72 protein-coding genes, 1 tRNA gene and 1 pseudogene (1 of these 74 running past the window's edge) are annotated in these 83602 nt (G+C 35.7%); 42 read left to right on the plus strand and 32 right to left on the minus strand.

The window, feature by feature from the left end; all coding sequences use genetic code 11:
• From ACHRV5_RS17040 to ACHRV5_RS17075, 8 genes are all read right to left on the minus strand, one after another.
• On the minus strand, positions 1–1073 hold the 5' portion of the coding sequence (locus ACHRV5_RS17040; RefSeq protein ID WP_395427551.1) for a UxaA family hydrolase. Its footprint begins 550 nt before the window's first position; only the first 1073 of its 1623 coding nucleotides appear in the window; the start codon lies at positions 1071–1073; its stop codon lies beyond the left edge, outside the window.
• Between the two features lie 2 nt (positions 1074–1075).
• Positions 1076–2542 (minus strand): tagaturonate reductase, encoded by a 1467-nt coding sequence (locus tag ACHRV5_RS17045; RefSeq protein ID WP_395427552.1) that lies wholly within the window; start codon positions 2540–2542, stop codon positions 1076–1078.
• Positions 2543–2751: 209 nt separating this feature from the next.
• The gene (locus ACHRV5_RS17050) at positions 2752–3423 is read right to left on the minus strand and encodes a bifunctional 4-hydroxy-2-oxoglutarate aldolase/2-dehydro-3-deoxy-phosphogluconate aldolase (RefSeq protein WP_395427553.1); all 672 of its coding nucleotides are present in this window, start codon (positions 3421–3423) and stop codon (positions 2752–2754) included.
• Between the two features lie 12 nt (positions 3424–3435).
• Positions 3436–4458: a PfkB family carbohydrate kinase gene (locus tag ACHRV5_RS17055; RefSeq protein ID WP_395427554.1), complete on the minus strand. Its 1023-nt coding sequence runs from the start codon at positions 4456–4458 to the stop codon at positions 3436–3438.
• 119 nt (positions 4459–4577) lie between these two features.
• Positions 4578–5984: a glucuronate isomerase gene (gene uxaC / locus ACHRV5_RS17060; protein WP_395427555.1), complete on the minus strand. Its 1407-nt coding sequence runs from the start codon at positions 5982–5984 to the stop codon at positions 4578–4580.
• A gap of 21 nt (positions 5985–6005) precedes the next feature.
• Positions 6006–6797 carry a gluconate 5-dehydrogenase gene (locus ACHRV5_RS17065; RefSeq protein WP_395427556.1) on the minus strand — a complete coding sequence of 264 codons (792 nt, stop codon included), beginning with the start codon at positions 6795–6797 and terminating at the stop codon, positions 6006–6008.
• A 4-nt stretch (positions 6798–6801) separates the two neighbouring features.
• Positions 6802–7638, minus strand: a complete 837-nt coding sequence (gene kduI / locus ACHRV5_RS17070; RefSeq protein WP_047777231.1) for a 5-dehydro-4-deoxy-D-glucuronate isomerase — start codon at positions 7636–7638, stop codon at positions 6802–6804.
• 87 nt (positions 7639–7725) lie between these two features.
• Positions 7726–9171, minus strand: a complete 1446-nt coding sequence (locus tag ACHRV5_RS17075) for an MFS transporter (protein ID WP_395427557.1) — start codon at positions 9169–9171, stop codon at positions 7726–7728.
• Between the two features lie 451 nt (positions 9172–9622).
• On the opposite strand from ACHRV5_RS17075, the gene ACHRV5_RS17080 reads away from it, so the two are divergent.
• From ACHRV5_RS17080 to ACHRV5_RS17100, 5 genes are all read left to right on the plus strand, one after another.
• On the plus strand, positions 9623–10552 hold the full coding sequence (locus ACHRV5_RS17080; protein ID WP_395427558.1) for an alpha/beta hydrolase: 930 nt from the start codon (positions 9623–9625) through the stop codon (positions 10550–10552).
• A gap of 813 nt (positions 10553–11365) precedes the next feature.
• Positions 11366–11680 (plus strand): hypothetical protein, encoded by a 315-nt coding sequence (locus ACHRV5_RS17085; protein ID WP_230002310.1) that lies wholly within the window; start codon positions 11366–11368, stop codon positions 11678–11680.
• 83 nt (positions 11681–11763) lie between these two features.
• Complete coding sequence (locus ACHRV5_RS17090) at positions 11764–12327, plus strand: 2'-5' RNA ligase family protein (protein ID WP_395427559.1); 564 nt, start codon at positions 11764–11766, stop codon at positions 12325–12327.
• Between the two features lie 392 nt (positions 12328–12719).
• On the plus strand, positions 12720–13643 hold the full coding sequence (locus tag ACHRV5_RS17095) for a helix-turn-helix domain-containing protein (RefSeq protein ID WP_395427560.1): 924 nt from the start codon (positions 12720–12722) through the stop codon (positions 13641–13643).
• Between the two features lie 157 nt (positions 13644–13800).
• Entirely contained in the window at positions 13801–14565 is a 765-nt protein-coding gene (locus tag ACHRV5_RS17100; protein WP_395427561.1) for an SDR family oxidoreductase, read from the plus strand.
• A gap of 82 nt (positions 14566–14647) precedes the next feature.
• Here ACHRV5_RS17100 and ACHRV5_RS17105 read toward each other — a convergent pair whose 3' ends face one another.
• The 3 genes from ACHRV5_RS17105 to ACHRV5_RS17115 form a co-directional block, all read right to left on the minus strand.
• Positions 14648–15121 carry a PepSY-like domain-containing protein gene (locus ACHRV5_RS17105; RefSeq protein ID WP_395427562.1) on the minus strand — a complete coding sequence of 158 codons (474 nt, stop codon included), beginning with the start codon at positions 15119–15121 and terminating at the stop codon, positions 14648–14650.
• Between the two features lie 78 nt (positions 15122–15199).
• Complete coding sequence (locus ACHRV5_RS17110; protein WP_395427563.1) at positions 15200–15898, minus strand: LytR/AlgR family response regulator transcription factor; 699 nt, start codon at positions 15896–15898, stop codon at positions 15200–15202.
• Positions 15898–16935 (minus strand): sensor histidine kinase, encoded by a 1038-nt coding sequence (locus ACHRV5_RS17115; protein ID WP_047777211.1) that lies wholly within the window; start codon positions 16933–16935, stop codon positions 15898–15900. Before ACHRV5_RS17115 ends, ACHRV5_RS17110 begins: the two co-directional genes overlap by 1 nt.
• Positions 16936–17099: 164 nt before the next feature.
• On the opposite strand from ACHRV5_RS17115, the gene ACHRV5_RS17120 reads away from it, so the two are divergent.
• From ACHRV5_RS17120 to ACHRV5_RS17155, 8 genes are all read left to right on the plus strand, one after another.
• Positions 17100–18485 (plus strand): TolC family protein, encoded by a 1386-nt coding sequence (locus tag ACHRV5_RS17120; RefSeq protein ID WP_047777210.1) that lies wholly within the window; start codon positions 17100–17102, stop codon positions 18483–18485.
• Between the two features lie 12 nt (positions 18486–18497).
• Positions 18498–21782 (plus strand): efflux RND transporter permease subunit, encoded by a 3285-nt coding sequence (locus tag ACHRV5_RS17125; protein ID WP_047777209.1) that lies wholly within the window; start codon positions 18498–18500, stop codon positions 21780–21782.
• Entirely contained in the window at positions 21772–22860 is a 1089-nt protein-coding gene (locus tag ACHRV5_RS17130; RefSeq protein WP_395427565.1) for an efflux RND transporter periplasmic adaptor subunit, read from the plus strand. The genes ACHRV5_RS17125 and ACHRV5_RS17130 overlap by 11 nt, the downstream gene beginning before the upstream one ends.
• Positions 22861–23320: 460 nt before the next feature.
• On the plus strand, positions 23321–25198 hold the full coding sequence (locus ACHRV5_RS17135; protein ID WP_395427566.1) for a hypothetical protein: 1878 nt from the start codon (positions 23321–23323) through the stop codon (positions 25196–25198).
• Positions 25199–25652: 454 nt separating this feature from the next.
• Positions 25653–26453, plus strand: coding sequence for an AraC family transcriptional regulator (locus ACHRV5_RS17140; protein WP_395427567.1), 801 nt, complete (start codon positions 25653–25655; stop codon positions 26451–26453).
• Positions 26454–26916: 463 nt separating this feature from the next.
• Positions 26917–27345: a DoxX family membrane protein gene (locus ACHRV5_RS17145; RefSeq protein ID WP_395427568.1), complete on the plus strand. Its 429-nt coding sequence runs from the start codon at positions 26917–26919 to the stop codon at positions 27343–27345.
• Positions 27346–27357: 12 nt separating this feature from the next.
• Positions 27358–27702, plus strand: a complete 345-nt coding sequence (locus ACHRV5_RS17150; RefSeq protein ID WP_395427569.1) for a cupin domain-containing protein — start codon at positions 27358–27360, stop codon at positions 27700–27702.
• A gap of 161 nt (positions 27703–27863) precedes the next feature.
• Positions 27864–29009: a putative phage abortive infection protein gene (locus ACHRV5_RS17155; protein WP_395427571.1), complete on the plus strand. Its 1146-nt coding sequence runs from the start codon at positions 27864–27866 to the stop codon at positions 29007–29009.
• A gap of 604 nt (positions 29010–29613) precedes the next feature.
• Here ACHRV5_RS17155 and ACHRV5_RS17160 read toward each other — a convergent pair.
• Together ACHRV5_RS17160 and ACHRV5_RS17165 are read right to left on the minus strand one after the other, a co-directional pair.
• The gene (locus ACHRV5_RS17160; RefSeq protein WP_230002324.1) at positions 29614–29832 is read right to left on the minus strand and encodes a hypothetical protein; all 219 of its coding nucleotides are present in this window, start codon (positions 29830–29832) and stop codon (positions 29614–29616) included.
• A gap of 250 nt (positions 29833–30082) precedes the next feature.
• Positions 30083–30934, minus strand: coding sequence for a helix-turn-helix domain-containing protein (locus ACHRV5_RS17165; protein ID WP_230002325.1), 852 nt, complete (start codon positions 30932–30934; stop codon positions 30083–30085).
• Positions 30935–31031: 97 nt separating this feature from the next.
• Here ACHRV5_RS17165 and ACHRV5_RS17170 point away from each other — a divergent pair, with 97 nt between their 5' ends.
• Both ACHRV5_RS17170 and ACHRV5_RS17175 read left to right on the plus strand, forming a co-directional pair.
• Positions 31032–31961 (plus strand): ketopantoate reductase family protein, encoded by a 930-nt coding sequence (locus ACHRV5_RS17170; RefSeq protein WP_395427573.1) that lies wholly within the window; start codon positions 31032–31034, stop codon positions 31959–31961.
• Between the two features lie 315 nt (positions 31962–32276).
• Positions 32277–32504 carry a hypothetical protein gene (locus ACHRV5_RS17175; RefSeq protein ID WP_395427575.1) on the plus strand — a complete coding sequence of 76 codons (228 nt, stop codon included), beginning with the start codon at positions 32277–32279 and terminating at the stop codon, positions 32502–32504.
• A 168-nt stretch (positions 32505–32672) separates the two neighbouring features.
• Here the strand turns inward: ACHRV5_RS17175 and ACHRV5_RS17180 are convergent, their stop codons facing one another.
• Positions 32673–33068 (minus strand): type II toxin-antitoxin system HicB family antitoxin, encoded by a 396-nt coding sequence (locus ACHRV5_RS17180; protein WP_395427577.1) that lies wholly within the window; start codon positions 33066–33068, stop codon positions 32673–32675.
• A gap of 502 nt (positions 33069–33570) precedes the next feature.
• On the opposite strand from ACHRV5_RS17180, the gene ACHRV5_RS17185 reads away from it, so the two are divergent.
• The 10 genes from ACHRV5_RS17185 (at position 33571) to ACHRV5_RS17230 (ending at position 44275) form a co-directional block, all read left to right on the plus strand.
• On the plus strand, positions 33571–34164 hold the full coding sequence (locus ACHRV5_RS17185; RefSeq protein ID WP_395427578.1) for a TetR/AcrR family transcriptional regulator: 594 nt from the start codon (positions 33571–33573) through the stop codon (positions 34162–34164).
• 314 nt (positions 34165–34478) lie between these two features.
• Complete coding sequence (locus ACHRV5_RS17190; RefSeq protein ID WP_240478089.1) at positions 34479–35627, plus strand: efflux RND transporter periplasmic adaptor subunit; 1149 nt, start codon at positions 34479–34481, stop codon at positions 35625–35627.
• Between the two features lie 11 nt (positions 35628–35638).
• Positions 35639–38803 (plus strand): efflux RND transporter permease subunit, encoded by a 3165-nt coding sequence (locus ACHRV5_RS17195; RefSeq protein WP_395427579.1) that lies wholly within the window; start codon positions 35639–35641, stop codon positions 38801–38803.
• Between the two features lie 132 nt (positions 38804–38935).
• Entirely contained in the window at positions 38936–40354 is a 1419-nt protein-coding gene (locus tag ACHRV5_RS17200) for a TolC family protein (RefSeq protein ID WP_395427580.1), read from the plus strand.
• A gap of 312 nt (positions 40355–40666) precedes the next feature.
• Positions 40667–41272 (plus strand): Crp/Fnr family transcriptional regulator, encoded by a 606-nt coding sequence (locus tag ACHRV5_RS17205; protein WP_395427581.1) that lies wholly within the window; start codon positions 40667–40669, stop codon positions 41270–41272.
• Positions 41273–41345: 73 nt separating this feature from the next.
• A complete protein-coding gene (locus ACHRV5_RS17210) occupies positions 41346–42077 on the plus strand; it encodes a GNAT family N-acetyltransferase (protein WP_395427582.1) in 732 nt (243 codons plus the stop codon).
• A 535-nt stretch (positions 42078–42612) separates the two neighbouring features.
• Positions 42613–42993 (plus strand): DoxX family protein, encoded by a 381-nt coding sequence (locus ACHRV5_RS17215; protein ID WP_047777181.1) that lies wholly within the window; start codon positions 42613–42615, stop codon positions 42991–42993.
• A gap of 10 nt (positions 42994–43003) precedes the next feature.
• A complete protein-coding gene (locus tag ACHRV5_RS17220; RefSeq protein ID WP_395427583.1) occupies positions 43004–43213 on the plus strand; it encodes a hypothetical protein in 210 nt (69 codons plus the stop codon).
• A 48-nt stretch (positions 43214–43261) separates the two neighbouring features.
• Positions 43262–43771: a DinB family protein gene (locus tag ACHRV5_RS17225; RefSeq protein WP_395427584.1), complete on the plus strand. Its 510-nt coding sequence runs from the start codon at positions 43262–43264 to the stop codon at positions 43769–43771.
• A gap of 42 nt (positions 43772–43813) precedes the next feature.
• Entirely contained in the window at positions 43814–44275 is a 462-nt protein-coding gene (locus tag ACHRV5_RS17230) for a DUF1440 domain-containing protein (protein WP_230002334.1), read from the plus strand.
• 115 nt (positions 44276–44390) lie between these two features.
• On the opposite strand, the gene ACHRV5_RS17235 is transcribed toward ACHRV5_RS17230, so the two are convergent.
• Positions 44391–44552, minus strand: coding sequence for a DUF1328 family protein (locus tag ACHRV5_RS17235; protein ID WP_047777346.1), 162 nt, complete (start codon positions 44550–44552; stop codon positions 44391–44393).
• Positions 44553–44828: 276 nt separating this feature from the next.
• Here ACHRV5_RS17235 and ACHRV5_RS17240 point away from each other — a divergent pair, with 276 nt between their 5' ends.
• The 7 genes from ACHRV5_RS17240 to ACHRV5_RS17270 all read left to right on the plus strand — a co-directional run bounded on the left by ACHRV5_RS17240 (position 44829) and on the right by ACHRV5_RS17270 (position 52509).
• Entirely contained in the window at positions 44829–45887 is a 1059-nt protein-coding gene (locus ACHRV5_RS17240; protein WP_395427586.1) for a pesticidal protein Cry7Aa, read from the plus strand.
• Positions 45868–48138, plus strand: coding sequence for a glycosyltransferase (locus tag ACHRV5_RS17245; protein ID WP_395427587.1), 2271 nt, complete (start codon positions 45868–45870; stop codon positions 48136–48138). Before ACHRV5_RS17240 ends, ACHRV5_RS17245 begins: the two co-directional genes overlap by 20 nt.
• Positions 48139–48415: 277 nt before the next feature.
• Positions 48416–49174 carry an ABC transporter permease gene (locus ACHRV5_RS17250; protein WP_047777168.1) on the plus strand — a complete coding sequence of 253 codons (759 nt, stop codon included), beginning with the start codon at positions 48416–48418 and terminating at the stop codon, positions 49172–49174.
• A gap of 2 nt (positions 49175–49176) precedes the next feature.
• The gene (locus tag ACHRV5_RS17255) at positions 49177–49956 is read left to right on the plus strand and encodes an ABC transporter ATP-binding protein (protein ID WP_395427588.1); all 780 of its coding nucleotides are present in this window, start codon (positions 49177–49179) and stop codon (positions 49954–49956) included.
• An 18-nt stretch (positions 49957–49974) separates the two neighbouring features.
• Positions 49975–50817 carry an MlaD family protein gene (locus ACHRV5_RS17260; protein ID WP_230002337.1) on the plus strand — a complete coding sequence of 281 codons (843 nt, stop codon included), beginning with the start codon at positions 49975–49977 and terminating at the stop codon, positions 50815–50817.
• Positions 50818–50824: 7 nt separating this feature from the next.
• Positions 50825–51313: a low affinity iron permease family protein gene (locus tag ACHRV5_RS17265; RefSeq protein ID WP_047777160.1), complete on the plus strand. Its 489-nt coding sequence runs from the start codon at positions 50825–50827 to the stop codon at positions 51311–51313.
• The gene (locus ACHRV5_RS17270) at positions 51310–52509 is read left to right on the plus strand and encodes an NAD(P)/FAD-dependent oxidoreductase (protein ID WP_395427589.1); all 1200 of its coding nucleotides are present in this window, start codon (positions 51310–51312) and stop codon (positions 52507–52509) included. The genes ACHRV5_RS17265 and ACHRV5_RS17270 overlap by 4 nt, the downstream gene beginning before the upstream one ends.
• A gap of 46 nt (positions 52510–52555) precedes the next feature.
• Here the strand turns inward: ACHRV5_RS17270 and ACHRV5_RS17275 are convergent, their stop codons facing one another.
• Positions 52556–53578 (minus strand): helix-turn-helix domain-containing protein, encoded by a 1023-nt coding sequence (locus ACHRV5_RS17275; protein WP_395427590.1) that lies wholly within the window; start codon positions 53576–53578, stop codon positions 52556–52558.
• Positions 53579–53788: 210 nt separating this feature from the next.
• Between ACHRV5_RS17275 and ACHRV5_RS17280 the strand changes: the two genes are divergently transcribed.
• The 3 genes from ACHRV5_RS17280 to ACHRV5_RS17290 all read left to right on the plus strand — a co-directional run bounded on the left by ACHRV5_RS17280 (position 53789) and on the right by ACHRV5_RS17290 (position 56137).
• Positions 53789–54292 carry a DNA-deoxyinosine glycosylase gene (locus ACHRV5_RS17280; protein WP_395427591.1) on the plus strand — a complete coding sequence of 168 codons (504 nt, stop codon included), beginning with the start codon at positions 53789–53791 and terminating at the stop codon, positions 54290–54292.
• A 223-nt stretch (positions 54293–54515) separates the two neighbouring features.
• Complete coding sequence (locus ACHRV5_RS17285) at positions 54516–54950, plus strand: DUF6526 family protein (RefSeq protein ID WP_230002341.1); 435 nt, start codon at positions 54516–54518, stop codon at positions 54948–54950.
• Positions 54951–55222: 272 nt separating this feature from the next.
• Positions 55223–56137, plus strand: a complete 915-nt coding sequence (locus tag ACHRV5_RS17290; protein WP_395427592.1) for a hypothetical protein — start codon at positions 55223–55225, stop codon at positions 56135–56137.
• 90 nt (positions 56138–56227) lie between these two features.
• On the opposite strand, the gene ACHRV5_RS17295 is transcribed toward ACHRV5_RS17290, so the two are convergent.
• The 6 genes from ACHRV5_RS17295 to ACHRV5_RS17320 all read right to left on the minus strand — a co-directional run bounded on the left by ACHRV5_RS17295 (position 56228) and on the right by ACHRV5_RS17320 (position 66148).
• The gene (locus ACHRV5_RS17295) at positions 56228–58246 is read right to left on the minus strand and encodes a glycoside hydrolase family 97 protein (RefSeq protein WP_395427593.1); all 2019 of its coding nucleotides are present in this window, start codon (positions 58244–58246) and stop codon (positions 56228–56230) included.
• 27 nt (positions 58247–58273) lie between these two features.
• Positions 58274–59518 carry a glycoside hydrolase family 71/99-like protein gene (locus ACHRV5_RS17300; protein WP_395427594.1) on the minus strand — a complete coding sequence of 415 codons (1245 nt, stop codon included), beginning with the start codon at positions 59516–59518 and terminating at the stop codon, positions 58274–58276.
• A gap of 429 nt (positions 59519–59947) precedes the next feature.
• Positions 59948–61459, minus strand: a complete 1512-nt coding sequence (locus tag ACHRV5_RS17305) for a RagB/SusD family nutrient uptake outer membrane protein (protein ID WP_395427595.1) — start codon at positions 61457–61459, stop codon at positions 59948–59950.
• A 28-nt stretch (positions 61460–61487) separates the two neighbouring features.
• Positions 61488–64505, minus strand: coding sequence for a SusC/RagA family TonB-linked outer membrane protein (locus ACHRV5_RS17310; RefSeq protein WP_395427596.1), 3018 nt, complete (start codon positions 64503–64505; stop codon positions 61488–61490).
• Positions 64506–64534: 29 nt separating this feature from the next.
• Positions 64535–65617 (minus strand): hypothetical protein, encoded by a 1083-nt coding sequence (locus tag ACHRV5_RS17315; protein WP_395427597.1) that lies wholly within the window; start codon positions 65615–65617, stop codon positions 64535–64537.
• A gap of 9 nt (positions 65618–65626) precedes the next feature.
• Positions 65627–66148: a DUF5004 domain-containing protein gene (locus ACHRV5_RS17320; protein ID WP_395427598.1), complete on the minus strand. Its 522-nt coding sequence runs from the start codon at positions 66146–66148 to the stop codon at positions 65627–65629.
• A 449-nt stretch (positions 66149–66597) separates the two neighbouring features.
• On the opposite strand from ACHRV5_RS17320, the gene ACHRV5_RS17325 reads away from it, so the two are divergent.
• Positions 66598–68196: a DUF6377 domain-containing protein gene (locus ACHRV5_RS17325; RefSeq protein WP_395427599.1), complete on the plus strand. Its 1599-nt coding sequence runs from the start codon at positions 66598–66600 to the stop codon at positions 68194–68196.
• A gap of 392 nt (positions 68197–68588) precedes the next feature.
• On the opposite strand, the gene ACHRV5_RS17330 is transcribed toward ACHRV5_RS17325, so the two are convergent.
• The 10 genes from ACHRV5_RS17330 to ACHRV5_RS17375 form a co-directional block, all read right to left on the minus strand.
• Positions 68589–69812, minus strand: a complete 1224-nt coding sequence (locus tag ACHRV5_RS17330; protein ID WP_395427600.1) for a sterol desaturase family protein — start codon at positions 69810–69812, stop codon at positions 68589–68591.
• Between the two features lie 129 nt (positions 69813–69941).
• A complete protein-coding gene (locus ACHRV5_RS17335; protein WP_395427601.1) occupies positions 69942–71228 on the minus strand; it encodes a Glu/Leu/Phe/Val dehydrogenase in 1287 nt (428 codons plus the stop codon).
• A 453-nt stretch (positions 71229–71681) separates the two neighbouring features.
• The gene (locus tag ACHRV5_RS17340) at positions 71682–72533 is read right to left on the minus strand and encodes an EamA family transporter (protein ID WP_395427602.1); all 852 of its coding nucleotides are present in this window, start codon (positions 72531–72533) and stop codon (positions 71682–71684) included.
• Between the two features lie 61 nt (positions 72534–72594).
• The gene (locus ACHRV5_RS17345; RefSeq protein WP_395427603.1) at positions 72595–73188 is read right to left on the minus strand and encodes a 2OG-Fe(II) oxygenase; all 594 of its coding nucleotides are present in this window, start codon (positions 73186–73188) and stop codon (positions 72595–72597) included.
• Between the two features lie 315 nt (positions 73189–73503).
• Complete coding sequence (locus ACHRV5_RS17350) at positions 73504–74967, minus strand: AAA family ATPase (protein ID WP_395427604.1); 1464 nt, start codon at positions 74965–74967, stop codon at positions 73504–73506.
• 108 nt (positions 74968–75075) lie between these two features.
• Positions 75076–76194: a VWA domain-containing protein gene (locus ACHRV5_RS17355; RefSeq protein WP_395427605.1), complete on the minus strand. Its 1119-nt coding sequence runs from the start codon at positions 76192–76194 to the stop codon at positions 75076–75078.
• Positions 76195–76300: 106 nt separating this feature from the next.
• Positions 76301–76699 (minus strand): YchJ family protein, encoded by a 399-nt coding sequence (locus ACHRV5_RS17360; protein WP_395427606.1) that lies wholly within the window; start codon positions 76697–76699, stop codon positions 76301–76303.
• Entirely contained in the window at positions 76671–76904 is a 234-nt protein-coding gene (locus ACHRV5_RS17365) for a hypothetical protein (protein WP_047777341.1), read from the minus strand. The genes ACHRV5_RS17360 and ACHRV5_RS17365 overlap by 29 nt, the downstream gene beginning before the upstream one ends.
• A gap of 155 nt (positions 76905–77059) precedes the next feature.
• The gene (locus tag ACHRV5_RS17370) at positions 77060–77209 is read right to left on the minus strand and encodes a hypothetical protein (RefSeq protein ID WP_230002348.1); all 150 of its coding nucleotides are present in this window, start codon (positions 77207–77209) and stop codon (positions 77060–77062) included.
• On the minus strand, positions 77209–77748 hold the full coding sequence (locus tag ACHRV5_RS17375; RefSeq protein WP_395427607.1) for a hypothetical protein: 540 nt from the start codon (positions 77746–77748) through the stop codon (positions 77209–77211). The genes ACHRV5_RS17370 and ACHRV5_RS17375 overlap by 1 nt, the downstream gene beginning before the upstream one ends.
• Before the next feature lie 89 nt (positions 77749–77837).
• Between ACHRV5_RS17375 and ACHRV5_RS17380 the strand changes: the two genes are divergently transcribed.
• The 6 genes and pseudogenes from ACHRV5_RS17380 to ACHRV5_RS17405 form a co-directional block, all read left to right on the plus strand.
• Positions 77838–78089 (plus strand): hypothetical protein, encoded by a 252-nt coding sequence (locus ACHRV5_RS17380; protein ID WP_047777125.1) that lies wholly within the window; start codon positions 77838–77840, stop codon positions 78087–78089.
• A 290-nt stretch (positions 78090–78379) separates the two neighbouring features.
• Positions 78380–78820 carry a KTSC domain-containing protein gene (locus ACHRV5_RS17385; RefSeq protein WP_047777121.1) on the plus strand — a complete coding sequence of 147 codons (441 nt, stop codon included), beginning with the start codon at positions 78380–78382 and terminating at the stop codon, positions 78818–78820.
• 260 nt (positions 78821–79080) lie between these two features.
• Complete coding sequence (locus ACHRV5_RS17390; protein WP_047777119.1) at positions 79081–79842, plus strand: DUF4369 domain-containing protein; 762 nt, start codon at positions 79081–79083, stop codon at positions 79840–79842.
• A gap of 18 nt (positions 79843–79860) precedes the next feature.
• Positions 79861–80247: pseudogene (locus tag ACHRV5_RS17395) on the plus strand (TlpA family protein disulfide reductase); the annotation flags it as partial.
• 940 nt (positions 80248–81187) lie between these two features.
• Positions 81188–81271, plus strand: a tRNA-Tyr gene (locus ACHRV5_RS17400).
• A gap of 791 nt (positions 81272–82062) precedes the next feature.
• On the plus strand, positions 82063–83602 hold a 1540-nt coding region (locus tag ACHRV5_RS17405), incomplete at its 3' end, for a SprB repeat-containing protein (RefSeq protein ID WP_395427608.1).

An 83602-nucleotide genomic window follows, 5' to 3' on the forward strand; every position in this document is an offset into this window, starting at 1 on the left:
TCTTCTTCTACGCAACGGTTGACCAACTCTTGCTCTACACCACATAATTCCGGAAACTCAGAAAGAATGGTAGTTCCACCTAAAGCAGCCAACAAATCGGAAGTAACTCCTAATGTCGGATTGGCTGAGATTCCGGAGAACCCGTCAGAACCACCACATTCCAAACCAATTTTCAATTTTGATAAGGGTGCCGGTGTTCGTTTTAATTCATTTGCTTTTTTGATTTCTTCAAAAGTATCTTTTACAACACTGCTAAGCATGGCTTCAATCGTCCCTATTTGCTGCTGATCGTAAATTAAAACCGGTTTTTTGCTATCCGGATTAATTTCATTCAATGCATCTTTAAAAATTTGAATTTGAAGATTTTGACAACCTAAACTCAAAACCGTAGCTCCTGCCACATTCGGATTGTTAACATATCCGGCCAATAACTTAGCCAGACTATGCGAATCCTGACGAATTCCGCCACAACCTCCCTGATGCGTGATAAATTTTACTTCTATATTGTTGAATAAATCAGCATTGCTTGCTTTTCCCTCCTTGCTATCCACTCCGCTTTCCTTACTTACCAAAGAACGAAGTAAGAGCTGATAATCATTCTCTTTAGGTTTCATTAATTCCTTTTCGAAAATATCTTTTAAGATCTCGATATTCCTGTTTTCACAAAAAACCAAAGGAAAAAACAACCATACATTTTCAGTTCCAACCTGTCCGTCTTCTCTGTGGTAACCCAGAAAAGTTCTGTCTTTCCATTTGTCAATATTGGGTGCGGTCCAACCAATCGTTTCCGTTTTGCCTGTTACCTTATCACTTTCGTGTTTTACGTTTAGCGTAGAAAGCAAGCCTCCTTTTTCTATTCTTTCACTTGACTTTCCTACCAAAACACCGTACATAATAATCCTGTCGCCTGTATTAAGCGGAGTTAAAGCTATTTTGTGTTTGGCTTTTACATCAGAACCAATTACAATCGTTTCTCCTTCAAAATGAATCAGTTCCCCTGCTGTCAGGTTTACTAAAGCGACCGCAACATTATCGGTAGGATTAACTTTTATTATTTTTTTTTGCGTTTCCATAACTATTGTATGTAAGTTCCTGAATTTATCTGTTTTTTAAAATTGGTAAAACCTTGTTCGATACCATTTTCATCTATTTCTTTTAAGGCTTCAGCAATAGTTTCTGTCAAAGAAGGAATCGTAGTCAAATCTTCATCCCAGAAACTTTTATTTTGCAAAGTGAGTGTTGCAATTTCATTATAGTCATTTGATTTCCAAACCTCATTAAAAAAAGTAATAATATCTTCACTGTCGTTTATTGGCAGATTTTGTCCATTCCAGGTTCCTTTATAAAAACGAATTAAGCAGGCAAATGCATACGTTAAATGAACCGGCAATTTTTTATGAATAGCGACATACTCCGTCAAACTTGGTAAAACACGTACTTTGAATTTAGAAATCGAGTTTAGGGCAATCGAAGACAATAAATGTTTGATAAAAGGATTTCTGAAACGATCTAAAATTTCCTCGGCAAAACTGGCCAGTTCGGCTGGATCCATAGCCAAGGTTTCATTGATTTCTTCGAAAACGGCTTTGTTTACAAATTCACCCGTGAAGGTATTATCGACTGTTTCTTTAACTGTTTCGTTTCCATAAAGCAACGAGAAAGGCACCATAGCGGTATGGGCTCCATTTAAAATCCTCACTTTTCGGGTACGATACGGCTGCATATCCTTGACTATCTTTACGTCTAAATCGGTCTTCTCAAACGGAAGTTTTGCCTTCAGCGCATCATCACCTTCAATTACCCACAAGAAGAAACTTTCCGCACTTACAATCAAATCATCTTTATAAGACAACTGACTGTTGTATGCTTCGATTTGATCTCTTGGATAGCCCGGAACAATTCGATCTACCAAAGTATTATGGAAGGAGCAGTTGTTGATGACCCAAAAAACAAAGTCCTGCTCCAATTTCCATTCAATAGCATATTTTAGAACAATTTCTTTTAACGTATCCGAATTGTAATTGATCAGTTCACAGGGAATAATGGTCAATCCTTTCGAAGCTTCTCCATTAAAATGTTTAAATCTTTCGTGTAAAAGCACCGTTAATTTCGCCGGAAAAGACACCGGAGGCTGCATTGTCGGAAGATCAGATGCGATATATTCTATACCGGCTTCGGTTGTATTGGATATAATAAAAGCCAATTCTTCTTCTTTGGCCAAAGCCAAAAAATCTTGAAAAGAAGCATACGGATCAATTGCTTTTACAATATTGGTAATCAATTCTTTCTCTTGAATTTCCTGTCCTTTTTTAACCCCTTTCATAAATAAAGTATACAAACCGTCCTGTGCATTAATCATCGGAACCAAGCCTTTATCGATCGGTTGTACCACAGCAATACCGGCATTAAAATCAGCCTTCTGATTGAGTTTTTGAATAGCAAATTCTACAAAAGCCCTTAAAAAATTACCCTCTCCAAATTGCACAATCTTGATTGGAAGTTTCGCTGTTAACTTCGCATTTGATCTGTTTATTTTTTCCATTTTTAATTCTTTATCACTTTATCAATTCCCCTAACAATCTCCTAATCTGATTTTTATATTTTTTAAATTGTAAAAGAAACATCACACCTGAGTGAGAAAAAAATCTTGTCGTGAGGATTCACAAGATTTATTTTGCAAGTGTAATGTTCTATTACAATAACTAAAACTCCAAAAAACGACTCGTCGAACAGGGAACTGTTATAATTGTACTATTTGTTTTTTATCTTTTTGATGATCGCGAGAACCTCACTTACTTTGTTTTTTAAACCCTCAAAGTCATTCTTATCAAGTATCTCTTTTGAGATTAACTGTGACCCCAAGCCAACACAAACCGCACCGGCATCGAGCCATGAAGTCAGACTTTCTACGGTAGGAAAAACACCTCCTGTTGGCATAATACTTGTCCAGGGACAAGGGCCTTTTATTGCTTTTATAAATTCCGGTCCATAGATATCTGCCGGAAATAATTTTACGATTTCACATCCTAATTCTTCGGCTCTGGCAATCTCGGTAAGTGTCCCGCAACCCGGTGACCATAATACTTTGCGACGATTACAGACAATTGCAATATCTTCTCTAAAAACAGGAGTCACAATAAAATTAGCTCCTAACTGCAGGTATAAAGACGTTGCTGCTGCGTCTGTAACCGATCCTACGCCCAACATCATTCCCGGTAATTCAGCCAATGCATATTTATTTAAAGCCCCAAATACCTCAAAGGCAAAGTCGCCGCGACTTGTAAATTCCATTAACCTTGCGCCACCATCATAACAAGCTTTTAACACTTTTTTACTCACTTCGATATCCGTATGAAAAAAGAGCGGAACCATACCGTTTTCTTTCATTTGCGAAGCCACTTCAATTCTTGAATATTTTGCCATTTTTTATTTTAATTATCTTGATACCAAACCTGTAGCATCACCATCAACCATATTCTCTACTTCTTTTAAGGTCACTAAATTGTAATCTCCCGAAATAGTGTGTTTTAAACAACAAGCAGCTACTGCAAAATCTAAAGCTCTCTGGTTGTTGTTCTGATATTCGCATAGACCATAAATCAATCCGCCCATAAAGGCATCACCACTACCAACTCGATCTACAACAGGAGTTACTTCTTTGACAGCGGCATTGTAAATCGCTTTTCCATCAAACAAAATCCCGCCAATTCTTTGGTGAGAAGCACTAACCGAATAACGGAGTGTGGTCGCTGCAATTTTTAAATTCGGAATAAAATCAAAGAGTTTCGTATACAACGCAGGAAGCGTTTTCTCGTCCTGATAGTTTGGATTTACTTTTGGAATTCCTAACATAAAATACGCGGTATCAATATCTCCCAAAATCACATTGCTGTATTTTAATAGCTCGGGCATAACATCACTCGGCGTTTTACCATACTGCCATAATTTGGATCTGTAATTTAAATCACATGAAATCATGATTCCCAATTTATGCGCTACTTTAATCGCTTCCAGACAAGCTTCGGCGGCAGTTTCAGAGATGGCAGGTGTAATTCCGCTCCAGTGAAACCAAGTTGCACCTTCTAATACTTTTTCCCAATCAATACTTCCTTTTTCAATGGTTGCCATTGAACTGTGTGCCCGATCATAAACCACATTGCTTCCACGAGTTCCGGCTCCGGTTTCCAGAAAATAGATACCTAAACGTTCTCCTCCAAAAATTATATTTTTTGACTCGACGTTCATTTTTCGCATTTCTTTTAATGCCGAACCTCCGATTTCATTTTCGGGTAAACGGGTTACAAATTCTGCATTCAGACCGTAATTCGCCAGTGAAACGCAAACATTAAATTCGCCTCCTCCATAAGAAGCTCCAAAAGCTTTAGCTTGCGAAAAACGCAGATGTCGCTCTGTCGAAAGTCGTAGCATTATTTCTCCGAATGCAACTATTTTATTCATATTATTCTAATTATTTTATCGCAGATAACTTCTTTTTTTTTTGCCACAGATTAACAGAATTAAAAGGATTTAAAACTTTGCGAACCTTGCGGTTATTCTTTTCTTAATAATTCAAAAACTTAAAATTTAAAATATTCTTTTGCATTGTTATAAGAGATGTCCTGTACCAATTTTCCAATCCATTCCATATCATTTGGAAGTTCTCCTCTTTTGATTTCGTCACCTAAAAGATTACAAAGAATACGTCTGAAATATTCATGTCTCGGGAAAGACAAAAAGCTTCTTGAATCGGTTAACATCCCAACGAAACAGCTAATTAATCCCATATTTGAAAGGGCATTCAATTGTTTTGTCATTCCGTCTTTTTGGTCTAAAAACCACCAACCTGATCCAAATTGTACTTTTCCTTTACTACTTCCGTCATTAAAGTTTCCAATCATGGTTGCCATGACTTCATTGTCGGCAGGATTTAAATTATAGATAATTGTTTTAGTCAATTTATCTTTGCTATCTAAAGCATTTAAAAAAGACGAAAGTTTTTGTGCCTGCGGATAATCTCCAATCGAATCCCAACCAGTATCCGGACCTAAAATTTTGTGCATGCGTGCATTATTGTTGCGCAAAGCACCTAAGTGAAACTGCTGTACCCATCCTTCCTCATGATACATTTCTGCTAAAAAAAGCAAGATGGCACTTTGGAATTTTAAAGCTTCTTCAGGAGTAATAATTCTGTTTTCTCTTTTCTTTTTGAAAATCGTATTGATCTCTGTTTCCGTAAATTCTTCAAAATAGATCTGATCTAATCCATGATCACTTAGTTTACAGCCATTTTGACTAAAAAACTTGATTCGTTTTTTTAAAGCGCTACATAAATCGGAATAGGTATTTATCGCCACACCGGACACATCCCCTAATGTGTCCAGATAGGCATTATAACCATCGTTTGAAATTAGAATGGCTTTATCAGGCCTGAAAGCCGTACTCATTTTAGTCCCAATCGGATTCTTAGCTAATTTTTGATGAAACTCCAGTGTATCAATAGGATCTTCGGTTGTACATACTAGTTCAGCATTTACTTTTTTAAGCAAATTCTGCGTGCTGTAACTTTCAGAGTTTATTTTTTCAGTCGTTTCGATATAGATTTTTTCGGCTGATTTTTCATTCAACAAATCATAAATATCAAAATATCGTGCTAACTCCAAATGTGTCCAGTGGTACAAAGGATTGCGCATGGTGTACGGAACGGTTTTAGCCCAGTTTATAAATTTATCTTTATCTGAAGCGTTTCCTGTAATAAATTCTTCCTTTATTCCCAAAGTACGCATGGCGCGCCATTTATAGTGATCCCCATTGATCCATACTTTTGTAATCGTATCAAAAATGGTATTATCTGCAATATGTTGTGGAGACAAATGATTATGGTAATCAATTATCGGTTGATTTTTTGAGTAATTATGATACAATTCTTCCGCGAATTTATTTTCAAGCAAAAAATTATCATTTATGAATGTGGTATTTGAACTCATACTTTTTTATCTAATTAAAAATTATTCGTTTGCCGGTTTACCAATAGTAGCAAGGATTCCCCCGTCAACATACAAAATATGACCGTTGACAAAATCACTGGCTTTAGAAGACAAAAATATCGCTGCTCCTGCCAGATCATCTGCATCTCCCCATTTCGCAGCAGGCGTTCTGTTAATTATAAAATCATTAAAGGGATGTCCCTCTACTCTAATTGGTTTGGTTTGTTCTGTTGCAAAATACCCCGGACCAATACCGTTAATTTGAACATTGTATTTTGCCCATTCGGTAGCCATATTTTTGGTCAGCATTTTCAAACCACCTTTGGCAGCGGCATAAGCCCCTACTGTATTTCGGCCTAATTCACTCATCATGGAGCAAATGTTGATTATTTTCCCTTGTCTTCGTTCGATCATTCCTTTAGCAACCTGTTTAGAAACAATAAACGGACTTACTAAATCGAGGTCAATTACTTCCTTAAAATCGGCCACTTCCATTTCGATTAATGGAACTCTTTTGATAATTCCGGCATTGTTTATTAGAATATCTATTGGTCCTACTTCACTTTGAATTTTTTGAACTGCAGCACTAACTTCCTCCTCCACAGTTACATTAAATCTATACCCAACTGCTTTAATTCCTTCCTTTTGAAGTTCTTTTACCGCATCGTCAATTTTTTGTTGCGACGAATTACCGTTTACAACAATTGTTGCTCCGGCTTTTCCTAATCCTTTAGCCATTGCCATTCCCAGTCCGTGTGTACTTCCTGTAATCAAGGCTACTTTTCCTTCTATATCAAATAATGAATGTGCCATATTCTTATCTTAAATCTGTGATTTTACAAACGTCCATATCTCCGTAATCTAAATTTTCACCCGCCATTCCCCAGATAAAAGTATAATTACTTGTTCCTGAACCGGAATGAATAGACCATGGCGGAGAAATTACAGCCTGATGATTGTTCATCCAGATATGCCTGGTTTCCTGTGGTTGTCCCATAAAATGACAAACGGCCTGATTTTCGGGAATATCCAAATAGAAATAAACTTCCATTCTGCGATCGTGAACGTGCGCCGGCATGGTATTCCAAACACTACCCGTTCTTAACTCCGTCATCCCCATTTGCAATTGACAAGTGGTTACAACCCCTCCGATAATCATTTGATTTACGGTACGATGATTCGCAGTTTCAACTGTGCCTAATTCTAATTTCTTAGCTTCTTCCAAACTCACTTTTACTGTTGGATAATTCGTATGAGCCGGGGCGGAGTTGATGTAAAATTTAGCCGGATTTTTGCGGTCATCGCTTTTAAAAACAACCTCTTTATTACCACTACCGATATACAAAGCATCTTTAAATCCCAATGAATGAGACACTCCATCAACAACGATTGAACCGCTGCTTCCAACATTAATAATTCCCATCTCTCTGCGTTCTAAAAAATAACCCGCTTTAAGAGGATCAATAGTTTCCAATTGCAAATCGCTTAAAGGAACTGCTGAACCGGCAATGTATCTGTCGTAATGAGAGTAGACCAATACAATCTCATCTTCCTGCATTAGGTCATCAATTAAAAATTCTTCTCTTAATTGCTGTGTGTCATATTTTTTTACTGCTTCCGGGCTTGATGCGTATCTTGAACTGTGTTTTGTCATAACTTTAAATTTAATGTAATCGATTGCATAAAATTAAAATAATATTCTAAAATTATCCTTTAAACCGTTTAAAAAGTTTTTTTTATTTTATAAATCTGTAATTGGACTGTATTTTGGCACTAGCGTTTTCATCACCAACCAACCTGTTAAGTAACAAACGGCGCAAATTGAAAAAATGATGAAATAACCTGATTCAATTCCGCGAAAGCCCATAAAGGCCATATTGCTTTCTTTCGCATAATCAAATAACATTCCTGATCCTTTATTGATGAAAGTAGAACCTACTCCACCTGCTAAACCACCAATTCCGGTAATTGTTGCAATTGCTTTTTTAGGAAACATATCACCAACAGTCGTAAAAATATTTGCCGACCAGGACTGGTGTGCAGCTCCTGCAATACCAATTATGATTACGGGAATCCAATAACTTATATGTCCTAAAGGTTGTGCTATTAAAGCTAAGAGCGGGAAAAAAGCAAAAATTAACATTGCTTTCATTCTGCCTTCGTACGGATTCATTCCTTTTTTCTCCACAAAATAAGTCGGCAACCAACCTCCAATAATCGATAGTAAGGTGATCATGTACAATACAAATAAGGGTAAAGCAGCCTGTGTTGAATCCATTCCGTAAACGGAGCTCAAATAAGCTGGCGTCCAGAATAAGAAAAACCACCAAACACCATCGGTCATAAATTTACCAAATGCAAAAGCCCAGGTTTGTTTGTATTTAAAACAAGCGGCAAGAGACACTTTAGTTGTTGTTTCAGGAACATATCCAGCCATTTTGCTGTCAGCGACATCATCTTGTTGGATGTACTCCAATTCTGCAGCACTTACTTTTGGGTGTTTTTCCGGTTTATCATACATAAATACCCAAAAACCCATCCACACAAAACCAAGAGCCCCAATGATAATAAAAGCCATTTCCCATCCAAAAGATTCTGCTATAAAAGGAATTGATATTGGCGCCGCCAAGGCTCCTACTGTTGCTCCGGCATTAAATATACTGGTAGAAAAGGCTCTGTCTTTTTTAGGAAAGTATTCTGCGGTTGTTTTTATGGCCGCCGGAAAATTTCCTGCTTCTCCAATAGCCAGTACAAAACGGGCAAAAATAAACAGGCACACACTTACGTTAATGACCATCCCGGTATCCTTTACTGTACTGATGATTTCTTTTGCTCTTTCAAAACCAACAAACCATTCACCTGCTATGATTCCGGCCGTTGCAATTCCGCAAAAGGCGTGCAAGCAGGCTCCAAAAGACCAAATACCAATAGCCCATAAAAACCCTTTTTTAGTATCTAACCAGTCTACAAATCTTCCTGCAAACAAAAGTGATACCGCATAAAAAATCGAAAATAACGCGGTGATATTACCATAGTCATTGTTTGTCCAATGAAATTCCGGTGCAATAAAATCACTCCACGTTAAAGAAAGTACTTGTCTGTCTAAATAATTTATAGTAGTTGCAAAAAATAAAAGGGCGCATATACTCCAACGATAATTTCCAACTGTGGTTTTGGTTTGGCTCATAGTAACTGAATTTGTATGTTTTATGGTAATGGTTAATTCTTAAAATTTTACAACTCTCGACATTTCAACTTCATCAATTATGCTCAATACAACTTCTTTGTTCAATGGATCAAAACCAGAATAGAAACAAAAAAATGTAATCGATTGCACAAATATACCTTTAAATCTTTATATTCCAAATAAATTGCGTAAAAAATTAATTTAGGCTTTTAAATAAATACATTGTATAGAAAATATTACGCTAAATTACATATTAAACAATATATTTGTTAAATAGCAATATGTGGAAATAATCCGTTTCAGGTATAAAAATTGTACCAGATTCGCTTCTTAAACATTCATATTGAACATTTACTGGTTTATACTGCTTCACTGCGAATACTGCAGGCTTTCTAAAAATGCAAATCTGAATTTAATCCTAAAAAAATAGTACAACTAAACACTTCTAAAATTGAAAAACTACCTCTTAAAAAAAACAGTCTTATCTCTCTTCCTACTCTTAGGAATACTAAATCAAATACAAGCGCAAAATCAGATAATCCCGCTTTGGAAGACCATTCCCGGCGAAATTAAAGCAGCCGATTATAAAGAAAACGAAACTGAAAAGGACGGAAAAGTACAAAGCAGCAGTATGGTTACGATCCCTACTTTAACGGTCTTTTTACCCAAAGAAATCAAGCCAAATCAAACGGCGGTAATTATTCTTCCGGGTGGTGGATATTCGCATTTGGCCATTGCAAAAGAAGGCACAAAAGTCGCGGAATGGTTTACTTCTATGGGAATTGTGGCTTTTGTTCTCAAATACAGATTACCCAGTGATTTAATCATGAAAGATAAAGCGATTGGTCCTTTGCAGGATGCACAGGAGTCTGTACGTTACGTGCGACAAAATGCAGCGAAATGGAATATTGATACAACTAAAATTGGAATCATGGGTTTTTCGGCCGGTGGTCATCTGGCTTCCACACTCGCAACACATTATGAGGAGAAAGTATACGAAACAGCATCAAAAGTAAGTGCGCGTCCGGATTTTTCGCTTTTAATATATCCTGTAATTTCAATGCAAAACGAAATAACACACAAAGGTTCTCAAACGAATTTATTAGGTACAACTCCGTCCTCTGCATTAATCGATTCTTTTTCTAATGAAAAGAGGGTCACTGCCCAGTCTCCACCAGCCTTTTTAGTGCATGCAACAGATGATGAAGTGGTCTTGCCGGAGAATAGTATTAATTACTATTTGGCTCTTAAAAAAAATAAAGTTACCGCTGAGTTACATTTATATGAAAAAGGAGGTCATGGCTTTGGGTTGGGTGTGAATGGCACCAGTAAATATTGGACAAAAGATTGTGAGGAATGGTTAAAGAGTAATGGATACTGATCATGTCAAAAAGTTGCGTGGAAGTAAAAATCTCGCAAAGTCGCAAAATCGCAAAGTTTTAATGAAAAAATGGAAAAAAAACTTTGAAACTCCATGACATAAGAGAAACCCAAAGTGAGAAAGAGTAAAACTAAAAATAAGAAGAAAAAACTTTGCGACTTGGCGTCTTTGCGAGATCCTCAAATCGAGAAGTGCGGAAATTGGCACTGAAAAACTTGCGCAGAAAAAGTATAAGACTTAGTAATTATAATATAAAGTGAATTTCAAAAAATTACTCCAAAACTTTTAGACTTAATTCACGGATACAGCAACTAAACAAAAAAAGTCTATAGATTTGATGAAACAACCAAATCTATAGACTATAGAAAAAATAAACCTTATTGTATTATTTTGATTTTATACAAAGCTATCCACACTAAAATGAATAGGTCCAATTTTCTTTCTTAACTAAATGTTTTTCTCCAAAAAAACAATAACAATCGAAGGGTAAATACTGTCTTAAGAGGCATGAAACCTACTAAACTGCCGACTTCTGTTACGCAAATTTATGTCGTACTTTTGAGAATAGCTTACGGTTTCCCACATTTGCTTCATTCTTTTTGATTTATTTACATTTCAGAAACCTTAATTTGTTGTATCAGATCAACTTAAGACTTACGCTTTAACAAATAATTTAACACATGTACTAATCAGATACACCAACACTAAAAACTGCCAACTGTGCCTGTGACTGAAAACTCATTTAATTTTCTTATTCCAGATTAAGTTCAAACCAGTATTTAACTGATACATTTGTATTATAAAATAAAGATTATGAAGACACTTGAATTCTTAATACTCGGAAAAAACGAAGCAATTTTACCCATCCTACTCCGACTTGTAAATGCAAATGACAACTGGAATGCGGTAGCTTTTAATGACGAAAAATTAGCACAGGATTACTTTCTGAATACTAAAATAGACCTGGTTTTATTAAGTTCCGGAATAGAAGATCATGTCGAAAAAGAATTCACTGCTTTCTGCCTAAAAAACCAGCCGGAAGTAGAAGTAATTGAACATTTTGGCGGTGGAAGCGGGTTATTGCAATCTGAAATACTACACCGATTGCATCTTAAAGGAAAATTATAAATTCATTTCTCTTTTTTCAGATGATCAAAAATCGATAATACTTCAATTTATATTTTAAATTTGCACGTTCCAAACCTGTCTAAATGATGAAGAAATATTCTGTTGTTATTTATCCTTCGCAAGCAGTTATTGCTGCTATAAAAACAATGAAGGAGCTTCTGAAAACTAAAATTGATTGGTACAGCAGTTGCAACTCAGTAGCACACATCACTATTTGTGAATTTTCTTTAAGTGAATCGGAAATAGATAAAGTCAAACAAAAACTTTTTAAAGTTTGCGATACGTTTACGCCTTTTCAGGTCAGTCTTAATCATTTTGGTGCTTATGAAAATAGTGGTGCTTTCTTTATCGCTCCCCATGAAAATTCGAAAAAAGGCCTCAAACCGATTATGAAAAAAACGCAGGAAACATTGAGATCCTTAAAACTAAAAAAAAGCGACGATCCTCATCTATCAATCGGTAGAAAATTAACTCCTGAAAACTTAAAAATTGCTTCACAACTTTTCACCACAATTGATCTTGATTTTTTGTGTTGTGAAATTGTTTTGCGAGAACTTGATCCGATAAAAAAGCAGTTTTTTGTAATTGATACTTTTAGTTTTAATGGGAATGAAGTTCCTGAGTTTGTACAAGGGAGTTTGTTTTAACCGCAAAGTTTGCGAGGGGTTTACGCAAAGTGGATTACTTTTTTACTCGCTTATTTATGAAGCCGCAATGAATAGTTGTGTAAATATGTCAAGGATGATGGGCATTTTCATGGTTTTTTGTATTCCTCGTTTTCGCAAAAATACTCGTAATCGTGTCATTTCGACGAAGGAGAAATCACATCCAATATTCGACAAAGATTGGCGATTTTCTTTACGGAATTTCTTGTGTGATTTCTCATTCTTCGAAATGACAAAAAAAACGCAAAATCGATCTACAAAACACATAAGGTTTAGCAACCCCCAACCTGAAACTTGAAACCTGAAACTTGAAACTTCAAACGAAAAAAAACCGCTCCTCATTTTTTCGTATATTTGATTTTTACAACTCCCACATGAAAACACTAGATTCATTTTACCAGGATATCACAGAAGGTTCCGCAGTAGAACCGGGTTCTTTATTACCGAATGGAATTAAAAAAGAAATTGGTCATTTTAATGTGTTCAATATTAAGGAAGTTTTAGAAAGACTTCAGGGAAAAGCCATTATGCCTTATGACCGAAGAGCGTATTATAAAATTAGCTTGATAAAAGGCAAAAACAGAGCCGAATATGCCGACAAAATCATTGAAATTGAGCAGTATGCACTTTTGTTCGCCACTCCTAAAATTCCTTATAATTATCTCCCTCAAGACACCAATCAATCGGGGCAGTTTTGTGTGTTTACCAATGAATTTTTATCCAAAAACAAAAGCGGAATTGATCTCGATGAACTTCCTATTTTTGCGACAGACGGGTACCCGATTTTTCAAATTTCGCATGAAGAAGTTGCCGAAGTCGAATTGATATTCAACAAAATACAAAAAGAAATCAATTCCGACTATGCGTACAAATACGATTTGATCCGAAATTATGTAGCCGAATTAATTCACTTTGGACAAAAACTGCAACCTATAACAGCCTTGTATTCTAAACACAATTCAGCAGCACGAGTTTCTTCGCTGTTTGCCGAATTATTAGAAAGACAATTCCCAATAGAATCTCCGCATCAGCGACTTACACTGAGAACAGCAAAAGATTTTGCCAATCGATTATCCGTTCACGTAAACCATCTTAACAAAGTTTTAAAAGAAAATACTGGAAAAACCACGACCGAATTAATCAGTAACCGTCTGACAAACGAGGCCAAAACCCTCTTAAAACAAACAGATTGGAATATCTCTGAAATTGCTTACTCATTAGGTTTTGAAGAACTGGCCCATTTCTCTAATTTTTTCAAAAAACAAACCTCCTTTACCCCCTTAGCATTCCGATCTTAAAAATATTTCCAGTTACAATTTTGGAATTTGGAATTTGAATATTGGAATTTGATTTTCTTTGAATTTCGCAACTATCGGTTTGATATTTACAATTCCCCACCACTACTTCGCTCCTACCTTTGCCTAATCAATTTAATATAACAAAAACAATTATAAAATGGCAGCACACACAAAAATCGCCTTAGTAACTGGCGGAAGCAGAGGTTTAGGAAAAAACATGGCATTGGCTATAGCAAAAAAAGGAATCGATGTTATTCTGACTTATAACAGTAAAAAAGAAGAAGCAGAAACTACCGTAAAGGAAATAGAAAGCCTAGGTCAGAAAGCGGTAGCGATTCAATTGAATGTCTCGAAATCAGATACTTTTGATTCTTTTTTAGGAGAAGTACAAACGGCTTTAAAAGACACTTTTCATACAGACAAATTTGATTTCCTGGTAAACAACGCCGGAATCGGAATTCACAAACCTTATATTGAAACTACAGAAGCTGATTTTGACGAGTTGAGCAACATTCAATTTAAAGGGCCTTTTTTCCTGACTCAAAAAGCACTCGCCAGCATGAATGACGGTGGTGGAATTGTAAATATTTCAACGGGACTGGCTCGATTTTCATTCCCCGGTTATGCTGCATATGCTGCGATGAAAGGAGCTATGGAAACCTTAACTAAATATCAGGCAAAAGAATTAGGCGCCAGAAAAATCAAAGTAAATATAGTCGCTCCAGGCGCAATCGAAACTGATTTTGGACATGGAGCCGTACGAGACAATGAACAATTGAACCAACACATCGCTTCACTAACGGCTTTGGGAAGAGTTGGTTTACCGGATGATATTGGAGGCGTTGTAGCCTTTTTATGTACAGAAGATGCTCGCTGGGTCAATGCACAACGCATTGAAGTTTCAGGCGGGATGAACTTATAATATTTTATAAAAAATAAAACCCGACAGGTTTAAAAAAACTGTCGGGTTTGGGTAATATAATTGAGTTAGTAAGAATTCTTTTTTAATCTTTTTGAATGATGACGTCAAAACCTCCGTTTTTATCAAAAACGACATCGTAGAATTTTGTCTTTTTTTCTATTCCGACTTCATACGTTGTTTTGTTTTTGTCATCTACCACTATTGCAATTTCGCGAATGGCTTTTGCCGGATAATTCTGTTTCAGATACGCTTGTGCTTTTGGTGGAAGCTGGCTTAACGGAATCTGTGTTTCAGTCGCTTTTAAATTTCCTAAATTATCATAAACGGCAAGGGCTTTTGTCTTTGTTGTAAGATTGAATTTTGCCTCATACCTAATTTCATCATTATCATCACCTACATATTCCATCGCCCACACGGCTGTTTTATTCGGATATTGTTTTTCAAAAGCAAAACGAACTACTTCCGGTGGCGTTACAACTTCTTTCATCATAATGCCCTCTTGTGCCATCAAATAACCACTACCTAGAAAAATAAAAAGTAATAAAACGTTTTTCATGATTTCAACTATTAAATTAAGACCCAATCCAATAACGTAATGAAAGTACTACTTTAAAATGAATAACAAATGAATTTTTTATTTTTTTAATCGATCGGATAACTCTCTTTTATAAGTAATTCCAATCGGTAATTTTTCTTTTTTAATGCTCACAAAATCTTTCTCAGTGCTTTCAATTTTATCGAGCGAAACGATATACGATTTGTGAATTCGCATAAAATTCTTTTCCGGAAGGCATTTCTCTAATTCTGTTGTGGTAATAGAGGCTAAATAGGTCTTTTTGGTGGTATGTAACTTCACATAATTACCAAAACTCTGTGCGTACAAAAGCTGCTCTAATACAATCTCAACAAAATAACCGTCTACTTTCACACTTACCGAACTAACGATTGCTTCCTCTTCTTTTTCCTTTACATTTTCTGTGGCAAAAAAACGATCAATTGCTTTTAGAAATCTGGGAAAATAGATGGGTTTTAAAAGATAATCTATTACGCCATAATCATAACTTTCGAGTGCAAATTCAGAGTAAGCCGTAGTCAAAATAGTCTTCGGATGTGTCGGAAGAATCTTCAACAATTCCATTCCTGAAATCTCTGGCATGTTGATGTCTAAGAACATTAAATCGACTTTGTTTTCACGCAGATAATCCATTGTTTCAATGCCATTATAACCTTGAAAAACAAGTTCCAATTGTGGGTTTTGCTTGATATAATTCGCCAGTACATAATGTGCTGCCGGCTCATCATCAACAATAATGCATTTTTTGGGTTCTCTCATTAAACAAACTTTTTCAATTGTACTTTTAAATCAACGATATAGGTATTTTTATCATCCTGAATGTCCAATTTATAGTCTTTCCCATAAATCAGATTCAAACGCTCAATCGTATTTTTCAAACCAATTTTAGTCGAAACCACGTCTGTTTTTTTCTTGGGAATAGAATTAACCACATGCAAATGTAATAACCCATTTTCGACCGTCACAATAATCCTGACAAAACATTTCTCAATAGCACAGGTTCCATGTTTAAAGGCATTTTCAATAAAAGCAATCAACAACATTGGCGAAACTTTATAGGCGTTTTCGTTGTCAATTTTACAATCGTATGTAATCTCACAACGGTAGCCTACCCGCTCTTTTTCAAGCTGCACGTAACTGTTTATAAATTCCAACTCTTCTTCTAAAGATACGCATTGTTTGTTGTTACTCTCCAGCTGATAGCGCATTAATTGCGACACTTTCATAATCAAATCCGGTGTTCTGTCGGGAAATTCTAAACTGATTCCGTAAAGTGTATTAAACGTATTGAATAAAAAGTGCGGATTCAATTGTCCTTTCAAAGAATTCAACTGCATTTGGTTGAATAATAACGTTTCGTCTGTTTGTTTTTTGTGAATCCTATAAAACTTAAAAACAATGATCGGACTCAAAATGCAGACCAGTGTCCCCAATACACTGGCCAGCTGATATACATAACTTCTTTGATGTGAATTTTGATACAAACGACAATTGCTGAACATGTCGAGCCTAGTTAATTCGTATAAAACAAGCGAAAAAACAAACACCCCGAACAAGGTCAAAAAGATATACGTTAAAGGCCTTTTGGTTCTGAAAAGTATCGGCAACAGAAAAAAGCGATTGAACTGCGCATGCATATACAAAACGCAGTAGAAAAAAATCCCCATTAAAATAGAAGTCGCTGAACTAAATAACATCCAGTCGTTTTTTAATGTATAAATCGTAAAGGAAAAGGCAACAACGGCAATCTCCTGCCACCATTTGTTATCCAACATATTTTCCAGCTTCTTATTCATACTTACTTCTTAAATAGTTTACAAAGTACGAACAAATATTTAATTTTTATTTCCATTAAATGACAAATTCAATTGGTCATTTACTAGTGTCTTACATCATTTAAGATGACAAAAATCATCGAAAGTAAAATAATTTTGGTAGATCATTTTACACTTTGAGTTATATGTATTTCAAAAAAATTACTTTATTATTTTTCTTGATTTTTGCCTCAATCGGTCATTCACAAACCTTGTCTTTAAAAGAAGCCCTAAAGACTGGTCTTGAAAACTACGGATCAATCAAAGCAAAAAACAACTACGCCAGCGCTTCTCGGGAAACGCTCAAACAATCCCGCCGTGATTATCTGCCCAATTTAAATTTATCTGCGCAACAAGATTACGGAACTGTCAACGGACAGAATGGCCCGCTCTATGGTTTTGGAGGTCTCGGAGTCGCTTCGTCTGGATTACCGCTTCCGCAGCAAAACTGGAACTCTGCATTTGGTGCTCTTTATTTGGTTAACATGAACTGGGATTTTTTCACCTTTGGAAAAACACAGGAAAAAATCAATTTATCTAAAATTGATGTTCAGGCAAAAGAAAAGGATTTAAATCAGGAAAAATTCCAACAGGAAATCAAAATTTCGGCAGCCTATTTAAATTTATTGGCAAGTCAAAGATTATTGATTTCACAGCAAAAAAATCTGGTTCGTGCAGAAGTTTTCAAAAAAACGGCCGCTGCCAGAGTTAAAAATGGATTGTTAGCCGGTGTAGATTCTACTTTGGCAACAGCGGAAGTCTCTAAAGCCAAAATTGCTTTAAATCTTGCCCGAAACTTCGTAAAAGAACAAAACAATAAATTAGTCGATTTGATGGGAGTTGCTCCTCAGGATTTTATTGCTGATACGCTTTTTGTTACTCAAATTCCAAAAGAGCTTATAACCAATAATCCTTCAACAGACAGTCTTCACCCTTTATTGCAACTTTATAAAACCAGAATCGATTACAGCAATCAACAGGTTAAATTGTACAAACGATTTTACTATCCGACCATGAGTGCTTTTGGTATTTTACAAACACGAGCCTCAGGATTTGACTCTTCTTATGCGGCTGACCAAACCGCTTTTAGCAGAAATTATTGGGATGGTGTAAATCCGGATCGTAGTAATTATTTGGTTGGAGTTGGAATTACGTGGAATTTAACAACACCATTCAGATCCAGCAAACAAGTCAGTGCGCAGAAATTTGTTTCTCAAGCTTTACAGGAAGAATACAATCAAGCCGACAGAGAATTAAAATCGCAATTGACTTTTGCCGAAGATAAAATCAAAATTACACTCGACAATTATGTAGAAGCTCCGATTCAGGTTAAAGCAGCTGCTCAGGCGTATTTGCAAAAATCGACTTTGTACAAAAACGGCTTAACCGATCTGACGGACTTAACACAGACCATTTACACCCTAAACCGTGCTGAAATTGACCGTGATATTGTCAACAATAATGTCTGGCAGTCTTTTTTATTGAAAGTAGCCGCAACTGGTAATTTTGACTTATTTATGAACGAATTTTAACTATAGAACCAAATGAATTTAATACGTTTTGCACTCCGCAAACCCATATCTATATTGGTAATGGTTGCCGGCCTATTTTTCTTCGGAATTGGCGCCATCAAAGACATTAAGGTAGATATTTTGCCTAAGATGAATTTACCGGTTATCTATATTGCACATCCGTTTGGAGGATATACTCCGGATCAGATGGAAGCTTATTTTGCCAAGAATTATGTGAATATTTTACCTTTTGCCAATGGTGTAAAATCGGTAGAAACCAAGAATGTTCAGGGGTTAATGATTATGAAATTAACCTATTACGAAAACACCAACATGGCTCAGGCGGCAGCCGAACTGAGTGCGTTATCCAACAGGATTCAGGCGGCATTTCCTCCGGGAACCCAGCCTCCGTTTATCATTCGTTTTGATGCTTCTTCCTTGCCTATTGGTCAATTGGTTTTGAGCAGTAAAATCAGATCCAATAACGAATTGCAGGATTTAGCCAACGTTTATGTTCGTGCTTCTTTTACTTCCATTCCCGGTTTGTTATCACCTGCCCCTTTTGGAGGAAGTCCGAGAACCGTTGAAGTAAATGTAGATCCGGATTTATTGCGTTCGCACAATATGACGCCCGATCAGATTGTAGAAGCCATTCGATTAAACAATCAAACTGCTCCTTCGGGAAATGTTAGAATTGGTGACAAAAACTATATTACACCAACCAACAATACGATTCGAGATATTAAGGATTTTGAGCAAATTCCGTTATTCAAAGGTGGCGTTCAAAACTTAAAATTAGGTGATGTTGCGACCGTAAAAGACGGTGCCGATATTACCAACGGTTATGCTTTGGTAAACGGTAAACGTTCTGTTTATATTAGTATTGCGAAAGCAGGAGATGCTTCTACGTGGGATGTGGTTCAGAAATTGAAAGCAGAACTTCCAAAAATTCAAAGCACTCTTCCCGAAGATGTAAAACTATCTTATGAATTTGATCAATCTGTTTATGTAATCAATTCCGTTAAAAGTTTAATTACGGAAGGAATTATCGGAGCCGTTTTAACCGGATTAATGGTTTTACTTTTCCTTGGAGACAAACGTGCTGCTTTGATTGTAATTTTAACGATTCCAATTTCGATTATTTCCGGTGTTTTGTTCTTGAAGTTATTCGGACAAACCATCAACTTAATGTCTTTAAGCGGATTGGCACTGGCCATTGGAATTTTGGTGGATGAAAGTACCGTAACCATCGAAAATATCCATCAGCACCTCGATATGGGAAAACCCAAGGCGCTCGCCATTTGGGATGCCTGTCAGGAAATTGCATTGCCTAAATTATTGATCTTACTTTGTATTCTGGCTGTATTTGCTCCGGCATTTACCATGGTTGGAATTCCGGGAGCTTTGTTCTTGCCCTTGGCTTTAGCAATCGGATTCTCGATGGTCTTTTCTTTTTTACTTTCTCAGACTTTTGTTCCTGTAATGGCCAACTGGCTCATGAAAGGACATCCTGTACACGAACACGATCCAAGCATTACCGATGATGAAGCGGAATTTAATGAATGCGGTCTGACACCTGAATCTGAGCGAGATTTGATTTCTCAGAAAAAGGTAATGGTTGAAAGAGACGACACCAATAGAGATGGTAAAATAAGCACCTTTGAACGTTTCAGAATCCGATTTATGAAAACGCTGGATCGTTTGCTTCCACATAAAAAAGCAACCAGTCTGATCTATCTTATCGGAATCACCGTACTCGCGCTAGTATTTTTAAATTTTATTGGAAAAGATGTTTTCCCTAAAGTAAATTCGAGTCAATTTCAGTTGAGAATGCGCGCCGCAGACGGAACCCGTATCGAACGCACTGAAGAGAAAGCCATATTGATTTTGAAAGAAATCAATAAAATGGTTGGTAAAGAACATGTCGGAATCAGCTCTGTATATGTGGGGCAACACCCTTCTCTATTCTCCATCAACCCGATTTATCTTTTTACTGCGGGTCCACACGAAGCTGTTTTTCAGGTGAGTTTGAAAGAATACCATGTTGACATGGATGAATTTAAAGACGATTTGAGAGCAAGAATCAAAAAAATCCTTCCCGATGTAAAATTGACTTTTGAACCAATTGAACTTACAGACAAAGTATTGAGCCAAGGTTCACCGACTCCAATCGAAATTCGAATTGCTGGAAAGGACAAAAAAAGAAATGAACTTTATGCCAGTCAAATTGTCGAAAAACTTCAAAAGATAGCTTATTTCAGAGATGTACAAATCGGACAGCCGATTCATTATCCTGCTTTGAATATTGATATTGACAGAACGCGTGCAGCAGAATTAGGAGTGGATATGAATGATATTTCGAGATCCCTTATTGCCTCAACTTCTTCTTCGAGATACACCGAAAAAAACACCTGGATAGATGAAAAAACAGGTTTATCGGTTGCGGTTCAGGTACAAGTTCCACTTAGTCAAATGAAAAGTAAAACCGATATCGGAGAAATTCCGGTATTAAAAAACTCACTTCGTCCTGTATTAAGCGATGTGGCCAAAATTACACCGGGCTTTGTAAATGGTGAAAATGACAATTTAGGGGCTATGCCATACATTACCGTTACAGCCAACATCCACCAAACCGATTTAGGTACGGCGACAAAAGATGTAGCTGCAACAATAAATTCATTGGGTGAATTACCGCGGGGATTATTCATTTCTCCCATTGGTTTAAGTACTGTATTAAGCGAAACATTAAGTAGTTTACAAGTTGGGTTATTGGTTGCCATCATGGTAATCTTCTTAATGTTGGCCGCTAATTTTCAGTCGTTCAAAGTATCGTTGGTGATTTTAACAACTGTTCCGGCGGTAGTTTTGGGAGCTTTGTTAATGCTTACCCTTACTGGTTCAACCCTAAATTTACAATCGTATATGGGAATCATCATGTCGGTTGGAGTTTCGATTGCCAATGCGGTTTTACTGGTTACCAATGCCGAACAATTACGCAAACGAAATGGCAATGCACTGGAATCTGCCCGTGAAGCGGCAGCCTTGCGTCTACGTCCGATTATCATGACTTCTGTAGCGATGATTGCGGGAATGTTACCAATGGCAATTGGTCATGGCGAAGGTGGCGATCAGGTTTCTCCTTTGGGAAGAGCGGTTATCGGCGGGTTGTTATTCTCGACTTTTGCAGTATTGCTAATCTTACCGTTAATTTTTGCCTGGGCACAGGAACATACCACAACACAATCCGTTTCATTAGATCCGGAAGACGAAGAAAGCATCCATTATATCTCAACACTAAAACCAAAAAATGAAAAATAAAATCATACAATCGACCGCACTATTTTTTGCAGCCCTGTTTTTTCTAAACAGTTGTAACTCCAAAAAAGAAGAAACTGTTACCGCAGAAATCGAACCTAAAACAGCGACTTTTCTTTTAGCAAAAGAAAAACTAACCACCGAATTGCGCTTGCCGGCCGAATTAACCGGTTTTCAGCAAGTAGATTTGTATGCTAAAGTGAGTAGTTTTGTTAAAACACTAAAAGTAGATATAGGATCAGAAGTAAAAAAAGGACAGCTATTGATTGTTCTGGAAGCTCCTGAAATCAGTTCACAACTCGCCGCAGCCGAATCGAGATTAAAATCGATGGAAGCAATTTATGCCACCAGTAAAAGCACCTACAACCGTTTGTACGAAACAAGCAAAGTAGAAGGAACAATTTCTAAAAACGATTTAGAAATGGCAAGCGGAAAGAAAAATTCGGATTATGCACAATATCAAGCCGCAATTGCCGCTCATAAAGAAGTTTCAATCATGAGAGGTTATCTTGAAATCCGTGCCCCTTTTGATGGAATCGTTGCAGCAAGAAATGTCAACTTAGGAACATTTGTAGGCCCGGCAGGAAAAGGTTCTGATTTGCCTCTATTGACAATCCAGCAACAAGATAAATTGCGTTTGGCGGTTTCGATTCCGGAATTGTACACAGGATATTTACACCAAGGTGACGAAATGAGTTTTAATGTAAAATCATTACCAGATACTTTCAAAGCCAAAATTCAAAGAATGTCCGGAGCTTTAGACTTAAAACTACGTTCCGAGCGTGTAGAAATGGATGTACACAACACAAAAGGAAATTTATTACCCGGAATGGTTGCCGAAGTTCTTTTGCCGCTTAATGCAAAAGACAGCGCCTTTGTAGCACCAAAATCTGCTGTTGTAAATTCAGCCGAGGGTACATTTGTTATAAAAGTAGTCGATCATAAAGCTACAAGAATTAATGTCAAAAAAGGAAGAGAAATCGACGATAAAATTGAAATTTTCGGTGATTTGAATGCAAATGATAAACTGATCAAAATTGCCAGTGAAGAAATTAAAGAAGGTGATGTTGTGAATGAGTAGTCTTCGTTTTACTATTTTTTCTTAACCGCTAAGCACGCAAGGTTTAACTATAGCATTACTACTTCTTTTTAACATTATACTTAATTTTTTTTGCACGCAGATTTAGCAGATTCCACAGATTTTTTATAGGAGGTAAATAAGATCAGCCTAATCTGCTAAATCTGCGTGCAAAAGAAAATTTTTGCGAGCCTTGCGTAAACCCTTGCACACTTTGCGGTTAAAAACACAAAGCACATATTTTATTTAAAGCTTAAACCAAAAAGCCCTTGAAAACTTCTGTTTTTGAGGGCTTTTTTATTCTGACAAACCCATAAAAAATTGAATTAATTCCAGTACCCTCAACACTAAAAAATACTCATTTAGGAGTATTTCGAACAATTAACAAATGAACTAACTTCGTTATGATTATCCAATACCAACAGTAAACTTATAATTTAACTCCTGTCAAAAAAAACAAAAAATGATAAAAAAACTACTAAAATTAGTCGTACTATTTACAGCCACTTTATTGTTAATAGTATCCTGTTCCAAAAATGACGACGAAGAGACAACAACTCCGGAAACCCCAACATCCACTGTTCCTGTACTAGAGGATAATGTAAAAATTATTGATCAGACGAAGCTTCAACTTGATGTAACACCAGCTAAGATTGACGAAGGAATATATCAATTTACATTTACCGGTACGGCCCCAACTATTAAATCCGGAGATCTGATTGTAGGCGATCAGGGGGAAGGTTTTATACGAAACGTAACCGCATCAAAAGTAGATGGTAACACTATTACTTTACAAACCACTCAGGCCTCGATGGCGGATCTTTTTAAAGAAGGTGGCTTTAACTTTAGTTTAGATATGAATGATTTAACCCAAAAGAAAGCAGCTTCGGGGTTTTCTTATACCATTTCTAATCGGTCAATCTATCAAGAAGGCCCTTTGAGTATTGTGTTGAATAAAGGACAAATCGATTTTGATCCCAATTGGTTTTTTGATTTTAAATTTAATAAAACCGGTATAACCTTTTTTGAGCTCAGTGCCAAAAACGCAAAGCTTAATGGTGAACTTACTGCAACTGTGACAGCCGCTCAAGCCACAACCTTAGTCAATAAATCATCTTCAATATTAACTAATCCTAAGGCTTTTACAAAAGAACACACCATATGGGTACCAGCTGTTTTATTAGGTATAACGGTTCTTGTTCCCGTAAAAATTGTTGCAAAATTGGATTTAATACTGGATTATTCAGCAACTATTAATGCAGCTATTACACGTCAGACAACATTTGCTTCGACAAACACGTTTAATTTAGGAATACAGTACGCCAACGGGCAGTGGAATGACATCAATAGTTTTTCACCTGTAAACAAATTTACATTATCGCAGCGAACCGGAAATGCAAAAGCTACAATCAATCTTGCATTAACTCCTAAAGTAAGTTTTAGACTTTATGGTCAGGCGGGTCCCTATGCCTCTGTTAGTTTAATGGAACAATTATCAGGCGCAATAGCCTCACCTTCCTTAGATTGGGATTTTAAGGCTGATGTTTGGTTAAAGGCAACTGCAGGCGTGGAAATTGAAATTTTAGATTTCGATAAGCTAGACTACAATAAATCAATAGAAACCGAAAAATTATTCTATACAACTCCCTATAAAATTGAATCTGTATCGGGTAATAGCCAGGTTGGGGAAGCGGGGAAACAACTAAGTAATCCACTAAAGGTCAGAATCATTGACAATTTAGAAAAAATACAGTCCAACGTACCGGTTTATTTTAAAGTTGAAAGTGGTGGTGGTTCCGTTCAAACTTCCAGCATTATGACGGATGAAAATGGTTTCGCCCAAACCACATGGAAACTGGGAACATCCGGAGAGCAAGTCGTAACCGTTAGTGCAAAAAAAGGAGATGGAACAAATATCCTCGGAGTCCCTGTTACTTTTACAGCGCTATTTAAATCTCTTATTGGTACCTGGACTTTGATTTCGGCAACACCTGCTATTGGTACCTTCGTTCCGGATTATATACAATGTGTCGGTAACGGAGATATTGTAATGGAAGAAAATAGAATTAATAGCGGACAAATGATTGTTACAAAAGACGGAGGCCAAATAATATTTAATTCTACCCAAAAATACAATAATATTACCTACGACGATAAATGTAAAGTAACACAAGATTCGCCTGACACCTTTACTGAAGGAACAGATAACGCTGCTTTTACTTACGATGAAAAATCGTTTTTCATAAAAGATGTTGAATCCGGAACAATTGATACGTATACTTATACTTTACTCTCAGCAAATAAAGTAAGTGTACTGGGATGCGTGTTTGAACGAAAGTAACGGTAATTTTTTAAGTTTCAAGTTTCAAAGTTTCAAGTTTCAGGTTTCAAGTCTAAAGTTTCAGGTTTCAGGTTTCAAGCTTAACTGCAAGGTTCGCAAAGATTTTCTTTTGCACGCAGATTTAGCAGATTAAGCTGATCTTAATTACCTTAAAAAAAATCTGTGCAATCTGTGCAATCTGCTGATAGCGAACTGTCGAAGCAAATCTACATGCAAAAAAAAAGGCATAAAATTAAAAAGGATTTGTAATGCTGTAGTTAAACTTTGTGTGCGGTTAAACACTCAAAGCATGTCTCATTTCCTCCCTGAAACCTGAAACTTGAAACCTGAAACTTGAAACCTGAAACTTTAAACTTTAGACTTTAAACTTTAGACTTTAAAACCTGAAACAAAAAACTCCTCCATAAAACCTAAAATTTCCTACTTTTGATTAAAAGAACTCAATTCACTTCTCATGCAGGAAATGATTACCTTAAAAACATTCGATCAGGCAGTTGAACTAGCACAGCCAAGACGTGTCTTAAAATACGTTTTGATCTTTTGTACTGCTGGATCAGCAACAATTTCTGTAGACGAAAAGGAATTTATCCTAACTAAAAACTCCGTTCTGACCATTACTTCGGGGCAAATTCATTATTTCAAAAACAGTCAAAATGCAAAAGGATATATTTTAGAATTCACCTATAATTTCTTTTGTAAAGACGACACCGACATGGAATTGATTTTCCACAATGGTTTGTTTTGCCATTTTGCAATGAATGAAATGATTCGCGTTGACAACAGTGCCGTAATCATCAAAGAATTAGAAGAAATCGGAAAAGAATTAATCGAAACTCCGTATCAATACCTTATTTCGGTTCATAGTCGGATTGAATTAATTCTAATCGAAATCAACCGTACCAAAATCAATCGTGGCGACGAAATCTATAAACCCGACGCTTTGTTTCTTCACTTTTTAGAAACCGTTCTAAAAAACTTCGACAAGAACCTTTCAGTAACCGAAATCGCTACTTTAATCGGGACAACAGAATCTAAACTAAACGAACTCTCCAAACTTCACACCAATAAAACGGCTCAAAACGTCATTTTCGGATTAATCATTTCTGAGGCTAAACGACTTTTTAATTATGAGAAGTTGTCGGTCAAAGAAGTTGCTTACGCTTTGGGTTTTAATGATCCTTTTTATTTCTCTAATTTCTTCAAAAAACACACCAATATTTCTCCTAAATCTTATAAAGAAAAGGTACTGAACTAATAGTACATGCTTTTTCGGGAATTCTCTATTCTTTACAATCCAAGACTGTTACATCTTTGTATCAGAATCACAGCTAAACTATTTCGCTTAATTTTTTTAACACATAGAGACATAGATTTTTATTTTGAAAGACATATAAAAGATAAAACATTATTTCACAGAGCTATGATTTTTTAAACTAGTGAAACGCCTGATATCGATATAGCAGAACTATGTCTCTATGTGTTAAAAAAATTAAGCTCACAGTTTAGTTACAAATCAAATCATTAAAAAAACACAACTAAACTAGCACACTTTATCTGAAAGTTATTTTTAACACATAGAGACATAGATTTTTTATTTTCAAAGACATATAAAAGTTTCAATAGCTATGTTTCTTTAAACTAGTGAAACGCCTGCAATTAATATAGCAAAACTATGTCTCTATGTGTTAAAAAAATGTTTAGTTACAAACCAAATCATTATGAAAAAATATCAGGATCATGTCATTTTTCTATTACGAATGGCATTGGCAGCAGGATTTTCTTCTGCCGTTTTAAGTCGGTTGGGATTATTAGGAAAATATTCTTCCGGCTGGGGAAAGTTTTTAGCTTACGCCGAAGAAGTAAATTCTTTTGCACCAAAAAGCGCTATTCCAACAATCGCCGTTACCGCAACAACAGCCGAAGCACTTTTGGCAATTCTATTATTACTTGGCTACAAAACAAGATTAGCCGCAACCGGAGCCTCAATTCTAACTTTCTTATTTGCACTCGCAATGACCTATTCTTTTGGAATTAAAGACCCATTGGATTATTCCGTATTTGTATTCTCTATGGCCGCTCTTCTATTGTCAACCGTAGAACAATACCGATGGAGCTTAGATGAAATTTTAAACAATAAAACAAACTAAAAAACAATAAAAATGGAAAAACAAATCACAAGAACCAGCGAACTCAATTGGAAACCTTTAATCGAAGAAGGTGTAAATACAGCAGGAATTTCGGCAAAAATTCTATGTTTTGACCCAATTGCCAAAAGACCTACAGCCTTTCTATTAAAATTCGAATCCGGTTCCTCCTACCCCAATCACGTTCACCCTGCGGGAGAAGAAATCTTTGTTCTCGAAGGCGAAATTCGTTCCGGAAAAGATGAATTAAAAACAGGTGATTATTTGTATATGCCACCCGGAAGTACACATTCTGTATTTACTAAAACTGGCTGTACTTTGTTGTTTAAGGTTCCGGAGGAGGTTGTGATATTGAAATAAGAACCTTTTTAAGCCCTCAAAAAGACAAACTTTCTGGGGGCTTTTCTGTTTACAAAAAAGTTAATTACAAAAAAATCTTACTTTACGGTTTCTCGTAACCAAATTGATAAAATAATTTTTACATTTAACAAACTGAAATAATCCCAAATAAAAGATTTTAAATGACATTTTTCGCTAGTTTATGTTCTCTAATTGCAGCCATTGCATTGTTCTTTTCTGTATTCTTCCTATTTCATAACTCAAAGAAAAATCAAACGCAGAAAAAAAGCAAAACGATAATTATATCTTTACTGTTATTGAGTATTTGTTCCTTTTTCTTAGCAATTACATTAGATTTTACAAATGACTTATTAACTGAACCTCTTACTACGACAATAGATTATTCTAAAGTAGGCCCTTACGGCGACTTAATTGGTGGAATTTTAAACCCCCTTATTGCTTTTATTGGAATAATAGCTGCCTCACTTGCTTTTTATGCTCAATATCAAGCCAATCATCAAGTACAAGAACAATTTAAAATTCAACAATTTGAAAGCCAATTTTATGAAATGTTGCGATTACATAAAGACAACGTAAATGAGGTTTCTATTTCCGAAAAAAAAGTTCTTTACCAATCTTTCAGAAACAGTCAAACAGCACTAGTTGATATTAACGGGAGAAAAGCTTTCGAATACCACGTTAAGGAAATAGAACTATATTATAATGCTGCAAAAACTATCTTCAAAAAAGAAAATAATGAGTATTGGTTAAAAAAGGCCTATCACTTATATTTTTTCGGAATAAATAATGGCGGAACGAATAATTTCTACAGACCTTCCAATAGCAGACCTCCCAAAAACCCAACAGCAGAACAACAGTTTTACAATGAAATCGCAAAAGCAAATATTAAATTTAATACAGAGAAAATCGAAGGACATGCCACTTATTTAGCACACTTGTATAGGCATCTTTTTCAAATAGTAAAATTCGTTGCTAGTCAGCAAGAGAGTTTTATTTCTTACGAAGAAAAAAGAAAATATTTAAGAATCTTAAGAGCACAATTATCTAATCCGGAACAAGTAATGTTGTTCTACAACTGGAAATCCGGTTTTGGTTTTAAATGGGAACAATCCGAAAAAGATAAAAAAGACAATTCAAAACAAAATAGATTTTTTACTGATTATAGGATGATTCATAATGTCTATCAAGATATTCTTATTCAAGATTTTAATCTTACTGAAATTTTTGATTTAAAAGGCGATTTTAGAAAAGAGGAAGGGAAAGACCGTGATCCCTTATTTGAGTTTGAAGATTGGGATAATGATTAGTTATTTTTCAATAAAACTATTGTAATTAAGCAACAATTCTTCGCTGGCGCAAACGTCCCACTCATGAACTCACTAATTAATAACCAGTTATTAAGAGCTAGAAAAAAGCAAAAATAACTTAAATTTGATGACGTATAGCACGAGCGGGACGCTCGCGCCAGCACACAACCAAAAGAAAAATGATAACGTATACCGCAGTACAAAATGACTTATAAAAAAGAATATCAAAATATATTTTTACTTTCTATCATATCGTCCTGTATAATGCTATTCAGCTTCCTTGGCTCTATAATTACAGGTCCGCAAACTGCACACTATATTAACATCTACGCCTTCTTAATTACTATTGGCTCAGTATTAATTTTAATTAAAAATAAACTGTTCAGTTTTATGACTATTGCAAGTATTATTTTCAACTTATCACTGGGTATATTCATAGCAAGTTTAAAATATGGATATACGGGATGGCATTACAGTAACTTATTTACCATAGTCATTCCCAAGTGAGAAAACTTTTGTAATGATAATGTAATGATTACAAAGAATAAAAAAACCTCCATCTTTTCAAGATCGAGGTTTATAAATTTTACAAATCAAACAAAATCTATTCCTTATCCAAATAAGGATTTAAAACTTCGGCCAATTCATTCAACCAATAAAAATTATCTTCTAAATCGGTTGCCCCTTCTTCCTTTATAACTCCTAAAGCGAGTATATAATTTACCTGTCTTAATACCTTAGCCATATCTTTTCGGTCTATAGTATTGTTAAAAAAATCGATTAGCCTTGTTTCAGCTTTTTTAGAAAGTGTGTTGGTACTCATAATGTGAAGATTTAAGAATAATAGCCCTCATACGTTAGCAGTCTTACGCTTCTTCACGGCGTCAAAGTCCTTTCGGAGCTTTACTACATAGCACAAGGGCAAATTTAATTTTGTTCTTAATGTGAAGATTTAAGAACTGTAAAAATAAGAAAATACTCTCATTTAAAGGTTTGCAATAATATATTAGAAACCTACACTTACATAATTCTAAAGTCACATTAACTTCAAATCTGTCATTTCAGCAAATCAATTAAACAACTCCAACACCATCCGTACTTAATGTTCTTTTAAAATCAGAAGGCGATTTCCCTGTGCTTTTCATGATAAACTTATTAAAATGACTGCTGTCTATAAACCCCAAATCGTTACTGATTTCGGAAAAAGTCAAATTGCTCTTTTTCAATTTTTCTGTAATAACATTCAGTTTCGTTTGTTCGATATAATCTCTTAAACTGATATTCAAATGCTTTTTAAAATATTCTCCAATGTAGTTTAAAGAAACATTAAAGTGATTCGCCATTTCCTTCTTTTTGAGCAAATGCGGATTCGCAATATGAACACGAATATAATTTAAAATCGTATCAATCTTTAAGATCTCCGTAACTTTATAATCGAGCGTATCGTAATTGTTGACCGCATTTCGTTTAATCAATTGAATCAGGGTCATCATCAAACACTTTATCACACTTTCGTTTTGATTTTTCTGGTGTGCAACCTCATCAAGAATTTTTAAGATAATCGATTCACAAAAAACCTTGTCATCATCCAGAAAGATTAGATTTCCGTTGGTCTGATTGTGCAAAAAGAATAATTGTTCGATGTCTTCACTTTCACTTTTATCGGAGAAAAAACCCGGAAGAAATCGCAGACAATGAAACTTTGTTGGTTTTGCCGTTTTAAAAGAATGATAATCCTTTGGCGTCAGCAAATAAATATCGTCTTTTTTATACGAATGTTTATTCGAATTTAAAATGTGAATCCCTTCCCCATATTCAATAAATAGTATTTCGAAAAAATTATGTCGGTGCATTTCTTTCTTCCAAGTCAGTTCCTCTACCGAATAGATTTCAAAATCATTGTATATAAAAAAAGTGTTATTCATAATCCTTAATTTTTACAAATATAACCTATATTATTACATCTGTAAATTTCTTTGAATCTGTTTACTTTGTTATTCTATAAATTAAAACAAAAACAAAATGAACTCAGCTACAATAAAAATTGGAATTTTAGGAATTGGTGGTATTGGCGGTTTTATAGGTGCTCCGCTGGCGAAAAAATACCAAAATACCAATGTGCAGATTATTTTTATTTGCAGAGGAGAAACCAAAAACAACATTCAAAACAAGGGTCTGATCTTCGAATCTAAAGATAAAACAGAAACGGTACACCCCTACTTGGCATCCGACAATCCAAGTGAAATAGGACCATTAGATGTGATACTTCTAAGCTGCAAATCCTATTCAATAAACGAAATGTTATCGACTTACAAAGACTGTATTACTGTCGACACTCAAATAATTACTTTACAAAATGTAGTCAACGCAGCAGAGATAATTGGTAGCATTTTACCTGATTCAAAACCAATTATTGAAGGTTGCATTTATGTGGCATCCAATGTAAAAAAACCAGGACACATACAACATATCGGAGGCCCTGGTAAAATTTTCATCGGAGGCAACGAAAATTCTAAATGGATAACCGATATATTACTAAATGGAAATCTGGATATCACACAGGTTGATACCATAAAAGAGATTTTGTGGAAAAAGTATCTTTTCGTGGCTCCGGTTGCTGCTATTACTTCAGCTTATAAAGTGTCTTTCGGAGCACTACTGGAAAACAAAGAATTAATGCATATCCTCGAAAATATGATGGTCGAGATTCAATCTCTTGCCGGCAAAAACAATATCGTTCTTACTCATGAAGATATTGAAACGGCTAAAAATTTATTAGACAAGTTCCCTTATCAGTCCAAATCATCATTGCAGCTTGATTTTGAGAATAATAACAAAACCGAGAAAGCCTTTTTGGTTGACTATGTTATTGATGAATGTTTTAAAAATGGTATTCAGACACCGTTTTATAGTGCTGTCAATGATAAGATAAGGAGCTTATACGGGGCGTAATTTGCTCATACTCTTTATGTGAATTAACCGCAAGGCTTGCGTATAATTTTATAGCATTACGACTCCATTTTAATTTAGTACCTATTTTTTGCACGCAGATTTAGCAGATTAGGCTGATCTATTTACCTCATATAAAAAAATCTGCGCAATCTGCTAAATCTGCGTGCAAGAAAAAATCTTTGCGAGTCTTGTGGTTAAATACAAAATCTCATTTCAACCCTGAAACTAACAAAATTGTTAAAATATCCTGTCTATTTATCCCCAAACTAGACTTTTAGCTTAACTTTGTTTTTACGAATATCTTAATCTAAAATCATGCAAGTAATAAACATCAAAGCTTACACAGAGGATGCTTCACAAATTGAAGCAGTTAAGGCTATTATGAAAGCATTAAAGATAAAATTCGAAATTGCCAATGATAAACCCTTCCAATTATCTACCGAACAACAACAAATTTTAGACAGTCAAATAAATTCAGACAAAAATGAATACAAAGACGCTGAATCAATTTATACAGATTTAAAAAATAAGTATGAATTATAGAATCATACTTCACAAAATCCTGATAAACATCCTATAAAATAAGAACGTTACCTAAGTTTAACCGCAAGGCTCGCAAGGTTTTTTCGCAAAGTTCGCAAAGCGTTGCGATCTTAGCGTAGTCCTTTGCGAGCCTTGCGGTTAAATACACAAATTATATCTAATCATTATCTATAACTCTACAGACAAAAGTTCTTTACCTAAAGTATGTAAAGCATTTTCAATTTTTAAACGTTGCTCCTCTCTTGGATTTCTGTGACCGGAAGCATAATGTTGTATTTGTTTTTGATTTATACCCGTTATACGTTCAAGTGCAGAATTTGTAAATATTCCTTTGTAATAACTTAATAAACTAACGATATCAAACTCATAAACCAATTCATATTCTTTTTCAAGAAACTCTAATTTATTATCAGCGTTAAGTTCTTTAAGCGTTTCAATACAATCTAATACATCTTGTTTGCATTCGTGAACGGTATCTCCACCGCCCACAATTGCTTTCTCATTTTCGGCATATCCCCAAAAGCCATCCTCGTTTCTTTCGATAATAATTTTCATCTCATCCATTTCCTTCTATTATTAGTTACGCAATATTACAAATACAAAATCATAAAAGAAAGAAAAATCCTTCTTTTATGATTTTCAATCTGACCTCAAAAGAAACGATACCTTATTCATCTTATTAAATTAAACTTTCACAATCGTGCTCTTTCGACAAAGGAGACTTCAACGAAAGCGAATAGACGCAAATCACACAAGAAGCTCACGTACAGTTTGTCATCCTGAGGAACGAAGGATCTCCGTTCGCTGAATCGATTGCGGTTAACTCAAGTTTAAGGAGTTACTTCTGAAAATACTTCGTTATTCAGTATGACAAGATTGCGGAAAATTAAAACGGAGCAACTTGTGTGATTTCTCCTTTGTCGAAATGATATTAAGGCTTGTAAAATCAGTCCTTTACAAGGTGTTTATAGTGCTATAAGAAAAAACAATCGCAGAAAATTATTTTCTTTTAAAAAATCGCCATACATTTGCCTAACAGTGTTAAGTAATTTAATACTCAATCAAAATGGCAAGTAAAGATCGAATTTTAAGACAAAAAGAAGAAACAAGAAGTAACATTCTTGAGGCTGCTTATGACATCGTTAAAGAGGATGGATGGCAAGGTCTTAGTATGCGAAAGATTGCCGACAAGATTGAATACACTGCTCCGATTATCTATGAATATTTCTCCAACAAAGATGCCATTTTACGCGAACTAACGGGTAAAGGTTTTATAAAGTTAGGAAAAGAACTGGAAGTAGCTAAAGCACAATTTGAAAAACCGGAAGACCAATTAGAAGCCATGTGGATGGCGTATTGGGATTTTGCTTTTACCGATACCGAAATGTATCAAGTGATGTTTGGCGTACAAATGAACTGTTGCTCGGAGCAATGTGATGCTGCTAAAACACCTTATCGATTATTTACTGATGTAATTGCTAAGGTTATGAAAAACAGTAACCCAACTCAGGAAGTTATTACACAAAAATATTATACTTTCTTTTCTGTCATTCACGGTTTGATTGCGATCAATATCATAACTAAAAGTGACGTAATGGAAACAATCAACAATCAGATTCTGAAAGACGCGATTGGTGGTATCATAAAATCAATACAATAAAAAAAATTTAATCGTTACTTAACAGTGATAAATGATTTAATAGAGTAATTTAGACCTTTTTTTCTATTTCACTTAACACTGATAAATAATTTAATAAAGTAATATAGAACCCTTTTTTACTATTTTACTTAACAGTGATAAATAATTTAATACCAATTATGAAATAGATTTGGAAGGCATAATTATATGGAATTTTGCGCCAATTTACTTAACAACGTTAGGAAATTTAATACTATTAAAAAATGAACTCAAATACAACTATAAATAAATATTTTAAAAACGAGAATGTCCAACAAATTAAAACCAATATTAAAATGAAAAATGTAATTATAACCAGTTTTATTCTGGCACTAGTATTAACCAGTTGTGCAGATAAATCACAAGGACCAGCTGCTGCACCGGCACCACTATTACCGGTTTTGGCCATAACAAGCGAAAACACTACCACAGATGCCGAATATCCGGCTTCTATACAAGGAACTGTTGATGTTGAAATCCGTCCACAGGTTAGTGGGAATTTAGACCGCGTTTTGGTAGATGAAGGCGCTTATGTTTCTAAAGGGCAGTCTTTATTCAAAATAAACGAACGTCCGTTTCGTGAGCAATTAAACAATGCTTTGGCAAATCTTCACGCTGCTGAAGCGGCTTTAATCAATGCGCAGTTAGAAGTAGATAAATTAACTCCTTTGGTACAAAACAAAGTGGTTTCTGATTATCAGTTAAAAACCGCTAAAGCTTCTCAAAAAATTGCTTCAGCCAATATCGAACAAGCAAAAGCAATGGTTGAATCTGCCAAAATTAATTTAGGCTACACCAACGTTACTGCTCCCGTAAGTGGTTATATCGGAAGATTACCTAAAAAACAAGGAAGTTTAGTTTCAGCAACCGATGTGGAAGCTTTGACAACACTTTCAGATGTACATGAAGTTTTTGTTTACTTCTCTTTGGGTGAAACCGATTTCATCAACTTTAAAGCGCAATATGCAGGAAACAGCATTGGAGACAAAATCAAAAAATTGCCTCCGGTTTCTTTAATATTAGCAGACAACAACGCTTATCCGCAATCGGGAAAAATTGATATGGTTGACGGTCAGTTTGATAAAACTACAGGTGCCATTACGTTAAGAGCCACTTTTCCAAATGCCAACGGAACTTTACGTTCGGGAAATACAGGAAGAATTCGTTTAGGTCTTCAACATGATGATGCTATTCTGGTTCCTCAATCTGCAACAATCGAAATGCAGGATAAAGTTTTTGTTTTTACTGTCAACAAAGAAAACAAAGTAACCAAAATGCCCATTACTGTTATCGGTAAAAGTGGTACTAATTATCTAATCAAAGACGGTGTAAAATCCGGTGACCAAATTGTATTGAGTGGTATTGACAAACTACAAGAAGGTCAGGCCATTCAGCCTGAGAAATCAAATACAACAAAAGTTGCCCAAATAATTAACAAAAAATAATTTTTACGAAAATGTTCAAAATATTTATACAAAGACCCGTACTGGCAACCGTCATCTCCATACTGTTGGTGATTTTGGGAGTGCTCGGACTTACAAAATTGCCTTTACAACAGTTTCCTGATATTGCACCGCCATCGGTTTTGGTAACGGCAGTTTATCCGGGAGCGAATGCAGAAACGGTTCTGCGTTCTGTTGCTCCTTCTCTGGAAGAATCTATAAATGGTGTTGAGAATATGACTTATATGAGCTCAACTGCCAGTAATGATGGTACTTTGGCTATTACCGTGTTCTTTAAACTGGGTACAGATGCCGATCAGGCAGCGGTTAACGTTCAGAACAGAGTGGCTCAGGCGACAAGTCAGTTGCCTGCAGAAGTTGTTCAACAAGGTGTAATTACCGCAAAACAACAAAACAGTTTTATCATGGCAATCGGTATGTACACCGATGATGAATCTAAATACGATCAGACCTTTGTTGCCAATTATGCACAAATCAATATTATTCCCGAAATCAAACGTATTCCGGGTGTAGGTTCTGCGAGTATTTTTGGTGGTGTAAAAGATTACTCGATGCGTGTTTGGTTAAATCCAACACAAATGTCAACTTATAATGTGACGCCAAATGAAGTTATGGCAGCCATTCAAGACAAAAGTTTGGAAGCTGCTCCGGGTAAATTTGGAGAGAGAAGTAAAGAAGTTTTCGAATATGTAATTAAATACAAAGGAAAACTAACCAAACCGGAAGATTATCAAAATATTGCTATTCGTTCAAATGCTGACGGTTCAGTCCTTCGCTTGAAAGATGTGGCAAGAGTTGAACTTGGAGCGTATTCGTACAACAGTTTGACACGTTTAAACGGTAAAAAAGGAGTTGTAATTGGTATCATTCAGTTGGCCGGATCTAACTCCAACGATATTCAGGTGGCGATTAACGAATTGATGGTTAAAGCTTCTAAAGATTTCCCAACAGGAATAAAACACAATATTTTCTACAGTACAAAAGTATCTCTGGATCAATCTATTGCTCAGGTTGAACATACTTTAATTGAAGCTTTTATACTAGTATTTATTGTGGTATTTATTTTCCTTCAGGATTTTAGATCGACTTTAATTCCGGCTATTGCTGTTCCGGTGGCCATCTTAGGAACGTTCTTCTTCATGCAGCTGTTCGGATTCTCGATTAACCTTTTGACGCTTTTCGCCCTAATCTTAGCCATTGGTATTGTCGTCGATGATGCGATTGTGGTAGTCGAAGCCGTGCATGCCAAAATGGAACACAAACAACTGTCTCCAAAAGTAGCGACTCATGAAGCCATGCACGAAATTACGGGTGCTATTATCTCGATTACGCTGGTAATGGCTGCTGTATTCCTGCCGGTTGGTTTTATGGAAGGCTCAACAGGTGTTTTCTACCGTCAGTTTGCTTTCACTATGGCTATTGCAATTGTAATTTCGGCAGTAAACGCTTTGACTTTAAGTCCTGCTCTTGCTGCTTTATTCCTAAAAGATAATCATGGTGCACATGATGATGCAACTCCTTATGTGAAACAAGGGTTTAAAGAAAAATTCTTTGCCGGATTTAATAACAGTTTCAACGCTTTGACCAACCGTTATGTTGGTGGATTAAAATTCTTAATTCGCAACAAATGGGTTAGTTTAGGAGGTTTGGTTCTAATTACATTCGCAACGATTGTAATGGTAAAAACAACGCCATCAGGATTTATTCCAACAGAAGATCAAGGGTTTATTGCTATTGCAGTTAATACGCCTTCGGGGACTTCTTTAGACGGAACTCAAAAAGTAATGACTCAGGCCGAAAATACGCTGAGAGGTATGGATCCTTTCCGTTTTGTAACTGCTATTTCAGGTTTCAACTTACTGACCAATTCTACAAGTCCGTCTTCTGCCGTTATTTTTGTATTGCTTAAACCAAATGAAGAACGTGGCAAAATCAAAAATATCGACGAAGTCATGAATGAGGTTCGTGGCAAACTTGGTTCGATTTCAGGAGGAAGTTTCTTCGTATTCAGTTTTCCAACTGTACCGGGCTTTAGTAATGTTGAAGCATTAGATTTAGTATTACAGGATAAAACGGGAGGTAAATTGGATAAGTTTAGTGGAATCTCCCAAACATTCATTGGAGAATTAATGAAACGTCCCGAGATTGCTGTAGCCTTTACCAGTTTCAAAGCCGATTATCCACAATTACAATTGGATATTAATGATGAAAAAGCCGATCAGTTAGGTGTAAAAGTTAAAGACATTCTGCAAACCATGCAAGCCTATTTTGGTAGTGCTCAGGCCTCTGACTTTAACCGATTTGGTAAATATTACCGAGTGGTTGTTCAGGCAGATATTGACGACAGAGCAGACCCGTCAGCTATTGACCGAGTATTTGTGAAAAACAAAAATGGCGAAATGGTTCCGATAAATACCTTGGTAAAACTAAGCCGTATTTATGGTTCGGAAACCGCTTCGAGATATAATTTGTTTAATTCCATTTCGATCAATGCGATTCCAAAACCGGGATTTAGTTCGGGAGACGCGATTAAAGCGATTGAAGAAGTTGCAACGCAACAATTACCTGCAGGTTACAGTTATGAATTTTCGGGACAAACCCGTGAAGAAATTTCTTCAGGAGGACAATCGGCAACTATTTTCTTATTGTGTTTGATATTCATCTATTTCTTACTTGCTGCACAATATGAAAGTTACATTTTGCCTTTGGCCGTAATCTTATCAATCCCTGCAGGTATATTTGGCGTATTCGTAGCCATTGGTTTAACCGGAATTGAAAACAATATTTATGTACAAGTTGCTTTAGTAATGCTTATCGGATTACTTGCCAAAAATGCCATTCTTATTGTAGAGTTTGCGGTACAAAAAAGAAAATCAGGTCAGGCATTGGTCAAAGCCTCGATAGATGCTGCAAAATTACGTTTGCGTCCGATTATCATGACGTCACTGGCTTTCGTAGTAGGATTAATTCCGATGATGAGTGCCACAGGGCCATCGGCACAAGGGAATCATTCGATTAGTATTGGTGCCGCAGGTGGAATGATTTCGGGAGTAATTCTCGGATTACTTATCATCCCGGTTTTATTCATCGTATTCCAACATTTACAAGAAAAAGTTTCGGGAAAACCCGTAGCTGTAATTCATAACGACGAAAAATAAAAATGGAAAACTATATAACGACAATTCTAATGACGGTTATCGTCTTCGTTGCTTATCTCTCCTATAAAGTGTCAAAAGATCTTGACACCAGAGAAGATAAATGTCCTGAAATTTAATTACGATAAAGTAAAAATGAAAAAGTATATAACCAAAATCGTGGTGGTCGCCATTCTGATCACCACTATAATATCCTGTAAAGTTTCGAAGGATATTGAAACTCCAAAAGATGCCTTTCCTGAAAATTTCAGGAATGCATCGGTTTCAAAAGATACGACAAGTATTGCCGATTTGGAGTGGAAAAATTTCTTTACCGAACAAGATATCATTCAATTAATTGACAGTGCTGTAACCCGAAATAATGATTTACAAATCGCTGCCAAAAACATTGAAATCGCACAATACAGATTCACACAATCTAAATGGAATAATGTTCCTCAGGTCAATGCTTTTGCAAATGCAAGCATCAATCGTCCTTCTGAAAACAGTTTCAACGGGATGAATTTGAATCAAGCATTAGGAAAACAACATGTTGAAGATTATTCGGTAGGAGTTTCGCTGGCTTGGGAGGCTGATATTTGGGGAAAGATCAAAAACCTGAAAAAAGGCGCTTTTGCTAATTATCTGCAATCTGAAGAAGTAAAAAAAGCACTGCAGACCACTATTGTTGCCAATGTTTCAAAAGGATATTACAATCTTTTGATGCTGGATGCCCAATTGGAAATCGCCAAACAAAATGTGAAACTAAATGACAGTACCACCAAAATCATCAAATTAAAATACGATGCGGGACAAGTTACTTCATTAGCCATTCAACAATCGGAAGCACAAAAATTAAGTGCGGCACAATTGGTTCCTTTATTAGAACAAAACATTGCCATTCAGGAAAATGCTTTGAGTGTTTTGACAGGTTCATTTCCAAATGCGAAAAAAAGAAATCTTCTTTTGACTTCCATTGAAGTTAAGAATAATGCTGCTATTGGAGTTCCTTCTTCATTAGTAAGCAGAAGACCGGATGTAAAAAGTGCCGAATTGGCCTTAAAAGTCGCAAATGCAAATGTCGGAATCACAAAAGCAGATTTATATCCTGCCTTAAGAATCACGGCTCAGGGTGGATTAAATTCGTTCGAAACCAGCAGTTGGTTTAACATTCCGGCTTCTTTATTCGGAACGGCTCTTGGTGGTTTGACACAGCCTTTACTGAACAATAAAAAAGTAAAAACAGAATATAATATTGCCAAAGTTCAAAGAGAAAAAGCAGTTCTGAATTTCAGACAAACCGTTCTGGTAGCGGTAAGCGAAGTGGCTGATGCTATGGTAAAAATAGAAAAACTGCAACAACAGGAAACGTTTCTTCAGGAACGCGTAAAGACCTTGTTACAGGCGATCAAAAATTCGAATTTGCTATTTAAAAATGGAATGGCAGAATATCTGGAAGTTTTAACCGCTCAATCCAACTTATTGCAAAGTGAATTAGAATTAGCAAACCTAAAAAGAGAACAATTATCTGCCAATACCGAGTTATATCGCGCATTGGGCGGAGGTTGGAGATAATACCCGTTTTTTAATTATTTATTTGAGTGACGCTGTGAGACTTCGGTTTTGCAGCGTTTTTTTGTTGGTTTTTTTTTTGTTGATTCTTTCGCCACGAATTGCACGAATTAGCACAAATTTTTTAATTTATTATCATTTGAGTGTCACCCTGAGCGAAGTCGAAGGGCTTTTGTGGTAAAAAGGGTCTTCGACTTCGCTCAGACTGACAATTGTGGTTGCCAATTGTGGTTGTCAATTGTGGTTTTAATTGATAATTTTCATTGACAAATCTGGCCTTATTTCTGTATTTTTGAATGTCTTAAACTTCTTAAAATGATTCCTGACCAAACGAAATACCTCAACGATTTAAAACTAAACTTTCAAAGTTATGCTCCTATTTCTGAAGAATCCTGGCAATTACTTGAAAACCTAGTTGAATTTCAATCTGTAAAAAAAGGGGACATACTGCTGCATATTGGTCAGGTTGCTAAAGAACTTTACTTTATTTGCAAAGGTGCTTTACGAGCTTTCATTACCGATACGGCAGGAAATAGCTATAACAAGAATATTTTTCTTGATGGTTATTTTGCAGGTTCCAAAGCCTCATCCATACAACAGACAGCATCTGATTTTTCTATAGAGGCTTTAGAAGATTCTATTTTGATCTGTATCAATTATAAAAAATACAGAGAATTGATTTTCAGCAAGGAAGATCTAAAAAACTTTTACATTGCTTATCTGGAAAAAAATTGGGTGATCGAAAAAGAAAAAAGAGAAATCTCATTAGTGATGGACAATGCAACAGAAAGGTACCTTCAATTGCTTCATAAACATCCTGACATTTCGCAAAGAATTCCGCTACTGCACATTGCATCACATTTGGGGATTACACCAACTCAATTAAGTCGTATCAGAAAAAATCTGGAAAAAGAGCTCTGAATCAACATATGTAAAGACTTTCGACAAATTCTAAACTTAACTTTGTAGTACAATCTCATTAATTACAACAGCAATGAAAAATAGCAATCTAATCGAAAATAATATTGATAATCTAACCGGTTTATGGAAAACCGTTGGAGCTTCTTCCCTATCCTATCATAAAAACGAAAACTTAGAATATTCTAAAATTCAAAATTCCGATTGGCCCAATAAGTTGTGGCTTCGTGAAGATATTTCAGAAAATAATGCCGAGAAAGCCATCGAAGCAATAAAAGCAAATTCTAGTTTAGTTATTCCGTATTTTGATATCTACAACAGTAATTCGAATAAAATACTGGAAGACAAAGGCCTGGTTGTAAAATCCGAACAAGTAGCAATGGCTTTAAAACTAGATCAAAAATTCACACTGGAAAACAAACTGGATTATAAACGAATTACATCAGAGGAAGAGGCCGGAATCTGGGCTACTCTCTATCCTAGTGCTTTTGGATATGTGATTGGTAAAGAAATCCTCGTTCAGAATCATACGAAAGTGCATTTTTATTTAGTTTCTCTCGATAAACAACCCATCGGTACGCTGATGCTTTATCAAACCGAAAATTTCGCAGGTATTCACGGTGTGGGTGTCATCCCCGAAATGAGACGCAAAGGTTTTGCCGAAGAAATCATGAAATTTGCCCTTAATCTCTCAATAGATTTAAAAGCGGAATATGCTTTGCTGCAAGCCTCCGCCATGGGGAAAGATATCTATACCCGATTGGGGTTTGTGGACTTATTCGTGATCAAAAATTACATTTTGGGGTAAATTCCAACTTTTTTAAATTCCAAATTCCAAACTTTTGGTTACTGGCTTCTTTGTTATACTTAGGGTGTTTGTTGTACTTAGAAAATCCACATAAATCTACTCAATCTGTATGAAAAATTTCGCACAAAGACGCTAAGGCGCAAAGTTTTTATGCTCCTTAAAATTCTAAACTTTTTTGGGGAACGAACTGCCAATCTTTTTTTTAACTACGTGGATTTAAATAAAAAGTTTGTTTTTTGACGTTTTTGTTCTGTCAACCAAGCAAAAGCAATCCAAATAAATCAGCTAAATCTGCCAAATCTGCGTGAAAAATTTCGCACAAAGACGCAAAGCCACAAAGTTTTTATATTCCTTACATTGACTAAATCAAACTGAGACTGAAAACTGAGACTGAGACCGAGACCGAGACTAAAAACCAAAGACAAACACAATTGTCCCAAATGACCCTAAAATAGTCATAAATACGTATTTAATAGAAAGAATAAGATTTGTAGATTTGTAACTCATTAACCAATAACCATTTAAACAAATTTTTATGAAATCAACCAAAATTATTTTCTGGACTACTACTATCCTTATTTTTTTATTTGAAGGCGTTATGCCGGCATTAACTTCACAAAGTGAACTTGCAAAAGAAGGCATCAGACATTTGGGCTATCCTGAATACTTTGGAAATGCTTTAGTTGTTTTTAAAATTCTGGGCGTTTTGGCCTTAATCATCCCGCAGGTTCCGGCACGCATTAAAGAATGGGCCTATGCCGGTTTTGGTTTTGATTTTACATTTGCTTCTATCAGCCATTTTGCCGTTGACGGAATAGGTTTTCAGGCGTTTTTCCCGCTGATCGTTTTTGCGGTTCTAATTCTTTCTTATGTTTCGTATCATAAACTAGAGCGATTTAAAAGAATTGCGCTATAAATCATTTTTTATGATTGAAGTTTTTAAAACAAATGTTCAGGAAGAAGACCAATCGACACTTATTATTGGAAAACTTCTTGAGCATTTTCCAAACAGCCTAATCAGCTTTGATTTGGAAGACTGTGATAAAATTCTGCGTATTCACAGTTCCAACATTTCAAATAAAAAAATTATAGCAATTTTGAATTCACACGGGTATTTGTGTGAAGCCTTGTTGTAAATCAAAAAACGAAAAAAATAGTTTTAATTTTAATTTAAAGCATTAAAAATGAAAACAGCACTTCAAGAAAATATCGTTAACACCTTTAAAAAACTGAATGATTCGCTTTCTTCTTTTTCCGAAAGTGAATTGAATACGGTTCCTTTTGAAGGTAGCTGGACTGCAGCCCAAGTCATTAGACATCTTATTACAGGCTGTTCCGGTTATCCCGAAATGTTTGCCGGAAAAACGGAAAAAACTATCCGAAAACCAGACGAAAAAATAAAAGATATAGAAGCTCTTTTCTATAACTTTGACATCAAAATGGAAGCTCCTGAGTTCCTAATTCCCTCCAATAAAGAATATAATAAAAATTCATTAACTTTAGCTCTGTTAAAAATAGAGGAAGAATTATTAACGGTTTCAGAAACGCATGATTTAACTTTAACTTATCTTGATTTTGAACTTCCGGGCTTCGGTAAATTCACTTTTTATGAATGGATTAATTTTGCCCTCATTCATATCACAAGACATCTTAGACAGTTAGACAGCATTTCTAAAATAGTACAAAAACAGTAAATCGATCGCTATTTTATTTTCAATTTAAAGCAACTTTAAAATATGAATTCAAAAATCGGAACTGTTTTTTTGTCAGGATTAATTGCCGGAACATTAGATATCCTTGCTGCAATTGTTATTTACGCTCTTATTTTACAAAAAACTACCCCACTAAAGATTCTACAATCCATTGCCAGTGGTGTTTTCAAAAAAGAAGCTTATACCGGTGGCCCTGAAATGGCATGGTATGGACTTGGTTTTCATTTCTTAATTGCGTTGCTTTTTGCCTGGTTTTACTTTACCATTTATCCCTACCTCCCACTTTTAAAAAAGAGCACTTTAGCTGCCGGTATTTTATACGGAATTTTAGTTTGGATTGTAATGAATCTGGTTGTTTTACCAATCGTCTTCCCGGTTCTACCCGCAAAAAGCCTGGACTTCCCGACCCTGTTGTCTGTCTTAATTCTGATATTCTGTATCGGACTTCCAATTGCCTGTATCACGAGGAAGTATTACGATCGGTAGTTTTCGGTCTTAGTGACAATTTTGCATTTCACAAAAAACAATTCACAATACACAAGAAGCGTCGCAAGTACTTACTACTGCGACGCTTCTTTTTTATACGATTAATAAATTATTGCTACACTTTTGTTCTTCCTGATATTAATGAAATAACGAATAACACTAAAAATATAAAGAATAAAACTTTTGCAATACTAGCTGCTCCGGCGGCAATTCCGCCAAAACCAAATATTCCCGCAATGATGGCAAGAATAATAAAAATGACTGTCCAACGTAACATAGGATTTGTTTTTAATTTATAAATTGAACTATAAGCTCTTAATTTCTTATTCAAATTTCTTACTAAAAAACAACCGCTCTTAACGCAATCCATTTTTTTATTAGCGCAATCAAATACAAAACTCAATAAATTTCAGAAAGAAAGCAGAAGTATCAGAATTTCACTTAATACGTTATAAAATTCCAATGAAAATGTTTTTGAGTTAATTTTTTAATGGATTGGATTACTCCTACCATTTTGTTCGTTCTAATTTTAGATAAAATAAATTTAGAAAATATGGAGTTAGCTACAAAACATGGTGTGGTTTTAGAAAAAACGGAGCGCCCTTTTGAAGAACTGGGTGTTTTAAATCCTGCCATTTATCAGGACGGAAATACAGTTCATATGTTTTACAGAGCCGCCAAAAAAGGTAATTTTTCAACGGTGGGGTATTGTCGCTTTGAAGGGCCTACCACTTTAGTAGAGCGAAATTCAGAGCCACTCTTTTCTCCTGAATATATTTATGAAATTCATGGTGTTGAAGATCCCCGAATCTCAAAAATTGATGATTTGTATTATCTTACTTATGTGACTTATGACGGGATAAATGCCTGTGGTGCTTTGGCCGTTTCTAAAGATTTAAAAAGCTTTAAAAAGAAAGGCATTATCACGCCAAGATTTATACTGAATGAATTTACAAATCTTATCCGCAAGCATTTACAAAATCCCAGTGTGGCTAAAATACTTGCTTTTAATGTAGAAAGAAACTATCCATTAACAGAAACCATCAAGGACAATTTATATGTATGGGATAAAAACGTAGTATTATTTCCGAAAAAAATTAAAGGAAAATTTGTTGCACTACACCGTTTATTTCCATCCATTCAAATTTTCAGTTTTGAGGATAAAAAAGAACTGACAGAAGATTTCTGGAAACTATATATGAAAGATCTCCCGGATCATATCGTTATGGAGCCCCAATTTGATCACGAAACAAGTCATATTGGCCCCGGTGCTCCACCTATAGAAACACCTGACGGCTGGTTATTAATTTACCATGCTGCAGAACGCAGAGAAAAAGGATTGGTTTATCATGCCTGTGCCGCATTATTGGATCTGGATAATCCGAAAGTGGTGCTGTCAAGATTAAAAGTTCCGCTAATAACTCCATCGGAATATTACGAAAGACATGGGTATGTAAACTATGTTATTTTCCCGACCGGAACGGCTCTTTTTGATGAGCGGCTTTATATTTATTATGGTGCCGCCGATGATAAAATCGCAGTGGCCTCTGTGAACCTGAATGATTTGTTAAACGAACTAAAAAAGAATCCCTATGAAAGCACTATCGACTAAATCAAAAATAGTTTTTCTATCAACTTTTCCACCAACACAATGTGGAATAGCTACTTATACACAGGATACAATCAAAGGAATTGCCGATGTTTATGGTAAATCAATACTTTGTGAAATTTGTGAATTGGTTGATAAACCAAAAATAAAACCAACGCAGGCATTTACTTTAAATACAAAAAACAGAAAAGAATACACGACCGTCGCTGAAGAAATGAATACTGACAAAAGCATTAAACTGGTGCACATTCAACATGAATTTGGTTTATTCGGAGGGAATTATGGCGATCATTTGCTGGACTTTTTAAATGTTATCAAAAAACCGGTGACTTTTACTTTTCACAGCGTGATTCCAAATCCAAACGATGAATTGAGAACTTTTGTAAAATTACTTTTGAGGTATAGCCATTCGGTTTTTGTGATGACCAATCAGTCGCAGGAAATCTTGGTCAATGATTATGGCATTTCAAAAGAGCTCATTACTTGCGTCCCACACGGAACACATGTGGTCGTGTATGAAACTCCTTTTAGCGCAAAGAAAAAATTCGACATTCAGGATCGTCTGGTTTTATCCACTTTTGGACTTTTGGGCGAAGGAAAAAATATCGAAACGGGTCTAAAGGCATTGCCGAAAATCATCAAAAATACACCAAATGTACTTTACCTCATTATCGGAAAAACGCACCCAAACAATATCACCAATGGCGTTGATGCCTATAGAAACCGACTGGAGCAAATGGTTGATGATTTACAACTGCGCGACAATGTTCGATTTGTAAACGAATATCTCGATACTGCTCATCTTTTAGAGTACTTAAAAGCCACTGACATTTATATGTTTACTTCCAAAGATCCTAATCAGGCGGTTAGCGGAACGTTTTCTTATGCGATGAGTTGTGCCTGTCCGCTGGTTGCATCAAAAATTCCGCATACTTTAGAGGTACTGACTTCTGATTCGGGCATTTTAGTTGATATCGGAGATGCAGATCAATTTGCCGAAGCCGCTATTCAATTACTTTCCGACGAAAAACGAAGAGAAGAAATGGGAATTAATGCCTTCCGGAAAACACGAGCTTCCTCTTGGGAAAACGTAGCCATAACGCATATGAATACCTATAAAAAACTTATGGATAAAACCTATGAAATCAAATACAGCTATCCTGCAATAGAACTGGCACACATTAAAAAAATGACTACCGAGTTGGGGATTATACAATTCAGTAAAATTTCTGTTCCTGATCCTTCCTCCGGTTATACTTTAGACGATAATGCACGCGCATTGATTGCCTTTTGTATGCACTATAAATTAACCGAAGACAAAGACGATTTGCCTTATATCTTAATTTACCTCGATTTTATAGAACGTTGCCAAAAACCCAAAGGCAACTTTATGAATTATATTGACGAAAACAACCGAGAGCATCTTGAGCAAAATGAAGCTGCAAATCTCGAAGATTCAAATGCACGCGCGATCTGGGCACTGGGGACTGTTGTTTCTCATTCGGCAATTTTACCGGACTCCATTTCCAAAAAAGCATCCAAATGTTTGCTAAATGCTTTAAAATGGTCCGAAAATATTCAGTCACCTCGCTCGATTGGTTTTGCAACAAAAGGCTTGTATTTATACCATAGCACAATTCCCAATTTATATGTAGCGGCGATCATCAATAAATTAAATGCAAAATTGCTTTCTAACTATGAAATTCATGCGTCAAAAAACTGGAAATGGTATGAAAATTATCTCACCTATGCCAACGGAATCCTTCCGGAATCCATGTTATATGCCTATTTAGTAACCAACAAACCAATCTATAAAAAAGTCGCGCTGGAATCTCTTGATTTTCTGACTTCGAAAATGTTTCTCGATGACAATTTCCGTGTAATTTCAAACAAGGGCTGGTATCAGAAAAATACAGAACCACATCCATACGGAGAACAACCGATTGATGTGTCCTATACCATTCAGACTTTAAATGCTTTTTACAATGCCACTAAATCCCCGGAATACAAACAACAAATGAAAACAGCCTTCAACTGGTTTTTGGGTAAAAATCATTTAAATCAAATTATGTACAACCCCGTTAGCGGAGGCGGCTACGATGGTTTAGAAAGAGAAAATGTCAATCTGAATCAAGGCGCTGAATCAACAATCTGTTATTTGACCGCAAGATTAATAATGGAAAACCTAAAGGCCACGGACAGTAAAGTAATCCCTTTATCGAAGTCCAGAACCACTATGGCAATCCACTCCTAAATACATTTAACTACGCTTTTAACTAAAGTAATTCTACAACCCATTATTACTCTTAAAATCCCTTTTCTCAAAGGGATTTTTTGTTTTATACTCTTTAGGGCAACGTTACTTCGTTTGATTTTAGCTCCCGATGTAAATTATATAAACTTCCCAAAAAGTTCTGTAATATTTTTCGCCTATTACCAAAGTAACTTTAATACGGTCAATAATACAAAAGCAACTTTTAAATAAGCCATTGTTTTTTGACTTTATAAACAATAACTAAAAACAACCTATTTTGATTCTCACTTTAAAAAATACATTCGAAGAAGTAGGAAATGCAACCTTGTTTGCGGGCAAGTTCTTTAAGGAGCTTTTTATTCCACCTTATGAACTAAAAGAGCTCAGAAAACAATGTTATGTTATTGGTTATAAATCTTTACCACTTGTTGCCATTACGGGCTTTATTATGGGGTTGGTACTTACACTTCAATCCCGTCCGACCTTAGTGGAATTTGGAGCTGAATCCTGGTTACCGGGTATGGTGGCACTTTCGCTCATACGGGAAATTGCTCCGGTAATTACGGCTCTAATTTGTGCGGGAAAAATTTCATCGGGAATTGGTGCCGAACTAGGATCAATGAAAGTAACGGAACAAATTGATGCTATGGAAGTTTCGGCTATCAATCCTTATAATTATCTGGTGGTTACCCGCATTTTGGCGACGACTTTAATGGTGCCGATATTAGTCATTTTTGCAGATGCTGTCGGAATACTTGGTGGTTATATCGGGATCAACATTCACGATGATATTAATTTCAATCGCTACATCGCCCAAATTTTTGAATCGTTGAATTATTCTGATTTGATTCCGGCCACTATCAAAACATTTTTCTTTGGTTTTTTTATCGGAATGATTGGGTGCTACAAAGGTTTTAATGCTGCTAATGGAACCGAAAGTGTCGGAAAAGCAGCAAACTCAGCCGTTGTAACCGCTTCGTTGGCCATTTTTATTATCGATATGATTGCCGTACAGTTAACTGATTTAATCTTTTAAAAATGATCCAGGAAAAAAAACATATCGTCCCTAAAGTAAAAGAGAAAAATCAGACCCCGATAATCGAGATCAAAAACCTGTGTAAAACATTTGGTAAAGATAACGAGGTATTGAAAGGGGTCAATCTTACCGTAAACAAAGGAGAGGATTTGGTTATTTTAGGTCGTTCAGGTTCCGGTAAATCGGTAACTATAAAATGCATCGTTGGTTTGATTGAACCCGATAAAGGCGAAATAAAAGTATTTGATGAAAATGTTCTGAATCTTAAAAAAAAGGAACTGAATGCAATCAGAGTCCGAATTGGTTTTTTGTTTCAGGGCGGTGCCTTGTACGATTCTATGTCAGTTAGGGAAAATTTGGCCTTTACCTTAAAAAAACACCAACGAGAATTAACTCCCGAAGAAGTAGAAAGTGAAATTCTAGAAGCACTTGATAATGTAGGTCTGAGTGATGCGATAGATAAAATGCCCTCCGAATTATCCGGTGGTATGCAAAAGAGAATTGGTCTGGCACGCACGCTAATTCTAAAACCTGAAATTATTCTGTACGATGAGCCAACAACAGGACTGGACACGATCACCTCAAGAGAAATAAGCGAATTGATACTTGATATTAAACACAAACGCAAAACAACATCGATCATTATTACACACGATATGGCTTGTGCAAAACTGACAGCAGACCGTATTATGGTCCTAAAAGAGGGTGTGATACATGCCGAAGGCACTTACAAAGAACTGGAAAAAAGCGAAGATGAATGGGTAAGTTCTTTCTTTAAATAAAACTAAAAAATAGAAATCATGGCGAAGCAATCTGGATATACTTGGAAATTAGGAATGTTTGTAACAATAGGTTTGTTGCTGTTTATACTTGCCATTTATTTTATTGGGAAACAAAAAAACCTGTTTGGTGATACCTTCAGAATTACCTCCAATTTTAAAACCGTCAGTGGTTTGCAGGTTGGAAATAACGTACGCTTTTCAGGGATAAACATCGGAACAATCGAAGAAATCAGATTGATAAACGATTCCTCTGTTGTGGTGGGTATGGTTATAAAAGACGAAGTCCGTGAATTTATAAAAACAGATGCCCGAGCCAGTATTGGTTCTGACGGGTTAATGGGAGACAAAGTACTTACCATTTCTCCCGGTGTGCATTCGCAGAAAATAATTCAGAACAATGGAAAAATCGCTTCAATCAATGGAATTGAAATGAACGATATTATGAAAAGCGTGAAAAAAAGTGTTGATAATGTCGGCGTTATTTCTGAAGAATTAGCCATTTTCAGCCACAGTATGAATAATGGAAACGGGGCTTTGGCCCGATTAGTAAGGGATGATAAAATGGCCAACAGCGTTTCTAATACACTCTCTAATCTGGAAACCGGAACGAAAGGTTTTAGTGATAATATGGAAGCCGCCAAAAGCAACTTTCTGTTTAGAGGTTATTACAAGAAAAAAGAAAAGCAAAAAGAGAAAGAGCAAGAAGAGCTAAAAGAAAAAAAGGAAGAACAACAGGACAAAGCCAATAAAGAAAAAGAAAACAAGGAAAAGGAACAAAAAGCCAAAGAGGAAAAAGCCAAAGAGGAAAAGCAAAAAGAAGTAGACACTAAAAAAGCGGAGGCTGAAAAAAACAAAAAATAATATTGAAATGAAAACTAAAAAACAAAATAGCACCAGTGCGTTCGAAAAATTTGCTTCGCACGTTTCAAAGGCAGCAGGAAGTACGCCCGCTTTTATTGGCGCTTTTTCAATTGTTGTGGTTTGGGCGGTTTGTGGTCCTTTTTTCGATTATTCAGAAACCTGGCAATTGATTATCAATACCGGGACTACCATTATCACTTTCCTGATGGTCTTTTTAATTCAAAAAGCACAAAACAAAGATTCACTGGCAATTCAATTGAAATTAAACGAATTAGTCGCTTCAAACGAATATTCCAGTAATAGTTTGGTAGACATTGAAAGTATGACGGAAGAAGAAATGATTATAGTACAGAAATATTACCACAGACTTAGCGAATTGGCTAAAAAAGAGGAAAGTGTACGAACCTCCCACTCTATTGCAGAAGCACACGAACAACACCAACGAAAAGATAAAAACCGAACAAAAATACGTACCCAAAAAAGCCCGAAAAAATGAAGCTACGTTCTACAGAAACCTTTTGGCCCTTAAAACACGCAATGGAAGTAAGTTATCCGTCCCTAAGTTCCGATTTAGAAACTGAAATTCTAATTATTGGCGGCGGAATTACCGGAGCTTTGATTGCTTACAAACTCCTAAACGAAGGAAAAAAAGTCGTAATGGCCGATCGCCGTGATATTTGCAACGGAAGTACTGCAGCAAGTACCGCATTATTGCAATATGAAATTGATGTGTCACTACACGAACTAATAAAAGTCAGAGGATTAGAATGCGCTATCGACAGCTATAGGAATGGAAAAAAAGCCATTTTTGATCTGCGGGCTATAGTCGATACGATAAAAAGTGACTGCCAATTTGAATTCAAAAAAAGCGTTTATTTCTGTTCTTTAAAAAAAGATCTTCCTTTTCTAAGAACAGAATTCAAATGCCGAAAAGAGAGCGGTTTCGATGTCAGCTGGCTCGAAAAATGGGATCTCGAAAAATTGGGATTAAATGCTCTGGCTGCCATAGAATCTAAAACCGCAGCGGTTATGGATCCCTATCAATTTGCTCAGGATTTAATCCGCTATTGCAAAAAAAAAGGAATGCAGGTTTTTGACCGCACGAACATTACGGCCATTCAAAATCAAAAAGGAAAACTTATTGCCCATACGGAAGCGAAATACAATATCGTGGCTGATCATGTTGTACACTGCAGCGGTTATGAGAGCACCGAAACACTCACAGAGAAAGTGGTTGATCTAAAAAGTACTTATGTAATCGCCTCAGAAAGTCTTCCGGATTTACCCAAATATTTTAAAACCGCCATTTTTTGGGACACCTCCTCTCCCTATTTATACTTTCGAGCGACAAAGGACAACCGAATCATTATGGGCGGCGGAGACGAAGAATTTAAAGACCCGAAAAAACGAGACAAACTGCTCCCTAAAAAAGAGCAATTTCTATTGAATAAATTTCAAAGAAAATTCCCTAAAATCGATTTCAAAATAGATTATTCCTGGGCAGGTACTTTTGGCGAAACCAAAGATGGTTTACCGTATTTCGGAAAACCAAATCCAAATAAAAATGAACACTATGTTTTAGGTTTCGGAGGAAACGGAATCACCTTTAGCGTCATCGGAATGAATTCGATTTTGCACTCGATCGAAGACAAAAAACATCCCGATTTGGAGTATTATAAGTTTCACAGATAATTCTTTTTCTAAGCATCTCAGACTCTCAAAGCTTAGTCACTCAAATCTAAGCGGTAATAGCCAAAGGATTCAGATTAAACTTATATTCTTTGGGACTGCAATTGAATTTTTGCTTGAAAATTTTAGAGAAGTAACTTCTGCTTGTAAATCCAATGCAATAAACAACCTCAGAAATGTTTAAATCCGAAGTCCGAATTAAGATTTCCGCTTTTAAAACTCTTGTATGGGTAATAAAATCATTGACGGTACGATTGTGAATCATCTTAAATCCCTCTTGCAGTTTGTTTGGCGACAAGCCAGATTTTTTACTTAGCCATTTAATTGTAAAAGCTTCTTCCGGATTGGATTGTATCGTTTCTGAAAGTTCTTTTATTTCTTCCATTTCTCTTAAAGTCAGACAACTGAAATCTTTTGATGCAGTGGCTAAATCATCCGCGTGTTGCTGAATTTCCGTAGCCAGAATGATTCTTAAAATACCTTCTTTTAGTAAATGACGCACGATACCGGTTTGCGTTATCGAACTTAATTGTTCTATTTTCTCCGCAATTCTCCTGTAAGACCCCAGATAAAAGAAATTCTCCTGACTGTTATTCTCAAAAAAAGTTTCTTTTACTTTCGTGTTTAAAGAATTAGTCTGATCTATCGCACCAGACTGGTTTCCAACTGTAATTAAAGTAAATTTCGTTTTGATGCCCTTTTCAAAGAGCAAAACATTTTCTTCTTTTTCTCTTGCGGAGAGAATAGCAGTCTGGAACATTTCCAGTTTTTTTTCTTCTTCCAAAACACTAAACCGATGAGATAAATTACCTTCTGAGCAATACGCAAAATAAACCGGTGAAGCATTTAGATTTGCGATATTCATTCTCACCTCATCAGAAAAGGTCATATCAAACTGCATATAAGAAATCGCATCATTAAACGAAGCTCCGATAATGGAGCCTTGCGCCGAAGCATTATGAAATTCTAAAGTATATTCCTCTAAATCACAAGTAATTTTTCCACCTAAATGCAAGGCTAATGTTTCAAATATATTCTTAATTTTATCTGTTTGTATGTTAATTATTTTCATTTGGGCAGGATTTAAAAATTCAACACTAAAAGGGTATAGATTACTCGATAGAGCGAATTTGTTTTTAAGTACAAATTCTTTATAATCTATACTCCAAAGTTCGATTAAACAACACCGAAAAATGTTATACAATTTTTAGATTTTGTTTTATAATTACCTATTAATGACTATATTAGCAACTATTTTACCCGTTTAATTTCAATAAAAAGCATGAAAAGTTTTTCCTTCCCTCCATTTAGTTCTGACCAGTCTAATGTATTGATTTTGGGCACGATGCCGGGATTAAAGTCTTTAGAACTCAATCAATATTACGGGCACAATCAGAACAATTTCTGGAAATTTTTGTTCCCAATTCTGAACGAAGATTTTTCAAATGACTACGAAACCAGAAAAGCGCTTTTGCAAAAAAACAATATTGCTATCTGGGATGTTTTACAATTCTGCGACAGAGTCGGAAGTTTAGACAGCGCCATAAAAAATGAAATTGCCAATGACTTCGAATCCTTCTTAAACGAACATCCAAACATCACAACGATTCTCTTTAACGGAAAAAAAGCAGCGGCATTCTTTAAAAAATACGTTACGCTTGAAAAATCCTATCAGCTCATTACGCTCCCATCGTCGAGTCCGGCAAATGCTGGCCAATCGTTCGAATCAAAACTAGCCGAGTGGAAAGTCATAAATTCACTCACAAACAATCGAACAGATATTTGAATTCTATAATATTATCTTGGTAAAGTATAATAATTTCGTCCGGCAATCTGATAATTTTACCAAAAGGTTTTTGAAGTATTTTAGTACTGGACTCCTTAGTAATGGCAAGTCACCTACTAAGGCTATAGTATAAGAAATGCCGATAGTTAGTTTATTTAAAAAGCTATTCTTTTATTAGGATAGCTTTTATACTTTTATGGTTTATTTTTTTAACCAAATAATTATGAAAATTCAAACATACCGTAATCATATACGGTTTTATACACCTCATCATTTTATATATTACCCAATTCTGATTGGGTTTTTAGCAGCTAGTATTTATTTTGCGTGTACTACAGAAGACAAGCTAATCTGGACTTTTATAAGTATTGGGTTTGTTTTTTTGTTCTGGCTTGCTTATATGCTTCGCCAGCATTATGCTTTAACCTTGCAAAACAGAATTATACGATTAGAACTTCGCTATCGTTATTTTACACTTACAGGAAAAAGATTCGAGGAATTCGAATACAAACTAACCGACGATCAGGTTTTTGCACTACGTTTTGCGCCCGATAACGAGTTAATAACACTTGTAGCAAATACCCTTGAAAATAATCTGACAGGAGCAGCTATAAAAAGAGCAATCGTACACTGGCGAGCTGATTATAACAGGGTTTAAGAAAAAATCATATTAAAACAACAATGCCAATAGCAATAAAAAATGCAGTCTAAAAATTGCAATCTACTTATTGCTATTGGCTTTTTTATTGTCTTCTATCTCTGAACCTTTGCTACTTTGAACCGCCGAGCCTTTTCCCTTCACCAAAAACCATACAAAACTGATAAACAGATTATTATACAAAATAATCAAAGTAATTAAAACAAATGAATGATTTTTTTTGTTAACTTTAATAGCTACAAACATCCAGGTAAAATCTAAAATTTAATCTTATGAAAAAATTATTTTACTTTTTGACCGCTTCATTATTAGGGTTGACATCAAATGCACAAACCGTTGCCGAAATAACTCCAACTGACACTTTAACTGTAATTCAGAACCAAAATAAAATCGAACAGGATACTTATTCTGAAGATTTACCTTGGCATGCCAGACGCTTTAAAGTTTCTGCCGGAAGTTTTTTTCCTGTAAATAATACTCAAATTCAGGTAGGTACTAATAACGGAAAAATCGGTACTACAATAGACCTCGAAGATGATTTAGGATTTACTAAATCAAGTGCTTCCTTTTTAGGGACATTTGATTGGCGTATTTCAAGAAGATCACGATTGGGATTTGAATACTTTTCGCTGGACAGAAGCTCCTCTAAAACCTTGCAAAGAGAAATTAATTTTGGGGAGCATACTTATGAGGTAAATGCAAGAGTAACGGCTTTTTTTAACGTTCAGATTGCAAGAATCGCCTACGGTTACGCCTTTTTATCTAAACCAAAATACGAAGCCGGATTGTTAATTGGTGCGCATGTGCTTTTTGCGGATCTGGGTTTACGTGTAGATGCCAATCAGGCCGTCGCTGAAGTACATGATAATTTTAACTTCACTGCGCCATTACCGGATATTGGCATATGGGGAGAATTTGTACTTGGAAAACGTTTTGGTCTGTATGCCAATGTAAATTATCTGGCCTTAAAAATTGATACTATAGACGGACGAATCCTAAGCTACAATTTATCTCTTCTATACAATGTGTATAAAAACTTTAGTCTTACAGCCGGATATACAGGTTTAAACTTTAAAGTTGAAGACATCGAAAAACACCTTAACGGTTCTCTGAAATGGGGATATAATGGGCCAACTCTTACAGCTGTTTATACCTTTGGACATCATGTTAAGCTCTATAAACACTAGAGTTTTAAATTCCAAAAGTTAAATTCTAAATTCCAAAAAAAACAAACCCGACAGGTTTTTGAAACCTGTCGGGTTAATTTTTTTTATTTTTTATTTATCTATTGGGGTGAATTTTATTGCAGTTCCTCCACCTGCTGCCAATTTTAGATTTAAGACTGTATTGTGGTTTACTTTTTGTTTGCTGATTGCAACGGGATACGGATTTGTTTTGTAATTTGCTCCCGCTCCATCCGCATATATCTCTGCTTCGTATTCTTTGTCATTATCTAAAAAAGAAAGTTTTACCTCGAGATTACGGGCTTTACTGTTCGTGATTGACCCTAAATACCAGTTTTTTTCACTCCAGTCTTTACGGACAATGGTCGTATATTCTCCAATCTTCGAATCCAAAACTTTGGTGTCTGACCAGGTACACGGAACTTCTTTTATAAATTGAAATGCTGGTTTGCCTTCGTAATTTTCGGGTAAATCGGAAGCCATTTGCAACGGACTAAAAATAATCACATACAATGCCAATTGATTTGCCAAAGTGGTTTGTACTCGGGCTCCCGAAGGCGTTTTATAATCAAAATTGAAGTTCCCGGGTGTATAATCAAACGGACCTGATAACATTCTCGTAAAAGGTAAAGTCGTTAAATGTTCCGGGGTGTTTCCGCCGTCAACCGACCATGCGTTGTATTCCTGCCCTCTTCCGCCTTCCTGCGACATAAAGTTCGGGTATGTGCGTTGGATTCCGGTTCCTTTCATCGGTTCGTGGTTGTCAATCATGATGTGGTATTTTGCAGCTGTTTCAATTACTTTTCGGTAATGACGTGCTCCATATTGACTATCATGCCATTCCTTTTTATCTAAAAACTTATTTACATACCCCGTTTTCACCGAATTAACACCCATTTTTTGATACAATTTAAAAGCATCTTCCAATTGATTTTCGTAATTTTTAGTTGCTCCGGCTGTTTCATGGTGCCCGATTAAACGAACATTTTTCATCGCGGCATATTTTGTAATTTCTTCCAGATTAAAATCCGGATAGGCTTTTACAAAACTAAAAGCAGAACCATCAGCTGTCCAATCGCCATCCCAGCCTTCGTTCCAGCCTTCTACTAAAACACCGTCAAAATTATTCTTTGCCGCAAAATCAATGTACTCTTTTGTATTCTTGGTTGTTGCCCCGTGTTTTGGACCTTGTCCCCAAGTGAATTTTTCCAGATGCATTCCCCACCAGATTCCAATATACTTAGACGGTGTAATCCACGATAAATCTTCAATTTTTGAAGGCTCGTTTAAATTCAGCATAATCGTCGAAGCAGCAACCTCTCCGGGAGTTTTACCCACAACAATTGTTCTCCATGGGGTTTTAAAAGGAGTTTCGGCATACACTTTTACACCATCGGCCCACGGCACTAAATCACTTTTGTATTGTTTGTCGGTTGTTTTTAATAAAGTCATTGAGGCAAAATCCGTTAGATTGGCTTCGTGAATGGCGACATACAATTTATCTTTCGTTTCAAAAGTTGCAGGCGTATTGATCGTATCCGTTTTACTCATTAACGTTTTGCGATAGGTACTTTCGTAATAACTATTTTCACGGTGCACCGGAATCCACCAGACTTCATTATTGTCTTTAAAAGTAAACTGCGTCACTTCATTCGAGATTTTTACCTTTCCTAAATGAGGCTGTTTTGGAAATTCATAGCGGAATCCAAGGCCATCATCAAAAACCCTGAAAATAATATCTACAAGACGTTCTTCTCCTCCCGATTCTTTGAGGTGAACAATCATTTCATTATGGTGATCTCTTACTTTTTTGAATTCTCCCCAAGGCTGTTCCCAGGTCTGATCGGCTGTTTTTTCTTCGGTCGAAACCACTTCAAAATTTTCCGTCATTTTTGCAATTCCCTGAAATTCGAATCCCAATAAAGAAGGTTCGATAACCGATTTCCCATTAGAAGAGAAACTGTACTGCGGCTGACCCGAAGCGGTTAATTGAAAAACCAGTTCAGCGTTTTTCCCGGGAGAACTAATTGTATATGTTTTTTTAGTACTGCAGGCAAAAATAAGCATGGAGGCTAAAGTAATCAGGCAGTATCTATATCTTATGTTTTTCATTATTTAATTGTATTAATTACAACGCTTTTATTTAATTTCGTTAAGTACTTCTTTTGCTTTGGCAGATTGCATGGAAACAAAATAATTAAAGGCCTGATCTAGTTTATTCTGGGCATCGGCATTCCCTTTCTTTTGAATGCGCAAATTGTATAACTTGCTAATCTCCGGAAATATATTTTCTGTGTTTTTAACACCCGCAAATGTTTTTACCTTTTCGATATAGGTGTATCCAAATTCTACGGTTGGCTCAAACATTGTTCCTTCTCCAAAGTCGTTCCATGTAATCAACTGTAAATAATCTAAATTGGCACTTTTAGCCATAGCCAGCGTTTCATCAAGTGTTGCACCGTTATTGTGGGCAATATTCCAGCCAATTGCTGCTCCGCCACCGCCTTCGGCATAAAAATCTTTAAAACCGGGATAGGCACTTCCTATTGCAACAGCGAGTTTTGGTTTTGTATTGGTATAAAAATTAGTCAAGTAAGAGCTGTTTTTGTACACCCAGGCATATTCGCCGGACGCATTTACACCAGCCTCTACCGATTGATCCCAAAGTGTTATAAATGCAGGTTTCGTAGTCAAAGTATTAAAAACATTTGTCCATTCTGCAGGGGTTTGCAATACAATCGGACCGAAATTCAGTAATAGTGGTTTTCCGTTTATTTTAATATAATTGGCATCTTTAAAATACTTATTCTGTACGTAAGCCAAATCGGTTTTGGCTGCACTGGTTACCGAAATTGCTTTTCCGGCGTCAACGGCACTTTTGGTTACCCTGTCTTCATAAACAATGGCATATTCTAAGCCTACTTTGTTTAACATCGCAATAAGCTGTTCTGTATTTTCTTTTACCATCCTATAGTCATAAACATCATAGCTGCCGTACCAATCGATCAAAACACCATCAATTCCTGAATACTTCATCAATAATAAATGATTTTCAATTACATTTTTATCCCCCGAATGATACGGACCAATAAGTGGGTAATAGTAAGACGCAATCTCTCTATGACCGTCTGTTCCTATGTTATTCGGATTTTTATTAGCCATCGTCCAGTGATATCCCCATTTTTTATCGGCACTGCTTTCATTGGTTTCGAACCAGGGCATATAATGCACATAAATCTTGGTGTTATTTGTTTTTTCAATCGCCACCGGAGCAAGTACTTCCGGTTCTGTCACTTTATCTGAACCTTTATCGTCACTACTGCAGCCAGAGGCGACGATAAGGTTTATGATACCCAAAAACAGTACTGTGATATATCTTTTCATACTTCGTTTATTATTTTGTTTTTTTGCCATCGCTTACAAAAGCTTGCTTAATCTGTGGGAATCCTTTAAATCTGTGGCTAAAAATACTGGCAAAATGTTTTTCTTTTTGCCACAGATTTTAAGGATTAAAAGGATTTTTTTTCAATCTTAAATTGCAATTCTAATCTGTGAAAATCTTTTAATTCTATTTAACTGCTTTTAAATCATTAACAAGCAAATCGTTGTGTTCCGTTCATTTTAATATTTAATTTTTTTTTCACGCAGATTTAGCAGATTTTGATCATTGCTTTCTGCGAAAATCAGCTAAATCTGCCAAATCTGCGTGCTGTTTTTTTTAAAACATTTCCTAATCTGAACAACATTCTACAAAAGTTAAAAACATGCCAGCCTTCCACGACTAACCAACATGAAAGACTGACATTCAACAATCTAGTTCACAGGATACCCCGGATTCTGCACCAGATTTTTATTTGTAGTTAACACACTGCTCGGAATTGGAAATATAGCTCTGGTTTTATCCGTAGCTCCTTTTTCCCACCATGGCAAGAAGAAGGTTCCGAAACGAATATTATCTGTTCTTCTTCTTCCTTCAAAAGTAAATTCCTTAAGCAATTCCTGATCTATAAATTTAAGGTCGATGATTGCTGGCATTTCTTCTCCGGCACGTCCTGTTATTTGTTGCAAGAATGGTTTTGCTAAATCCGGAGCACCTAAACGTACATGACATTCTGCTTGCATCATCAAAATTTCGGCATAGCGAATTAGTACCAAATCGTGATCACGTTCCCAGTTTTCTCCGGCTTTCATTTCGTATTTACCCAAGCGAACTCCCTCGTTTTCCTTGGCATCGGTCAGACTTGTTAAGTTCTCGGTGTAGGTTAGCGGCTCTCCGTTATCCATAATAATTACTGAACCCGTAGCCAAATTGATCTGATCTCCGGCAACCATGCATTTTTTTCTTTTGTCAGTATCACCAAATTTTGAATAAAGACCCGGTTGTCCACACATCCCGTTAGCACTCCACGGATAATTTCCGGTTGGAGAAATTGCCAGTTTTTGCAAATAATGACAAGACATTGAACTCATATAATTCCCAACTGTTCCTGCTTTTGAATCGTACGGGATCGCAAAAATAATCTCAGGAGAGATTTGATTTTCTGTCGCAAAATTGGCAAAGAAATCCGGTGTTAAGGTATAACCCGTCACTTTCTGACACATCGTAAGACAATCCTGCCAACGTGCTGTTCCGATAAACGCTTCCGAATTAAGATACAATCTTGCCAAAATAGCGTATGCCACATTTTTAGTCAATTTCGAGTACACCACATTTGAGTTCAAATGTGGTATGGCCTCCAACAATTCTTTCTCTACAAAATCGTAAACTTGTTTTCTTGTAGCATTAGAAGGCAAATCCAGATCTTCAAAATTGGTTACTATGGGCACATTCCCAAACAGATCCAAAAGATTGTAATAGTAATAAGCTCTTAATGCTTTAAGCTCCGCATAAATCGGTGTTTTTGCCTGAGTGGTCAGAGAAGATTTGTCTATCTGATAGATGATTGCGTTGATTTTGGCAATTCCGGTATAGTTATAACGCCAGGCCGAAAGAATCATTCTGTTGTCTGCTTTCCAGGTATGTTTTTGCGCATCCTGATATTGCCCTCCATCGTACCAGTTTGTACCTCTGGTTGGAATTGTAGCCTCATCAGAAACAACTTCATTCAAAAAGAAAACATATTCACAAGTCGGATAATTATTTGATATCCCATCTGCAAATCCTCTTAGCGAAGAATAAGCTCCTCCTACCAGCGCATCAATTTCTTTTGGCGTATTTCCAAAATTCCCATCTTCTACTTTATCATATAAATCTTCATTCAAATCTGTACATGACACCGTAAAAAACATGCTTAAAAGTATCGCTGCTGTTATTTTGATTTTCATTTTTACTATTTTATGGTTATCAATTCGCTTAGTTATTCAGCGTAAAATTTAGTCCAACAGAAATCGTTGTTGGTCGCGGATAATTATTGTATCGGTCTATACCGGGAGCCGCAAGTCCTGTTAAATCCATTACTCCGGTTTGGTTTATTCCGTCCTGAGCATTCAAACCAATTTCAGGATCCACCCCTTTATACTTCGTAAATACAGCAAGGTTTTCTCCCATTAAATAAATTCTGAGTTTAGAACTTTTATATTTTAATGGTAAAGTATACCCAACAGCAACTGTCTGAAGTCTAAAGAACGAAGCATCTTCTATCCAATAACTGGAGTATTTTGGAGCCGAAGTGATTCCGCTTGATAAGAAATCATCCGGAACATTAAAGGCCGGTAATCTGTTCGGATCGTTCAGCATCATGTTCGTTGCGTTTAAAGCTTTTTGCCCAAACATTCCGTATCCTGAAATCCCCAAATCAAAATTTCCATAGGTAAAATTCATTCCGATTCCTAAAGTCAAATCGGGCTGTACATTTCCTAAATCTTTTTTATCGCCATCAACCAAAACATTGTCTGCTACTTTATCTCCTGCCGCATTGTAGTATAACATCTTTCCATCCGGATCAAGTCCTGCGCTTTGAAAACCCCAGAAAGTTCCAACCGGATATCCTTCGGCAATAATTTGTGAATACTGACCCGACATACCGGCTAGTCCGTGTAAAGATCCGCTGTAGATAACATCAGTTTTATAGGTTGGATTGGAAAGTTTTTCAATTTTTTGAATGTTGTGTCCAAGCGTTAAATTCGCATCCCAGGTAAATTTATCCCCTTTAATGATATTCGCATTCAAAGTAAGTTCAACCCCTTTGTTAGACATTTCACCTACGTTTGCCAACATATTACCTACTAAATAAGGAGGCTGAGGTACTTCATAGGTATATAATAAATCTTTTGTCGTTTTAGAGTACCATTCAAATGATCCCGTAATTCTGTTGAAAAGACTAAAATCTACACCAATATTCAATTGTTGTGTGGACTCCCATTTCAAATCAGGATTTGGATTTTGTTTTGGAGAATACGCCAGACTCCATGTTTTAGTAACGGGATCGTAGTAACTATCGTTTCCAACTCCTAAAATAGAAAGCGATTTGTATTCACCGATTCCATCCTGATTTCCTGTAACACCGTAACCTATCCTCAATTTCAGGTTATCCAGCCAGCCTTTTGAAGCATCCATAAATTCTTCGCTTGAAATTTTCCATGCGGCAGAAGCAGACGGGAAAGTTCCCCATTTATTATTGTCTCCAAAACGGCTTGAACCGTCACGTCTTACAGTAGCTGTTAGCAGATATTTCCCGTCATAAGCATAATTTGCACGGGCAAAAAACGAAACCAGATTTGATTTTCCTTTGTACGAATAAACATCTCCCAAACGATAATTGTAACCCGCTCCCAAGTTATTGAAACTAAAAGCATCTGTTACAAAACCGCTTCTTTGCGCTCCGAAGCCTTCATAAATATTTTCAAAATACGAATATCCCGCTAAGGCACCAATGGTATGTTTGTCTAAAGTTTTGTTGTAATTAACAAAAATCTCGCCTTGTGCATTGGTGTATTCTGCGTAAGTTTTTTGTGCATAACCGTCTTCTGTTCTCCCTTCCAGAACAGCATATGACGGTTTGTAGGTCCCTCCCTTTACTGCATTATGCTCCAACGAAATATTAGCTGATGCGGTAAAATCTCTAAGGAATTTAACTTCTGTTTTAAAATAGCCCAAAAGTCGGTGTCGCTCATTATCAACTGTTCTGTTGGTTAAAATTTCAACCGGATTTTCATAAATATTTCCACTCACAGAGGAGAAATTTCCATTTGAATCATACACTGGAATTGTTGGATTTAAATTATAAGCACGCTCAAAAATTCTGTAATCGATAGGATTCCATTTGTCGATATTGGCAAACAACCCCATATCAAATTTCACCGCTTTATTGTCTCCGAGATATTGATAAGCGCTCACATTTCCACTGATTCTTTCCAGGCCTGATTTTTTAATAACGCCTTCATTATTCAAATAGGAAATGGAAGCTCTGAAACCGCTGTCTACTTTACCTGAATTAATACTCAAAGTGTGGGATTGCGAAATAGCCGTTTGTTCAATTGCTTTCTGCCAATCGGTGTTTCCTCCGTAATCAACAGCATCCAAATTCCCGGTCTGACGTACATACCCGCGCCATTGATTGGCAGATAAAAGATCTAAATTATCCGTAACATAACCAATACTTGATAATCCGGTGTATACAACTGAAATGCCTTTGGTTCCGGATTTTGTCGTGATCATAATAACCCCATTGGCACCTCTGGAACCATAAATCGCCGTGGCAGAAGCGTCTTTTAAAACGTCTATCGATTTGATATCTGAAGGTTGCACGACATTGATATCCACTCCTGCAATACCATCAACAACAATTAACGGACTGTTACTTGCCGTTAGCGAAGTTCCTCCACGCAAACGTATCGTCGAACCTGCAGCCGGATCACCCGAAGGGCGAATAATATTCAATCCCGCTACTTTCCCTTGTAAAACCTGCTCCGTAGAAGAAAGAGTTCCTTTAACCAAATCATCTGCACCGACGGTTGAAATTGCTCCTGTTAAATCCGACTTTTTTACTTTTCCATATCCAACCGACACCACCTGAACTTCTGCCAAGGCATAACCGTCATTTTGAAGACGAACATCAAGATTAGCAGTTGTTGCGGTAATAAGAACTTTTTGTGTAGTCGATCCGATAAAAGATACTTCTATTGCACCTCCCACAGCTACCTGTAGTGTAAATTTCCCGTCAAAATCTGTTGTGGTTCCGTTTTTGGTTCCAACCTCAATAACAGAAGCTCCCGGCAATACACCTCCTGTATTGTCATAAACGGTACCTGATACCTGCTTTTTCCCCTGAGCAAAAATTCCCGCCGAAAGAAAAAGCATGAAAATCATCAATACCGCCGATTTAGTAGTCCACATTTGATGCAGGACTCCCTTTTTATTTTTACTATTCATTAGAATTGGTGTTTTAATTTGATAGTGAATTATTTGTCTAAAGTTTTAAGGGGAATCGAAGTGTCTGAAATTGTTTTGTCTTTGTTATCCTTTACTAAGACATGAATTTCAGTTAAATTCGGAACTCCGTTTAACTCAGAAACTAAATTGACAAATCCTTTAATCTCTGCTGTTCCTCCCGAAAATTCACCAGAAATTATTTTACTGCCGGCCGTAATAGTGTACGTCAATTTGTTTACGCCCACTTCATTGTTTTTACGAGACATTCCCAGAAAATCCTTTTGACTGATTTGTGAAGGAAAAAATCTGAAAACCGGTGGTGGTGGCGGAACAAATTCGCCTGCATAAATAATCTGATCACCGGAATTCGTAGACCAATCTTTTGCCACCATTAGAAACGTAATGTTTTCCATGACAAAACCCGGTTCTGTATGATAATATTCCTGCGGTATCAAATCCATTCTGTAAAAACCATTTCCTAAATCTTTCAATTTTGTTTTTTCAGATACCTCCGGAAGCCAGGCTTGATACTCTTGTGAAACGGCCCAATTATTTAAACCGCTATGGAAATGTACACTCGGAACACCCGCAAAACCATCTTTTAAATTGGAATTAAATAAAATACTTACCGGTTTATCGATTGTCGGTTTTAAAGGATATGATCTGATTAGCTCATTGGCGGTATAAAATGAAGAGAAATCAGTGTAAGCAATGCTGGCAACATCACTTTGTTTTGATCCGTTTTTATTTTTTATACGAAACCAGAATCCTGCACTTGCTGCAATTTCTTCCGGAGTTTTAGAAAAATAAACGGTCGGTGTTAAAGTGAAACTCCAAATTTTGTTTCCTTCATATTTCAGTTTTGCAAAATCAGATGAATTCTCAAAATTCCCTGCATCAGGTTCAGAAGGCGACCAAATCCACATATAAAGATCTTCCGTTTCTGCAAATGTGGTTCCTGAAAGATCAAAATACCACGTCACTTTTTCATCATACTTGTACACTACCGGAAATGATGACGTTGGTCCCACAGCACCTGCCGCTTCTTGCGCCTGAACAAAACCAGGAGCCAAGAACAGGGCAAGTAAAATTGTATATATAACTTTTTTCATATTCCTTTCTTAATTAATAGCATTCAATTTAAAGACATAAGACACAAAATCAACTCCACCCGAAGTACGCATTAACTGTAGTTGCATCTCCTTGTTTTTACCCGGAACCGAAGTCACACGGAGTTCATCTGTTTTTTGAGTTTTTTGAGCATCACTGTACAAAAGGATTCTGACTGCGCTGGCATTCGTCTGCTGAAAATCGGAGCTTAATGTCCAATACCCTTTTGGAGCAAATAATGCGGGAACATCACCTGTAACCTCATAACTTGTAGGTCTGTTTTTTTCGTCTACGTTGAATTTGATTTTAAAATCCTCGTAATTAAAATAGGTACTCAAGTTTTCTTCACTTGGTTCGACTTTATTTGCTTTTGCAAATTCATCAACCATTTTCAGGTTTGTTAATTCCCAATTTCCATTTACTTTTTCATAAATGGTAATCGGATCAACATGGCTTCCGTCTTCAATAGTATCACAGCCAATGGCTAATAAACTTATCATGACAGCCAACCAATACATACTTTTACATTTCATAAATTTGTGGTTTGATTGTTAGTTTTTTTTATCCGAAAAGGACAGAGCGAAGCTAGAAGTTAAATAAATCTTAAAAAAAATATCTGAGAAAAATCAAGATAAAAATTGAGTTAAACACAACGCAACTAATTAAAAACTAAATACTTACAAAAATTGTAATTTTATAAAAATCAAGACTTTGTTTAGATTAAAAACGGCATCTAAATGACAATATGAAAATTAAAGTCTATAATTTTTTCACTATACCTACATATAATTGCTTTTTATTGTATAATTGTAAATTATTAGACTTGTTTTAACATTTACAAGCTGTTTTTAAATGTGTTACGTCTAAATTTGTTAACTTTTGAAGAATTACTGCACCTAAATGCTCCAACTTATTTAAAAGTAAAACTGAATTAACACCACCAACCCAAAAAACTAATTTTACCCTAAATCAAAACATGACCATGCAAAGAATACTAATTCTATATTTTTTCATTGCAGGTTTTTCTCTCACTGCGAAAGAGACCAATCCCGTCCTCGAAGAATTAGATAAAGTCCTTCTAAAAAAAGAAGTTTACCTCAAAAAGAAATATCAAAAAATTGGGGTATTAAAAAAGAATATATCCAAATTCACATTGAACCAAAACAATGAGGAGCTTTATAACGGTTATATGGCGTTGTTTGATGCATACAAATCTTTTAAATATGATTCTGCTTATTATTATTTAGAAGAAGCCAAGATTAAAGCCATTGTTTTAAAAAACCCTAAATACCTCGCTAAAAGCCGTGTTAAGGAAGGTTTCGTATTACTTTCTTCCGGTTTATTCAAAGAAGCAATTGATACGCTAAATGTTATTGATGACAAAAAACTGGATCTCAAAGACAAAATTGAATATTACAATATAAAAGCCCGCGCTTACTATGATCTATCGGATTACAACCACGATCAGCGTTATAGCATTCATTATACACAGCAAGGAAATCATTTTCTAAGAAAGGCTCTAGAACTCACCGCAACCAATACCAACGAATACTGGAGCGCAGAAAGCCTAAAACGATTAAAACAACAAGACTGGCGCGGTGCTGAATTTGCCTTTAGTTATTGGATCAATAATTATGATCTGCCACCTGATTATTATGGAATTGCTACTTCAAGTCTTGGTTATATTTATTCAGAAAGAGGGTATACTAAAAAAGCTGTTCAATACCTCGCACTTGCTGCCATTGCCGATGTTAAAAATGCGACAAAGGAGACCGTGGCACTCCGTAATTTAGCCAACGAACTCTTTAAAATGGGTTATCTCGACAAAGCAAACGAGTACATCAACATTGCCATGGATGATGCTACTTTTTACAACGCCAGACATCGCAAAATTGAAATTTCAATGATCCTTCCCATAATTGAAAAAGCACAACTCAATAATGTCAAAGAAAAAAATGATAAACTGGAAAGAATCATTATCCTTCTGACGATACTTACTGTGATTATCATTTTATTTTCGATCATTATTTTCAAACAATTAAAAGAAAGAAATAAGGCGAGAAAAATAATGGCTGACTCCTATAGTAAATTGCAGGAAATGAATATCAGCCTGAGTGAAGCCAATGCTATTAAAGAGGAATATATCACTTATTTTATTAAAGCAACCTCAGCTTTCATCAATAAAATAGACCATATCCAGAAAAGCACACTTCATAAAATCATTACCAAAAAAACAGATGAAGTTATCGCGAGTTTAAAGCGTTATAATGTAAGGGAAGAGCGCGAGAATTTATTCCACCAGTTTGATGAAATCTTCCTGAAATTGTTCCCCACTTTTGTAACCGATTTTAATCATTTATTTCCAAATGATCATAAATCGATTGTAAAAAAAGGAGAGCTTCTGAATACCGAACTCCGAATTTTTGCTTTATACCGACTGGGAATTCAGGACAGCAGTCAGATGGCAGAATTCCTGGAGCTTTCTGTAGCTACAATCTACACATACAAAACCAGAATCAAAAGTAAATCAGATTTTAAGGATACTTTTGAAGAGAAAATTATGGCTATTAAGACTATCTGAGTTACTGAGGTTCTGAGTTCCTGAGATTCTGAGGTTCTGAGGTTCTGAGGTTCTGAGTTTTCAGGAGCAAAGTTGCAGAGGTTTGAGCCTACTATCTTGTCATTTCGGTACTAGAAATCACAACAGAAATTCTGCATAAAAAATCGCCAATCTTTGTTGATTTGCGAGTGTGATTTCTCGACTTCGATCGAAATGAACAAATGGGGAGACGATTGATAATTAATTCGTGGCAACGAAAACTAAACGCGAATAAATGCCACAGATTACACTGATTTGCACAGATTAAAAAATCATTTAAAATCATTTAATCTGTGGCAAAAAAAACGCCGCGAATTACACGAATTCCCACAAATTAATTCGTGTAGATTCGTGAAATTCGTGGCAACAAAAAACTATTCCGAAGTTTCTAGTTGAAGAACAACATTCTGATAACGCTTGCTAAGTGAAAATAATTGCTCAGCGAAAATCATTATTGCTAAAGGAATAAAGAAAAAAGAAGTTAAGTTTTTCTCATATAAAAAATAGACTGCAACCATATAGATCCTGGCATACTCGAGATAATAAATCCATTTTCTTTGTTCTAATAAAGCACCGCAATTCACTAACGTAATCAATATAAAGAACAACACAAAAACCTTATCGAAGGTGCTTAACAACTCAAAATAATACGTAAAAGCAGTCAGAATCAAAGTTGAAACTCCTAATTGAATGTACAGATAATTCTTAAACCGAAGTCGCTGATTGGGATTGGCTTTGTCCTGTAGAAAACGTTTTTCTAAGATTGGACGTATGTCTTGATCCATATGAGCCGGGCTTCCGAACACAGCTTTCCACTTTTCTTTGAATCCTTTTGAACGTTTCCATAGTTCGTAAATTTCAAAATAATAATGAAAATGCTGCCACAAAAAACTATAGCTTTTGAGTGGATGCGTTAATCCATATTTTGGTTTTTCCTCTTCGGTTTGGAAAGTGCCGAAAAGATGGTCCCAAAAGGTGAACATATCTCCGTAGTTTTTATCTAAATATTTCTCATCAGAGGCATGATGAACCCCATGTACGGAAGGCGTCACAAAAATATACTCCAGCCATTTTATCTTTCCGATAAGCTGTGTATGGGTGAAAAACGAATAGGCGCCATGAACAATTAACATCGTAATGACCATTTTAGGACGAAAACCTATAAAAGGAAGCACACACCAAAATCCGGTTCTGATAATGGCCTGAAAAGTTGTAATTCTCGCCGCCGCAGTAAAATTAAACTCTTCGCTATGATGATGCACAATGTGCGCCGCCCAGAAAAAATTGACTTCATGTCCTAATCGATGGTACCAATACCATACAAAATCGGTTGCGAGAATTAAACCGAGCCAAACAAAAATAGTTGACGGGATATCAAAAATGTGATAGTGATCGTAGATGTAATCGTACAATTGGTAAAAACTTGCCGCAATAAATAAATTGATTAATCTTTCGGCTATACCAATACTAATATTCGAAACTGAGCTTTCATAATTGAAAATTTCCGGTCTTTTTTTTCGCTGCACTATTTTATATTCAATAAATAAAAAAAGGAAAAAGGCAGGCATTGCGAAGGCAAGAAAATTAATATGTTCCATTTTAAAAATTACTTTACTGCATTTATAAATAATTCAAAAAGAAAATATTTTCACCAATCAACGCAACATCCAGCTACAGAATGGCATCGATTGATGAAAATGATCTTACGCTGATTTTAGAGCGAATTTTTAATTTTGTTTATATTTCAAAGCATCCAACGCAACTTCTTTAACCGACTGCGTTACGGCAACTTTTTGCAAGGCAAGAATATAAGCAGCAATACGTGGCGTAACGTTGTGTTTCTTTGCTGTTCTGAAAACAGTATCAAAACTCTTCTCTAATATTACCTCCAGACGGGTATTAATCTGATGCATTCTCCATGATTCTGAAAGTGAATTCTGAAGCCATTCAAAATACGAAACGGTAACCCCACCAGCATTGGCCAGAATATCCGGAACAACCAAAACATTATTGTCATGCAAAATTTTATCCGCATCGGAAGAAACCGGGCCATTTGCGCCCTCGACTATAATTTTGGCACGAATGTCGTTGGCATTTTTTTGTGTTATCACGTCCTCTTTTGCTGCCGGAATCAAGACATCAACATCCAAAAGCAACAACTCTTCGTGTTGAATCACAACCGAATTCGGATAACCTTTTATGCTTTTATTGTTTAAATTATAATACAAAATAAGCTCGGGAATATTGATCCCATCCGGATTGTAAAAAGCTTCTGAAACATCACTAACCGCAACTATTTTCAATCCTTTTTCGAATAAAAACAAAGCCGAATGCAAACCTACATTTCCAAAACCCTGAATTGCCGCACTTGCTCTTGCCGGTCTTATTTTTAATATCTGAAGTGCCAGTAAACTAATGATACTAACACCTCGTCCGGTTGCTTCTACTCTACCCAATGAACCTCCGGAATGCAAATGTTTTCCGGTAACTACAGCGTGAGTTGTTTTGCCGTGTACCAGCGAAAATTCATCCATCAGCCAGCCCATTTCGTCCGGACCGGTTCCCATGTCGGGTGCGGGAACGTCTTTTTCAGGTCCAAAAATATCGGATAAGGCTTTGGTATAAGCTCTGGTTATTTTCTCTAATTCTGTTTTAGAATGTTTTCTCGGATCACAAATGATTCCGCCTTTAGCACCTCCAAACGGAATTCCCGTTACGGCAGATTTCCAGGTCATCCAAGCTGCCAATGCCTTTACTTCGTCAAGGTTTACAGCGGTATCATAACGTATTCCTCCTTTTGACGGGCCCAAGGCTGTATTGTGAATTACACGATAACCTTCAAAATTTTGGACTTCTCCATTGTCTAAAACTATAGAAAAGTTTACAACAATCTGCTTTTCCGGACGTTGCAATTTTTGTCTGATCGATTCTTCTAAATTAAGAATATCGGCCGCAATATTAAATCGATCAATCATAGATTGAAAGGGATTCTGTTTAATTATTTCTGTGCTCATAGCTCTTTATCTTTTTATTAGGGTTATGCTTTCCTGCTTTAAGTGTTCAAAGTCAGAAAGTGATTTCTTTTACTACTCTGTTTAGTTAAGATTGCAACTGCTGCATGGAATTTTTATCAGACAGCACTGCATCATTGTATTTCTATTTCGATTCGGTCTCATATTTTATTTTTTACTAATTCTAAAAAAAAGCCTTTCATGGTGCGTGAAAGGCTAAAAAAAAAATAACAAGTAGATCTTCTATTAACGCCATATCATAACACAATTCATCATGCAACACATCATTAAGCTGCACATAAATTGACTATTATTTGGACTAGAGTTTTTCATTGTTATTGCAAATTTATAAATTACTTCTTATATTCTATAGAATTAGTAGAATTAATTTCATATAAAATGAAAAATAGTACAAAAACCATTGTAAATAAAGCGTTTACAATATTATAAAAACAACTAAAATTGCGACATAACAATCAAAATGATGGCAATTAATGCTAAAATGATCCCCACAAAGTTGATTTTCGATAATTTTTCTTTGAAAAAAAGTAAACCAATAAGGCTTCCCAGGATTATAACGCCCATATTCATTCCGGCAAAAACGGTAGAAGGATTGTCCGAAAAAGCTTGATGTGCTTTCAAGTAAAACAAAATATTTCCGAAATTAAAAAGACCAACCAATGCTCCAAAAAGAATGTTTTTAGATTCTAATTTTCCTTTTTTTACTACTACTTCATAACCTACAATGCTCAGAGCAACAACCAATGCAATGGCAAAAACAACAAATAAAGAAGTCGTATAGGGTAAAGTTGTGTATAGTGCTATTTGCTTAAAAAGAATATCGATAACGCCAAAACCAAATAAAACAGCTGCAGGATAAATCCATTTGTTCTCCGTATTTTCAGTTTGTTTTTTTAAGATTAGCAAAAGTGCCAAAAAGCCAATTATAAGTCCGATAACTTTATAGGAATTAAATTCTTCCTTAAAAATAAACCAGGCGGCAAGAATCGGAATAAACAGTGATAACCGTTGTGCAGTATCCGTTTTTACAATTCCCATATGACGGATTGAAGCTACCAGGAAAAGAAAAATTACCGGCAACAGAACTCCAATTAAAAAGTAAATTCCCCAAGGTGCAGCTGAATTTACTGCATTTAGATCGGGACTAAATGTAAAATAACAAAGTAATAACGCAAATACATAATTGAAAGCTACAATCTGAGTTGGATTGGTTGCATATTTTCGTGTGATTTTAAAAATAACACCAACAATTACACTGCAAAATATACTTAGAATAAGGAATAACATACTATTTGATTTTGCAGACAAAAATAACGTTAATCCTTATTATAACTTCCAAAAAAGAATATTAATCGCTCTTTAGCCAACCCGTAATACTCATCCGCGTATTCTGAGTTACCAAAACTTCATGTATCAATTCATCACTTTTAAAGAAAACAGTTTTACCTTGTGTTGGCGCAATTTTCTGATTATTGTTTACTTGATGAATTAACAATTCTCCACCATCAGCTTCCTGCCAATTGCCGTTCAGATAACAAATCATTGAATACTTTCGGCTCGGATTATTTTTAAACTGATCTAAGTGTTTGAGATAAAAATCTCCTTTTTCGTATAAAGCATAATGAAATTCATAACTGGTAATTCCGGCATAACAACTTTCATTTAAATAAAGTATAAAAGCGTCAATCTTGGCGAAAAATTCATTTTCAAAAACATTATTATGTTTTTTATCCAGCCAGTAAATCGAATCACTTCTTATAGCGTCATCATATGCTGGTCTTTCATGATTTCCAATTCCGGCAGCTAACAACATTTTGTTTTGATTTAAATCGAGTAAATTTTGTTTTAACTGATTTGCTAATACAGGACTCAAAAAATCTTCCGCTATTCCAACATTATTCTCAATATACGAAGCAATTAAATCTTCAAAACTATCTTCCATTTTATTTTTAGGAAAGACTGCAATTACAGCCAACGGAACAAGGTAGATGATTTTAAACTAGTAAAGCCTTTATTTTCAAAATAAAAAAACCGATCGCCTTTAATTGGCAATCGGTTTTTCTACAGAATTAACAGATTTTGAAATCTTTCAGGTTTGTTATTATTTTTAAATTTTACTGATATAACTTACGTATTAAACCCGACAGGTTTTAAAAACCTGTCGGGTTTGTTTTTTAAATTATTTAAAATTTACTAATACAACCTACATATTAAACCCGACAGGTTTTAAAAACCTGTCGGGTTGTTTTTTAATTATTTAAAATTTACTAATATAACTTCCGTATATATCTTTAAACTGATGTCCTTTTGCGAAGCGATCTTTGCTTAGTTTTCGATATTCTACCAATCCCCATAAAACAAATTCTTTTACAAAATACCTGTCTTTTTTATCCAATTGCGGATGGTATTTTTTTACCAAAGTCTCTAAAGGAGTTACTTCATCCAGTATACCTTGATAGTCCGCATCTGAGCAATCGTCCAACAGTTCAAATCCGCTCTCTGCAAAAAACCAATCAATAATATCGGAATACGGAGTTTTCTCATCCGGTTTTTCGAGTTTTTCAATCTTAGGGAAAAGTTGCGAAAACAAAGTACGAACGGCTAATCCGATCAGATTTTGAGCCACAGCGGCTGCTCCCTCCTGCTCTCCTTCGTAAACCAACTCTACTTTTCCGGTAATAGATGGAATCACTCCTATAAAATCTGACAAACGCAAGGTTGTTTTATCAACTCCTGCAATCAAAGCACGACGTTCTGCAGTACTGATTAAATTCTCAAATGCTGTAATACTCATTCTGGCACTTACACCACTTTTATTGTCAATGTATTCGCTGTCACGCGCTTCAAAACTTATTTGTTCCAAAATGTCTTTTGCCAGACTTGGTACATAGACAATTTCACTTTGATTTTCGTCTAATTTCGCTTCTTGCTCAGTAATTGTTCTGGCAATTTCTACTGTCTCCGGATAATGGGTTAAAATCTGAGAACCGATTCTGTCTTTAAGTGGTGTAACAATACTTCCTCTATTGGTATAATCTTCCGGATTTGCAGTAAAAACAAACTGCATATCAAGCGGCATTCTCAACTTAAAACCTCTAATCTGAATATCTCCTTCCTGCAAAATATTAAACAAAGCCACCTGAATCCTGGCCTGTAAATCGGGTAATTCGTTAATAACAAAAATGCAGCGATTTGCTCTCGGAATCATTCCGAAATGGATCACGCGGTCGTCTGCATAAGATAACTTTAAATTGGCCGCTTTTATCGGATCAACATCACCTATTAAATCTGCAACAGTAACATCCGGAGTGGCCAGTTTTTCAAAAAAACGATCGCTTCTGTGCAACCACGAAATTGGCGTCTCTTCACCTTTCTCCAAAATAAGATCTTTTGCGAAGCGGGAAATCGGATTTAAAGGATCATCGTTTATTTCAGAACCGGAGACAAACGGAATGTATTCGTCTAACAATTCGATCATTTTACGCGCTAATCTGGTTTTAGCTTGACCACGAAGGCCTAATAAATTAATATTATGACGGGACAAAATAGCGCGTTCCAACTCTGGAATTACGGTATTTTCAAAGCCATGAACGCCTTCAAAAACAGGCTGTCCTGATTTAATTTTTTCTCTAAGATTTTCTCTCAATTCGTCTTTGATCGATTTGGTTTTATATCCTGATGTTTTTAATTGACCTAATGTATTTATGTTTTCTATTTTCATGTTAATTATTTAAAAATTTGGTGGAGACGCACTGCTGTGCGCCTCTACGTGCGTCTCTAATGCTGTTTGTGGAGACGCACTGCTGTGCGTCTCTACTGGTGTGCGTCTCTACCTTACCCGTTTTTTTCTATTGGTTTCATAATCTTCAAAAATCATTTCCCCCAGACCTTTTAATCCGGTATAAAATGCTTTACCCTGATTGGCTTCCGTGAAATGATTCACAAAACGTTGCAAATAGGGATCATTTGCAATCATAAAGGTCGTAATCGGGATATGTAATTTTCTGGCTTGTTGTGCTTGTGTATAACATTTGTCTACGATATATTCGTCCAAACCGTTACTGTTCATATAATAGGAACCATCACGCTCGCGAACACAACTCGGTTTTCCGTCGGTAATCATGAAAATTTGTTTGTTGGTATTTCGTTTTCTACGCAAAATATCCATCGCCAATTGCAAACCGGCAACGGTATTGGTATGGTAAGGACCAACTTGCAAATACGGTAAATCTTTGATTGGAATCGTCCAGGCGTCATTTCCAAAAACCAAGATATCGAGTGTATCCTTTGGGTATCGTGTTGTGATTAATTCAGCTAATGCCATGGCTACTTTTTTCGCCGGCGTAATACGGTCTTCCCCATACAAAATCATACTGTGACTGATATCAATCATCAGAACGGTACTCATTTGTGCTTTGTATTGGGTTTCTTCGACCACCAAATCATTTTCGGTAAGCATAAAACTTTCCACACCATTATTTATTTGGGCATTTCTTAAACTTTCTGTCAAAGAAATACGTTCCAGGCCGTCTCCAAAACTAAATTCACGGAATTCGCCTGTATGTTCGTCACCGTTTCCGGCATATTTGGTTTTATGATTTCCGTTACCGGAACGCTTCAAATTACCGAAAATCTGATCCAAAGCTTGTTGCCTGATGGCTCGTTCTGTTTTTGCGGTTATTCCAAAACCAGAAGTACCGTCTTCTTTGGCTTCGTCTTTTATATAACCTTTCTTTTTCAGATCTTCAATAAAATCATCGATAGTGTAGTGCTCATCGGTGAGTTTGTATTCCTTATCCAATTCGCGAAGCCAGTCTATAGCTTCATCAAAATCTCCTGAGGTATGAGTGATAAGCTCCTTGAAAATCCCGAAAAGCTTTTCAAACGGAGACTGAAACGGGGCTTCGTATGTCTTAAAGTAAAAACCTTTTTTTAATTCGTTTTTCATAATTCTAAAATTACGGTTTTTTAGAATTATGAAAAACGAAACGCTTATTAATTTTTAGTTAAAAAAAATGCCGGAAATAGTCTGAAATTAGCTCCGAAATTGTATATTATTCAAACTTTCCGTCGAAATAAAACCAGCTATTATTTTCGAATTTAAAAGTAGAAAATTCGTAATGCGTTTGGGGTTTACGCTCGCTGTCTAAAAAGTACGCTTTAAATTCGACTGTTGTCTCGGCAAAACTTATAATTTCTAATTTTTGCCATTCATTAGCAGTCGCCCAATTCAGTATTTCGGCTTTTGAATAATATGGTCTTTCCGAAACATAAGTTGTTTCTAATAGATAATCGGCATTATGAGTTGCGTAGGCCGAATATCTGGAACGCATTAGAGCCAATGCGGTTGGTGCTTGCTGATTCTTGTCAAGATACAATCCACAACACTCATCAAACAACAAACCGGTATCACAGAAGCATTTTTTACTCTCCATCAACCTGCTCTTCTCCATTGATTTTCACATGCAGCTGATTTAATAAAACCTGGTACCTGCTAATTTCTCTTAATTCTTCATCTTCTTCTGCAAAATCAAGTAATTCGTCAAGAGTTTCGCTTACTTCCAGTAATTTATTATTGGCTTCCTTCTCTTGTTTGGCAGCGATTAAATCAATTATCTCTTGTACACTTGTTTTTAAATCTTCGAATTTTGTATTCATATTTTATGTTGTTTTATTTTTTTGCCACGAATTTCACTAATTATCGCGAATTACTTTTTGAAAATAGTCGCCATCATAATTCAGTTAATTATCAAATATCTTCAAATTATTAAGTATAAGATTAGTGACAATTCGTGAAATTCATGGCAAACGTACTATTCCTCAGTAGCCTTATCTTCGTTAAACTTTTTTATAATTTCTTTTAGCTTTTCTTTACGCGCAATTTCAGCCTGTTTCACTTTGTTTTGGGCTTTGTGCAATTTGTCATTGTGCTTTTTGATATTCCTTTCGTTGTTGCGTCCCATTATATTTCTCTTTTAATTTCTTCTAATGTTTTTTCAGTAAAAATCAATTCTGTGATTATCTTCTCTCTCAAAACGTCTATATCTTCTTCAAAATGTTTGGCCCAAGAAGTCAATTGCTGCAGATTTCTAATTTGTTTGATCCGTTTTGTGGTTTCAAAACTAGTCCTCAAAATTGCTTTTTTATCATACTCCGGATTGTTTTTATGCTGATAATTGACCGTATTCTGATCAAAATCGGCCTGAATATAATACAATTTTTCTATTGCATTGTCAGGATAAAATTCGCTCCAGGCCGCAAAACCTATTTTTGTTTTTGACACTGTTTCCTGCTCCATTGCTACCAATCGCCATTTGCTGTTAGCCAATCTTCCCCAATGATTCGAAATCCTGTACATTCCGTTTTCGGTATAATAATAGGTACTACCGGCTTTACTTTCGAACTGAATTTTTAAACCTGTAATCGCATCCGGTAAAACTTCCTGAAAGACACAAAATGTATTTTTAAAAGAATTAGGATGGGGTCTAAAGTTTTTTTGCATATGCAAATATACTCAGATTGTCCTGAACTCCCTAAACCAAACGATATATTGATTAACTTTGCAACTTCAATTTAAAAACAAAGAAAGTTATGTCTAAAGACTCACACGATAAAATGATGCAAAAAGGAGTTTATACCGGCGTTATAGAAAAAGATGAAAACAACAATTATTTTTGTGGAGCATATCTTTTAGATTACAAAATTGCCCACACTAATTTTACTGTTGGCGATATGATTACGATCAAATCAATTATCGAAAATCCAAGCGATATTAGCTACGATAAGTATCCAAAAAAATCTAAAAACTTCGATAAGGCGAATAACAAGCCGGAGAATAAGTAACAAGAGTTTTCAGTCGCAGTTTTCAGTCGCAGTTTTCAGTCGCAGTCGCTCCTTGCACGCCAACTGTCTTTGCGACTGAGACTGAGACTGAAAACTGAGACTGAGACTGAAGACTGAGACTAAAAACTGGGACTGCGACTGAAAACCAAGTCCGGGAACTTTAAAAATTCTGAATATTTTTTCCTTGAAATCTAAAAAGTTAAAAAAAAGTGTACCTTTGCAAAAAAATTGTCGTTTTGAAGTATTAAATATTCATTTCAAACTAATAGACAAGAAGTTACCTTTTATTTATGAAAAAAATAGTTGAATACCGTAAGTTATTAAATGTAGACAAAACTGCAGAATTAAAAGATCTTAAAACAATTTATCGTAATGCGATGAAAGAATCTCATCCTGATAAATTTCAAGGTGATGATGCTGGTTTGAAAGCTGCAGAAGAGAAAAGTAAAGCGATCATTGAAGCTTATCACTTTTTGGTAAGTATTAATCCTGAAACGATTAAAACTAATTTACCTGAATACACTGAAACAATTTCGACTTGTTCTATTACAGATTATAAATTTGTTGAAGGACGTTTAATTATCGATTTCTCTAACGGAAGTGTTTACGAATACATCAGTGTTCCTAAAGCTACTTATGTAAAAATGGTAAACGCAGATTCTCCTGGAAGATTTGCAAAAAGACACATTTTGAACTCTTTTACTTGGAGAAAGAAAACAAATCAAGAATAGATTTACACACAAACTATCTATATAAGCATTCTGGCAACAGGATGCTTTTTTTATGTTTTTAAAATAAAAAATTGCGCTATTTACTTTGAAATAATAATAGCATTATAAGTTTCAGGCTCTTTTTTACAAACAAACAGCCTGACAACATGATATTTAACCCTAAAAAAACTATAACAAAATTTTAGGCGACAAAATTCTTTATATTTTATATTTTTAGATACTTTTGTTGCACAAATCAATTAACTAATTAATTTTTTATAATGAAAAAAATACTTTTTTTACTAACTGCTTCTGTAGCGATAATTTCATGCAGCAAAGTTAAAGACGGAGAATACCTAATTACAGGAACCGCAAAAGGAATTGAAAACGGAAAAACGATCATCCTACAAGGTCAGGACCCAGCAACAAAAATGACTGTCGCTCTTGACACTGTAAAAGTTGAAAACGGAAAATTCGAAATCAAAGGAAAAGTAACTGAACCGGCTTTTCATACTTTAATCCTTCAAGGAGCTAACAATCCAATCCCTTTTATCTTAGAAACAGGAGAAATTCTTGTTGCAGTTGATAAAGACAGCATCCACAAATCTAAAGTATCAGGTACTTACAATAATGATGAGTATACTACATTTAATGCTGAACTTACTAAAACTCAAAAAAGATTAGCTGATTTTCAGAAAAACAACACTCAGAAAATGCAAGCAGCTCAACAAGCTCAAGATACAGCAACTATCAACGGTTTGATGAAACAATACATGACTATTCAAACAGAAGTACAAGCAGATTCTAAAAAGAAATATGTTGCTTATGCTGAAGGTCACCCAAAATCTTACATCTCTGCTTTGATCATTCAAGGTATGTTAGGAGATCCATCAACTGATATCAAAAAAGCTGAAGCTTTATACAACTCTTTAGATGAGTCTTTAAAAAACACGATTCCTGGTAAAGAAATCAAAACAAAAATAGGTCAAGCAAAAATGCCTGCAGTTGGTGCTACAGCTCCTGCCGTTGGTAACGCTAAATGAAGATCTGATTTTTCTGCGCCTAATCCGGAAGGAAAAGTTATTTCACTTAAACAAAGTTTAGGAAAAGTAACTATTGTAGACTTTTGGGCATCTTGGTGTGGGCCATGCAGAAAAGAAAATCCTAATGTTGTAGCTATTTACAAAGAACTACATTCAAAAGGATTAAATATTGTTGGTGTTTCTTTAGACAAAGAAGCCGGTGCATGGAAAGAAGCAATCGCAAAAGATGGCCTTACATGGACACAGGTTTCTAACTTAAAATACTGGGAAGAGCCAATCGCGAAACAATACAATGTTGAATCGATTCCAGCTACTTTTATACTTGATGCAACCGGTAAAGTAGTTGCTCAAGACTTAAGAGGCCCCGAATTAAGAGCAAAAATCTTAGAACTTTTGGCTAAATAACAGCCGTCGGAATACCTTAAAAAAATCTCCCTTAGTGGAGATTTTTTTGTTATGTGAGGGTTTTTCTTGGGGGTTTTCTTGGGGGTTTTGTTTCAGGTTGAAAGTTTCACGTTTCAAGTTTCAGGTTTCAGGTTTCAGGTTAAAACTGGGAGCGTCTTATCTCAATTTACTTTGACTGGTTAAACGCAAAAGCTACCAATTTTCTTCAAAGGGTGTTGTTTTTAGCTCTTAGAGACACAAATTCTTTTTCTGTAGATTTTCACTAAGACTGTTCGTTTTTGTTTCTTAGCGCACGACTTAAACACTATTGTTCTCAAAGTACCTTAGTCTTTAATCGTAATCCTATAATAAGCTTTAAATATTGTGCGCTGTTGTTGCAAATCTTTATCATAAGAAGAATAGCTAACCTCTCAGAAGCGAAAACACATAGTTTTGGCTAAAGCCTCTCTATATCCTTTTTTTTATCTCCAGCTAAAGCTGGAGGCTATTAAACAAAACGTTGCCGCTTTATCTCTTTATTTCTTTGTCCCTTTGTCTCTTTGTCTCTTTGTCTCTTTGTCTCTTTGTCTCTTTGTCTCTTTGTCTCTTTGTCTCTTTGTCTCTTTGTCTCTTTGTCTCTTTGTCTCTTTGTCTCTTTGTTTCTTTGTTTCTTTGTTTCTTTATTACTTTCACTGTTTTCATCAGAAAAAACAACTACTCAGACTAAAAAAAGATACATCTTAAGAGCAAAAACTCTAGGGCTTTCTACTAAATGACTTCAATATTCGGAACAAAGCAAAAAAAATCGTTGTTTGATACTTTTTTATTTTATTCAACACCAATGAGTTAAAAAACATCTTTAAAATAACTTAAAATTAAGTTCGGTTTTTGTTTGTAAACATAGAAAACGTTCCTATATTTGCAACCGCTTAGCACAACAAAGCGCAACAAAACAAGCTTCGGGGAGATACTCAAGCGGCCAACGAGGGCAGACTGTAAATCTGCTGTGTGAACTTCGCAGGTTCGAATCCTGCTCTCCCCACCAAAAAAGTCCTAATGAAAATTAGGACTTTTTTTTATTTCAAAAAGACTCAAAAATTGTGAGAAGATCTGAAAATTTAAGGATTAGAAATGACTGAGCGCTCATTATCTATTTTTTCCGGTCAAAAGAAAGCCTACCGTATTGCCTAATTTATCTACCGCTATATATAAATAACATCAAATACCTTTTACTTTGATATAGGTCTTATCCAATCTACAACTCTACTCCACTCTACCTTTTCTCTTCTTCATATCTGCCTCAAGCAAAAGTCAAACTTTTAAATCCAATGCTGAATCGTGCCATGATCTACAATCACTCCTCTAATCTTCATTATTTCTTCAACATCCCAATAACTAAGTGTAAATTTTAATTTGAAATATACTGACTGAAGAATTATGTATTTTGGAAAATAATAACCTTTAGTATTCATTTTTTGATCGGTTTAAAATTCTAAAGACAAAAGTTATTCCAAGATGCGACAGATTTTTTTGGTATCCTTTAATAAATCATTTTATAATTTGCAAAATAAAAACTTATTCTGAATACAATAGACCATTTTTTTGCGATTATCAAGTTGAAAACTACTTTTCAACGAGTATTTAAGTAATTCAAAGATAAAGGAAATCAAATCAAAATAAACATTATAATTTTGATCTCGTAATTAATATGTTAATTTTTTAAGATAATCTTAATCTCGACTTATTACCGCTCCTTAATTTTAATCAACTTTAAACTGATTAAAAACACGCAAAAAGTTCATAGTACATCCTGTCAAATTTTAAAAATAAGAGATTATGAAAAACATTACTTCTTTTTTTAAAAACCTGAAAAACGTTTTCATAACGTTGCTTCTAATATTTAATATTTATTCTTCATTTTCTCAAGTAGATTTAAGAACCTGTGGTTTTAGTTGTACATCAAACAATTATACGCTAACAGATGTGTATCTAAGTCTTTCCAATGTAAATGGAGTTCCCATTACCAATACAACCTGCACAATTGGTCAAGTACAGCAGGTTTATATTTATCTTAATTACTCTTCCAACTCAAATTCCAGTATCCACTTTGCACGATTAAATTCCGATTTAACTATTGCAGGAACTACCACTTTTTTAAATGTTTTATTAGGAGATATTGTTCCTGGGTCAAATAAAAAGTTATTATATGGTCCATTCAACTGGACTTGTGGGGACGAATTAAGCCTTACAAATACAATAATAGCTTGGAAAACGAATAGTAATAATGATCCTGGACCAAACTATCAATGTAGTAGTTTTTCAAATTCTCAATGTGATTTTACAAATTCATTTATTATTTCTAAACCTTTAGCAGTTCAGTTCAGTTACAAAGCATGTAAGGTTGGTACAAATACAACAGTTAACTTTACATCGACAACAAATGGGGGAAAACCTCCTTATACCTATGCTTGGGATTTCAAAAATGATGGTGGGGCACCCGATTCAACTATAGCTAATCCAACCTATACTTATACAACTTCAAATAATACGGCAAAATTAACCGTTATAGATTCCCAAAACATATCAAATTCATATACACTTCAAATAATAGAGCCGACTGAACTAATGTTGAGTGAAACCCATACCAATGTAGGTTGCAGTGGGGGTACTTCTTCTATCACATTAAATGTCGCTGGTGGTACACCTAATTATACATATCTATGGAGTACTGGTGCTACTACGAAAGATTTGGCAAATGTTACCTCCGGAACCTATACCGTTACCGTTACGGACAGCAACAACTGTACAAAACAACTTTCTGTAACAATAACTAATGGAGATACAATTAAACCGATAATTGCTCCATTACCTTCTCCTACAACGATTAATTGCCCAAACACACCTGTATTTGATCAAGCAACAGCTACTGATAACAGTGGGACAGTCACCTCGCTTACATTCGTTGATGTAAATACCCCCGGATCATGCCTTGGTAAGTACTCAATTACCAGAACGTGGACAGCAAAAGACGCCTGTAATAACACTTCACTTCCAGTAAGTCAAACAATAAATGTTGTAGATAATACACCTCCTACTTGGACTACAGCACCAACGAATCTTAATGTAACTTTACAATGTAGTAATACTGCAGGTTTAGCTAATGCTCAAGCTCAATTCCCAGTGGCTACAGATGCTTGTGATACGGATGTGACCAACATTGTAAAAGTAAGCGGTGCTTTTGTAGCTTCGCAAGGTTGTGCTAACGCCGGAACATATACTAATACTTGGACTGTTAATGATGATTGCGGAAATACTTCTGCTATTTTCACTCAAATCATTACTATCGAAGATACTACTGCTCCTACTTGGTCTACTC

The sequence above is a fragment of the Flavobacterium sp. FlaQc-52 genome (assembly GCF_044007495.1).
In the GTDB taxonomy this organism is placed as follows: domain Bacteria; phylum Bacteroidota; class Bacteroidia; order Flavobacteriales; family Flavobacteriaceae; genus Flavobacterium; species Flavobacterium cupriresistens.

Excerpts from the sequence above, each read along its gene's own strand:
- ACHRV5_RS17385 (WP_047777121.1), top strand. The coding sequence starts at position 78,380 with ATGAAAAAAATAGTTGAATACCGTAAGTTATTAAATGTAGACAAAACT.
- ACHRV5_RS17235 (WP_047777346.1), bottom strand. The coding sequence starts at position 44,552 with ATGTTACGTTGGACAGTCATTTTTATTATTCTTGCCATCATTGCGGGA.
- ACHRV5_RS17355 (WP_395427605.1), bottom strand. The coding sequence starts at position 76,194 with ATGAAAAACGAATTAAAAAAAGGTTTTTACTTTAAGACATACGAAGCC.
- ACHRV5_RS17175 (WP_395427575.1), top strand. The coding sequence starts at position 32,277 with ATGCAAGTAATAAACATCAAAGCTTACACAGAGGATGCTTCACAAATT.
- ACHRV5_RS17110 (WP_395427563.1), bottom strand. The coding sequence starts at position 15,898 with ATGAGAGAACCCAAAAAATGCATTATTGTTGATGATGAGCCGGCAGCA.
- ACHRV5_RS17150 (WP_395427569.1), top strand. The coding sequence starts at position 27,358 with ATGGAAAAACAAATCACAAGAACCAGCGAACTCAATTGGAAACCTTTA.
- ACHRV5_RS17200 (WP_395427580.1), top strand. The coding sequence starts at position 38,936 with ATGAAAAAGTATATAACCAAAATCGTGGTGGTCGCCATTCTGATCACC.
- ACHRV5_RS17265 (WP_047777160.1), top strand. The coding sequence starts at position 50,825 with ATGAAAACTAAAAAACAAAATAGCACCAGTGCGTTCGAAAAATTTGCT.
- ACHRV5_RS17225 (WP_395427584.1), top strand. The coding sequence starts at position 43,262 with ATGAAAACAGCACTTCAAGAAAATATCGTTAACACCTTTAAAAAACTG.
- ACHRV5_RS17260 (WP_230002337.1), top strand. The coding sequence starts at position 49,975 with ATGGCGAAGCAATCTGGATATACTTGGAAATTAGGAATGTTTGTAACA.
- ACHRV5_RS17240 (WP_395427586.1), top strand. The coding sequence starts at position 44,829 with ATGGAGTTAGCTACAAAACATGGTGTGGTTTTAGAAAAAACGGAGCGC.
- ACHRV5_RS17325 (WP_395427599.1), top strand. The coding sequence starts at position 66,598 with ATGCAAAGAATACTAATTCTATATTTTTTCATTGCAGGTTTTTCTCTC.
- ACHRV5_RS17305 (WP_395427595.1), bottom strand. The coding sequence starts at position 61,459 with ATGAAAATCAAAATAACAGCAGCGATACTTTTAAGCATGTTTTTTACG.
- ACHRV5_RS17365 (WP_047777341.1), bottom strand. The coding sequence starts at position 76,904 with ATGAATACAAAATTCGAAGATTTAAAAACAAGTGTACAAGAGATAATT.
- ACHRV5_RS17075 (WP_395427557.1), bottom strand. The coding sequence starts at position 9,171 with ATGAGCCAAACCAAAACCACAGTTGGAAATTATCGTTGGAGTATATGC.
- ACHRV5_RS17210 (WP_395427582.1), top strand. The coding sequence starts at position 41,346 with ATGAAAAATAGCAATCTAATCGAAAATAATATTGATAATCTAACCGGT.
- ACHRV5_RS17185 (WP_395427578.1), top strand. The coding sequence starts at position 33,571 with ATGGCAAGTAAAGATCGAATTTTAAGACAAAAAGAAGAAACAAGAAGT.
- ACHRV5_RS17170 (WP_395427573.1), top strand. The coding sequence starts at position 31,032 with ATGAACTCAGCTACAATAAAAATTGGAATTTTAGGAATTGGTGGTATT.
- ACHRV5_RS17310 (WP_395427596.1), bottom strand. The coding sequence starts at position 64,505 with ATGAATAGTAAAAATAAAAAGGGAGTCCTGCATCAAATGTGGACTACT.
- ACHRV5_RS17130 (WP_395427565.1), top strand. The coding sequence starts at position 21,772 with ATGAAAAATAAAATCATACAATCGACCGCACTATTTTTTGCAGCCCTG.
- ACHRV5_RS17055 (WP_395427554.1), bottom strand. The coding sequence starts at position 4,458 with ATGAATAAAATAGTTGCATTCGGAGAAATAATGCTACGACTTTCGACA.
- kduI (WP_047777231.1), bottom strand. The coding sequence starts at position 7,638 with ATGACAAAACACAGTTCAAGATACGCATCAAGCCCGGAAGCAGTAAAA.
- ACHRV5_RS17340 (WP_395427602.1), bottom strand. The coding sequence starts at position 72,533 with ATGTTATTCCTTATTCTAAGTATATTTTGCAGTGTAATTGTTGGTGTT.
- ACHRV5_RS17275 (WP_395427590.1), bottom strand. The coding sequence starts at position 53,578 with ATGAAAATAATTAACATACAAACAGATAAAATTAAGAATATATTTGAA.
- ACHRV5_RS17195 (WP_395427579.1), top strand. The coding sequence starts at position 35,639 with ATGTTCAAAATATTTATACAAAGACCCGTACTGGCAACCGTCATCTCC.
- ACHRV5_RS17380 (WP_047777125.1), top strand. The coding sequence starts at position 77,838 with ATGTCTAAAGACTCACACGATAAAATGATGCAAAAAGGAGTTTATACC.
- ACHRV5_RS17230 (WP_230002334.1), top strand. The coding sequence starts at position 43,814 with ATGAATTCAAAAATCGGAACTGTTTTTTTGTCAGGATTAATTGCCGGA.
- ACHRV5_RS17120 (WP_047777210.1), top strand. The coding sequence starts at position 17,100 with ATGTATTTCAAAAAAATTACTTTATTATTTTTCTTGATTTTTGCCTCA.
- ACHRV5_RS17065 (WP_395427556.1), bottom strand. The coding sequence starts at position 6,797 with ATGGCACATTCATTATTTGATATAGAAGGAAAAGTAGCCTTGATTACA.
- ACHRV5_RS17140 (WP_395427567.1), top strand. The coding sequence starts at position 25,653 with ATGCAGGAAATGATTACCTTAAAAACATTCGATCAGGCAGTTGAACTA.
- ACHRV5_RS17330 (WP_395427600.1), bottom strand. The coding sequence starts at position 69,812 with ATGGAACATATTAATTTTCTTGCCTTCGCAATGCCTGCCTTTTTCCTT.
- ACHRV5_RS17190 (WP_240478089.1), top strand. The coding sequence starts at position 34,479 with ATGAAAAATGTAATTATAACCAGTTTTATTCTGGCACTAGTATTAACC.
- ACHRV5_RS17135 (WP_395427566.1), top strand. The coding sequence starts at position 23,321 with ATGATAAAAAAACTACTAAAATTAGTCGTACTATTTACAGCCACTTTA.
- ACHRV5_RS17370 (WP_230002348.1), bottom strand. The coding sequence starts at position 77,209 with ATGGGACGCAACAACGAAAGGAATATCAAAAAGCACAATGACAAATTG.
- ACHRV5_RS17350 (WP_395427604.1), bottom strand. The coding sequence starts at position 74,967 with ATGAAAATAGAAAACATAAATACATTAGGTCAATTAAAAACATCAGGA.
- ACHRV5_RS17300 (WP_395427594.1), bottom strand. The coding sequence starts at position 59,518 with ATGAAAAGATATATCACAGTACTGTTTTTGGGTATCATAAACCTTATC.
- ACHRV5_RS17045 (WP_395427552.1), bottom strand. The coding sequence starts at position 2,542 with ATGGAAAAAATAAACAGATCAAATGCGAAGTTAACAGCGAAACTTCCA.
- ACHRV5_RS17285 (WP_230002341.1), top strand. The coding sequence starts at position 54,516 with ATGAAAATTCAAACATACCGTAATCATATACGGTTTTATACACCTCAT.
- ACHRV5_RS17245 (WP_395427587.1), top strand. The coding sequence starts at position 45,868 with ATGAAAGCACTATCGACTAAATCAAAAATAGTTTTTCTATCAACTTTT.
- ACHRV5_RS17360 (WP_395427606.1), bottom strand. The coding sequence starts at position 76,699 with ATGGAGAAGAGCAGGTTGATGGAGAGTAAAAAATGCTTCTGTGATACC.
- ACHRV5_RS17335 (WP_395427601.1), bottom strand. The coding sequence starts at position 71,228 with ATGAGCACAGAAATAATTAAACAGAATCCCTTTCAATCTATGATTGAT.
- ACHRV5_RS17295 (WP_395427593.1), bottom strand. The coding sequence starts at position 58,246 with ATGAAAAACATAAGATATAGATACTGCCTGATTACTTTAGCCTCCATG.
- ACHRV5_RS17100 (WP_395427561.1), top strand. The coding sequence starts at position 13,801 with ATGGCAGCACACACAAAAATCGCCTTAGTAACTGGCGGAAGCAGAGGT.
- ACHRV5_RS17280 (WP_395427591.1), top strand. The coding sequence starts at position 53,789 with ATGAAAAGTTTTTCCTTCCCTCCATTTAGTTCTGACCAGTCTAATGTA.
- ACHRV5_RS17115 (WP_047777211.1), bottom strand. The coding sequence starts at position 16,935 with ATGAATAAGAAGCTGGAAAATATGTTGGATAACAAATGGTGGCAGGAG.
- ACHRV5_RS17085 (WP_230002310.1), top strand. The coding sequence starts at position 11,366 with ATGAAGACACTTGAATTCTTAATACTCGGAAAAAACGAAGCAATTTTA.
- ACHRV5_RS17345 (WP_395427603.1), bottom strand. The coding sequence starts at position 73,188 with ATGGAAGATAGTTTTGAAGATTTAATTGCTTCGTATATTGAGAATAAT.
- ACHRV5_RS17290 (WP_395427592.1), top strand. The coding sequence starts at position 55,223 with ATGAAAAAATTATTTTACTTTTTGACCGCTTCATTATTAGGGTTGACA.
- uxaC (WP_395427555.1), bottom strand. The coding sequence starts at position 5,984 with ATGAGTTCAAATACCACATTCATAAATGATAATTTTTTGCTTGAAAAT.
- ACHRV5_RS17105 (WP_395427562.1), bottom strand. The coding sequence starts at position 15,121 with ATGAAAAACGTTTTATTACTTTTTATTTTTCTAGGTAGTGGTTATTTG.
- ACHRV5_RS17255 (WP_395427588.1), top strand. The coding sequence starts at position 49,177 with ATGATCCAGGAAAAAAAACATATCGTCCCTAAAGTAAAAGAGAAAAAT.
- ACHRV5_RS17125 (WP_047777209.1), top strand. The coding sequence starts at position 18,498 with ATGAATTTAATACGTTTTGCACTCCGCAAACCCATATCTATATTGGTA.
- ACHRV5_RS17090 (WP_395427559.1), top strand. The coding sequence starts at position 11,764 with ATGATGAAGAAATATTCTGTTGTTATTTATCCTTCGCAAGCAGTTATT.
- ACHRV5_RS17095 (WP_395427560.1), top strand. The coding sequence starts at position 12,720 with ATGAAAACACTAGATTCATTTTACCAGGATATCACAGAAGGTTCCGCA.
- ACHRV5_RS17145 (WP_395427568.1), top strand. The coding sequence starts at position 26,917 with ATGAAAAAATATCAGGATCATGTCATTTTTCTATTACGAATGGCATTG.
- ACHRV5_RS17165 (WP_230002325.1), bottom strand. The coding sequence starts at position 30,934 with ATGAATAACACTTTTTTTATATACAATGATTTTGAAATCTATTCGGTA.
- ACHRV5_RS17050 (WP_395427553.1), bottom strand. The coding sequence starts at position 3,423 with ATGGCAAAATATTCAAGAATTGAAGTGGCTTCGCAAATGAAAGAAAAC.
- ACHRV5_RS17205 (WP_395427581.1), top strand. The coding sequence starts at position 40,667 with ATGATTCCTGACCAAACGAAATACCTCAACGATTTAAAACTAAACTTT.
- ACHRV5_RS17390 (WP_047777119.1), top strand. The coding sequence starts at position 79,081 with ATGAAAAAAATACTTTTTTTACTAACTGCTTCTGTAGCGATAATTTCA.
- ACHRV5_RS17180 (WP_395427577.1), bottom strand. The coding sequence starts at position 33,068 with ATGGATGAGATGAAAATTATTATCGAAAGAAACGAGGATGGCTTTTGG.
- ACHRV5_RS17220 (WP_395427583.1), top strand. The coding sequence starts at position 43,004 with ATGATTGAAGTTTTTAAAACAAATGTTCAGGAAGAAGACCAATCGACA.
- ACHRV5_RS17270 (WP_395427589.1), top strand. The coding sequence starts at position 51,310 with ATGAAGCTACGTTCTACAGAAACCTTTTGGCCCTTAAAACACGCAATG.
- ACHRV5_RS17375 (WP_395427607.1), bottom strand. The coding sequence starts at position 77,748 with ATGCAAAAAAACTTTAGACCCCATCCTAATTCTTTTAAAAATACATTT.
- ACHRV5_RS17160 (WP_230002324.1), bottom strand. The coding sequence starts at position 29,832 with ATGAGTACCAACACACTTTCTAAAAAAGCTGAAACAAGGCTAATCGAT.
- ACHRV5_RS17155 (WP_395427571.1), top strand. The coding sequence starts at position 27,864 with ATGACATTTTTCGCTAGTTTATGTTCTCTAATTGCAGCCATTGCATTG.
- ACHRV5_RS17215 (WP_047777181.1), top strand. The coding sequence starts at position 42,613 with ATGAAATCAACCAAAATTATTTTCTGGACTACTACTATCCTTATTTTT.
- ACHRV5_RS17315 (WP_395427597.1), bottom strand. The coding sequence starts at position 65,617 with ATGAAAAAAGTTATATATACAATTTTACTTGCCCTGTTCTTGGCTCCT.
- ACHRV5_RS17320 (WP_395427598.1), bottom strand. The coding sequence starts at position 66,148 with ATGAAATGTAAAAGTATGTATTGGTTGGCTGTCATGATAAGTTTATTA.